General features: G+C 39.3%; 102 protein-coding genes, 3 pseudogenes and 1 CRISPR repeat array (2 of these 106 only partly in view). Of the genes and pseudogenes, 53 read left to right on the top strand and 52 right to left on the bottom strand.

Going from position 1 to position 115,343, the window contains the following annotated elements; genetic code table 11:
• A protein-coding gene (locus EL121_RS09540) for a putative transporter (protein ID WP_039196370.1) crosses the window boundary here: on the bottom strand, nucleotides 1-1,225 show its 5' portion. It extends 434 nt beyond the left edge of the window; the window shows 1,225 of its 1,659 coding nt (coding positions 1-1,225); the start codon lies at nucleotides 1,223-1,225; the stop codon falls past the left edge of the window.
• Nucleotides 1,226-1,485: 260 nt separating this feature from the next.
• Here EL121_RS09540 and gltS point away from each other — a divergent pair, with 260 nt between their 5' ends.
• Complete coding sequence (gene gltS / locus EL121_RS09535) at nucleotides 1,486-2,703, top strand: sodium/glutamate symporter (protein ID WP_129545061.1); 1,218 nt, start codon at nucleotides 1,486-1,488, stop codon at nucleotides 2,701-2,703.
• A gap of 63 nt (nucleotides 2,704-2,766) precedes the next feature.
• On the opposite strand, the gene EL121_RS09530 is transcribed toward gltS, so the two are convergent.
• The 6 genes from EL121_RS09530 to EL121_RS09505 form a co-directional block, all read right to left on the bottom strand.
• Nucleotides 2,767-3,144, bottom strand: coding sequence for a YacL family protein (locus EL121_RS09530; RefSeq protein WP_014991165.1), 378 nt, complete (start codon nucleotides 3,142-3,144; stop codon nucleotides 2,767-2,769).
• A gap of 95 nt (nucleotides 3,145-3,239) precedes the next feature.
• Entirely contained in the window at nucleotides 3,240-6,119 is a 2,880-nt protein-coding gene (gene glnE / locus EL121_RS09525; protein ID WP_039196368.1) for a bifunctional [glutamate--ammonia ligase]-adenylyl-L-tyrosine phosphorylase/[glutamate--ammonia-ligase] adenylyltransferase, read from the bottom strand.
• A gap of 71 nt (nucleotides 6,120-6,190) precedes the next feature.
• On the bottom strand, nucleotides 6,191-6,472 hold the full coding sequence (locus tag EL121_RS09520) for a YciI family protein (protein WP_039196367.1): 282 nt from the start codon (nucleotides 6,470-6,472) through the stop codon (nucleotides 6,191-6,193).
• 23 nt (nucleotides 6,473-6,495) lie between these two features.
• Nucleotides 6,496-6,963 (bottom strand): acyl-CoA thioester hydrolase YciA, encoded by a 468-nt coding sequence (gene yciA, locus EL121_RS09515; protein WP_039196366.1) that lies wholly within the window; start codon nucleotides 6,961-6,963, stop codon nucleotides 6,496-6,498.
• On the bottom strand, nucleotides 6,950-7,501 hold the full coding sequence (locus tag EL121_RS09510; RefSeq protein ID WP_039196365.1) for a septation protein A: 552 nt from the start codon (nucleotides 7,499-7,501) through the stop codon (nucleotides 6,950-6,952). The genes yciA and EL121_RS09510 overlap by 14 nt, the downstream gene beginning before the upstream one ends.
• Before the next feature lies 1 nt (nucleotide 7,502).
• Entirely contained in the window at nucleotides 7,503-8,249 is a 747-nt protein-coding gene (locus EL121_RS09505) for a hypothetical protein (RefSeq protein WP_039196364.1), read from the bottom strand.
• A 143-nt stretch (nucleotides 8,250-8,392) separates the two neighbouring features.
• On the opposite strand from EL121_RS09505, the gene yfbV reads away from it, so the two are divergent.
• Nucleotides 8,393-8,827, top strand: a complete 435-nt coding sequence (yfbV, locus tag EL121_RS09500; protein WP_039196363.1) for a terminus macrodomain insulation protein YfbV — start codon at nucleotides 8,393-8,395, stop codon at nucleotides 8,825-8,827.
• Nucleotides 8,828-8,994: 167 nt separating this feature from the next.
• On the top strand, nucleotides 8,995-9,948 hold the full coding sequence (ttcA, locus tag EL121_RS09490; RefSeq protein ID WP_039196362.1) for a tRNA 2-thiocytidine(32) synthetase TtcA: 954 nt from the start codon (nucleotides 8,995-8,997) through the stop codon (nucleotides 9,946-9,948).
• A 40-nt stretch (nucleotides 9,949-9,988) separates the two neighbouring features.
• On the opposite strand, the gene EL121_RS09485 is transcribed toward ttcA, so the two are convergent.
• Nucleotides 9,989-10,297, bottom strand: a complete 309-nt coding sequence (locus tag EL121_RS09485; RefSeq protein WP_039196361.1) for a CBU_0592 family membrane protein — start codon at nucleotides 10,295-10,297, stop codon at nucleotides 9,989-9,991.
• Nucleotides 10,298-10,758: 461 nt separating this feature from the next.
• On the opposite strand from EL121_RS09485, the gene EL121_RS09480 reads away from it, so the two are divergent.
• Together EL121_RS09480 and xthA are read left to right on the top strand one after the other, a co-directional pair.
• The gene (locus tag EL121_RS09480) at nucleotides 10,759-12,135 is read left to right on the top strand and encodes a Na+/H+ antiporter family protein (RefSeq protein ID WP_039196360.1); all 1,377 of its coding nucleotides are present in this window, start codon (nucleotides 10,759-10,761) and stop codon (nucleotides 12,133-12,135) included.
• An 88-nt stretch (nucleotides 12,136-12,223) separates the two neighbouring features.
• Complete coding sequence (gene xthA / locus EL121_RS09475; protein ID WP_039196359.1) at nucleotides 12,224-13,027, top strand: exodeoxyribonuclease III; 804 nt, start codon at nucleotides 12,224-12,226, stop codon at nucleotides 13,025-13,027.
• A gap of 68 nt (nucleotides 13,028-13,095) precedes the next feature.
• Here the strand turns inward: xthA and ilvY are convergent, their stop codons facing one another.
• The 3 genes from ilvY to rpmE form a co-directional block, all read right to left on the bottom strand.
• Entirely contained in the window at nucleotides 13,096-13,980 is an 885-nt protein-coding gene (ilvY, locus tag EL121_RS09470; protein WP_039196358.1) for an HTH-type transcriptional activator IlvY, read from the bottom strand.
• A complete protein-coding gene (locus tag EL121_RS09465) occupies nucleotides 13,981-15,597 on the bottom strand; it encodes a phosphoethanolamine transferase (RefSeq protein WP_039196357.1) in 1,617 nt (538 codons plus the stop codon). It lies immediately after the preceding gene.
• Nucleotides 15,598-15,680: 83 nt separating this feature from the next.
• On the bottom strand, nucleotides 15,681-15,893 hold the full coding sequence (gene rpmE / locus EL121_RS09460; protein ID WP_005597698.1) for a 50S ribosomal protein L31: 213 nt from the start codon (nucleotides 15,891-15,893) through the stop codon (nucleotides 15,681-15,683).
• 379 nt (nucleotides 15,894-16,272) lie between these two features.
• Between rpmE and tkt the strand changes: the two genes are divergently transcribed.
• Complete coding sequence (tkt, locus tag EL121_RS09455; protein ID WP_039196356.1) at nucleotides 16,273-18,270, top strand: transketolase; 1,998 nt, start codon at nucleotides 16,273-16,275, stop codon at nucleotides 18,268-18,270.
• A 108-nt stretch (nucleotides 18,271-18,378) separates the two neighbouring features.
• On the opposite strand, the gene EL121_RS09450 is transcribed toward tkt, so the two are convergent.
• Both EL121_RS09450 and fadR read right to left on the bottom strand, forming a co-directional pair.
• Entirely contained in the window at nucleotides 18,379-19,449 is a 1,071-nt protein-coding gene (locus EL121_RS09450) for a PhoH family protein (RefSeq protein ID WP_039196355.1), read from the bottom strand.
• An 8-nt stretch (nucleotides 19,450-19,457) separates the two neighbouring features.
• A complete protein-coding gene (gene fadR, locus EL121_RS09445) occupies nucleotides 19,458-20,186 on the bottom strand; it encodes a fatty acid metabolism transcriptional regulator FadR (RefSeq protein ID WP_039198948.1) in 729 nt (242 codons plus the stop codon).
• A gap of 175 nt (nucleotides 20,187-20,361) precedes the next feature.
• On the opposite strand from fadR, the gene nhaB reads away from it, so the two are divergent.
• The 3 genes from nhaB (at nucleotide 20,362) to metC (ending at nucleotide 23,804) form a co-directional block, all read left to right on the top strand.
• Nucleotides 20,362-21,903: a sodium/proton antiporter NhaB gene (gene nhaB / locus EL121_RS09440; protein WP_039196354.1), complete on the top strand. Its 1,542-nt coding sequence runs from the start codon at nucleotides 20,362-20,364 to the stop codon at nucleotides 21,901-21,903.
• A 95-nt stretch (nucleotides 21,904-21,998) separates the two neighbouring features.
• A complete protein-coding gene (dsbB, locus tag EL121_RS09435) occupies nucleotides 21,999-22,538 on the top strand; it encodes a disulfide bond formation protein DsbB (protein ID WP_039196353.1) in 540 nt (179 codons plus the stop codon).
• Nucleotides 22,539-22,613: 75 nt separating this feature from the next.
• Nucleotides 22,614-23,804 (top strand): cystathionine beta-lyase, encoded by a 1,191-nt coding sequence (metC, locus tag EL121_RS09430; protein WP_039196352.1) that lies wholly within the window; start codon nucleotides 22,614-22,616, stop codon nucleotides 23,802-23,804.
• 86 nt (nucleotides 23,805-23,890) lie between these two features.
• Here metC and htpG read toward each other — a convergent pair whose 3' ends face one another.
• Complete coding sequence (gene htpG, locus EL121_RS09425) at nucleotides 23,891-25,768, bottom strand: molecular chaperone HtpG (protein ID WP_039196351.1); 1,878 nt, start codon at nucleotides 25,766-25,768, stop codon at nucleotides 23,891-23,893.
• Nucleotides 25,769-25,996: 228 nt separating this feature from the next.
• Between htpG and EL121_RS09420 the strand changes: the two genes are divergently transcribed.
• From EL121_RS09420 to nrdB, 4 genes are all read left to right on the top strand, one after another.
• Nucleotides 25,997-27,523, top strand: coding sequence for a catalase (locus EL121_RS09420; RefSeq protein ID WP_039196350.1), 1,527 nt, complete (start codon nucleotides 25,997-25,999; stop codon nucleotides 27,521-27,523).
• A 192-nt stretch (nucleotides 27,524-27,715) separates the two neighbouring features.
• Nucleotides 27,716-28,795: a metallophosphoesterase gene (locus EL121_RS09415; RefSeq protein ID WP_039196349.1), complete on the top strand. Its 1,080-nt coding sequence runs from the start codon at nucleotides 27,716-27,718 to the stop codon at nucleotides 28,793-28,795.
• Nucleotides 28,796-29,011: 216 nt separating this feature from the next.
• Nucleotides 29,012-31,282 (top strand): class 1a ribonucleoside-diphosphate reductase subunit alpha, encoded by a 2,271-nt coding sequence (nrdA, locus tag EL121_RS09410; RefSeq protein ID WP_039196348.1) that lies wholly within the window; start codon nucleotides 29,012-29,014, stop codon nucleotides 31,280-31,282.
• Between the two features lie 113 nt (nucleotides 31,283-31,395).
• The gene (nrdB, locus tag EL121_RS09405) at nucleotides 31,396-32,526 is read left to right on the top strand and encodes a class Ia ribonucleoside-diphosphate reductase subunit beta (RefSeq protein ID WP_039196347.1); all 1,131 of its coding nucleotides are present in this window, start codon (nucleotides 31,396-31,398) and stop codon (nucleotides 32,524-32,526) included.
• A gap of 69 nt (nucleotides 32,527-32,595) precedes the next feature.
• On the opposite strand, the gene EL121_RS09400 is transcribed toward nrdB, so the two are convergent.
• Nucleotides 32,596-34,029 carry an SPFH domain-containing protein gene (locus tag EL121_RS09400; protein ID WP_039196346.1) on the bottom strand — a complete coding sequence of 478 codons (1,434 nt, stop codon included), beginning with the start codon at nucleotides 34,027-34,029 and terminating at the stop codon, nucleotides 32,596-32,598.
• Nucleotides 34,030-34,170: 141 nt separating this feature from the next.
• Between EL121_RS09400 and rsmE the strand changes: the two genes are divergently transcribed.
• Genes rsmE through ruvX form a run of 3 tightly spaced genes read left to right on the top strand, consistent with a single transcriptional unit; the run spans nucleotide 34,171 to nucleotide 35,927 of the window.
• Complete coding sequence (gene rsmE, locus EL121_RS09395; protein ID WP_039196345.1) at nucleotides 34,171-34,902, top strand: 16S rRNA (uracil(1498)-N(3))-methyltransferase; 732 nt, start codon at nucleotides 34,171-34,173, stop codon at nucleotides 34,900-34,902.
• Nucleotides 34,902-35,462, top strand: a complete 561-nt coding sequence (locus EL121_RS09390; RefSeq protein WP_014991139.1) for a YqgE/AlgH family protein — start codon at nucleotides 34,902-34,904, stop codon at nucleotides 35,460-35,462. The genes rsmE and EL121_RS09390 overlap by 1 nt, the downstream gene beginning before the upstream one ends.
• A gap of 51 nt (nucleotides 35,463-35,513) precedes the next feature.
• Nucleotides 35,514-35,927 carry a Holliday junction resolvase RuvX gene (ruvX, locus tag EL121_RS09385; RefSeq protein ID WP_005596085.1) on the top strand — a complete coding sequence of 138 codons (414 nt, stop codon included), beginning with the start codon at nucleotides 35,514-35,516 and terminating at the stop codon, nucleotides 35,925-35,927.
• Between the two features lie 67 nt (nucleotides 35,928-35,994).
• Here ruvX and EL121_RS09380 read toward each other — a convergent pair whose 3' ends face one another.
• On the bottom strand, nucleotides 35,995-36,627 hold the full coding sequence (locus tag EL121_RS09380; RefSeq protein WP_039196344.1) for a histidine phosphatase family protein: 633 nt from the start codon (nucleotides 36,625-36,627) through the stop codon (nucleotides 35,995-35,997).
• Between the two features lie 49 nt (nucleotides 36,628-36,676).
• On the opposite strand from EL121_RS09380, the gene EL121_RS09375 reads away from it, so the two are divergent.
• Nucleotides 36,677-37,327 carry a TIGR01621 family pseudouridine synthase gene (locus tag EL121_RS09375; protein ID WP_039196343.1) on the top strand — a complete coding sequence of 217 codons (651 nt, stop codon included), beginning with the start codon at nucleotides 36,677-36,679 and terminating at the stop codon, nucleotides 37,325-37,327.
• 43 nt (nucleotides 37,328-37,370) lie between these two features.
• Nucleotides 37,371-38,666, top strand: a complete 1,296-nt coding sequence (locus EL121_RS09370; protein WP_039196342.1) for a hemolysin family protein — start codon at nucleotides 37,371-37,373, stop codon at nucleotides 38,664-38,666.
• Nucleotides 38,667-38,704: 38 nt separating this feature from the next.
• Here EL121_RS09370 and EL121_RS09365 read toward each other — a convergent pair whose 3' ends face one another.
• The 9 genes from EL121_RS09365 to thrS form a co-directional block, all read right to left on the bottom strand.
• Nucleotides 38,705-39,004, bottom strand: a complete 300-nt coding sequence (locus EL121_RS09365) for a hypothetical protein (RefSeq protein WP_039196341.1) — start codon at nucleotides 39,002-39,004, stop codon at nucleotides 38,705-38,707.
• 31 nt (nucleotides 39,005-39,035) lie between these two features.
• Nucleotides 39,036-39,572 (bottom strand): recombinase RecA, encoded by a 537-nt coding sequence (locus EL121_RS09360; RefSeq protein ID WP_039198946.1) that lies wholly within the window; start codon nucleotides 39,570-39,572, stop codon nucleotides 39,036-39,038.
• Nucleotides 39,573-39,620: 48 nt separating this feature from the next.
• Nucleotides 39,621-39,974 carry a 50S ribosomal protein L20 gene (rplT, locus tag EL121_RS09355; protein WP_005596075.1) on the bottom strand — a complete coding sequence of 118 codons (354 nt, stop codon included), beginning with the start codon at nucleotides 39,972-39,974 and terminating at the stop codon, nucleotides 39,621-39,623.
• A gap of 66 nt (nucleotides 39,975-40,040) precedes the next feature.
• Complete coding sequence (gene rpmI / locus EL121_RS09350; RefSeq protein ID WP_005596065.1) at nucleotides 40,041-40,238, bottom strand: 50S ribosomal protein L35; 198 nt, start codon at nucleotides 40,236-40,238, stop codon at nucleotides 40,041-40,043.
• A gap of 247 nt (nucleotides 40,239-40,485) precedes the next feature.
• Nucleotides 40,486-41,028: a translation initiation factor IF-3 gene (gene infC / locus EL121_RS09345; protein WP_081456961.1), complete on the bottom strand. Its 543-nt coding sequence runs from the start codon at nucleotides 41,026-41,028 to the stop codon at nucleotides 40,486-40,488.
• A gap of 220 nt (nucleotides 41,029-41,248) precedes the next feature.
• On the bottom strand, nucleotides 41,249-41,908 hold the full coding sequence (locus EL121_RS09340) for a DUF799 domain-containing protein (protein ID WP_018652798.1): 660 nt from the start codon (nucleotides 41,906-41,908) through the stop codon (nucleotides 41,249-41,251).
• Between the two features lie 11 nt (nucleotides 41,909-41,919).
• Nucleotides 41,920-42,264 carry a DUF4810 domain-containing protein gene (locus tag EL121_RS09335; RefSeq protein ID WP_018652799.1) on the bottom strand — a complete coding sequence of 115 codons (345 nt, stop codon included), beginning with the start codon at nucleotides 42,262-42,264 and terminating at the stop codon, nucleotides 41,920-41,922.
• A gap of 9 nt (nucleotides 42,265-42,273) precedes the next feature.
• Nucleotides 42,274-42,948 carry a CsgG/HfaB family protein gene (locus EL121_RS09330; RefSeq protein WP_039196340.1) on the bottom strand — a complete coding sequence of 225 codons (675 nt, stop codon included), beginning with the start codon at nucleotides 42,946-42,948 and terminating at the stop codon, nucleotides 42,274-42,276.
• A 141-nt stretch (nucleotides 42,949-43,089) separates the two neighbouring features.
• On the bottom strand, nucleotides 43,090-45,021 hold the full coding sequence (gene thrS, locus EL121_RS09325; protein ID WP_039196339.1) for a threonine--tRNA ligase: 1,932 nt from the start codon (nucleotides 45,019-45,021) through the stop codon (nucleotides 43,090-43,092).
• Between the two features lie 102 nt (nucleotides 45,022-45,123).
• On the opposite strand from thrS, the gene EL121_RS11710 reads away from it, so the two are divergent.
• The 14 genes from EL121_RS11710 (at nucleotide 45,124) to EL121_RS09260 (ending at nucleotide 61,505) form a co-directional block, all read left to right on the top strand.
• Nucleotides 45,124-45,249, top strand: coding sequence for a hypothetical protein (locus EL121_RS11710; protein WP_269419892.1), 126 nt, complete (start codon nucleotides 45,124-45,126; stop codon nucleotides 45,247-45,249).
• 176 nt (nucleotides 45,250-45,425) lie between these two features.
• Entirely contained in the window at nucleotides 45,426-46,775 is a 1,350-nt protein-coding gene (csy1, locus tag EL121_RS09320; RefSeq protein ID WP_039196338.1) for a type I-F CRISPR-associated protein Csy1, read from the top strand.
• Nucleotides 46,772-47,731: a type I-F CRISPR-associated protein Csy2 gene (gene csy2, locus EL121_RS09315; protein ID WP_039196337.1), complete on the top strand. Its 960-nt coding sequence runs from the start codon at nucleotides 46,772-46,774 to the stop codon at nucleotides 47,729-47,731. Before csy1 ends, csy2 begins: the two co-directional genes overlap by 4 nt.
• Nucleotide 47,732: 1 nt before the next feature.
• Complete coding sequence (gene csy3 / locus EL121_RS09310; RefSeq protein WP_039196336.1) at nucleotides 47,733-48,728, top strand: type I-F CRISPR-associated protein Csy3; 996 nt, start codon at nucleotides 47,733-47,735, stop codon at nucleotides 48,726-48,728.
• Nucleotides 48,729-48,730: 2 nt separating this feature from the next.
• Complete coding sequence (gene cas6f, locus EL121_RS09305) at nucleotides 48,731-49,300, top strand: type I-F CRISPR-associated endoribonuclease Cas6/Csy4 (RefSeq protein ID WP_039196335.1); 570 nt, start codon at nucleotides 48,731-48,733, stop codon at nucleotides 49,298-49,300.
• Nucleotides 49,301-49,441: 141 nt separating this feature from the next.
• A CRISPR array of direct repeats spans nucleotides 49,442-51,029; the repeat unit is 28 nt; unit sequence CTTCACTGCCGTATAGGCAGCTTAGAAA.
• A gap of 20 nt (nucleotides 51,030-51,049) precedes the next feature.
• Nucleotides 51,050-52,006 carry a type I-F CRISPR-associated endonuclease Cas1f gene (gene cas1f / locus EL121_RS09300; protein WP_039196334.1) on the top strand — a complete coding sequence of 319 codons (957 nt, stop codon included), beginning with the start codon at nucleotides 51,050-51,052 and terminating at the stop codon, nucleotides 52,004-52,006.
• A complete protein-coding gene (gene cas3f / locus EL121_RS09295; RefSeq protein ID WP_039196333.1) occupies nucleotides 52,003-55,350 on the top strand; it encodes a type I-F CRISPR-associated helicase Cas3f in 3,348 nt (1,115 codons plus the stop codon). Before cas1f ends, cas3f begins: the two co-directional genes overlap by 4 nt.
• A gap of 89 nt (nucleotides 55,351-55,439) precedes the next feature.
• Entirely contained in the window at nucleotides 55,440-56,327 is an 888-nt protein-coding gene (locus tag EL121_RS09290; RefSeq protein WP_039196332.1) for an NAD(+) kinase, read from the top strand.
• A gap of 231 nt (nucleotides 56,328-56,558) precedes the next feature.
• A complete protein-coding gene (gene glyA, locus EL121_RS09285; RefSeq protein ID WP_039196331.1) occupies nucleotides 56,559-57,824 on the top strand; it encodes a serine hydroxymethyltransferase in 1,266 nt (421 codons plus the stop codon).
• 246 nt (nucleotides 57,825-58,070) lie between these two features.
• Nucleotides 58,071-58,454, top strand: coding sequence for a YgiW/YdeI family stress tolerance OB fold protein (locus tag EL121_RS09280; RefSeq protein WP_039196330.1), 384 nt, complete (start codon nucleotides 58,071-58,073; stop codon nucleotides 58,452-58,454).
• Between the two features lie 36 nt (nucleotides 58,455-58,490).
• Nucleotides 58,491-58,859 (top strand): YgiW/YdeI family stress tolerance OB fold protein, encoded by a 369-nt coding sequence (locus EL121_RS09275; protein ID WP_039196329.1) that lies wholly within the window; start codon nucleotides 58,491-58,493, stop codon nucleotides 58,857-58,859.
• A 59-nt stretch (nucleotides 58,860-58,918) separates the two neighbouring features.
• Entirely contained in the window at nucleotides 58,919-59,278 is a 360-nt protein-coding gene (locus EL121_RS09270) for a YgiW/YdeI family stress tolerance OB fold protein (protein ID WP_039196328.1), read from the top strand.
• Between the two features lie 195 nt (nucleotides 59,279-59,473).
• Nucleotides 59,474-60,139, top strand: coding sequence for a response regulator (locus EL121_RS09265; RefSeq protein ID WP_039196327.1), 666 nt, complete (start codon nucleotides 59,474-59,476; stop codon nucleotides 60,137-60,139).
• A complete protein-coding gene (locus tag EL121_RS09260; protein ID WP_039196326.1) occupies nucleotides 60,132-61,505 on the top strand; it encodes an ATP-binding protein in 1,374 nt (457 codons plus the stop codon). Before EL121_RS09265 ends, EL121_RS09260 begins: the two co-directional genes overlap by 8 nt.
• Nucleotides 61,506-61,628: 123 nt before the next feature.
• Here the strand turns inward: EL121_RS09260 and EL121_RS09255 are convergent, their stop codons facing one another.
• Nucleotides 61,629-62,762 (bottom strand): calcium-binding protein, encoded by a 1,134-nt coding sequence (locus EL121_RS09255; protein ID WP_039196325.1) that lies wholly within the window; start codon nucleotides 62,760-62,762, stop codon nucleotides 61,629-61,631.
• 364 nt (nucleotides 62,763-63,126) lie between these two features.
• On the opposite strand from EL121_RS09255, the gene galT reads away from it, so the two are divergent.
• The 4 genes from galT (at nucleotide 63,127) to EL121_RS09235 (ending at nucleotide 69,426) form a co-directional block, all read left to right on the top strand.
• Entirely contained in the window at nucleotides 63,127-64,176 is a 1,050-nt protein-coding gene (galT, locus tag EL121_RS09250) for a galactose-1-phosphate uridylyltransferase (RefSeq protein WP_039196324.1), read from the top strand.
• Between the two features lie 18 nt (nucleotides 64,177-64,194).
• Nucleotides 64,195-65,349, top strand: a complete 1,155-nt coding sequence (galK, locus tag EL121_RS09245; protein WP_039196323.1) for a galactokinase — start codon at nucleotides 64,195-64,197, stop codon at nucleotides 65,347-65,349.
• Nucleotides 65,350-65,412: 63 nt separating this feature from the next.
• On the top strand, nucleotides 65,413-66,381 hold the full coding sequence (locus EL121_RS09240; RefSeq protein WP_039196322.1) for a galactose-1-epimerase: 969 nt from the start codon (nucleotides 65,413-65,415) through the stop codon (nucleotides 66,379-66,381).
• 24 nt (nucleotides 66,382-66,405) lie between these two features.
• Nucleotides 66,406-69,426, top strand: coding sequence for a glycoside hydrolase family 2 TIM barrel-domain containing protein (locus tag EL121_RS09235; RefSeq protein ID WP_039196321.1), 3,021 nt, complete (start codon nucleotides 66,406-66,408; stop codon nucleotides 69,424-69,426).
• Between the two features lie 126 nt (nucleotides 69,427-69,552).
• Here EL121_RS09235 and EL121_RS09230 read toward each other — a convergent pair whose 3' ends face one another.
• The 5 genes and pseudogenes from EL121_RS09230 to EL121_RS11705 form a co-directional block, all read right to left on the bottom strand.
• Entirely contained in the window at nucleotides 69,553-70,035 is a 483-nt protein-coding gene (locus tag EL121_RS09230; protein ID WP_039196320.1) for a hypothetical protein, read from the bottom strand.
• A gap of 262 nt (nucleotides 70,036-70,297) precedes the next feature.
• Entirely contained in the window at nucleotides 70,298-70,810 is a 513-nt protein-coding gene (locus EL121_RS09225; RefSeq protein WP_052190373.1) for a hypothetical protein, read from the bottom strand.
• Nucleotides 70,811-70,834: 24 nt separating this feature from the next.
• On the bottom strand, nucleotides 70,835-71,908 hold the full coding sequence (locus tag EL121_RS09220; protein WP_039196319.1) for an IS1595 family transposase: 1,074 nt from the start codon (nucleotides 71,906-71,908) through the stop codon (nucleotides 70,835-70,837).
• Between the two features lie 306 nt (nucleotides 71,909-72,214).
• Nucleotides 72,215-72,340, bottom strand: a pseudogene (locus EL121_RS11785) (IS1595 family transposase); the annotation flags it as partial.
• A 71-nt stretch (nucleotides 72,341-72,411) separates the two neighbouring features.
• Nucleotides 72,412-72,546, bottom strand: coding sequence for a hypothetical protein (locus tag EL121_RS11705; protein WP_269419891.1), 135 nt, complete (start codon nucleotides 72,544-72,546; stop codon nucleotides 72,412-72,414).
• Between the two features lie 291 nt (nucleotides 72,547-72,837).
• On the opposite strand from EL121_RS11705, the gene EL121_RS09210 reads away from it, so the two are divergent.
• Nucleotides 72,838-75,843 (top strand): Eco57I restriction-modification methylase domain-containing protein, encoded by a 3,006-nt coding sequence (locus tag EL121_RS09210; protein ID WP_039196318.1) that lies wholly within the window; start codon nucleotides 72,838-72,840, stop codon nucleotides 75,841-75,843.
• A gap of 73 nt (nucleotides 75,844-75,916) precedes the next feature.
• On the opposite strand, the gene EL121_RS09205 is transcribed toward EL121_RS09210, so the two are convergent.
• Nucleotides 75,917-77,530, bottom strand: coding sequence for an Eco57I restriction-modification methylase domain-containing protein (locus EL121_RS09205; RefSeq protein WP_039196317.1), 1,614 nt, complete (start codon nucleotides 77,528-77,530; stop codon nucleotides 75,917-75,919).
• A 31-nt stretch (nucleotides 77,531-77,561) separates the two neighbouring features.
• Entirely contained in the window at nucleotides 77,562-77,891 is a 330-nt protein-coding gene (locus tag EL121_RS09200; RefSeq protein ID WP_039196316.1) for a helix-turn-helix domain-containing protein, read from the bottom strand.
• A gap of 121 nt (nucleotides 77,892-78,012) precedes the next feature.
• On the opposite strand from EL121_RS09200, the pseudogene EL121_RS09195 reads away from it, so the two are divergent.
• Together EL121_RS09195 and EL121_RS09190 are read left to right on the top strand one after the other, a co-directional pair.
• A pseudogene (locus EL121_RS09195) lies at nucleotides 78,013-79,047 on the top strand (IS1595 family transposase).
• Nucleotides 79,047-79,481 (top strand): hypothetical protein, encoded by a 435-nt coding sequence (locus EL121_RS09190; protein WP_039196315.1) that lies wholly within the window; start codon nucleotides 79,047-79,049, stop codon nucleotides 79,479-79,481. Before EL121_RS09195 ends, EL121_RS09190 begins: the two are co-directional and overlap by 1 nt.
• Nucleotides 79,482-79,484: 3 nt before the next feature.
• Here EL121_RS09190 and EL121_RS09185 read toward each other — a convergent pair whose 3' ends face one another.
• From EL121_RS09185 to EL121_RS09165, 5 genes are all read right to left on the bottom strand, one after another.
• On the bottom strand, nucleotides 79,485-79,868 hold the full coding sequence (locus tag EL121_RS09185; RefSeq protein WP_039196314.1) for a hypothetical protein: 384 nt from the start codon (nucleotides 79,866-79,868) through the stop codon (nucleotides 79,485-79,487).
• A 146-nt stretch (nucleotides 79,869-80,014) separates the two neighbouring features.
• Nucleotides 80,015-81,112, bottom strand: a complete 1,098-nt coding sequence (apbC, locus tag EL121_RS09180; RefSeq protein ID WP_039196313.1) for an iron-sulfur cluster carrier protein ApbC — start codon at nucleotides 81,110-81,112, stop codon at nucleotides 80,015-80,017.
• Nucleotides 81,113-81,115: 3 nt separating this feature from the next.
• Complete coding sequence (locus tag EL121_RS09175) at nucleotides 81,116-82,663, bottom strand: peptide ABC transporter substrate-binding protein (RefSeq protein WP_039196312.1); 1,548 nt, start codon at nucleotides 82,661-82,663, stop codon at nucleotides 81,116-81,118.
• Between the two features lie 13 nt (nucleotides 82,664-82,676).
• Complete coding sequence (locus EL121_RS09170; protein ID WP_039196311.1) at nucleotides 82,677-83,330, bottom strand: YchE family NAAT transporter; 654 nt, start codon at nucleotides 83,328-83,330, stop codon at nucleotides 82,677-82,679.
• Nucleotides 83,331-83,448: 118 nt separating this feature from the next.
• A complete protein-coding gene (locus tag EL121_RS09165; RefSeq protein WP_039196310.1) occupies nucleotides 83,449-85,326 on the bottom strand; it encodes a SurA N-terminal domain-containing protein in 1,878 nt (625 codons plus the stop codon).
• A 254-nt stretch (nucleotides 85,327-85,580) separates the two neighbouring features.
• Between EL121_RS09165 and EL121_RS09160 the strand changes: the two genes are divergently transcribed.
• The 3 genes from EL121_RS09160 (at nucleotide 85,581) to EL121_RS09150 (ending at nucleotide 88,228) form a co-directional block, all read left to right on the top strand.
• Nucleotides 85,581-86,894, top strand: a complete 1,314-nt coding sequence (locus EL121_RS09160; protein WP_039196309.1) for a cation:proton antiporter — start codon at nucleotides 85,581-85,583, stop codon at nucleotides 86,892-86,894.
• 118 nt (nucleotides 86,895-87,012) lie between these two features.
• Nucleotides 87,013-87,282: a 30S ribosomal protein S15 gene (gene rpsO, locus EL121_RS09155; protein ID WP_014991115.1), complete on the top strand. Its 270-nt coding sequence runs from the start codon at nucleotides 87,013-87,015 to the stop codon at nucleotides 87,280-87,282.
• 79 nt (nucleotides 87,283-87,361) lie between these two features.
• On the top strand, nucleotides 87,362-88,228 hold the full coding sequence (locus tag EL121_RS09150; RefSeq protein ID WP_039196308.1) for a DUF808 domain-containing protein: 867 nt from the start codon (nucleotides 87,362-87,364) through the stop codon (nucleotides 88,226-88,228).
• 58 nt (nucleotides 88,229-88,286) lie between these two features.
• On the opposite strand, the gene EL121_RS09145 is transcribed toward EL121_RS09150, so the two are convergent.
• The 4 genes from EL121_RS09145 to hemC are packed head-to-tail and all read right to left on the bottom strand — an operon-like array spanning nucleotide 88,287 to nucleotide 92,620.
• Complete coding sequence (locus EL121_RS09145; RefSeq protein WP_039196307.1) at nucleotides 88,287-89,540, bottom strand: heme biosynthesis protein HemY; 1,254 nt, start codon at nucleotides 89,538-89,540, stop codon at nucleotides 88,287-88,289.
• Between the two features lie 13 nt (nucleotides 89,541-89,553).
• Nucleotides 89,554-90,915 (bottom strand): uroporphyrinogen-III C-methyltransferase, encoded by a 1,362-nt coding sequence (locus tag EL121_RS09140; RefSeq protein WP_039196306.1) that lies wholly within the window; start codon nucleotides 90,913-90,915, stop codon nucleotides 89,554-89,556.
• A 9-nt stretch (nucleotides 90,916-90,924) separates the two neighbouring features.
• Complete coding sequence (locus EL121_RS09135; protein ID WP_039196305.1) at nucleotides 90,925-91,689, bottom strand: uroporphyrinogen-III synthase; 765 nt, start codon at nucleotides 91,687-91,689, stop codon at nucleotides 90,925-90,927.
• 1 nt (nucleotide 91,690) lies between these two features.
• Entirely contained in the window at nucleotides 91,691-92,620 is a 930-nt protein-coding gene (gene hemC, locus EL121_RS09130) for a hydroxymethylbilane synthase (protein WP_039196304.1), read from the bottom strand.
• 268 nt (nucleotides 92,621-92,888) lie between these two features.
• Between hemC and adhE the strand changes: the two genes are divergently transcribed.
• Nucleotides 92,889-95,504 (top strand): bifunctional acetaldehyde-CoA/alcohol dehydrogenase, encoded by a 2,616-nt coding sequence (gene adhE / locus EL121_RS09125; protein ID WP_039196303.1) that lies wholly within the window; start codon nucleotides 92,889-92,891, stop codon nucleotides 95,502-95,504.
• Nucleotides 95,505-95,643: 139 nt separating this feature from the next.
• Here adhE and tcdA read toward each other — a convergent pair whose 3' ends face one another.
• Nucleotides 95,644-96,408 (bottom strand): tRNA cyclic N6-threonylcarbamoyladenosine(37) synthase TcdA, encoded by a 765-nt coding sequence (gene tcdA / locus EL121_RS09120; RefSeq protein ID WP_039196302.1) that lies wholly within the window; start codon nucleotides 96,406-96,408, stop codon nucleotides 95,644-95,646.
• Nucleotides 96,409-96,445: 37 nt separating this feature from the next.
• Between tcdA and EL121_RS09115 the strand changes: the two genes are divergently transcribed.
• Nucleotides 96,446-97,297, top strand: a complete 852-nt coding sequence (locus tag EL121_RS09115; protein ID WP_039196301.1) for a hypothetical protein — start codon at nucleotides 96,446-96,448, stop codon at nucleotides 97,295-97,297.
• Nucleotides 97,298-97,339: 42 nt separating this feature from the next.
• On the opposite strand, the gene EL121_RS09110 is transcribed toward EL121_RS09115, so the two are convergent.
• From EL121_RS09110 to gyrA, 3 genes and pseudogenes are all read right to left on the bottom strand, one after another.
• On the bottom strand, nucleotides 97,340-99,283 hold the full coding sequence (locus EL121_RS09110; protein ID WP_039196300.1) for an ABC transporter ATP-binding protein: 1,944 nt from the start codon (nucleotides 99,281-99,283) through the stop codon (nucleotides 97,340-97,342).
• 76 nt (nucleotides 99,284-99,359) lie between these two features.
• Nucleotides 99,360-100,195: pseudogene (locus tag EL121_RS09105) on the bottom strand (BRO-N domain-containing protein).
• A 103-nt stretch (nucleotides 100,196-100,298) separates the two neighbouring features.
• The gene (gene gyrA / locus EL121_RS09100; RefSeq protein ID WP_039196298.1) at nucleotides 100,299-102,989 is read right to left on the bottom strand and encodes a DNA topoisomerase (ATP-hydrolyzing) subunit A; all 2,691 of its coding nucleotides are present in this window, start codon (nucleotides 102,987-102,989) and stop codon (nucleotides 100,299-100,301) included.
• A gap of 194 nt (nucleotides 102,990-103,183) precedes the next feature.
• Between gyrA and ubiG the strand changes: the two genes are divergently transcribed.
• Nucleotides 103,184-103,894, top strand: coding sequence for a bifunctional 2-polyprenyl-6-hydroxyphenol methylase/3-demethylubiquinol 3-O-methyltransferase UbiG (gene ubiG, locus EL121_RS09095; RefSeq protein WP_039196297.1), 711 nt, complete (start codon nucleotides 103,184-103,186; stop codon nucleotides 103,892-103,894).
• 61 nt (nucleotides 103,895-103,955) lie between these two features.
• On the opposite strand, the gene EL121_RS09090 is transcribed toward ubiG, so the two are convergent.
• The gene (locus EL121_RS09090; protein WP_039196296.1) at nucleotides 103,956-104,516 is read right to left on the bottom strand and encodes a YtfJ family protein; all 561 of its coding nucleotides are present in this window, start codon (nucleotides 104,514-104,516) and stop codon (nucleotides 103,956-103,958) included.
• A 191-nt stretch (nucleotides 104,517-104,707) separates the two neighbouring features.
• Between EL121_RS09090 and yajC the strand changes: the two genes are divergently transcribed.
• The 6 genes from yajC (at nucleotide 104,708) to EL121_RS09060 (ending at nucleotide 110,571) form a co-directional block, all read left to right on the top strand.
• Nucleotides 104,708-105,004, top strand: coding sequence for a preprotein translocase subunit YajC (gene yajC, locus EL121_RS09085; protein ID WP_005597904.1), 297 nt, complete (start codon nucleotides 104,708-104,710; stop codon nucleotides 105,002-105,004).
• Nucleotides 105,005-105,028: 24 nt separating this feature from the next.
• Nucleotides 105,029-106,876, top strand: a complete 1,848-nt coding sequence (secD, locus tag EL121_RS09080; protein ID WP_081978350.1) for a protein translocase subunit SecD — start codon at nucleotides 105,029-105,031, stop codon at nucleotides 106,874-106,876.
• A gap of 10 nt (nucleotides 106,877-106,886) precedes the next feature.
• Nucleotides 106,887-107,861 (top strand): protein translocase subunit SecF, encoded by a 975-nt coding sequence (gene secF, locus EL121_RS09075; protein ID WP_039196294.1) that lies wholly within the window; start codon nucleotides 106,887-106,889, stop codon nucleotides 107,859-107,861.
• A gap of 158 nt (nucleotides 107,862-108,019) precedes the next feature.
• Nucleotides 108,020-108,526 carry a non-heme ferritin gene (gene ftnA / locus EL121_RS09070; protein WP_039196293.1) on the top strand — a complete coding sequence of 169 codons (507 nt, stop codon included), beginning with the start codon at nucleotides 108,020-108,022 and terminating at the stop codon, nucleotides 108,524-108,526.
• On the top strand, nucleotides 108,526-109,023 hold the full coding sequence (ftnA, locus tag EL121_RS09065) for a non-heme ferritin (protein ID WP_039196292.1): 498 nt from the start codon (nucleotides 108,526-108,528) through the stop codon (nucleotides 109,021-109,023). The genes ftnA (EL121_RS09070) and ftnA (EL121_RS09065) overlap by 1 nt, the downstream gene beginning before the upstream one ends.
• Nucleotides 109,024-109,269: 246 nt before the next feature.
• Complete coding sequence (locus EL121_RS09060; RefSeq protein WP_039196291.1) at nucleotides 109,270-110,571, top strand: NCS2 family permease; 1,302 nt, start codon at nucleotides 109,270-109,272, stop codon at nucleotides 110,569-110,571.
• A 54-nt stretch (nucleotides 110,572-110,625) separates the two neighbouring features.
• Here the strand turns inward: EL121_RS09060 and EL121_RS09055 are convergent, their stop codons facing one another.
• A complete protein-coding gene (locus EL121_RS09055; RefSeq protein WP_039196290.1) occupies nucleotides 110,626-111,216 on the bottom strand; it encodes a Maf family protein in 591 nt (196 codons plus the stop codon).
• Between the two features lie 152 nt (nucleotides 111,217-111,368).
• Here EL121_RS09055 and EL121_RS09050 point away from each other — a divergent pair, with 152 nt between their 5' ends.
• Entirely contained in the window at nucleotides 111,369-111,911 is a 543-nt protein-coding gene (locus tag EL121_RS09050) for a carboxymuconolactone decarboxylase family protein (RefSeq protein WP_014991095.1), read from the top strand.
• Between the two features lie 108 nt (nucleotides 111,912-112,019).
• On the opposite strand, the gene EL121_RS09045 is transcribed toward EL121_RS09050, so the two are convergent.
• Genes EL121_RS09045 through EL121_RS09030 form a run of 4 tightly spaced genes read right to left on the bottom strand, consistent with a single transcriptional unit; the run spans nucleotide 112,020 to nucleotide 115,013 of the window.
• Nucleotides 112,020-112,913 carry a LysR family transcriptional regulator gene (locus tag EL121_RS09045; protein WP_039196289.1) on the bottom strand — a complete coding sequence of 298 codons (894 nt, stop codon included), beginning with the start codon at nucleotides 112,911-112,913 and terminating at the stop codon, nucleotides 112,020-112,022.
• A gap of 55 nt (nucleotides 112,914-112,968) precedes the next feature.
• Nucleotides 112,969-113,805 (bottom strand): DsbA family protein, encoded by an 837-nt coding sequence (locus EL121_RS09040; protein ID WP_081978349.1) that lies wholly within the window; start codon nucleotides 113,803-113,805, stop codon nucleotides 112,969-112,971.
• 6 nt (nucleotides 113,806-113,811) lie between these two features.
• A complete protein-coding gene (locus tag EL121_RS09035; protein ID WP_039196288.1) occupies nucleotides 113,812-114,156 on the bottom strand; it encodes a phenylpyruvate tautomerase MIF-related protein in 345 nt (114 codons plus the stop codon).
• A complete protein-coding gene (locus tag EL121_RS09030) occupies nucleotides 114,156-115,013 on the bottom strand; it encodes an alpha/beta fold hydrolase (RefSeq protein ID WP_039196287.1) in 858 nt (285 codons plus the stop codon). Before EL121_RS09030 ends, EL121_RS09035 begins: the two co-directional genes overlap by 1 nt.
• A 215-nt stretch (nucleotides 115,014-115,228) precedes the next feature.
• Between EL121_RS09030 and EL121_RS09025 the strand changes: the two genes are divergently transcribed.
• Nucleotides 115,229-115,343: the beginning of an ATP-binding protein gene (locus EL121_RS09025; protein WP_039196286.1), read on the top strand. Its footprint extends 1,103 nt past the window's final position; 115 of the gene's 1,218 nt are visible here — the first part of the coding sequence; its start codon is at nucleotides 115,229-115,231; the stop codon falls past the right edge of the window.

Below are 115,343 nucleotides of genomic sequence, written 5' to 3'. Positions count from 1 at the left end.
CCACGACCAACGGACCTCCGGCTAGACCTAATTTTAATGCAACCGGAAATCCCGGTACATAAAGCGGTAAAGAACCTAATAATACACCTAAGCCGATCCCAACAAAGATCGGTAACATTTGCACCTGTTGTAATTTCTGATGCGCATCACCAATGATAGCCCGAACCGTTTCGATATCTTCTTGATGACCGACTAAATTCAGTACGTCACCAAACTGCAATGTCATTTCGCCATTAGGAATCAGTTCTACCCCCGCACGATTCAAACGAGAAATCACCACTTCATACTTACCTTTTAGCATTAAATGACGTATTTTCTTACCGAAAACATTCTCATTGGTTACCACCGCTCGTTCAGAACGATAGCACGTGCCCCTTGTCGATAATGAAATATGCGCTTCTTCCCCTAAGATAAGTTGCATTTTATGTAACATGGCTTTCTCGCCGACTAAATGCAGAACATCACCTAGCTGTAAGACGGTATCAACTTTCGGTACGATCAGTTCTTCACCCCGTTTTAAACGAGAATAAATCACTTTATGGCTTTCAAAATCAGGAATTTCTTTCAATTTCAGCCCGCCTAAATTCGGGTTAATTAAGCGAACATTTAAGGTATCAAGTCCCTCTTTTTGTTGATTTTGGCTATTATCAAAATCAGCGGCTTCTTTATCTATATTAATTTTGAATAGAATTCTCACCAGCCACATTGAAAGCAAAATACCGATAATCCCAAACGGATAAGCAATCGCATAGCTCATTCCCATTACTGCGGTAGTATTTTCTCCGCCTAATTCGGCAAGCACCTGTTGACCAGCCCCTAAAGACGGCGTATTCGTTACTGCCCCGGAGAAAATCCCCAAAATAGCCGGTAACGGTACATCAAAAATAAGGTGGATTAAAGCAACTAAAATACCGCTTAACAGCACAATTAAGATCGCAAAACCGTTGAGTTTTAGACCGGATTGTCTTAAAGAACCGAAAAAGCCCGGTCCTACTTGAATACCGATTGAGTATACAAATAAAATCAAACCGAACTCTTGAATAAAATGCAAAGTATGCGCATCAATTTTGATACCGTACAATGTGGAAAAATGGGAGACGATTATCCCACCGAATAAAACGCCCCCAATGCCAAGTCCCACACCTTTGATCTTTAAGTGCCCAAGCCATAAGCCCAATACGGCGACTAATGACAATAAGCTTACTATAATTGCTATATCACTCATGTTGAGTCTCCACGATAAAATAATAACTAAGGAAATTTTATCAAAGCCCAAAAACAAAAAATGCGAACTAATTCAAGAAATAAGCGCTTACTTACGCAAAAAACTGATCTTCCTCAAAATTTATGTGGATAATTGGATAAGTTTTTCTAATTTTATAAATAATTTTTCTTATTAACCCCCTTTGACAAATCAAAATGTTTGTTCTAGTATCGGCTAATATCTATTTTTAAACATTCATTTAACATTTTAGAGGAGCACCTATGGAACCAATAATTCTTAACGGTTACCACACACTTATTGCTGCTACGCTTGTTCTTTTAGTAGGGCGCTTTTTAGTCGGTAAAATTAAATTTTTACAAGACTTTAATATTCCTGAAGCAGTAGCCGGTGGTTTAGTCGCAGCAACCGTTATTTTCTGTCTTTATAACTGGGCAGGTATTTCTTTCCAATTTGAGAAGAGCTTACAAAATGCATTTATGTTAGCGTTCTTCGCCTCTGTAGGTTTATCAGCTGACTTTTCTCGTTTAAAACAAGGTGGCTTACCGCTGGTCGTGTTCCTCATTATTGTGGGTGTTTTCATTATTATCCAAAATGCGGTGGGCGTTGGTCTTGCAACAGCATTAGGTTTAGATCCGCTTGTGGGCTTAATTACCGGTTCAATCACTTTAACCGGTGGTCACGGAACCGGTGCAGCTTGGGCAAAAATCTTCTCTGAACAATATGGCATTACCGGTGTAATGGAAATGGCGATGGCATCAGCAACATTCGGTTTAGTTGCGGGTGGTTTAATCGGTGGTCCGGTTGCGCGCCGTTTAGTCAATAAAATGAAGAAAGACCGTAAACAACACAGTAAAAAAGTGGACGCTTCAGCGGAACAGTATGATGACAGCACATTCGAAGATGCGGATAGCGTACGTTTTATCACTGCAAGCTCAACCATTGAAACCATGGCATTATTTGCCGCATGTTTAGCGTTCTCATCAGTAATGGCAAATGCATTCCCTGATTTAGGCTTACCGCAATTCGTATGGGCATTAGGTTTCGGTGTAATTTTACGTAATGTTCTAACTGCCGTATTTAAATTTGATATGTTTGACCGCGCAATTGACGTATTTGGTAATGCATCACTAAGCTTATTCTTAGCGATGGCATTAATGAGTATCAAACTATGGGAATTAGCAGGTCTTGCAGGTCCAATGTTAATTATCCTAACAGTACAAACGTTAGTAATGATTCTATATGGCTACTTCGTGACCTTCCGTGTAATGGGTAAAGATTACGACGCGGCAATTTTAACCGCCGGTCACTGTGGTTTCGGCTTAGGTGCAACCCCAACTGCGGTAGCCAATATGCAATCTGTAACAGAGACCTTTGGTCCGTCACACAAAGCCTTCTTAATCGTACCATTAGTCGGCGCGTTCTTCGTAGACCTGTTAAACTTAGGTGTAATTACTTGGTTTGTTGAGTTCTTACGTTAATCTGTTTAACCTATAAAGCAAAGGGCACTTTAATCAGTGCCCTTTCTTTTTGCTATAACAAGATTAGTGATAAGTTTTGCTAAATTTTTGATAGGCTTTTAAGAAATTTTCAAAATCTTCTAAACCACAAAATGCGATACTTTCTTGATCATAAAACTGGAACCCGTCTTCCATTTGCGATTCATCGAATGCATCATCCAGATTATTCGCTTTCACCATCACTTCATCCGCATCAATAAATAAGCTATATTCTCGACCTTCCAAAACATATTCATAAGGATTCGGATAAGTTGCACGACACTTGTCGATTTCCGCTAAAACTTTGTTTATCTCTTGTGGATTCTCCGCAATCTCTGTATTTAACCAACGAGCAAATGCTTCGTGATCCATTGAACATTTTGCGACCACACCATGAATTGAATGCGTAAATTGATATTCCATTGCAAACTCCTTGAATGGGTAAATTTACCTTATTATAACGGAAAACAAGCGGTTAAATTTACAAAATTTTTTGCAAATTTGACCGCTATCTGATCTTACCCAAAAATTCGTTGCCAAATTTGCGCTACAAAGGCTCGTTCTTCGACAAATTCGTTTGTACTCACCACACTCGGGTTACGTAATAAATTCAAACGATGAATACGGTTGCGAATCGCCGTATAGCAATGTTTCAGCCTTTCACCGTCAGCGAAAGACAAAATACCGCATTCCACCGCCGAATCAAAAATACGAACGTTATCCGACCAAACTGCCATTTGCGGATACTGATGTGCATATTCCAAAACCAAACATTGTGCGATAAATTCAATGTCGGTAATACCGCCTTTATCTTTTTTCAAATCAAAATGCGCATTATCTGTGTTACTTAAATGTTGATACATTTTATAACGCATTTCGCAAATTTCTCGGCGTAATTGACCGCTTGTTCGAGGCATTGCCAAAGTTGTGCGGCGAATTTGCTCAAAGGCTTGCGCCAGATCGGGCGAACCATAAACACAACGAGTACGCACCAATGCTTGCGATTCCCATGTCCACGCCTCATTTTGCTGATAACTCTCATAAGCGCTCACCGTGCTGACTAATAAACCAGCTTCGCCTGATGGTCGCAAGCGCATATCCACTTCATAAAGCACACCGGCACTGGTATTTAAATTAAAAATCGAATTAATTTTTTGCGCTAATTTTAAATAGAATTGATGACTTGAAATCGATTTTCTTGTTCCTGTCGTTTCACCATCTTGCGGTGCATTATGCAGAAAAACCAAATCTAAATCCGAGTTATAACCCAGTTCAATGCCACCTAATTTTCCATAAGCAATTACCGCAAAGCCTTGTTCTGCATTTTCTAAATGATCCGGCACGCCAAAACGTTGCGATAAGGATTTCCATGCCATATTTACCACCGCACCGATAATCGCTTCTGCCAAATAGGTAAGGTGATCGCTAATTTTCATCACCGGTAATACGCCTAAAATATCCGCTGCCGCAATATGCAAAATTTGGCTCTGTTTAAATTGACGTAATGCATCAATCAATGCCTCTTCATCTTCTTCCGGAATACGAATTAAATAGTCATTCAGGGCCGTTTTGTACTGATTTAACTCAATCACTTGCGTAAGACTATTTTGGATAATCAATTCGTCTAATAACATCGGATAACGAGCGATTTGCTCGGCAATCATAATCGATTGGCTGCACAAGGTAATCAGAAGCGGTAGAATTTGCTCCCTTTCCTGCAAAAGCTCCAGATAGGTAGTTCGCATGGTAATTTTATCAATGATATTCAGCACACGCGGCAAAACCACCGAATAATCTTCTCGGCTACACACCATATCTACAATTTTCGGCATCAGTTTGCGCAATACATTGCGTCCACGCACGCCAATCGGGCGTTTCACCCAATCTTGAAACGTGCCGGAAAGCTGTCTAAAAATATCATTGTAATCACTTTGGCTAACCGGATAATCACCTAAAACTGCCGCTAAATCTTCCTCACTGATTTGATAATGTAAAATATCCTGCCAAACCGCTAATTTTTCATTAAGCGGTGCTTCTTCATCGTCCTCTTCTTCGCCGATAATTTGATTAAATACCGCTCGCACATTTTGCTGATGTTGTTCCAGTACCTGTAAAAAGTCTTGCCAAGTATGAATATCATGTTCAACAACAAGCGGTTGATTTTCCGCATTTTTTTGCAAATAAGATTGGCAAGCAAACATAATCCTTGCTCGGTCTTGCTCATCGGTCGGCAGTGTTTGCGTTTGCTTATCATCAATCGCTTGCAATACATTTTCGACCTGACGATGGAAGATATAAGCATCATATAATTGCTGAGTTTGCTGTTCGGTGAGTAATTGTAATTCGGCGAGGCGAGGCAGAACACGCAATAAACTCCGTTCTTGGAGGATTTTATCCCGACCGCCTCGCACCATTTGGAAAGTTTGCACAATAAATTCAATTTCTCGAATCCCGCCGGCACCTAATTTAATATTATCAGTCAAATTACGGCGAACTACTTCTCGGCTGATTTTCTGCTTCATCTCACGCAACGATTGAATCGCACTGAAATCCAAATAACGGCGATACATAAACGGGCGTAACATTTGACGCAAATAACGATGGTTAATATTCTGCGGATCTTCGCCTAAAATTTTGGCTTTGATCATCGCATAGCGTTCCCAATCTCGCCCTTGTTCCTGATAGTAATCTTCCATTGCGGCAAAACTCAGCACTAACGCACCGCTGTCGCCAAACGGGCGCAAGCGCATATCGGTACGATACACAAAGCCGTCCAACGTAATTTCATCCAGTGCTTTAATTAAACGCTGCCCTAAGCGAATAAAAAATTTGCTATTTTCAATCGGTTTACGCCCACCGACAGTTTCACCGGCATCTGGGTAAGTAAAAATCAAATCAATATCCGAGGAAAAATTCAGTTCTCGTCCACCTAATTTGCCCATCCCTAAAATCAGTAACTCTTGCTGTTCGCCCAGCGAATTCATCGGTGTTCCATATTCTTCACAGCAACGCTTAAACAGCCAATCTCTTGCGCCGATAATCAGCGCCTCTGCCAAATCGGATAAATGCTCAAACACAAACTCTACGCTAGCAAGTTTATTCGATTGCAGAAAGCTGAGCGCCGCCATTTCACGGTGACGAAACAGGCGTAATTCTCGTGCTAATTGGGCTTCATCTTGTACCTGCGCTAAAACGGACGCTAAACGTTCTGCATAATTGCCGACATTTGCAACAGAAGGATATTCCGCTAACCACGTTTGCAAGAATTGCGGCTGCTTTTGTAGCGTTTGTTTCACAAAATTAGACATCCCCACCGCAATAGCAAGCGGTCGAATTTTGGTAGAATTTTGCAAATCAGATTCCTTCACAAGTTCGGAAAGATCAGTTTGAGCAAACATATATGCCTCTTTCAAAAATTGGACGAGAAAAAGGCACAAACGAAACCGCTTGTGCCTGTTAACAAATCAGATTAAAACACTTTTTTAAATGGCTTGATGATCACATCACCATAAACGCCAGCTTCTACATAAGGATCTTCCGAAGCCCATACTTGCGCATCCGCTAATGACTCAAATTCCGCAATCACAGTCGAACCGGTGACGCTGCTACCGTCTTCTGTTGGATTTGGACCTGCAGTTAATAAACGACCTTCCGCCTGTAGTTTTTCTAAACGGGCTAAGTGAGCAGGACGTACTTCCAGGCGTTTTTCTAATGTGTTTGGGTTATCTTGTGCAAAAATAACGTAATACATATAACTTCCTCCAATTATTGTCTTTAGTTTGCTTCATCAATCAAGCGTTGTTCTAGGAGTGCCAACGCCTCATCTAATTCCGGGTTATTTTCTCGTGGAATAGGTCGAGATTTACCTTCCTTATCTATCGCCACATAAGTAAATAAAGCTTCAGTTACTCGAAAACGCTCTCTGGTGCCTTCATAAACTTGCTTGATAAATACATCTACTTTCACTTGCATTGAGGAACGGCCAACTTTAACTAAAGTACCGTAACAACATACTACGTCCCCAACCGAAATCGGAAGGTGAAAAATCATTTTATCTACCGTTACCGTTACCACTCTGCCTTTCGCCAGCTCTTTAGCAAGAATTGCACCGCCTAAGTCCATTTGTGACATAATCCAGCCACCGAAAATATCGCCGTTTGCATTTGTATCGGAAGGCATTGCTAAGGTTCTTAAAATCAGTTTTCCTTCCGGCTCTCTGTCATAAGGTTTATTTTTGCTCATTGGTATTCTCCAAGTTTTTAAGGTGAGGATAAAGATAAGCGCCGGTTGCAATCGCAGCGACTAAACTCAACCCTGTAAATCCGAACGTTTTAAATGTTGCCCACGCATCATCAGAAAAATAATGACTGATCACGATATTCAGCAGCATACAAATAATGAAAAACACTGCCCAACCTAAATTGAGATTATTCCAAACTTGCGCCGGTAAAGTGAGTTCTTTACCCAATAGCATCTGAATAATCGGCTTTTTAAACACAAATTGGCTGACTAATAATACGGCGGCAAACAAACCATTAATGATGGTGACTTTCCATTTCAAGAAATTTAAGTCATTGAAATAAGCGGTCAAAATCCCAAAGAAAACCACAAAAATGCCCATAATCCACTGTGATTTTTCGATTTTCTTATAAAGCACTTGTAATGCAATCAATTGAACGACAGTTGCGATCACCAATGTTATTGCCGCTTGTTGAACGCCGTACAATTTATAAACGGCAAAAAATAGAATAAGCGGGATAAACTCAAGTAATTGTTTCATATTAACCTTTTACTCCGCCATTGTGACTATATACTTGATAAAAACGGAAGCTAAACACCGTAATAAATAGAGAGAAAAACGAACTGATGACTACAGTTAACACAAGTCCTGTCACATTCGCGCCCAAACCACTTAAAAATGACATTAAGATTTGTGGGACAAAATAAGCAATCACACAGAATAATACTAACGCAATGCCCTTACCTCGGCTTAGCTGCCATGTAAAACGGATCGTCTCAGCTACATTTTGCAAATCTTCAACTAAATAGGCATAAACCGACAAACACAATTTAATAAATAAAAATGCACCACTAATAATTAATGGAAATGCCAACAAGTCTAAACCACTTCCCGTTTGTGCGCCAAACACTTGAAAAGCCATACCGACCGAGAGCGGAAGCACCATAATAATATTCAATAAAATTACTGGGAATAACTTGGTAAGTGTAGTTGATAGATTCTGAAAAAAGTGACTGAAATTAGCATTGTTAATCGCTTTAATATTTAAAATTAGCAATGTGGTAATAAAAATATTGGCTACGCCCATAAACAATAATGGAAATAAATCAGCCAAAGTCATCGTTGCACTTTGAGCTTGTGCATCAACATTATTTCCCGTGCGAGGCACAAGAAATAAACTTGCTAGCTGTAAAATACAAAACAATAGCATTGCATAAAGTGAAAACGTACGTTGATTACGGATAAAATTCCAACTGTCTTGTAGTAAGTCAGGAAATTTAATTGGCATTTATCGTTCCTTCTAACAGGTGTAAAAAAATTGTTGCAAAGTATAGCAACTGTTCGCCGTTACTGCATTAAAATCTGTGCGTTTTCGATGGATAAAACTTATGCTATGCTGTTTCTATCATTTTTTTGTACACAGTTATCATTATGAATGCAACATTTCAAGCGGGTCAACGTTACCTTAATACCTATCCCAATCAAAAAAAGTTAGGGCTGTTTATGCCTGATTATCGGTTAATTAAATTAGTGAAATTAGCCGCTCGCTTTATGCCTGCTTTTGCTTGCTTTGCGATTCTATGGCAATACTTTTTTGCAGATCCGAGCCAATCTATTCTGGCTAATGCGATTATTACCTCACTCTTTGCATTAAGTTTGCCGTATCAAGGCTTATATTGGTTAGGTAAACGTGCGGCTTCGCCGTTACCGCTGTCTCTATTAGGCTGGTATCAAGAGCTAAAACAAAAACTGATTAATGAAAATAAAAAAGTGGAAGAGCAAGCAATGCCCTCTTATCAGGATTTCGCCAACCTACTGCAACTTGCCGAACAAACTTGGGGCAATGAATATTTTGATAAGCTTTAAAATTGCAAAAAAATGTTAAAATTAGACCGCTTGCTTGCCAATAGAGACTTATCTATCGACAAAAACATCAAATGAAACGCTTGCAAAAAATACTGAAGTCTTTAGTATGGCGAACTTCATTTTTTATTTCATGTACCGAATAAATTTACTTACAAACATTCACGATTATGAATCAAAATACTCAATCCACTAATACTCAACAAGAAAAAAAGATTGCCTATAATTTAAACAAATTACAAAAACGTTTACGCCGCAATGTTGGTAATGCGATTGCCGATTTCAATATGATTGAAGATGGCGACAAAGTGATGGTGTGCTTGTCCGGCGGTAAAGATAGCTATACGTTATTAGATATTCTTCTTAACCTCAAACTGAGTGCACCGATTCACTTCGATATTGTGGCGGTCAATTTAGACCAAAAACAACCGGGCTTTCCGGAACATATTTTGCCTGAATATCTAGAATCTATCGGTGTTGAATACAAAATTGTCGAAGAAAATACATACGGCATCGTAAAAGAGAAAATTCCGGAAGGTAAAACGACTTGCTCACTTTGTTCACGTTTACGTCGCGGTATTTTATATCGCACAGCAACCGAACTCGGTGCAACTAAAATTGCGCTTGGTCACCACCGTGACGATATGCTGGAAACTTTATTCTTAAATATGTTTTACGGCGGAAAATTAAAATCCATGCCTCCGAAACTGATCTCGGATGACGGTAAACAAATCGTGATTCGTCCGTTAGCCTACTGCAAAGAAAAAGATATTGAAAAATATTCGCAAGCCAAACAGTTCCCGATTATTCCGTGTAACCTATGTGGCTCTCAGCCGAATTTACAACGCCAAGTTGTAAAAGAAATGCTCCAAACGTGGGATCGTCAATATCCGGGACGAATCGAAACGATGTTTAGTGCAATGCAGAACATTACCCTCTCGCATCTTTGTGATCCGAGCCTATTTGATTTTAAAGGGTTAAAACGTGGTCAAGTATTGGAAGGTGTGGAAGGCGATATTGCTTTTGATAAAGCGGAAATTCCAAATCAGCCGTTAATTCAAGATGAAGACGAACAAGCTGATTATAGCGAAAACGGTATGATTCAATTTAAAGAAGTCCAATAAAAAAACAAAGAGCAAACTTTTACGTTTGCTCTTTTCGTTTTTAAGCGGCTACTAATTTACGTCTCGTTAGGTTTTTATAGATACCCATTGCTGAGATTGAAATCCAGAAAACTTCAATCACAAACGAACCTAAATTAAAATGCACACACAAGCTCAGAATAAGTAACACTGCGCCAATACCGTTTAAAATATTATACGACAATGAAGTTGGCTTCCAACGTTCACTTACCACAAACCAAAATGCCAATACGACGCATGCCATACCAATAAAGCCGACAATATGCGCAGAAGTATTCACAATTTCGAGCTGAGATGCGTTAAGCGCACCAAGATTCAACATACCACTCATTTTTCCTCCGTTCTTTTGAATTTGCAAAAGCAAATTCCCCTACATTTTTCAAAGAGGGAGGCGGAGTATACCCCAGTTTTTATATGTATAAAACGAAAAATTAGCCACCTAAACTACTATTATTTCACTGGTTTTAGCATGATAGAATTCCGTGCATTTTTGGTAATCGTTTGCCCTCCTTTAGCCACGCTAATATGTATTTTTTATAAATTTTCTTAGATTTACTGTGAGCATTTTTAGTCTTAATTTAAACGCTTATTTTTCACACAACTCAATTTATTGGTAAGAGAATTTTTACTGTTTGAAAAACATCAACTACTCTTTTTATCTATTGAGAACCAGTTCACTACTTACATGAAAAAATCAATTTTATTCATTCTGTAAAAAAATACTCGACAAGTGCATTTTTTACGTTACATTAAAAGACTATTTCCAATTTATTACAAAAAAGGTAAAACACAATGTTCTCTAACGAAGTTGTTATCTCAATTATCGTATTACTTGCTTTGAGTTTACTCAGAATTAATGTGGTAATTGCGCTAATTATTGCCGCCTTAACCTGTGGTGTCATTGGTTTCTATGGCGTTGACGATATGAGCCTATTTGATGCGCTCACAAAAACCATCGAAAAATTTACCGGTGGTTTAGGCGGTGGTGCAGAAACGGCGATGAATTATGCCGTTCTCGGAGCATTTGCTGTAGCACTTTCTAAATCCGGCGTAACCGATTTACTCGCTTATAAAGTGATTTCCGCTTTTGGCAAACAACCGTCCGGCCGCTCGGTATTTTGGTTTAAATACATCGTGTTATTTGTGTTAACGGCATTTGCAATATCATCACAAAACTTAATTCCGATTCATATTGCCTTTATTCCAATTTTAGTTCCGCCGCTATTAAGCGTAATGAACCAATTAAAAATTGACCGCCGTGCGGTAGCTTGTGCGTTAACTTTTGGTTTAACTGCAACCTATATGCTAATTCCGGCAGGTTTTGGTCAGATCTTTATTGAGAGCATTCTGGTTAAAAATATCAATCAAGCCGGTCAAACATTTAATTTAGTTGCAACCACACCAGAAATGACTAAAGCAATGGCTATTCCTGTATCCGGTATGATTTTAGGACTACTGTTTGCCTTCTTTGTTTCTTATCGTAAGCCTCGTACTTATGTAGAAAATGTAAAAGAGCCGACTGCGGATGAAGTTGCGGCTCGCGTAGCAAAAGTAAAACCATTCCATATCGGTGTAAGTATTGTTGCGATTATCGCAACTTGTTCGGTGCAATTAGCCACTAACTCAACCGTCATGGGCGGTTTAATCGGCTTAATTATTTTTGCATTGGGCGGCGTATTCAAATTAAAACAAACCAATGATTTATTCCAAGACGGCTTACGTTTAATGGCGATGATTGGTTTTGTGATGATTGCCGCATCAGGCTTTGCAAGTGTAGTAAACGCAACCGGTGGTGTACCTGAATTAGTTGAAGCATTACGTGGTTCGATTCAAAGTAAAGAAATGGCGGCATTACTGATGTTAGTTGTCGGTTTATTTATTACGATGGGAATCGGCTCATCATTCTCAACTGTGCCGATTATTACCTCTATTTACGTGCCTTTATGTGTATCATTCGGTTTTTCTCCGTTAGCGACCATGGCTATCGTGGGTGTGGCAGCCGCTTTAGGTGATGCTGGTTCGCCAGCGTCTGATTCAACATTAGGCCCGACATCAGGTTTAAATGCTGACGGTAAACATGACCATATTTGGGATTCCGTTGTACCAACCTTCTTACACTTTAATATTCCGTTATTAGTGTTCGGTTGGATTGCAGCATTGACGCTCTAATTCTTACTTACGCCACGGATAATGCAAAATTTTTCGGAAAAATGACCGCTTATTTGCCTTATCCGTGGTTTCTATTTGGATTTTATTTATGAAGTTTATTTCGTTTAATATTAATGGGTTACGCGCCCGCCCACACCAGTTAGAAGCGCTGATTGAAAAGCATCAGCCGGATGTTATCGGCTTACAAGAAATCAAAGTGGCTGATGAAGATTTCCCTTGGGATCTAGTCAATCATTTGGGTTATCACGTTTTCCATCACGGACAAAAAGGACATTATGGCGTGGCGCTTTTAACCAAAAAAGAACCTCTTGCCGTGCGTAAAGGTTTCCCAACTGATGGTGCTGATGCGCAAAAGCGTATGATCATGGCAGATATTGAAACAGAATTTGGTGTACTTACCGTGTTAAACGGCTATTTCCCGCAAGGTGAAAATCGTGCGCATGAAACCAAATTCCCAGCAAAAGAAAAATTTTACGCAGATTTACAGCATTATTTAGAAACTGAACTGACTCCGGAAAATCCGATTGTGATTATGGGTGATATGAATATTAGCCCGACCGATTTAGATATCGGTATCGGTGAGCCAAACCGCAAACGTTGGTTGCGCGACGGTAAATGTTCATTCCTACCGGAAGAACGTGAATGGTTAGATCGTTTATATAACTATGGTTTAGTCGATACATTCCGTGTAATGAACCCACAAGCTAACGACAAATTCTCGTGGTTTGATTATCGTTCGAAAGGATTTGATGATAATCGAGGCCTACGAATCGACTTAGTGTTAGCCTCAAAAGGCCTCGCGGGACATTGTGTTGAAACAGGGATTGATTTAGAAATCCGTGCAATGGAAAAACCATCTGATCACGCACCGGTTTGGGCGGTATTTAAATAAAAAAACAAGCGGTTAAAATTTAGGAAGAAATTTGCAAAAAATTCTTAAAATTTAACCGCTTGTTGCTTTTAGTCTTTCGGTAACAATTCCCAAAATGCTTTAATAATCGGTTCTTGTAGCCTTTTCTCTTGTACACAAATTCCCAACTCAAACGGCGATATCGGTTTAGGCAATTTCAAATAGGAAATTTGATTATTCATCGGACTGTGTTTGATTACCACATCCGGTAGTAATGCTACACCGCATCCTAACGCAACCATCGGCACAATCGCCTCGTGACCCGCCACCGTGGCATAAATCTTCGGCTCTTTAATTTTTAATTCTTTGAACCAACGATCGATTCGCTTTCGAACCGGCCCGTCAACCGGCAAAATAAACGGAATATTTTGCCAGTCTATCGGTTGTTGCTGCAAACATTGTGTTGCTGCACATGCCACCCGTGGCGCAATAACCGAAAGATGAATATCATCAATATAATGAAACACAATGCTGTTCGGCAAATGCTCCGGCTTACCGGTTAAGGAAATATCCGCTTCAAAAGAATGCACTGTATGCACCGCTTGAGCCGGGTCGCCAGTACTCAGTTTAATCTCTACCTTTGGATGTGCCTGACGAAAATGTTCCAGAATTTGCGGCAAATGACTATAAGCTGCCGTTACCGAACAAAACACTTTTAATTCGCCTTCTAACTGACCTTGTACCGGTGAAAGCTGATGCTGTAATTGCTGCCAATCAGACCAACTTTGTTTCGCAAACCCCAAGAATTTTTCACCTGCTTCCGTTAAGCGAACTTGTCGGTTATCCCGTATAAATAACGGCTGCCCTAACTCTTCTTCAATCCGCTGAATATGGCGCGTCAGTGTAGACGCACTCATATAATTATTTTCAGCCGAACGAATAAAACTTCGGGTTTGCGCAATATCTAAAAATAGTTTAAGGGATTGGAATTCCATTTAGTTTTTCTTTTTAGGATTTACCAAGACAGCTTTTTTAGGGACTTCAATTTCTAAATATCCAGTATCCCCACTTAGCAGAGAAGAATATACAACCCCTTTCTTACAGTCTGAGATTGGCATATTGAACCCCATAGTATTAATAATAAAAGTCGCTATTTGCTGGTGGAATAATCTTTGACACTGTTCAAACGCCCCCATATTTTCCATAACTTCTTTATTTTTAGTATAAATAAATGCAGGAACAATATATTGTTCTTCATCCATAGTTCCTTGATTATACGTTTTTTCAGTAACCAATTGACCATGATCAGAAGTATATATTAGTAAATAATCATCTTTATTTCTACTTGCTAAATATTCATATATTTTTCTTATGAATTGGTCAGTATTATATACCGTACTATCATAATTATCTAATGGGGTTCCATTTTTAAAAATTTTTTCATCCTCTGATAGATATTCTCCATAATTCGTATGTGAACCTCTTTGCTGTAATACGATAAAATTATTTCCTTTATCTAAGTCTATATCTTTAAGCAATGGAACTAAACGGTGGTCATTCATCCCTCTTGAAATATCTTCTCCTAATTGAGTCGGCATAATCTTATGTTGCATCCAATTTTTACCCATTAAATTAATTAAACTCATTTCTTTTTCAGGCTGAGATGTATAAAAATAAGTTTCATATCCTTGTCTTCTTGCCAAATTAAAAATATTAGTATCTCCTTTCATTATTTGTTCTACGCCATTTGGATACGGGATAGCGCTTAACAATGCAGGAACGGAAAGTGCAGTTAAAACACCAGCACTATAAGTTTCTTTTAATAATAAATTTTTATCTACATTATTCTTAGCAAGTTCGGTCAGAAAAGGCATTGTTTCACGATGATAGCCAAAATAATTCACATGTTTAGCTGACAAACTCTCACCAATAATTAGAATAATATTTTTCGCTTTAGGTTGAGATATTATTTCTGGAGTTGGATGTGTATATTTAGGGAGATCACTTAAATTTAAAAGATCATAAGGAAGTACTTTTCCTAAAAATACACTAACTGAATAAAAATGAGATTTAACTCTTGAATGAGCTAGATTAGTCGTTACGTTTTCTGAACTCGAGAAAAATGAACGAACAATCATAAAAATAAAAATCAATAAGAATAGAATGTCACATATAACAAACTTTCTATCAAATATATTCTTTCTACTTATAAAAGATGTTATTAATATAAAAACTGCAGATTCAACTAATGCATATATTGTCGCAGGTAGTATCTTATCTACCATACCGATTCCAGCATGAGTAACTTCTGTAAGTTCCTTAAACATTAATAAATAATTAATGCTATTAATCCAATTTTGGTATATTTCATAATGAATATTATTTGTAATTAAACTCAAATAAAATAAAATAGAGATAATGAATCTAGTCGTTTTCCATTTTGCATAAGAAAAGAAAAATATAAACAAAAAGAAAATAAAATAAGTTTCGAGATATTTACCTAAGGGAGTAATATCGAAAAGATACCTAAAAAATATTTCACTTAATAGAAAAATAAAAGGAAAACATAACAGAATTAAACTTGGCTTTAATGTTATCATACCTTTTTTCATTGCAAGACCTCCTTTTTAAAAAACGCTATGCCAGATACAAGAAAACCCTGCCAAAGCAGGGTTTTCTTGTATCTCCAAACAAATTATTTTGTGCTTGGGATTGAGAAACGTTTGTTGAAACGTTCTACACGACCACCAGTATCAACAACACGTTGTTTACCAGTATAGAATGGGTGGCAGTTACCGCACACATCAAGATTTAAGTTTTTACCCACTGTTGAGCGAGTTTTGATTACGTTACCGCATGAACATGTTGCAGTAATTTCTGTATATTCTGGGTGAATACCTTGTTTCATTGGAAAACCTCTAATGAAGCCATATCGCCACTTATCTTGTTATACATTCGTATATCCGCTGATAAGTACCATATGTGAATAAATAATATGCCGAGCATTTGCTCGACGCCAAAAGAGCCAATATTCTATGGTATTTGGCAATTAAGATCAATACTCAGCCTAATCAATTAACATAATTTTCCACAAAATATCCTCATTATATAACTTAATCAAAACAAATCATTTTCAATCAGTTTTTTCTCATATTTTGTGAAGAAGATCACAGATTTTCCTAGAGATTTTTTGAGTATTACTTCAAAAATAGTGTAAAATTAATTCCATTAACTAAATCTATCTATTTCATAGAGTATTTGTCATTTTCTTGTCTAGGAGTAAACACATGGCAGAACGTAAAGTATTAGCGAATGCAATTCGCTTTTTAAGTATGGATGCAGTACAAAAAGCTAACTCTGGTCACCCTGGTGCCCCAATGGGTATGGCAGATATCGCTGAGGTATTATGGCGCGACTTTTTAAAGCACAATCCAACTAATCCTAAGTGGGCTGATCGCGACCGTTTCGTACTTTCAAACGGCCATGGTTCAATGTTAATTTATAGCTTATTACATTTAACAGGCTATGATCTTTCAATTGAAGATTTAAAACAATTCCGTCAATTACATTCTAAAACCCCGGGTCACCCTGAATATGGTTACGCTCCGGGCGTTGAAACCACTACAGGTCCATTAGGTCAAGGTATCACCAATGCTGTGGGTATGGCGATTGCAGAAAAAACATTAGCGGCACAATTTAACCGTGAAGGTCACCAAATTGTTGACCATTACACTTATGCCTTTTTAGGTGATGGTTGCTTAATGGAAGGTATTTCGCATGAAGCATGTTCATTAGCCGGTACTTTAGGCTTAGGTAAATTAATCGCTTTCTATGATGACAATAACATCTCAATCGATGGTCACGTAGACGGTTGGTTCTCTGACGATACAGCACAACGCTTTGAGGCATACGGTTGGCAAGTTATCCGCAATGTGGACGGTCATGATGCAGAACAAATCAAATTTGCGATTGAAAATGCGAAAGCGGAAACTGAACGCCCAACTTTAATTATTTGTAAAACAATCATCGGTTACGGTTCTCCAAACAAATCGGCATCACATGACTGTCACGGTGCACCACTAGGTAACGATGAAATTGCATTAACACGCCAAGCACTTAATTGGGAATATGCTCCATTTGAAATTCCGGCAGAAATCTATGCAGATTGGGATGCTAAAGCACAAGGTGCGGTAGTAGAAAAAGAATGGAATGCTAAATTTGCAGCTTATGAAGCGGCACACCCTGAATTAGCAGCAGAATTTAAACGCCGTATGGCTGGCGATTTACCGGCGAACTGGGAAGCGGAAAGCAAAGCGTTTATTGAAAAATTACAAGCGAATCCGGCAGCGATCGCAAGCCGTAAAGCATCACAAAATGCAATTGAAGCTTATGCGCACATCTTACCTGAATTCTTAGGTGGTTCTGCAGACTTAGCAAGTTCTAACTTAACCTTATGGTCTGGTTCAAAACCAATCCGTGCTGATCATAATGTTGACGGTAACTACATTAACTACGGTGTACGTGAATTTGGTATGTCTGCAATTATGAACGGTATTGCATTACACGGTGGTTTTATTCCTTACGGTGCAACCTTCTTAATGTTCTATGAATACGCTCACAATGCTGTGCGTATGGCGGCATTAATGAAACAACGTTCATTATTCGTGTATACACATGATTCTATCGGCTTAGGCGAAGACGGTCCGACTCACCAGCCAGTAGAGCAAACCGCATCACTACGTTTCATCCCGAACTTAGAAACATGGCGTCCGGCTGACCAAGTAGAATCGGCAGTAGCGTGGAAAGCGGCGGTTGAACGTAAAGACGGTCCAAGTGCATTAATCTTTACTCGTCAAAACCTTGCTCAACAAGAACGTACTGCTGAACAATTAGCAAACGTAGCTCGTGGTGGTTATGTGTTAAAAGATTCAGTAGGCACACCGGATTTAATTTTAATTGCAACCGGTTCTGAAGTTGATTTAGCAATGAAAGCAGCAGTAGAGCTTGAAGCTGAAGGTAAGAATGTACGTGTGGTTTCAATGCCAAGTACGAATGTATTTGATAAACAAGATGCAGCGTATCGTGAATCTGTGTTACCTCGTTCAGTAACAAAACGTGTCGCTATCGAAGCACAATTATCTGACTTCTGGTATAAATACGTTGGCTTTGAAGGTCGTATCGTAGGTATGAATAGCTTCGGTGAATCTGCACCGGCAGATCAATTATTCAAACTATTCGGCTTCACGGTTGAAAATGTAGTTGCAAAAGCGAAAGAAATTTTATAATTTCACTTGAAAACACAAAAGGCGAGAATAATCTTCTCGCCTTTTTTCTATTCCTTAAACAAGCGGTCGAATTTATAAAATTTTTTACAAAAATAACCGCTTATCTCTTTATAACTGTTCTGCTTGTTCTAAAATTTTTTGCTGTTCTAAAGCAAGTTTTTCCAAACGTCGTTGCTCACGGCGCTGTTCGTCCTCCACTTCCCAAACATCATAAGCCTGTACAATCTTCGCCACCACCGGATGACGGACAATATCATGGCTATCGAAATAATTAAAACTTAAATCAGGTACATCTTTTAACACTTCCATTGCGTGTTTTAAACCTGACTTCTGACTACGGGGTAAATCAACTTGCGTAACATCACCAGTTATAACTGCCTTAGAATTAAAACCGATACGAGTCAGGAACATTTTCATTTGTTCTGTCGTGGTATTTTGGCTTTCATCTAAAATAATAAACGCATCGTTTAAAGTACGCCCACGCATATAAGCAAGAGGCGCAATTTCAATCACATTACGTTCCATTAATTTTTGTGCTTTTTCAAAACCTAACATTTCAAATAAAGCATCATACAAAGGTCTTAAATATGGCTCAATTTTCTGTCCGAGATCGCCGGGTAAAAAACCGAGTTTTTCTCCCGCTTCAACAGCAGGGCGAGTCAGCAAAATTCGGCGAATCTCTTGACGTTCAAGTGATTCTACCGCTGCCGCAACCGCAAGAAACGTTTTCCCTGTTCCTGCCGGTCCAATACCAAAACTAATATCGTGGCTAAGAATATTTCTTAAATAAGCTTGCTGATGTTCTCCTCGCGGCTTAATCACGCCCCGCTTCGTTTTAATCGAAATCTCTCCTTGCCCCCCAGTATTCCACTGGTTTTGAAGTAACATTCGGCTTTCTTGAATAGCTAAATGAATATCTTCTAGATCCAATTCTTTGATTTTACCTTTAATTGGTGCGGTATCAATGTAAAGCTGTTTTAATAACTTTGCCGCATTTTGAATTAATGTCACCGAATAATGATTCTCGTCATCGGATTGAATCGAAAAAGAGAAACCATTACGAGCAATGGTCAAATTAAAACTTTTCTCAATTAAAGTTAAATGTTCATCAAACGCGCCACAAAGTGATTGTAGGCGCGCATTATCTTGAGGTTCTAAAGTTAAGAGAATTTCGTTCAAAACATATCCTATTTTAGTTCGCCGAAACTTTCCGGGATACTTTGTAAAAGTTTTCCCCAAATTTCGCTACTTGATTGACGATTTTGAGCCATTGCATTAGCAGCTTTCTCCGCATCTTTCTCTACACAGGCTTTTAATAATTCTTGATAAAAAGCAAGGGTAAGTTGACGACAAACAGGATCCGCAAAGAAAATGCTTGCAACTTGGTGGTACATTCCTTTAAAACTGTTTAGAATGAGTGCATAAACCGGTTTATTTGCCGAAAAAGTAAATTGTCTAAATAGCGTATAGTCAAATTTAGCAAATGCTTCTGCTGAATCTTGTAAGGCATCCAATTGCGCAAAATATTTTACACATTCTTCCGGATTTAATTTGACGGCTTCGGGGATATAAGACTCTGCCATACGGGTACGTAATGAAACCACGTTAGCAATAATGACGGGTAAATACGATTTGTCTAATTTAATAATCGTACTAATAATATTTGGGCCGGCTGTTTCCCAAACATCATTGACACGAGTCGGCTTACCATGTTGAATATGTAACCAACCATCACGAGCTAATCGCTGTAACACTTCCCGTAACGTTGTACGAGTCACTCCGATACGGTCTGCGAGCTCTCGCTCCGCCGGTAAATCTGTTCCTGCAGGGAATTTTTTATCCCAAATACTTCTAACGATGTATTCTTCTGCAAGAGCAGCTGGACTCTGAGCTTTTAAAATATAAGATCTGTCCATCATGTTTATGCCTCCATAACATAATTTGCGAAAATGGCGCAAAAATAAAAATAAAGAAACGATTCTTATCCAAAATCAAAAAACACCCACAGAAATATGGGATAAGTGCTATTATCCTTTAATCTAAACTAGATTACAATTAGCTTATATTTTTTATTTACAAGGAGAACTTTAAATGAATAGCTCGAACGCTATATTTAAAAGCTTTTTAGGTAAAGCGCCGGAATGGTATAAATTAGCTATTTTGGCTTTTTTAGTTATTAATCCTCTTGTCTTTTTCTTTATTAGCCCTTTTGTTGCCGGATGGGTATTAGTTGCCGAGTTTATTTTTACTTTATCAATGGCACTGAAATGTTATCCACTTCAACCGGGTGGCTTATTAGCTATTGAGGCGGTTATTATTGGAATGACCAGTCCCCACCATGTAAAAGAAGAAATAATGGCAAACTTCGACGTTATTTTATTGTTAATGTTTATGGTTGCCGGTATTTATTTTATGAAGCAATTATTATTATATGTTTTTACTAAATTACTGATTGCTATTCATTCTAAAAAAGTTCTTTCTCTTGCATTCTGTCTTAGCGCAACCTTTTTATCTGCATTCTTAGATGCTCTAACGGTTATTGCCGTAATCATTAGCGTTGGTACCGGCTTTTATGGCGTTTACCATAAAGTGGCTTCCGGTAATAGCTTTGAGGATTCAACTGATATTACTAATGACGAAAAAATCGTTACTAATAAACAAATTCTCGAACAATTCCGAGCATTTTTACGTAGTCTGTTAATGCATGCGGCTGTAGGTAGTGCATTAGGTGGCGTAATGACAATGGTAGGTGAGCCACAAAACTTAATCATTGCCGGTCAAGCCGAATGGGGCTTTGTTGAATTCTTCTTACGTGTTGCACCGGTGAGCTTACCTGTCTTATTTTTCGGCGTCATCACGTGTTTATTGTTAGAACACTTTAAATTATTCGGCTACGGTGAGCGTTTACCGCGCCGTGTATGGGGTGTTCTCGCACGTTATAATTTATTAAAAGAACAACGTATGACCCAGCAAGACCGTGTAAAAATGGGTATTCAAGCTCTCACCGGTATTTGGTTAATTATCGGCTTAGCATTCCACCTTGCTGATGTTGGTATCATTGGTTTAACGATTATCATCATCTGTACGGCATTCTGTGGCATTACTGACGAACACGTAATCGGTCGTTCATTCCAAGAACCGATGCCGTTTACTGCGTTAATCGTAGTATTCTTTACTGTGGTTGCGGTAATTGTGGATCTTAAGTTATTTGAACCGATTATCCAATTCGTACTCTCTGCGGATGCACATTCTCAATTAGCCCTGTTCTATGTATTTAACGGTTTACTTTCTATGGTATCCGATAATGTATTCGTAGGAACGGTTTATATTAACGAAGCAAAAAATGCGCTAACTTCAGGAATTATTGGTCGTGAACAATTCGACTTAATTGCGGTGGCAATTAATACCGGTACTAACTTACCTTCTGTTGCGACCCCGAACGGGCAAGCGGCATTCTTATTCTTGCTCACCTCACCGTTTGCGCCGTTAATCCGACTCTCATACGGCAGAATGTTGTATATGGCATTACCTTATACCATCGTATTGTCGACTGTCGGTTTCTTCACATTGGAATATTTACTTCCTCCGTTTACCGAAATCATGACAAATTGGGGCTGGATTATCAGCCGTTAACCTCTAAAAATCTCCCCGCTTTTGGGGAGATTTTTTTACGAAAGCTGAGTAAAATCAGGTACAATGAATAAATCATTCAGACTAAAGGAACTATTATGCTCAGCTACTTCAAACAACTCTCATTAAGCCGCACCGCATGGCTATTACTTGCTGTTATTGCTTTTGCTCTTGAGGCAACGGGCATTTATTTCCAATATGGAATGGGATTAGTTCCTTGTGTCATGTGTGTCTATGAACGTCTTGCGATTTTAGGACTTATCATTGCCGGTTTACTCGGTTCGATCTCCCCTCGTTTTTTTCTTACTCGTTGGCTTGCTTTATTCATTTGGGGCTTCAGTGCCTTTAAAGGGCTTGCATTAGCCGTCAAACACCATGATTATCAAGCAAATCCTTCTCCTTGGAATCAATGTGAGTTTAAACCGGAATTTCCACAAACAATGCCGTTTGATCAATGGTTCCCAAGCATTTTTGCACCTGGCCCGGTAAATTGTAGTGAGAAACAATGGGAAATGCTTGGCTTAGGCATGCCGGAATGGCTTATCGTTGCCTTCGCAATGTTCGCGCTTGCTTTTGTTATCGTACTCATCAGCCAATTCAAACGAGCTAAACCACAATATCGTAGCGTATTCAGATAACCTACAAGCGGTCGAATTTTTGCAAAATTTTGCATAAATCAGACCGCTTTCTTATAACTACAATAAGGAAACACAATGTCAAATTTCTCTCAACTTGAAACCAAATTTGTCCATGCCGGACGTAAATCTCGTTATACCCAAGGTTCTGTGAATCCTGTCGTTCAACGTGCCTCTTCTTTAGTGTTTGACTCGGTTGCACAAAAAAAGAATGCCACTCGTAATCGCTATAAAGGTGAATTATTTTACGGCAGACGAGGCACCCTAACCCACTTCGCTCTACAAGATGCAATGTGTGAATTAGAAGGCGGAGCCGGCTGTTATCTTTATCCGTGCGGTGCGGCAGCCGTGACTAACTCAATCTTAGCGTTTGTTTCTCAAGGCGATCACATATTAATGACCGGTGCGGCTTATGAGCCAACCCAAGATTTCTGCAACGTTATCTTAAAAAATATTGGTGTAAGCACAACTTATTACGATCCGCTCATCGGTGAAGGCATTCGTGCGCTTATTCAACCGAATACTAAAGTGCTATTTTTAGAATCGCCAAGCTCACTGACAATGGAAGTGCCGGATATCCCAACTTTGGTTCGAATTGCTCGTGACGTCAATCCGGATATCGTGATTATGATCGATAACACTTGGGCAGGCGGCGTATTATTCCCTGCGCTTGAATTCGGTATTGATATTTCGATTCAAGCCGGCACTAAATATTTAGTCGGTCACTCTGATGTGATGATTGGCACAGCCGTATCTAATGCGCGTTGTTGGGATCAGCTCCGTGAACGTTCATATTTAATGGGGCAAATGGTTGATGCGGATTCAGCTTATACTACGGCTCGAGGGTTACGCACGCTCGGTATTCGTTTAAAAGAACACCAAGAACGTTCAATTCAAGTGGCACAATGGTTGGCACAACGTCCGGAAGTAAAAGCGGTCTTCCACCCTGCTTTACCAAGCTGCCCGGGACACGAATTTTTCAAACGAGATTTTAAAGGTGCAAGCGGTCTGTTTTCATTCGAACTTAACCAAAAGTTAAATGATGAACAATTAGCTCACTTTTTAGATCATTTCGAATTATTTACCATGGCATATTCTTGGGGCGGTTTTGAATCCCTCATCCTAGCCAACCAACCGGAAGAAATTGCTCGTATCCGTCCGGCAATCGAAAGAAAACTCAATGGTACGCTGATTCGCATTCACGTTGGTTTAGAAGCAGTTGAAGATCTGATTGCCGATTTAGAAAAAGGCTTTGAGCGTTTAAAATAAACGTTGCAAGCGGTCAAATTTACAGAAAAAATTGCAATTTAAAATAAAAGGCTATCTCTCGATAGCCTTTTTTATATCTCTAGTAATTAACCAAGCAATTTATTCATACGTTTGATAAATGCTGCCGGGTTTTCTAATGAACCACGCTCTGCAAGCAATGCTTGTTCAAACAATAATTCAATCCAATCATTGAATTCCGTTTCATCAGCAAGATCTGCGATTTTCTTAACCATTTGATGATCCGGATTTAACTCAAATGTATATTTCACTTCCGGTGCTTTTTGTCCCATTGCAGCAAACAGTTTTGCCATTTGCGTAGTCATTTCATCACTATCGGTTGAAACCACTGCCGGCGTGTCGGTTAAGCGATGCGTTAATACTACTTTTTTCACACGGTCACCAAAATAGTTTTGCGCACGTTCAAGGAAAGATCCGAATTCCGCTTGTTGTGCTTTTTGGCTCTCTTCTTGTTCCTTATCGGCGAGATCGCCTAAATCCAGATCCGATTTTGTGATACTTTGCAACGGTTTGCCGTCAAATTCGGTTAAATGACCAACTACCCACTCGTCAATACGATCAGATAATAGCAGCACTTCAATACCTTTCTTATTAAACAGTTCAAGGTGCGGACTATTTTTCGCTGCCACATAGTTATCAGCGGTTAAGAAATAAATCGCTTTCTGACCTTCTTTCATTCTGCCGACATAATCCGCCAAACTTACTGTTTGTTCGCTAGAATCAGTTTGGGTTGAAGCAAAGCGGAATAACGACGCAATTTGTTGTTTATTCGCAAAATCTTCGCCAACACCTTCTTTTAACACTAACCCGAATTCATTCCAGAAGGTTTGGTATTTATCTTGATCGTCCTTCGCTAATTTTTCCAATAATTGTAATGCACGTTTAGTTAATGCCGAACGCAGTGAAGCGGTGACTTTATTTTCTTGTAAAATCTCACGTGAAACGTTTAACGGCAAGTCATTCGTGTCTAATAAACCTCGCATAAAACGTAGGTAATTCGGCATAAACACTTCCGCATCGTCCATAATAAATACACGCTGTACATAAAGTTTTAAGCCGTGTTTCTGATCACGATTGAACATATCCCAAGGTGCTTTTGCCGGCACATAAAGTAAGCTGGTATATTCTTGTTTACCTTCTACTTTATTATGCGCCCAGATGAGTGAGTCATTATAATCGTGGCTTAAATGTTTATAAAACTCTTGGTATTCTTCGTCTGAAATTTCGTTTTTTGAACGAGTCCAAAGTGCTTGCGCTTTGTTAATTTTTTCCCATTTTTGACCGCTTGCTTTGCCTTCTTCATCATATTCTGTAGTTTGGATTTCAACCGGTAAGCCAATATGATCCGAATATTTACCGATAATTTCACGTAAACGCCATTCGCTTAAAAATTCTTTTTCATCCTCACGCAGATGTAAAATAACGTCCGTACCACGTGTTGCTTTCTCAATATCCGCAACTGTGTAATCGCCTTCACCGGCAGATTCCCAAAGTACGGCTTGTGTTTCGCCCGCCGCACGGGTTTTCACCGTCACTTTGTCCGCCACAATAAATGCCGAATAAAAACCAACCCCGAATTGACCGATTAATTGGCTGTCTTTTGCTTGATCCGTACCTAACGAATTTAAAAACTCTTTGGTGCCTGATTTAGCGATCGTACCCAAGTGATCGATAACCTGTTCACGGTTCATACCGATACCGTTATCGCTGATAGTCAGTGTGCCTAAAGTTTCATCAAAGCTCACTCGTACACGTAATTCGCCGTCACCTTCATATAACGCAGGATTGGAAAGCGCTTTAAAACGCAGTTTATCCGCCGCATCAGACGCATTGGAGATTAATTCACGTAAGAAAATTTCTTTATTTGAATAAAGTGAATGGATCATTAACTGAAGTAATTGCTTAACTTCCGATTGGAAGCCTCTTGTTTCTTGATTGGTACTCATTTTATCCCTCTTTAATTTACAAAAAATAAGCGGAATTCCACCGCTTTTAAACGCCTTAGTAAATGGGGAAACCTTATTTACTTTTCAAGCCAAAAAATCAAAGTTATTTCCTATTAAAAAATCTAATTTAATCGCTATATTTTATCAAATTGATAGTTTTACAAAATAAAATCTATCAATAATAATATATCCATACACAAAACCTATTAACATTCCAAGGTAATTATTATGTCTAAATGTCCATTCCATCATACATCATTAACGATGAACAACGGTGCGCCTGTTGTTGATAACCAAAACAGTTTAACTGCCGGCCCTCGCGGTCCGTTGCTTGCACAGGATTTATGGTTAAACGAGAAATTAGCCAACTTCGTGCGTGAAGTTATTCCTGAGCGCCGTATGCATGCTAAAGGTTCCGGCGCATTCGGTAAATTCATCGTGACCCATGATATTACTCAATACACTAAAGCGGCAATCTTTAGCGAAGTGGGTAAAGAAACCGAATTATTCGCACGTTTTACCACTGTAGCCGGTGAACGTGGTGCGGCAGATGCAGAACGTGATATCCGTGGCTTTGCGGTTAAATTCTATACCGAACAAGGTAACTGGGACTTAGTCGGTAACAACACACCGGTATTCTTCTTACGTGATCCACGTAAATTCCCTGACTTAAATAAAGCGGTTAAACGTGACCCACGCACAAATATGCGTAGCGCGACAAACAACTGGGACTTCTGGACGTTATTACCGGAAGCATTCCACCAAGTAACGATCGTAATGTCTGAGCGTGGTATCCCGGCTTCATACCGCCATATGCACGGTTACGGTTCACACACATATAGCTTAATCAATGCAAATAACGAACGCTTCTGGGTGAAATTCCATTTTCGTACCGAACAAGGCATTAAAAACTTAACTAATGAAGAAGCGGCGGCAATTATCGCTAACGATCGTGAATCACACCAACGCGATTTATACGAATCAATCGAAAAAGGCGATTTCCCGAAATGGAAACTTTATATTCAAGTAATGCCCGAAGCAGAAGCGGAACAAGTGGATTTTCATCCGTTCGATTTAACTAAAGTTTGGTCTAAAAAAGACTATCCATTAATCGAAGTCGGCGTAATGGAATTAAACCGCAACCCGGCAAACTTCTTTGCTGATGTTGAACAATCTGCATTTGCTCCGAGTAACTTAGTGCCGGGTATCAGCGTATCACCGGACCGTATGTTACAGGCTCGCTTATTCAACTATGCAGATGCACAACGTTACCGTTTAGGTGTAAACCACCACCAAATTCCGGTAAACGCACCTCGTTGTCCGGTTCACAGTAATGCGCGTGACGGTCAAGGTCGAGTGGACGGTAACTACGGTTCAACCTTACATTATGAGCCGAATAGCTTCGGTCAATGGCAAGAACAAGCACAATTTGCTGAACCACCACTCAAAATTAACGGTGATGCGGCACATTGGGATTTCCGCCAAGACGATGCGGATTATTTCAGCCAGCCACGTGTATTATTCAACAATATGACTGATTCAGAAAAAGAATCGCTATTCAAGAATACTGCGGCAGGTATGGGTGATGCATTAGACTTTATTAAATATCGCCACATTCGTAACTGTTACTTCTGTGATCCGGCTTACGGTGAAGGCGTTGCAAAAGCATTAGGTATGACAGTTGCCGATGCGATGGAAGCATATAATACTGATCCGGCAATGGGTCAACCGGGTTTATTAAAACCTAACTTCTAATTTAGAAGTCACCAAATTAGCAAATGCAACTGTTCAAAAACCCGCGAGATAATCGCACACAGTAGTCCTCCTTACATAAATGCATTTGCTCTATCAAAGCCCTATCTACACGATAGGGCTTTTCTTTTGTTTGAAAAATCAATCTGCGTTACAATTCCCACGTTTTTTATTTTTAAACAAAAAGGAAAGCTTTTGGAATATCGTTATTACATCACCACGGGAATTGCCATTCTTGTTTTGCAATGCCTCGTATTTAACTTTTCTCGTACCGTAGGTTGGCTATTCAACTTATCTACTAAATCACGCAAGATCGTGACATTTATTAGCTATCTAGCTGCAAATGGCTTAGCGATTCTTACTGTCACACGAACATTTAACGGTTTTAGAATCACTGCACTAATGCTCGCTTTACTGCTGTTTGCGTTATTCGTTAGCCTTGCTTGTGTGGTGATTTACCGCCTATTTAAAGGCAAACAAGCGGTCAATTTTGCCTTAAAAATTACCTATCCGTTCGCATTTTTCGGCATTGTTGGACTCGCCTTATATAACGCTTATACGCCGAAAGTGGTACATTATTCCGTGCAATTGGATAAACCGCTAGCTCAACCGCTACGTATTGGTGTAGCAAGTGATCTGCACTTAGGGCAATGGTTTGGCGCGAAACAATTAGATAAATTAGCGGAGATCTTTAATCAGCAAAATGTCGATCTGATTTTATTACCCGGCGATATTATGGACGATAATACCGATGCTTATGTAGCCGAAAATATGCAACCGTATTTAGCTAAGCTCAAAGCACCTTTAGGGGTTTATGCCACTTTGGGTAATCACGATTTCTTTGGAGAACAGCAAGCGATTGCCGCCGAAATTCAAAAAGCAGGTATCCAAGTACTATGGGATCAAGCGGTCGAAATTAACGGAAAATTTACTATCATCGGACGTAACGATGACCTCGTAAAAAACAGACCGAGTGCCGCTCAATTATTAACGGCAGTAAACTCGAATTTACCGGTGTTTTTACTTGACCATCGCCCAACGCAAATCGAGCAACATTCACAATTACCGATTGATTTACAAGTATCCGGACATACGCACAAAGGTCAAATTTTTCCGGCAAATTTAATGACTAACGTGATTTATCGACTGCATTATGGCTATGAAAAAATCGGTTTAGGTCATTATTTTGTCACCTCTGGTTACGGCTTTTGGGGCATACCGATGCGGCTTGGTTCGCAATCCGAAGTCTTTATTATTGACGTGAAAGGTAAATAACCTTAGTTTTTTTATGCAAACCCCTGAATTGATTTTCAGGGGTTTATTTTTTTACATTTCTCGAATCGTCCTATCTTCAATCACTTATCTTTTGTCAATATCCTTTTACAAAATTTTCTGCTTGCATACGCCTCAATAAAACAATATCTTGTATATAAGAATTTCAAAACCACAACATATAGTGGTTAAACAATACAATAAAAGGAGACACATTTTATGCAGAAAACATTGATGGTAACCAAACGCAACGGCCAGCAAGAGCCGTTTGATTTGGATAAAATTCATCGTGTGATCACTTGGGCTGCCGAAGGCTTACAGAATGTATCGGTATCACAAGTGGAACTGAGCGCCCATATTCAGTTTTACCAAGGTATTCGCACTGCTGATATTCACGAGACAATCATCAAAGCTGCCGCTGATTTAATCAGTACCGAAACGCCGGATTATCAATATCTAGCCGCACGTTTAGCAATGTTTCATCTGCGTAAAAAAGCCTATGGGGACTTCACCCCTCCTCATTTATTCACCCATATTAAAAAGCTGGTTGCACTCGGTAAATACGATCAAGCACTGTTAACCGACTATACCGAACAAGAATGGCAGTTAATGAATGAGTTTCTCGTACACAGCCGAGATATGGATTTTTCTTATGCGGCGGTCAAACAGTTGGAAGGAAAATATTTAGTCCAAAACCGAGTGACCGGAGAAATCTATGAATCGGCACAATTCTTATATCTTTTAGTGGCTGCCTGCTTGTTTTCGAAATATCCGAAAACCACTCGGTTGGATTATGTAAAACGTTTTTACGATGCGACTTCAACTTTCAAAATTTCATTACCGACCCCGATTATGTCAGGGGTAAGAACACCGACTCGTCAGTTTAGTTCTTGCGTATTGATCGAATGCGGTGATAGTTTGGATTCAATCAATGCCACTTCCGCTGCAATTATTAAATACGTTTCGCAACGTGCGGGCATTGGCATTAACGCCGGTGCAATCCGTGCATTAGGCAGCCCGATTCGTCAAGGAGAAGCTTTCCACACCGGTTGCATTCCGTTTTATAAGCATTTCCAAAGTGCGGTGAAATCTTGCTCTCAAGGCGGTGTGCGTGGCGGCGCTGCAACGGTTTACTACCCGCTATGGCACTTAGAAGTAGAAAGTTTATTGGTGTTAAAAAACAATCGAGGTGTAGAAGACAACCGCTGCCGTCATATGGACTACGGTGTACAGCTCAACAAGCTGATGTATCAACGCTTAATTAAGGGTGGCGAAATCACCTTATTCAGCCCGTCTGATGTCGATGGTTTGTATGAAGCGTTTTTTGCTGATCAAGAAAAGTTCGAACAGCTTTATCTGCAATATGAGCAAGACCCGAACATTCGTAAACGCAGTGTGAAAGCGGTTGAGTTATTTTCACTGCTCATGCAAGAACGCGCTTCAACCGGTCGTATTTATATTCAGAATGTCGATCATTGCAATACGCATTCACCATTTAATCCGCAAGTTGCACCGATCAAACAATCAAATTTATGTTTAGAAATCGCATTGCCGACCAAACCGCTGAATGATATTAACGATGAAAACGGGGAAATAGCACTCTGTACCCTTTCAGCATTTAACTTAGGTACTTTGCAAAATTTAGATGAATTTGAACCGCTTGCCGACTTAGTGGTACGAGCGCTAGATGCCTTGTTAGATTATCAAGATTATCCGGTGAAAGCAGCAAAACACGCCGCATTAGCTCGCCGTTCACTTGGCATCGGGGTCATCAACTACGCTTATTACTTAGCGAAAAACGGCGTGCGTTATTCAGACGGTTCTGCCAATGCGCTTACGCACAGAACTTTTGAAGCGATGCAATATTATTTACTGAAAGCTTCGCTCAATTTAGCCAAAGAACAAGGTGCTTGTAAGTTATTTAATGAGACGAGCTATGCTCAAGGCATTTTACCGATTGATAGTTATAAAAAAGAATTGAATAACCTGACTCAAGAACCTCTACATTATGATTGGGAAAGTTTGCGTGCGGAGATTCAACAATTCGGCTTACGTAACTCAACGTTAAGCTCGCTAATGCCGTCAGAAACTTCCTCGCAAATTTCCAATGCGACCAACGGCATTGAGCCGCCGCGTGGCTACGTGAGTGTTAAAGCCTCAAAAGACGGCATCTTAAAACAAGTTGTGCCGGAATATGAAAAGCTCCGTTCACAATACGAGTTATTGTGGGATATACCCGATATGAGCGGTTACTTACAGCTGGTCGGTATTATGCAGAAATTCATTGATCAGGCGATTTCTGCAAATACCAACTATGACCCGCAAAGATTTGAAGACGGTAAAGTGCCGATGAAACGCTTACTTGCCGATTTACTGACCGCTTATAAATACGGATTAAAAACGCTCTATTACCAAAATACCAGAGACGGAGCGGAAGATTCCCAACAAGATTTAAATGACGGTTGTGCCGGTGGTGCTTGCAAAATTTAGGCAATGCAGGCTTACTAACATTTTTTCCCCTCTCCCTAATTTTTCTTCTATACGAAGAAAAATCTGTTTCTCTCCCACAAGGGGCGAGGGTAATTATTTAAAAAGGAGATAACATGGCATACACCACTTTCTCACAAAATAAAAATGATCAATTAAAAGAACCGATGTTTTTCGGGCAAAATGTGAATGTTGCTCGTTATGACCAACAAAAATATGAATTATTTGAAAAGTTAATCGAAAAACAACTCTCATTTTTCTGGCGTCCGGAAGAAGTTGATGTCTCGCAAGATCGCATCGACTACCAATCATTGCCGGAACATGAAAAACATATTTTTATCAGTAACTTAAAATATCAAACATTACTTGATTCTATTCAAGGTCGCAGCCCGAACGTAGCATTTTTGCCGTTAGTATCGATTCCGGAACTAGAAACTTGGATCGAAACCTGGACGTTTTCCGAAACGATCCATTCACGTTCTTATACGCACATTATCCGTAATATCGTGAATGATCCGTCTATTGTATTTGACGATATCGTGACTAACGAAGAAATTATTAAACGCGCGAAAGATATTTCTTGTTACTACGATGATTTAATTCGAGATTCGCAACTTTATACGCTCTACGGAGAAGGTTGTTATACGGTGGACGGCAAGCAATACCAAGTGACTTTACGCAATCTAAAACGCCAACTTTATTTATGCTTAATGAGTGTGAACGTGCTGGAAGCGATTCGTTTTTACGTATCGTTCGCTTGTTCTTTTGCGTTTGCCGAGCGTCAGTTAATGGAAGGTAACGCTAAAATTATTAAATTCATCGCACGTGATGAATACCTCCATTTAACCGGCACACAAAATATGTTGAACATTATGGCATCCGGACAAGATGATCCGGAAATGGCACAAATTGCCGAAGAATGTAAACAAGAAGCTTATGAGCTTTTTGTGGCAGCGGCAGAACAAGAAAAAGAATGGGCGGCGTATTTATTCAAAGACGGTTCAATGATTGGTTTGAATGAAGATATTTTGGTGAAATATGTCGAATACATTACCAATATTCGAATGCAAGCGGTCGGATTACCTCGCCCTTTTGCCACCGCTTCAAATCCGATTCCTTGGATTAACGCTTGGCTGGTGTCTGATAACGTACAAGTTGCACCACAAGAAGTCGAAGTAAGTTCCTATTTGGTTGGACAAATTGATGCCAAAGTCGATACTAACGATTTTGACAGTTTTGAACTTTAAATAAAAACAAGCGGTCGTTTCTCTATAATTTTTTGCAAAAAATAGAGAAAATTCGACCGCTTGTTTAGCCTATTTATCCGATGCTTTAGGTTCCGAGCCGTTAGTACCTAAAAACTTACCAATTAATGCCTTACCTAAGTCTGATTGGTTTAATCCTTCCAGCGTTGCAGCAATTTTAGTGCCGCCGGTCGAACTGAATAACTCACCTACGCGCTGAATGCCTTTATCCACTTTTTCATCATTAATGATAAATTTCATATCTGAATTTGAAAGCGCTTTCGCTTGTTCAATACCGATCGCCTGATTTGCTTCAATTTGACGAATACTGATCAAGTAGCTTTGATAACCTTCATTACCACCGATTTCTTTCGCTAATTCAATTTGACCGGATACTAATGAAATCTCCAGTTTTTGCTTCGCTTCCGCTTCTGCCGAACCGATTTTCGCAATACCTTGCGCTTCTTTATCTTTTGTTTCAAGCAATGCTTCAGCCGCTAAAAACGCTTTTTGTTTTTCACCTTCCGCGACTAAAATTTGATGTTGTTTTTCAGCTTCAGAATCAATAATCAACGCATTTTTATTCGCTTCCGCCTTAATTTCTTGCGTACGTTTTTCTTGATCCGCTTTCACAATTTCAACATCTTTGGCAATTTCCGCTTGTTTTACTTCCGCAACACGTTTGACCTCCATCTCGCGTTCTTTAGTGATTTTTTCTTGTTCTTTCACCAACTGTTGCGCTTGTTCGTTAGATACTGCCACTTCTCGTTGATTTTCCACTGTTTTTAAGCCGACTTCTTTTTCCGCTTCCTGGCGTTTTACATCCGCTTCTTTTTTCGCTTCAATTTCCGCAATTTGTGCTTCTTTTTGGTTACGAGCGACTTCAACACGGCTTTCCTTTTCAATAAAGGATTTTTTAATTTCCATAATATTGAAAATCACTTTCGAATTACCGCTATCACGAATATCCATCAGTTCAATATTCTTAACCGGCTCAATCCCCCAATTTTTCAATTGCTCTTTGACCGCTTGGGTAAAATCATCGCCCAACTCCGAACGTACTTGTAAAATATCGTTTAGGTTACGGCTCGAAAGAATCGAACGCACCGAACCTTGGATAATATCAACCAATTGAATATTCATATCATGGAAATCCGACACACGTTGTGCAGCAAGATTTGAATCGGACACACGGAAGAAAGCGGTAATATCCACCACAAAAGGTAAACGTTCTAAATCGTACGCTTCGTAGTTATCAATTTTGATTGAAAAGACCGAAACCGGCAGCACAATCGTACTCACGCCAATCACCGGTAACCATGAAGGAAACGCATAATAAACGTTACCATTTCCGGTATCTTTACCATAAGAGGTTGTTTTCCCGCCCGATTGTACAATGTGTACTTCATTGGTTTTCACCACACGGCGAAATAACAACGCAACCACCAATGAAAGTACCAAAATAGCAACCAGTGACACAGCGACTGCGATATAAATAAAATCCATACTTAGCCTCCTTTTGAAAGAATGAATCTTTATCAAAGATACGTCATCAAGCGGTTAAATTCTAGAATTATTTTGCAAAAATTTATTTAACAGGCAATTTCCATTACAATAGGCACATTATTGTTAATGAAAGAATATCTTATGCGCATTCCAAGAATTTACCATCCTGAATTATTAGCGAATCAAGCCAGTTGTATTTTAAGTGAAGATGCAACTAATCACGTCGGCCGTGTGTTACGTATGACAGAAGGCGATCAAATTATTTTATTTGACGGCTCAAACCATATTTTCCACGCGACATTACAAGCGGTCGGAAAAAAGCAAATTATTGCAAAAATTGATAGTGGTGAATTGGATAATCGTGAATCCAATTTACCGATTCACTTAGGGCAGGTGATTTCTCGCGGCGATCGGATGGAATTTACCATTCAAAAATCGGTTGAGTTAGGCGTAAAAACCATTACTCCGCTTTGGTCTGAACGATGTGGGGTAAAACTTAACGATGAACGCCAAGACAAAAAACTACAGCAATGGCAAAAAATTGCGATTGCCGCTTGTGAACAATGCGGACGTAATGAAATTCCTGAAATTCGCCCGATTATGAAGTTAACCGACTGGTGTAAAGAACAGGATGATATGCTGAAATTAAATCTGCATCCTCGTGCGAAATACACCATTCGCCAGCTGCCGAATGTGCCTGAAGCCGGTGTGCGTTTATTAATCGGTTCGGAAGGCGGCTTATCCGCTGAAGAAATCGCAATGACCGAAACCCAAGGCTTTACCGAAGTTTTACTCGGCAAACGAGTCTTGCGTACGGAAACCGCCTCACTTGCGGCAATTACCGCCCTACAGGTTTGTTTTGGAGATATTTAATGTTAGAAAATTTACAAGGCAAATTTTTGATTGCAACGCCGGAAATTGATGACGATTACTTTGATCGTACTGTGATTTATATCTGCGAACATAACAGTAATGGTGCGATGGGCTTAGTAATTAACACGCCGACCGATTTATCCGTGTTGGAATTGATTACCCGTATGGATTTCCAGATGGCGAATCAACGTAATTATCATAAAGATCAAATGGTCTTAAGCGGTGGGCCGGTCAGCCAAGATCGTGGTTTTATTATTCACACCAAAACCGAACAAGAATTTTTACATAGCTATCGTGTTACCGATAATATTTTGTTGACTACATCAGGCGATGTGCTGGATAGCCTTGGTAAACCGGAAGCACCGGAAAAATTTATTGTCTGTTTGGGTTGTGCCACGTGGAAACCGGAACAACTCGAACAAGAAATCGCACGCAATTATTGGTTGGTATCCGATGCGAACGACAAAACTTTATTCGAAACCGGTTATTTAGAACGTTGGGTAGAAGCCAATGAAATGCTCGGTATTTCAGGTGTGTTAGCCCGTGCCGGCAGAGCCTAATGATGGCTTAAGTAGCGGTCAAAAATACACAATTTTTTGCAAAAGGATAATATGGCAAGAACAATTCTCGCATTCGATTTCGGTACTTATAGCATCGGTTGTGCGGTCGGACAAGATATTACCGGCACTGCACAGGGACTTCCCTCTTTTAAAGCGCAAGACGGGATTCCGAACTGGGATCAAATTGAAAAAGTGATCAAAGAATGGCAACCGGAACGCTTAGTAGTTGGCTTACCGCTCAATATGGACGGCAGCGAACAGCCGCTCACCCAAAGAGCGAAAAAATTTGCTAATCGCTTAAACGGACGTTTTAATTTGCCGGTTGAGTTACAAGACGAACGCCTCACAACAGTATCAGCGAAAGCGGAAATCTTTGAACGAGGCGGTTACAAAGCCTTAAAAAAAGATAAAGTGGATTCGATTTCCGCCTGCTTAATTTTAGAAAGCTGGTTTGAAGCCCAATAAAAAATAGTAAGACCGCTAATTTGAACAACGCAAATAAGCGGTCTAATTTTTGGATTTTTTTGCAAATCTAAGCCAAATGTTCCGTGCGGTTAAACTCAACTAATTCAGCCTTACCATTCTCAACGACCGCACGGTTAATTGCAGTGTTAATCACAAAACTGTGTTTGGTTTCATCACGACATTCCGACCAGTGCAAACCTCGTAATACGGCAGTTAATACGGTTAACGTCATGCCATGCGCAACGATTAATACGTTTTCATTTGATTGATGTAACTGTGCAATTTGATTGAAAACGTTAATCACGCGGTTATAAAGATCTTCGTAAGTTTCACCGCCATTAGTTTCCGCACGATATTCCGCCGGTGTTTTTTTCATCGTCCAATATTCATCAATTGAGTATAAATCGACCGATTTAGTGCCTTCCCAAAGCCCAAAATCAAACTCATTTAAACCGAAATGGTGAAAGTGCGGAATATTCTTCTCGTTATTTTCCGCCAAAATATAATTTGCGGTATCTTGCGCACGTTTTTGCATACTGGAATAAGCGGCGGAAAATTTAACCTCTTTTAACGCTCTCCCTGCTTTTTTTGCGCCTTCAATACCTTCTTCAACCAAAGGTGAATCGCCGGAGCCTTGCAAACGCCCTTCTAAATTCCAAACGGTTTTCCCGTGACGGACCAAATAAATGTTGAGTGCCATATTCAATTCCCTGTTAAAATAGACAAAATTTATCGGAGTATAGCAAAAAATGACTGAAAAATTGACTATTTGCTTCCAACATCACGACTTTGTTGTGATTGATAAACCCGTCGGGATGAGTGTGCACAAAGACGAGGAAGCGGTCGGATTAACCGAAAAACTCGCTGAACAATTACAAGTGGAACAAGTTTGGCTGGTACATCGCTTAGATAAAGTTACGTCCGGCTTATTAATTTTCGCTTTGAACAAACAAGCTGCCGTACACTTTTATCACCTATTTGAACAGCATAAAATCGAAAAAACCTATTGGGCATTAAGCGATCAAAAACCGAAAAAGAAACAAGGTAAAATTAGCGGTGATATGCAAAAAAGCCGTAACGGGGCATGGAAACTGTGCCATAGCAAACAGAATCCTGCCGTGACTCAATTTGTTTCGCATTCGCTTGAGCCAAATTTACGCCATTTTATTTTGCAACCAAAAACCGGTAAAACGCATCAATTAAGGGTAGCGATGAAAAGTTTAGGCAGCCCGATTTTAGGTGATCAACTCTATGCCGGCACAGAAGCGGATCGGGTTTACTTACATGCTTATCAGCTAAAATTTGAATATCAAGGCGAATCTTTTTGTATCCAAAGCTCACCGACAAGCGGTCAATTTTGGGCAAAAATTTGCAATGCTGAGCATATAAAAAACATTTAATGCTATAATTTTATACATCACAACTTATCAAACAGAGGATTTTATGAGCTTATTTGAAGCAAGTTTGATTATCTTATTACTGATTATTGCCAGTGCGATTATCTCATCTTCAGAAATCTCTCTTGCCGGTGCAAGAAAGCTGAAATTACAGGCAATGATTAACGAGGGCGACCTCCGTGCCGAAAAAGTTTTAAAGCTCCAAGAACAGCCGGGACGCTTTATTACCGTAGTACAAATCGGCTTAAATATGGTAGCAATTCTTGGCGGTGTGGTCGGCGAAAGTGCGATCAATCCTTACTTTAGCGAATTACTTTCAAAATATACGCAAGCAGAATGGGTTGATGGCGCTGCTTCTTGGATTGCCTTTATCATTGTCACTTCGGCATTTGTCCTCTTTGCAGACTTAATGCCGAAACGTATTGCGATGACATACCCGGAAAAAGTAGCAGTACGAACCATCGGCATTATGATGTTTTGTATCGCATTATTTAAGCCGCTCGTGCTGTTTTTCGATTGGATTGCCAATACGTTATTTAAGTTATTTCACGTTTCTACTGTTCGCCAAGACAATATGACTTCCGAAGATATTGTAGCGGTGGTTGATGCGGGGGCGAAAGCCGGTATTTTAAAAGCACAAGAGCATTACCTCATTGAAAATGTGTTTGAAATGCAAGAGCGCCGAGTGACTTCCACCATGACCACGCGTGAAAATATTGTGTTTTTAAATCGCACAGATAATCGAGAAAAAGTATTGGAAACACTGGGTGAAGATCCCTATTCCAAAGTACTAATCTGTGATGACGGATTGGATAAAATTTTAGGCTATATCGAAACGCACGATCTACTGACGCAATACCTCAAAAACGATAACGTATCACTAACGGATACGAAACTACTGAAAAAATCGCTTTTTATTCCGGATACGTTGTCACTTTACGAAGTATTAGAGCTGTTTAAATCCGCCGGTGAAGATTTTGCCGTTATCGTAAACGAATACGCACTAGTTGTGGGAATTCTGACTCTCAATGACGTAATGAGTATCGTGATGGGTGAATTAGTTTCAACCGAAGAAGAACAAATTGTCCGCCGAGATGAAGATTCGTGGTTAATTGACGGTGCTACACCACTCGAAGACGTGATGAAAGCGTTAGAAATCGAAAGCTTCCCGAATGCGGAAAACTATGAAACTATCGGTGGTTTTATGATGTATATGTTACGCAAAATCCCAAAGAAAACCGATTTTGTTCTTTATGATCAATATAAATTCGAAATTATTGATACCGAGAATTTTAAAATCGACCAATTAATGGTATCTTTCCGTAAAGATATCGCAAACTAGCATAGTGAAAAAGCTCCGACTTAATCGGAGCTTTTTTATTACCAGTGATGGCGATGTCTGTGATAACCGTAACCAATGCCAATGCTTGGATAAATCACCGGCTCTCTTACAACCTGTCTGACTACTTTCGGACGCTTATCGCTTTGATTAAGCGGTTCGTCCGGTTCAATTTGCTGAGCAACACGTTGCTTCTGTTTTTCCGAAACGGTATTCCCGCTTGCTACACGTTGTTGATATTCCGCAACTGCTTGCATATCCATTGGAACCGTACTTTGTTGCTCCGGTGCCGAACAAGCCGCTACAACGAAAGGCAACGCAAGTAACATTACTTTTTTCATTATTTTTCCTCTTTGTAAAAATAAGCGAAAATTAGACCGCTTGTATGCCTTTTTTATCCCTACGCTTACGCATTTTTTCTAATATCATACACATAAAATAGGGCATTTTCTTTATTGGCTTAACTGTAATTTCATCTACTAATGGTTGTTGTTCTAACGCCAAATACATACTCAATACCGTATAGACATCAACATGATGTTGATTCTTGAAGAAATTCATCAACCGATACTTTTCTATCGTCATCTGTAATGAATTTGCAATATTTTGGTATTTTTCGACCGCTTGCAAATTCAGATTCACATTACTGATTACAATGAATACGGGGAGTTGCGGATGGCTTTTGGCAAATTCCCAAGCCGATGCTAATTTCTGTTCCGACAAGATTTTAGCGGATTGGAATCTTTCTCTCGTCCAAATATATTCACCGTTTTCATATAGAAATTGATCGTTTTCAATATGAAACACTTTACCGCTCGGAAAATGTAGTTCAAATTCCGCTATTTGTTGCTTAGCAAACGTTGATTTACCCGAACCGGAATGTCCTCTAATAATGACTAATTTTCGCATCATATAAAAAAGGACGCCCGAAGGCGTCCTAATCTCTATTCTTTAAAATTAAAGAGCAGATTTTGCTTTTTCAACTAAAGCTGCAAATGCAACTTTGTCGAATACAGCGATGTCAGCTAAAATCTTACGGTCGATTTCAACAGAAGCTTTTTTCAAGCCATTGATGAATTTGCTGTAAGATAAACCGTTTTGACGTGCTGCAGCGTTGATACGTGCAATCCATAATTGACGGAATTGACGTTTACGTTGACGACGGTCACGGTAAGCATATTGACCAGCTTTAATTACAGCTTGGAACGCAACGCGATAAACACGTGAACGCGCACCATAATAACCTTTAGCAGCCTTAAGAACTTTCTTATGGCGTGCTCTTGCAATAACACCACGTTTTACACGAGCCATTATTAAATCTCCTAATGTATATAATTAACTAAAATTCACTAAAGTACGTTTTAACTTACTAACGGCTTATGCGTATGGTAAGCACGCTACTACTAATACTTGGTCTGCTTTCGCTACCATTGATTTGTGGCGTAAGTGACGTTTACGTTTAGTGGTTTTCTTAGTCAAAATATGACGTAAGTGAGATTGTTTACGTTTGAAACCGCCTGAAGCTGTTTTCTTGAAACGCTTAGCAGCACCACGTACTGTTTTAATTTTAGGCATTGTTTTATAAACTCCGCATTGTTTTACATAATACACAATAATTAGGCGAAAAATGCGATTATCGCTAATCATATTTCTACTTGGAAAGCGCTAATTATCTCGAAAGAGCGTTACCGCTCATAAGCTTTGCAGCTTAAAAAGCAAATCAGGCTGCGAAATGTGCCTGTAGATCGCTTTTGTTTCTCTTTTTTACAAAAGAGAAAACGGACGGATTTTATAGGATCCGCCCGTTTTATGCAAGAATAAATTATTTTTTCTTCGGTGCAATAACCATTACCGCTTGGCGGCCTTCAAGTTTGCCCGGTGCTGATTCAACTACTGCCACTTCAGCCGTATCTGTTTTAACACGTTCTAAAACGTCTAAACCGATATCTTGGTGTGCCATTTCACGACCACGGAAACGAACAGTAATTTTAACTTTATCGCCGTCTTCTAAGAAACGTAAAATGCTACGTAACTTAATTTGATAATCGCCATCATCTGTACCAGGACGGAATTTAATTTCCTTAATTTGTACGACTTTCTGCTTTTTCTTTTGCTCTTTTGCAGCTTTTTCTTTTTCGTAGATGAACTTACCATAGTTCATAATACGACAAACCGGCGGTTCTGCATTAGGGCTGATTTCAACTAAATCTAATTCAGCATCTTCCGCTCTCGCCAAAGCATCTTGAATTGATACGATACCAACTTGTTCGCCATTTTCATCAGTTAGGCGAACTTCCTTCACGCCACGAATTTCATCATTAAGACGATGTGCGCGATTCGACTGAACACGTTTTACAGGTTTAATAGTATTATTCCTTCTTGTAAGTTTTACTCTGAAATCGACTGCTGAGCAGAAGACTAAAATTTATCACGCCCAAAATCTAAATTAATTAGAGGGCAAACGTCTGGATTCTAAAAGATATTGACGTGTTATGCAATAGTACGCATAAAAATAATCGATATTAACTTAGTTAGACTAAGGTAATATAAGCTCTTAGTGCACTAAGAGCTTATATAATATACAACTATTTTTTAACTTCTGGTTTTCCATATGAAGGATGGCGAGGACCAACTAATAACCCACCATTTCTTCCCAAATGAACCAAAGAACTCATTGCGGAAGCTGAAACTTCATAGCCTTTATCTTTTGTTGTATCTATCACTTGACTAACTGCTGCTTTAACTAATGCAACTAAAGCGCCGTCATTACTATGTGTAGATCCTTCAGCAAAACGACCTGTACCTTCCCAAAGTGTTTTACCTGTTTTAAGGTCAACTAATTTCCCTTCCAATTCTACTTCTGTAACACTATCGAAAACTTTATAGCTTGTACCGTATTTATCCACATTTATGTATAAAATACTATCGGCACCGAAAATATCATATATTTTCTTAATATTCGCACTTCGAATTGCATTACCGTCCGTTAAACCATTTTGTTTAAACACTTCATCTACAAGTGATACAGGATAAACATAATAGCCTAATTCTGCTAAAGGATAAGTCGCTCTCGCTAACACACTTGTGTCTGCCTTAACATCCACAGAATTATTTACAGGTAGTACAACCAATATTGACTTTGGCTTACTTTCTTTCAAGGCACTGTAATCATAAGAAGGCATCTGTTGATTAGCACATCCAGATAAGAGCAAAATACCTGAAAGTAACATTAATAACTTTTTCATTTTACTTATCCTTATTTCTTACGTTGTAAATATTGCATGAATGTTTTGCTTTCAGGGAACAATTGTTGCTCTTGAATAAAGGCATTTTGTGCTTCTGCTGTTTTCCCTTGCTTTAATAAAACAAGCCCTAAATGTCCATATACCCCCGGTGCAACCGGTTTATTCGCATCTTTTGCCATTTTAATAATTTCATTAAAACCGTTTTCTTGCTTAACAAAATCATTCGGCTCATTGTAATAACTATAAATGATATCCGAATAATTACCCCAATAATATTGAGTATTTACTGATTTTGAAGAACAAGCGGATAAAATCATTGCCATTAGAGCAAATGTGATTACGTTTACCTTCTTCATTGCTACTCCTTATTTAGCTGGGGTCCAGTGTCCGGCTTCAATTCCATTTACTAAATTATTTACCGCTTCTCGAATAGCTAAATCTAACACTTTGCCATTTAAGGTTGAATCATAACCTGCTGTACCGCCAAAACCTAAAACCTCGCGATTTGATAAGTTATATTCGCCCGCACCTTGCACTGAATAAGCCACTTCCGATGTATTTACATTCACAACATTAAGGGTCACTTTTGCATAAGCAACTTGCTCTTTGCCACGTCCTAAAATACCAAACAATTGGTGATCACCAACTGTCTTACGACCAAACTCCGTTACATCTCCCGTAATTACATAAGTAGCACCTTTGAGCTTTTGTTTTTGTCCTTTGATCTTCGCTTCGGTAGCCGCTTCGCTCATATTGGTTCGATCAAGTACAGAAAAACGCCCTGTTTGTTGTAAATGGGAAACAAGAATAGTTTTTGATTGATTACCGAGCTGATCTTGCCCATCTGAAAACACGCCATTTTGGAAGCTAGATTTATTATCAAACTTACCAACCGAAATAGCTGATTTTACACCGTGATAATTTGCTGCTGTACTTGCTGCCTGTGTTACTGTTGGCGCAATAGCTCTAGAACCTTCAGTTGCACAACCAGTTAAACCAAGTGCCGCAACACATAATGTAGTCATTAGTAATTTTTTCATTTATAACCCCTTTTGGTTAGATGGAAAGCCTTTTGGGATTCTAGCATATCAAAAAAACCTTTTAAACATACAAAATTGACTTAAATAAAAAGGACACAAAAAAAGCGGTCAAATTTGACCGCTCTTTTACAAATAATGAAATTACTCTTCGCCTAATAATTTAAGTTCACGAGCTTTCACTTGGTTTTTAAGGATTTCAACAAATTCTTCAATAGTGAATGTGCCTAAATCCGCGCCTTTACGGGTACGCACCGATACTTTGCCTGCTTCGATTTCTTTATCGCCGCACACAAGCATATAAGGTACTCGACGTAAGGTGTGTTCACGTACTTTAAAGCCGACTTTTTCGTTACGTAAGTCTGATTTCGCACGAATACCCGCATCAGATAACGCTTTCGTTACTTTCTGTACGTAGTCTGCTTGGCTATCGGTAATGTTCATTACCACTGCTTGAGTCGGTGCTAACCATGTTGGGAAGAAGCCAGCGTATTCTTCAGTGATGATACCGATAAAGCGTTCGATAGAACCTAAAATCGCACGGTGAATCATAACCGGTGTACGGCGACCGTTATCTTCCGCTACATAAGATGCATCTAAGCGACCCGGTAATGCGAAGTCTAATTGGATCGTACCGCATTGCCATTCACGATCTAAACAGTCACGTAATGCAAACTCAATTTTCGGACCGTAGAATGCTCCTTCACCTTCTTGGATTTCATAGCTTAAACCGTTTGCAGTTAAAGCTTTTGCTAAGCCGTCTTCCGCACGATCCCACATCGCATCTTCACCGATACGGTTTTCAGGGCGAGTTGAAAGTTTCACTTGAATGTTGCTGAAACCGAATGTGCTGTAGATGTCATAAACCATTTTGATACAGCTGGTTACTTCAGATTCAATTTGATCTTCGGTACAGAAAATATGCGCATCATCTTGGGTAAAACCACGTACACGCATTAAGCCGTGTAATGAACCAGACGGCTCGTTACGGTGGCACGAACCGAATTCCGCCATACGGATCGGTAAGTCACGGTATGATTTTAAACCTTGATTGAAGATTTGAACGTGACCCGGGCAGTTCATCGGTTTGATTGCATATTCACGGTTTTCAGATTGCGTAGTGAACATTAAATCCGCATAATTTTGCCAGTGACCAGTACGCTCCCAAAGCACTCTGTCCATCATAAAAGGACCTTTCACTTCTTGGTAATCGTACTCTTTTAATTTGGTACGTACGAAAGTTTCGAGCTCACGGAAAATCGTCCAACCGTCATTATGCCAGAACACCATACCCGGAGCTTCTTCTTGCATATGGTATAAGTCTAACGCTTTACCGATACGGCGGTGGTCACGTTTTGCCGCTTCTTCTAAACGGGTTAAGTATTCCGCTAATTGTTTTTTATCTGCCCAAGCCGTGCCGTAAATACGTTGCAACATTTTATTTTTACTGTCGCCACGCCAGTATGCGCCTGCAACTTTTTGTAATTTGAAGTGGTGGCAGAAACGCATATTTGGTACGTGCGGGCCACGACACATATCGATATATTCTTCGTGATGATATAACGCAGGCGTTGCAGTACGTTCGATATTTTCATCTAAAATCGCCATTTTGTACGGTTCGCCACGTTTTTCAAACGTATCACGCGCTTCTTGCCAGCTCACACGTTTTTTCACCACGTCATAGTTGGTTTTAGCCAGCTCAAGCATACGCTTTTCAATCGCATCTAAATCTTCTTGTGTGAGCGAGCGATCTAAATCCACGTCATAATAGAAACCGTTGTCGATTGTTGGACCAATCGCCATTTTTACATCTGGGAATAATTGTTTGATCGCATGACCTAATAAGTGCGCACATGAGTGACGAATGATTTCTAAACCGTCTTCATCTTTTGCGGTAATAATTTCAAGTGAGCTATCTTCAGAAATGATGTCACACGCATCACGGCGTTCGCCGTTTACACGACCGGCAATCGTAGCTTTTGCTAAACCTGCACCGATTGATTGCGCAACTTCCATTACAGAAACGGGATTATCGAATTGGCGTTGTGAGCCGTCTGGTAAAGTGATAATAGGCATTTTTATATCCTTGTTACAGTGGTCACCCATACGAGAGGTGACTTGTTGGTTTAAAAATAAAAACCGCTGACAAGCGGTCTGATTTGAATCTTTTTTTACAATTTGTTTTACATCACCCCAACCATGGATGAAGAGCAAAACGGACGAATTTTATCACAAATTCTCAACAAGCGGTCTGATTTCTCGCTCAATTTGCAAAATTTCTATGAAAATAGACCGCTTGTCTAAGCTAACTACATTCGGTAAATAGGGCTAGATACCGATAAGTACGGAAAAAACCTTTTACCTCCATTTCTGCAATTATCCATAAGTATCAGCTATTTAATTTAATCTTTTAATTAAATTGAGAATTTTTGATCAAGAAATATACTTATAGGCACATTAAAAACAAAAGAGGTCAAACTATGATAACTCCTTTACAAATTAGGGCTAAAATCATTGATTTCCTACAAGCTCAACACCTTAAAAAATCTGAAAATGATTACAAAAAACTAGAAAAGACGACCGAACCGGAAGAGATTGCCAAAATAAAGGCTGAAATTAGTAAAAGCGAAGAAAAGTATAGGCTTGATACTTGGCTTCATATCGCAGCAACCGAAATGGCAAGGCAACTTAAATTTGGTACTCATATTGCTAAAGGAATCCACCCCGATGCCAAAGGCAATAATATAAACTTTCGGGCTAATTTGAATCTCCCCTCGACATTAGTTGGTTCTCAATTGATTGATAAACTTGTTTTAGATGCTAACGGTAATGCTGCCGCACTCCCTCTCGCTGCATTTTTCGATATTATGATTGATGAAGTAAATAAACGGACTTTAAAAGACCTATTGCTAACAGATGAGCCTTGTTTGGACGGCTGCTTTAGTGATGACCTTTCGCTTTCGGCACAATATAAAATCGCTTTTCAAATGGCATTAAAAGGTAATTTAAACTCACCGGAAACACATGAGCGAAATAAGCAAGTTTTATGGGTAAACAGCAGTTCAGCTATCGAGGATAATCACTATACTTGCCTTATTCCGCTTTATCCTTCATCCTTCACTCACGCCATTTATAATAAGCTGAATCAAGCCCGTTTTTCTGAGGAAAATAAACAAGCAAGGGAAAATCGTTATAAAAATAAAGCACAAAATCCCTATATATCTATTCCTCATTTAGCAGTCACTAAACTAGGTGGAACAAAGCCGCAGAACGTTAGCTTATTAACCAGTAAACAAGGTGGCAGAAACTATTTACTTCCCTCTCTTCCTCCCATTTTTTCCAAAGGCGAACTTCGCTTAACCAGTACACAGGATACGATTTTCAACGATCGCTTAGCCTATGTCTGCCGTGCCGGTTTATACCAGCTATATCAAGCAGTCGCAGATTCTAGGAAGAATTATATTGTTCGAGTTCCGCGTGCCGAAGCCGTAAACTTAATTGTTCAAATGGTACTGCAACAAGCTTATAAGCTACAGAAACGTACTGCCGGTTGGAGCCGAGACTACCAACTGGCTTGGTGCGAAAAATATTGGCTTGATCCTCAACGCGCTAAGCTAAATGGAGAAGAACAATTCCATTCGGCTTTAACTCAACAAGACTGGATTTCTGAAGTAGAACAACGCTTTGCCGCTTGGCTCAATGCGTTGCTCAAAAAACGCTTTCCAAAACATCAGGACGATTTTACCGCTACTGAATATAACGAATGGCGTAAGTATTTCCGCAAAAAATTACATCGACAATTACGCCGTTTATATAAGGAGGTGCTATGAATTATCCAAACTTTTATCTGCTGTTTGATCATATTGAAATTCAAGCGGCAAATACGATTTCTAGCCCAATCACGTATGGTTTTCCTGCTCTCACCGGTTTTACCGGTGCGATTCATGCACTTAGCCGTAAACTATTTCCCCAACAAGTGGAATTAGGCGGTGTGATGATTGCTTGTCATGATTATCAAATATTAGGTTATAAAAATAGTGATTTCTCAGATTTAACCTTTAATCAAACACGTAACCCTCTCAAAAAAAATGGCGATTCGCCTTCCATTATCGAGGAAGGAAAAATTCACTTGGATATTTCATTAGTCGTTGAAATGGAAGTTAAAGATCCTGAGCTTTACTATGCATTAAATAGTCAGGACTCGGAACAGAAAACACAATTTCTTGAACATTGCCAAAAATTGCTTATGCAACAACGAATTGCCGGAGGTAGTGTTTTTCAAATTGAGAATGTTGAACTCTTTAATTTAAGTGATACTAAGGAAATAAAACTCGCGCTCATGCCGGCTTTCGTTCTCATGGATGCAAAGCAAACCTTAGCGGATATTACTCAGTCATTACAAAACGGAATCTCAAATAATGAAATAACGATCTGTCCTGCTACTCCAAATGCGAATGCGCTGGATGCATTACTTGAGGTAGCAACATTACACCATATTCCATTATCCGAACACGCAACTTCCCAAGAATGGGAAACCTTTAATGTCAATCAAGGAAAAGGATGGCTAGTACCGATTCCTGTCGGTTACCAAGCTATTTCACCGCTATTTACTGCCGGTGAAATGCAAAATTGCCGTACGACTGAATACCCAAGCCAATATGTTGAAACGGTTTACAGCTTAGGAAAATGGGTTTTCCCTTTTAGTTTACCCGATGATTTATCGCAATGTTTTTGGCGCTACAACACCCCGCAAGATAATCTCTATTTAATTACCCAAGGAGCATAATATGACAAAATTAACTACTGCATCAGTTCTAGCATTTGAGCGTAAACTTGATATTTCCGATGCCACTTTTACCCAGAAAAATAGCATGAGTGACGCACCTGAAATTGCGGTTACAATTCGAGAAAAATCGGTAAGAGGGACTATTTCAAATCGCTTAAAAAACGCATTAGCCAATGATCCTGCCAAATTAGACGCTGAAATTGAAAAAGCCAATTTACAGCGCGTCGATGTTGCAACTTTAAATGACGACTACGATACCTTAGTCGCAAGATTTACCTGTAAAGTTTTACCTTTTGAAGGAAAGCCTAATGTTTGTAATGATCCTGAATATCAAGCAAAACTCCTATCGACCATTCAAAATTACTTAACCACTCACGGTATGTCGGAATTAGCCAAAAGATATGCAACTAATTTAGCAAATGCTCGTTGGTTATGGCGTAATCGTATCAGCGCAGAAACTATCCAAGTCAGTATAAAGGTCGCGGATGATGTCGTTGTTTTCGAAAATGCCAAACAACTGCCGCTTAACAGTTTTGAACAAGCGGATGAAAAACTTCAAAAAATTGCAAGTTATATTGAAAAAGGTTTAAAAGGCGAAGAATTCATCATTCTGGAAATTGAAGCCCAAGCCAAAATGGGACGTGGTCAAGAAGTATACCCGTCACAAGAATTGGTGTTAGATACCGGTACTCGCAAAAGTAAAATTTTGTATGAAATCAATAACAAAGCCGGAATGCATTCACAAAAAATCGGCAATGCGATTCGTACTATTGACACTTGGTATGCAGAAAATGCCCCTTTCCCTATTGCAGCCGAACCTTATGGCGCAGTCACTAATCTTGGTACGGCGTTCCGCCAGCCAAAAGAAAAAATCGATTTCTATACACTATTCGATAACTGGGTATTAAAGGACGTAGCACCGGAACTTGAACAACAGCACTACGTTATTAGCGTATTAATTCGAGGTGGCGTATTTGGCGCAAGCGGTAAGGAATAAATATGAGTGAATTAACACATTACATTGAGCTAAAAGCGATTCCCCAAGTAGATATACTTCAAACGGATGTAATTGCACATAGTTTGCAAATTTTGCATAAATTTCTACCGCTTTATCAAGGCGAAATCGGGTTAGACTTTCCAGCTTACGGCTTAGGGCGCACGCTTGGTGGAATCATTCGAGTTTTCGGAAATGAGCAACATTGTACCCAAATAAAAACACAATTAATTGGAGAAGGTTTACAAGACTATGTGCTTATTACATCGGTAACACCTGTGCCGGAAGAAATAGTGGAATACTACCGTTACCAAAGGGTACATAGAAAAGGCCAAAGTGCTATTCGCCGTACAGAGAAATTTTTAACTCAACAAGGGAAATGGACTGAAGATGTTCGCAAAGAGATGCTAATACATCAACAGAATCAAAAAACATTTCCCCATGTAAAACTCAAGAGCAGTAGTACTAAGCAGCATTTTGTATTGGCAATACGACAATTTCGTTTAGCAGAACCCGCTTCCGGCTTATTTAACGCATATGGATTAAGCCAAGTAGCAACCGTTCCGCATTTCTAACCCATTTTATAACCCTTTTTTCAAGAGAATTCATTTTTCTTTTAGAAACAAAGGGTTATAAAAACCTTTCAAAAAAGGGATTTTTTGATTAAAAGCTCTTTAACAACTTGGTATATCTGACATTCTAAAGTAAAATAACGACTTCACTGCCGTATAGGCAGCTTAGAAATTTATTGCCCAAGATGAAGAAAGGTGTAATGACTTCACTGCCGTATAGGCAGCTTAGAAATATCCGCATTTAAGATTGATGTTGGTCTTCAACTTCACTGCCGTATAGGCAGCTTAGAAAACCCGAACCACTTGCAGCAGAACCATTACTTCCTTCACTGCCGTATAGGCAGCTTAGAAATTTAGGTGATTATCCTCAAAGTGACAACTGGCCTTCACTGCCGTATAGGCAGCTTAGAAATGACAACGCATTTTCCGCTTTAGCGGTGATCGCTTCACTGCCGTATAGGCAGCTTAGAAAACCGAAAACGCCCAAGCTAAATATGGTAATAGCTTCACTGCCGTATAGGCAGCTTAGAAATGTCATGCCAAGCAACTGAGCGACAAAAGCCTCTTCACTGCCGTATAGGCAGCTTAGAAATTGTACGCCTAAAGGTATTATGACAATTTTTGCTTCACTGCCGTATAGGCAGCTTAGAAATTTTTACAAAATATTCTAGGATATTGAAGAAACTTCACTGCCGTATAGGCAGCTTAGAAAATTTCCACGATTTCTTAACTTGTCCACCCATACTTCACTGCCGTATAGGCAGCTTAGAAATTACCAATATTTTGCTGAAATGAAATCTAAGCCTTCACTGCCGTATAGGCAGCTTAGAAACTGCAGAACAAAACAATAGTAATCTTTACAAACTTCACTGCCGTATAGGCAGCTTAGAAAAAGTGAAGGTGGGCGGAACGGTGGCAGTTGGCCTTCACTGCCGTATAGGCAGCTTAGAAATCCAAACTCAATGCTCTATCTAAAAATCTAAACTTCACTGCCGTATAGGCAGCTTAGAAAACAGCGGAACCCTACGCACTCAAACGGTTTTTCTTCACTGCCGTATAGGCAGCTTAGAAAGCATTTGAGAACGCGCTGGAAGCGCACTTAGACTTCACTGCCGTATAGGCAGCTTAGAAATAAAAACGCATTCAGGCTATCTGCCTTGAACACTTCACTGCCGTATAAGCAGCTTAGAAATTTTTTTGCCGTAACATTACCGCTACTATCCACTTCACTGCCGTATAGGCAGCTTAGAAAGCCTTCACGCCAGCCACACTTGCTGGTATTTTCTTCACTGCCGTATAGGCAGCTTAGAAAACCTTTAATGTGCAGCACACCGGTCATCGTGTCTTCACTGCCGTATAGGCAGCTTAGAAATTAGTTGCCAATGTCGCAAATTATTATGGTGCCTTCACTGCCGTATAGGCAGCTTAGAAATTGCACGTGCGCACCAATTTCGCCGACTTGGCCTTCACTGCCGTATAGGCAACTTAGAAAAGTGCTTATTTTGACTTGCAAGTGGGTGATATCTTCACTGCCGTATAGGCAGCTTAGAAACATAGTGAGTTTGTGCCAAATGTCTGCGCTGCCTTCACTGCCGTATAGGCAGCTTAGAAAACTAAACGTACCACTAGCCGCAGATATATCACCTTCACTGCCGTATAGGCAGCTTAGAAAAGAGATTTAAGTTGCTCACACCCGACAAATGACTTCACTACCGTATAGGTAGCTTAGTCCACAAAATAAGAGGAAATAATATGAAAAAAACACCTTATATTCCGTCTTCGGATTTAAAAACGATTTTACATTCTAAACGGGCGAATATTTATTACTTAGAACATTGCCGAATATTATTAAACGGCGGGCGTGTCGAGTATGTTACCGATAAAGGTAATGAATCTCTCTATTGGAATATTCCTATTGCCAATACTATCTGTTTACTATTGGGAAGTGGTACTTCGATAACTCAAGCGGCAATGCGAGAGTTGTCAAAAGCAGGGGTTATGGTTGGTTTCTGTAGTGGAGGCGGTACGCCGCTATTTAATGGGACGGAAACAGAAATCGGTTGTGATTTTTTTAGCCCTCAAAGTGAATATCGTCCGGTCGAATATCTACAGCAATGGTGTCGCTTTTGGTTTGACGATAACAAGCGGTTAAATTCAGCAAAAACTTTGCAATTAGCACGGTTACAATTACTACTTCGAACTTGGAACAAGTTCGATTGGGAATATGCTCAAGATAAATTAACGGCATTAGTACAACATTATCAAGCAGAATTTACTAATGTGAAAGACAGCCAATCACTCTTAGCCGCAGAAGGTCGTTTAACCGCAAAACTATACGCTTTAGCCAACCAAGCGACACTTAATGACGAAAGTTTTAAAAGAGAAAGTGGCAAAGAAGGCGCAAATCAATTTTTAGATCACGGTAATTATTTAGCCTATGGTTTAGGTGCAACGGCTTGCTGGGTGCTCGGTTTACCGCATGGCTTGGCGATATTACACGGGAAAACACGTCGTGGCGGTTTGGTATTTGATGCGGCAGATATTATTAAAGATGCTATTATTCTGCCGCAAGCATTTATTTCCGCACAGAATGGGGATAATGAGAAACAATTCCGCCAAGCTTGTATTAATAACCTTATTCGCTTTGAAGCGCTGGATATTATCATCAATACGCTTAAACAACTTGCTTCTGAAGGTGCCAATATATGAATATCTTATTGATTAGCCAATGCAATAAAAATGCCCTGACCGAAACTAGACGTATATTGGATCAATTTGCCGAACGTTGCGGTGACCGCTGCTGGCAAACCGCTATTACCCAAGCCGGATTGGAAACACTACACAATATGTTACGTCAAACAGCACGTAAAAATACGGCGGTTGCTTGTTATTGGACACATGGTAAAAATTTAACCGAATTGCTTTGGATTGTTGGAGATAAAAGTCAATTTAATGCCGAAGGACGTGTACCAACCAATCGTACTCAACGTAATATTTTACGTGCCGATGATGAAAATGGTTGGCTAAGCGCATATTCCATTCAAATTTTAACCGCTATTGCGGCATTGCTACATGATATTGGTAAAGCGAATATCGCATTTCAGCAAAAACTAAAGCCTAAAGCGAAATTTTTTCCTGATTGTTATCGACATGAGTGGATTTCCGCTCGTTTGTTTGAAGCCATGATTGCCGGCTGCGATACGGATGAACAATGGCTCGCTCGTTTAGCAAATTGGCAAAATTACATTGAAGAGAATCCGGATTGGCTACCGAACCTAACTCTGATTGCGGATAAAAGCGATTATCCGCATAATTTTTCTCATTTTCCACCGCTTGCTAAAGTGGTACTGTGGCTCATTCTTTCACATCATAAATTACCCTTTACCCAAAAAACATTCGGTTATCATAGTGATTATGAACGGGAATTAAGAGAACATTTCATATTTAAAACAGATGTAGAACTATTCTATCGATTTTTAGCACCGGTAGAACATTGGGTAATGAATCAAAGTGAGCATCCTCAACCGGAAAACTTCTGGCAATTTAAAACATTGGTGATGGAAAGCAAAGCTTGGCAAAAAGCCATGCAGCGTTGGGCTAACAAAGCCTTAAACCATGCTCCTTTACGTGAATTATCTCAATTAAACAAAACGATAAATGATCCGTTCTTACTTATTTTGTCACGTTTGTGTTTGATTGTCGGCGACCATAATTATTCTTCTGCTCCAGCGGATCGCCGATTGGGAGACCTTAATTTCTTTGAAAAATTACTTGCGAATACAGATAAAAAAACCAAACAGCCAAAACAAGCACTGGATGAACATTTGCTTGGTGTTTGTAAAACAAGCGCAAGATTTGCCCGCTTACTCCCAAAACTTGCAAAAGAACTACCGCATATTCAGCAACATCGTCCTTTTACTAAACGTACGAATCTTGATCGCTTTAAATGGCAAAATCGTGCCTTTGAGTTAGCGCGAAGTGTGCAATCGGAAAGCGAACAAGCCGGCTTCTTTGGGGTAAATATGGCGAGTACCGGATGTGGAAAAACACTCGCTAATGCCAAAATGATGTACGGTTTGAGTAATCAGGACAGCGCTCGCTTTACTATCGCGCTTGGTTTACGCGTACTTACGCTACAAACAGGTTTAGCACTTCGCCAAAAGCTTATGCTATCGTCTGAACAACTTGCGGTTTTAGTCGGCGGTTCGGCAACTAAGCAATTATTTGAGTTACAAAATGAAACAGTACAAAGTGGTAGTGAAAGCGTTCAAGAATGGTTCGAAGGTAATGAAGTTTATGGGATGAATGTCCTTGAAAGTAGCATAGCAGACGAAGAATTTGGCACCCTACTAGCAGATAATAAAGCGAAAAAATTACTCTATGCACCTATCGTAAGTTGTACGTTAGATCATATGATTCAAGCAACGGAAACAATCCGTGGCGGTAAGCATATTGTGCCTCTACTACGTTTATTGACATCTGATCTGGTATTAGACGAACCCGATGATTTTAGTCAAAGTGATCTACCGGCATTGAGCCGTTTAGTTCATTTGGCGGGAATGTTTGGCAGTAAAGTATTACTCTCCTCGGCAACGCTCACACCGGATCTTATCAGCGGTTTATTTAATGCTTATCAAGCAGGACGTAAGATTTACAATCGTCATCAAGGTATCAACCCTGAGTTACCTATTTGTTGCGCTTGGATTGATGAATATAAACAGCAACAACAAAAATGCGCCACAGTAAAAGAGTTTGAACAGTACCATGCTCAATTTACGGCATCTCGTGCTGAAAAGTTAATGCAATCACCTATTCGACATAAAGCGGAAATTATCCAGTTACCGCCCTTTAGCTCCGTAGAAAATCAAGACATTAACTATACGATGCTAGCAGATTCTTTAATTGAACAAGCCATTACCTTACATCAGAGATATGCACAGCAAGATCCTATCTCTAAAAAATATGTCAGCGTGGGGTTAATCCGTTTTGCGAATATCAAGCCAATGATTCCGCTCGTTGAAACCTTATTTAAAACACCTTTAAAGACCCAATTTAGCGACTATAAAATTCATCTATGCTGTTACCATTCTCAACAATTGTTGCTATTACGTTCCAAACTCGAGGAGAAACTCGACAGAATATTAAATCGTAGCGAGCCTGAGGCGCTATTTTCCCAACCGGAAATTATTAGCGCACTCACACAAGACAAAGCCGTTCATCATATTTTTATTGTATTAGGCAGTCCGGTGACCGAAGTTGGGCGAGATCATGATTATGATTGGGCGATTGTTGATCCGTCTTCAATGCGTTCGATTATTCAGCTAGCAGGTCGAGTATGGCGCCATCGCCCTGAAAAAATTGCCACACAGGCGAATATTTTATTGCTACCGACAAACTGGCGAGGCTTACAAACGAAAAATCATGGCTCGGAACCGATATTCTGCCATCCGGGTTTTGAAGATAAACTTAACAAATTAACCAGTCATAAAACGGTAGATTTAATCAAGCAAGAACATTTAGAAAGTATCACCGCGATACCTCGCATTATTCAGCCGTCCCTGCTACAGGCTGAAACCAATTTAGCAGACTTAGAACATAAAGTGATTGGGGATTTATTAAATAACAAAGGTATTAATCGGGTAAACGCTTATTGGCAAGAGAATTTAACGAATAGGTTAAATGCCAATTTGCCACTGATTACGCCTTTTAGAAAAAATGAAGGAAAATGGCAAACAGAAATAGTCTGTTTACCTAGCGAAGAAAGCTACTGGGAATTTATGTTTAAATCCAGCGAGAAAGCATGGGAAAACCCATATTTTGAAAATGATTATTTAGCGGAGATAAGCTATCAAAAACTTAATTGTGAATCACCTTGGATTACACCGTGGCTTACCATACCTTTAAACCAAGCGCTTTCCGAGCTATGCGAACAACTTGATGAAACGGATCAAACTCAAGTGGCACTACGTTTCGCAACGGTTTCTTTGCAACATTACGGAAAAACACTCCCTATTTGGAAATTTAATGAAACATTAGGTTTTTGGCAGCCATAACAAGCGGTCATTTTTTATAAATTTTTTACATATCTTATCGGTGAAAAAAAGGATAGAATTCAGCAATTCTTATTTTGTGAGTAAAAACGATGAAATCTGCAGAACGATTTTTTGAATGTATTGCGATTGTGGGCAAGCCTCGTCACGATATTGCTTTAGAGACGCATTTAGCCGTTTATAATTGGTTGAAAGATCGCCGTTATGATGTGCTGTTGGAAGAAAATATTGCTCGTCAGCTCAATCTCCCTGATGGCAAAAGTTTGGAAGAAATCGGTCAGCAAGCCAATCTCGTCATTGTTATCGGTGGAGACGGCAATATGCTTGGTATGGCTCGTCAATTAGCAAAATATCGTGTTCCGCTGATTGGGATTAACCGAGGTAACTTAGGTTTTCTGACGGATATTGCACCTCAATCTGCTTTCGAGCAATTACATAATTGTATTGAGCGTGGGGAGTTTGTGATTGAAGAGCGTTTCTTGCTCGAAGCTCGTATTGAGCGTAACGGTAAAATTATTGCAACCAATAATGCCTTGAACGAAGTGGTGATTCACCCCAGCCAAGTGGCTCGCATTATTGAATTTGAAGTGTATATTGACGGAAAATTTGCATTCTCACAACGTTCGGACGGCTTAATTATTAGTACGCCGACAGGTTCGACAGCCTATTCATTATCTGCGGGCGGCCCGATTTTAACGCCGAATATGAATGCGATTGCATTAGTACCGATGCACCCGCACACGCTTTCTTCCCGACCGTTAGTAATTGATGGAGACAGCCAAATCTCTTTACGCTTTGCGCAATATAATCAACCTAGCTTGGAAGTAAGTTGCGACGGTCAATACGATCTGCCTTTTACACCGGAAGATCGCATTATCGTTACCAAAAGTCCTGATACCTTGCATTTGTTACATCTTAACAACTATAACTATTTTACTGTGCTTGGCTCTAAGCTTGGCTGGTCCAGTAAATTATTTTAGCTCCTATTCATCTCGGCACTCCATGAGTGCCTTTTTTATTTGCAAATAATTGTCTAAATTCAACCGCTTATCCAAATATATGAATCATATTCATCTCAACTACGAATTAATATGCAATTGTTTTATTAAAAAAGCACTATCATAGAGCATAATAAATGTGTAGAATGCTTGTAAAACGGATTGCGCAAACGTTTGCGCAATTTTCTTTACTAGCACACAGAGGACTTTCATATGTTTACAGCAAACATGAACATTCAAGATTACGACCCTATTTTATGGCAAGCAATTGAAAACGAAAATCGCCGTCAGGAAGAACATATTGAACTAATCGCTTCGGAAAACTATGCAAGTCCTCGAGTAATGCAAGCACAAGGTTCACAATTCACCAATAAATATGCGGAAGGTTATCCCGGTAAACGTTACTACGGCGGTTGTGAATATGCGGATATCGTTGAGCAGTTAGCCATTGATCGTGCCAAACAATTATTTGGTGCGGATTATGTTAATGTGCAGCCACATTCAGGTTCTCAAGCGAATGCAGCTGTTTATGGTGCATTAATTCAACCGAACGATACCATTTTAGGTATGGACTTAGCTCACGGTGGCCATTTAACTCATGGTGCAAAAGTTAGCTTCTCAGGCAAAATTTATAATTCGGTACTCTACGGTATCACCGCCGAAGGCTTAATTGACTATGAAGATGTACGTCAAAAAGCGCTTGAATGTAAACCAAAAATGATTGTTGCCGGTTTCTCTGCTTATTCACAAATCGTAGATTGGGCAAAAATGCGTGAAATTGCCGATGAAGTCGGAGCCTATTTATTTGTCGATATGGCTCACGTTGCAGGTTTAATTGCGGCAGGTTTATATCCGAATCCATTACCACACGCTCATGTGGTAACAACCACAACCCATAAAACACTCGGCGGCCCTCGCGGCGGTTTGATTCTTTCAGCTTGTGGCGATGAAGAAATTTATAAGAAACTTCAATCTTCAGTTTTCCCGGCGAACCAAGGTGGCCCGTTAGTACATATTATTGCGGCAAAAGCGGTCTGCTTTAAAGAAGCGTTAGAGCCTGAATACAAAGTCTATCAACAAAACGTGATTAAAAATGCGAAAGCGATGGTAGAAGTGTTCAAACAACGTGGTTACGATGTCGTTTCAAACGGTACGGAAAACCATTTATTCTTAGTCAGCTTTATTAAACAAGGTAAAACCGGTAAAGCGGCAGATGCGGCTTTAGGTAAAGCAAATATTACGGTAAATAAAAATGCCGTGCCAAATGATCCGCAAAAACCGTTTGTCACCTCAGGGATTCGAGTCGGTACACCATCGGTTACTCGCCGAGGCTTTAACGAAGCGGATGTGCGTGAATTAGCCGGTTGGATGTGTGATGTATTAGATGCAATGGGTACTGAAAATGAAGAAAGTGTGATTGCCGCAACCAAGCAAAAAGTCTTAGCAATCTGCGCCCGCTTACCGGTTTATCCGAAATAACATATCCTATGGAAATAAAGAAGCCTTCAAAGGGCTTCTTTTTTTACTCTTTCTCGCCTCATTAGCTCACTTTTTAAGCAAACAACAAAATTTTTTACTTCTTAAGATTTCGTTAAGATCTATTTGGTTTAATACACACATCGATAAGGTGCAGCCTTTATATTTATTTTTTATTTAACGATTGTTTATTTTTATTTCTTTGATTTTTATCTTTGTTATTTAACGACTTTTACTCGGAGCAAATTTATGAAAAAACTTTTAGCTTTAACTGCAATTTTAGCAATCTCTTCACCGGCAATGGCTGGATTTGAAAGCACAACCTCAGCGAATAACGGAGGTTTTAAATCTAACCATACAAACATTCAAGCTGCAACAATCAAGAACGTAGCACAAGCAAAGAAAGCTCGTGATAATGCACATTTCGCTCTGACCGGAAACATTATCAATTGCTACGATAACGATGATTGTACCTTCAAAGATTCAACCGGTTCTGTACATATCGATATTGAAGACGGCGCATGGCAAGGCAAAACGGTAAATGCAAATAATCGTGTGCGTATTTCAGGCAAAGTTGACCATGATGACGGCCGAGTGACTTTAGATGTAAATAACATCACTGTTTTAAAATAATCTAATAAACAATAAAAATTTAATTAGGAATGTTCTATGAAAAAAGTATTAGTTTTAACGACGCTTCTCTCTTTATCTGCAGCTTCAATGGCAAATTTTGAAGGTTCTACGGCACAACAAGGCGGCTTTAGCGGTGAAGGTGCAAAAACAGCTCCGACTTCCGTTGCACAAGCACTCGAAGCGTGGGACGATGCACCGGTAAAATTAACCGGCTATATCACCAAGCAAATCGATCACGATGAGTTCTATTTTAAAGATGCTAGCGGTGAAATTAAAATCGAAGTGGAAGATCACGCTTGGAACGGACAAAATGTCACCCCGAAAGACAAAATTACCATTGAAGGTAAAGTAGATAAAAATGATTGGGATAAATCCAGCATTGACGTATATAGCATTAAAAAATAATGCTTAGTTATTTAAGGCAGTATTTCTGCCCGACCAACTTTTATATTAGGAGTTTTAATATGAAAAAATTGACTGTTCTCTCAACATTAGCGGTAGCAACATTATTAGCAGCCTGTTCTCAACCGACTTCTCAAAATCAAACGTTTGGCGCTAACACAGCCAGTATCGTTACTGTTGCACAAGCAAAATCATCACACGATGATAGCCGTGTAACATTAGAAGGTAAAATTCTTCGCCAAGTGGATAATGACGAATATATTTTCGCGGATTCAACCGGCGATATTAAAATTGAGATTGATGATCACGTATGGAACGGTTTAAACGTGACCCCAAGCGATAAAATTCGTATCCAGGGTAAACTAGATAAAGAAACCTTCAATTCATCGATTGATGTTTATGCGGTTGAGAAAGCGCAATAGTTGCTGACTTATTCTCGAAGTATTGTGTGTTATGTTGTTTAGTTTTAAATAGTTGGTAAAATTTTGCCCATATCAGACAGAATTGCAAAGCAAAGTTAACCAACTACTCTTATTCCTTACAAGCGGTTAAATTCTGCAAATTTTTTGCAAAATTCAACCGCTTGTTTGCTTATTTAAAGGTTTAAAGGATACGAAATGCGTATATTGCTTATTGAAGATGATAAACTCATCGGCGACGGCTTAAAACTTGGGCTGACTAAACAAAATTTTGTCGTCGATTGGTTTCAAGATGGGAAACACGGTTTTGACGCACTATTCTCCACCCAATACGATGCAGTGGTACTTGATCTGAGCCTGCCGAAAATGGATGGTTTAGATATTTTGAAACGTTGGCGCAAAGAAAATCAAGATATACCGGTGTTAATTCTGACTGCTCGAGATACGCTCGATGATCGTATTCTTGGCTTTAACTCAGGCGCTGACGATTACCTTTGCAAACCCTTTGCATTAATGGAAGTGGTTGTTCGCTTACAAGCATTGGTTCGTCGCCGTTATCAACAAAGCTCAAGTGAAATTGTGATCGGCAGTTTACGTATTGATAATAATACCCACAGCGTCACATTAGCAGACACCCCTATCATTTTAACCGCCAAAGAATTTCAGCTATTGCAGCTGTTTGTAAGCAATAAAGACAAAGTGCTGACACGTTCCTCAATCGAGGAGAAATTGTATAGCTGGGATAACGATATCGGTAGTAACACCCTTGAAGTCTATATCCATAATTTACGTAAGAAACTAGGTAAAAGTTGGATAAAAACAGTACATGGCGTAGGCTACCGTTTAGGATCTGAAGATGGCTAAAGTATTAAAAAATCGTAGTCTAAAATATCGTTTACTTGCCGCCCTTTCGGGTATATCGCTACTGATTTGGCTGATTTCCGCTATGATTGAATGGCGTGTACTCAATAAGGAAATTAACGAACTGTTCGACTCTCAACAAATTTTCTTTGCCGAACGTTTAGCTTCATCAAATATTGCCGAAGGGTTTCATACCGTCCAAAATAAAGGTGGATTTTATCAAGCGGATGTAGATGATGATGCGCTGGCTTTTGCTATCTTTACCGATAAAGGCGAGCAAATTATTAATGATGGGCGTGACGGACAATTTTTTACTTTTACCCCGGTAGAAGGTTTTCAAAATATTCAGCTCACTGAGGCTGATGATGACATCGGTGACGATCAAGATATTTGGCGCATTTATTGGCTAAAAGATAATGATGTTTATATTGCAGTCGGGCAAGAAATTGATTACCGAAACGATTTAATTAATAAAACGATTATCTCGCAGTCTTGGAGCTGGTTATTCGGTTTTCCGATGACAATCTTAGCGATTTTATGGATTATTCATCGTGAATTTATCAGCTTAAAACGATTGGAAAATGATGTTGCATTGCGTAAGCCGGACGAGCTGAAAGCAATCAGCACAGCACAATTACCCAGCGAAATTATTCCGTTGGTCAATAATCTCAATCATTATTTTGAGCGTACACAAACGATGTTCAATCGAGAAAGACGTTTTACATCAGATGCAGCACATGAATTGCGTAGCCCGCTTGCCGGCTTGCGAATTCAAACCGAGATAGCGCAAATGACGTTAGACGATCCGATTGAGCACGGTAAAGCGCTACAAAATATGACAAATAGTATCGACCGAATTGCGCAATTGATTGAGCAGCTACTCACGCTTTCTCGCTTGGAAAACTTAACCGAACTAGAACAATTAGAACCTATTAATTGGCGAAAATTGATAGAAAATAATGTTAGTCAGCTTTACCAACAGCTAGAAAACAAGCGGTCGGAAATCATTGTCGATTTGCAAGCTGAACCCCAAGCACAGTTAGGTAAAACCTTGTTGCTTAATCTAGTGTTACGAAATCTGATTGATAATGCGATTAACTACACACCGGAAGAAAGCCTTATCAAGATCACACTATCAACGGATAGTCTCGTCGTAGAAGATAATGGCAATGGGGTGAGTGATGAAGATTTGGCTAAGCTGGGTCAGCCGTTCTACCGTCCGGTCGATCGTCCGGTGCAATCCAGTCAAGATGAAAGAGGCAGCGGCTTAGGTATTTCAATTATTAAACGTATTGTCGAATTACATCGTTTCGAATTGAAATTAAGTCGTAGTGAAATGGGCGGATTAAAGGCAGAAATATTCTTTTAAGCCGACACATATCGAAGAAATGTCCCAAATAACAAGCGGTCTAGTTTCAGCAAGAATTTGCAAATTCTTAAAAAATTAGACCGCTTTCATTTTTTATATAACTAACTATATTCCAAACACTGATTAGAATACAAATGCGTTAGCATATTCCGGATAAGTGATCGGTGAGATTTCCGAAATTGGAATCATGAGATCGTTATAACCAGATACTTCAATCTCAAAGTTTGGTTCTGGGTTTTCCGCTTCTAATACAGGTACTTCCGGTAAACCGAACATATCGGAGATCTCTTCTGTTGTGAAGAAATCATTACCGAAGATAAATTTGTTCACACCGATTGTTTTACCGCCATTTGAGTATTGGTCGTAAATGAAAACCTGATCATCCGTACCATTCACACGAATATTCCAGCTCACATTACCTAAATCATTTGTTGTCGCATCAATAGTAATGTCTTGAGGGCGAATACCGTTCGCAAATTGTAGAGTATTTTCACCTTCAACATCGAAGATTTCATCACGACCGGCACCTTTATAGAAATAGTAAGTATCGTTACCCGCACCACCATAAAGGAAGTCGCTACCGTTACCGCCATTTAGCCAGTCTGCACCGTCTGAACCATATAATGTATCGTCACCATAGCCGCCTAATAAACGATCATTACCGGCACCACCGGTAATCAGATCATCACCAGCCTCGCCCATAATAAAATCATTACCATTTAAGCCGTGGATCGTATCACTTTCACGTGTGCCATACAGACTATCAGAATAATCCGTACCAAATTTAACAGTGCTACTTGAAGCGATATCCTGTACGTCAAAATGGATCGAATAATTCGTATTATAAACTTCATCAACGTCCACAACATTCGAGTTATTCGGTTCCACATGAAGTTTTACATGGATTCTTGTATCTTCAGAGCTAGGATTATCCGGTAAGAAATAAAGACGGCTATGTTCCGTATTTCTTAAATCACGATATACCCAGCTATTATTGTCTGAGTCGTTAATTTCACGATAACTACCATCGTTATTAACCAGAAGTAAACGTCCGCCGCTAATGTCATCAAAAATAACTCGATCACGATAGCTTGGTGGCGCTACCCAACGGTTAATTAATACCAATGTTGCCTGATCATCATCAATCACAAATTGTTTTAAATACTGAACAGGACCTGGTGGTTTAGGTTGATATGGGACAGGTTGAGGATTTCTGCTGATTGGCAAATTCCAGAAATTAAAGGTATCGAAAGCCATATACACTCCTTATGTATAAAATGGAAGAAGAACGCTCGCACTGTATAGAATACATACGCCGAACGCCAGCCTGACCACTACTGGTACATCTTGCACCAATCAAGCTTAGACCAATTTTGCTATAAAAAAATAAATCATTCCCTATAATTTACATAAAATTTATAATCATAAAAAAATCGTGATCTCGCTCACATTTTTTAGAATTTCTGCTTTAAAAACAAAAATGGTAACGTTAACATTTCAATATCTAACCAAGATTTGAAAAATCAGTAAGCCAAAATTGGCTTCTGTGATCATAATCACAGCCTTAGTTCAAATTGTCGGTTATACTCCGATAATGAAACTTGAATTGGAGCAATTCTACATGAGCGAAAAATTTATCCTAAATGATCACCCTCACCGTCGTTTTAATCCATTAAAAAATCAATGGATTCTCGTTTCGCCTCACCGAGCAAAACGCCCGTGGCAAGGTCAACAAGAAGAAACGGTTGTCGATGATAAACCTAGTTATGATCCGACTTGCTATCTTTGCCCAAGCAATAAACGTATTACCGGCGAGCAAAATCCTGCTTATACCAAACCTTTCGTATTTAAAAACGATTTCTCGGCACTATTACCTGATACACCCGCACCGGAAGCAAATACTGATCCGCTATTTCAAATTTCACATACCCAAGGCGAAAGCCGTGTGATTTGCTTCTCGCCCGATCACAGTAAAACCTTACCGCAACTTTCGGTGGCTGAAATTGAGCAAGTCGTACAAGTTTGGCAAGAACAAGCTAACGAATTAAAAACGTGTTATCAATGGGTTCAAATTTTTGAAAACAAAGGCGCCATGATGGGTTGCTCTAACCCTCACCCACACGGTCAGATTTGGGCAAGTAATTTCTTACCGAATGAAATAACGATTGAAGACGAATGTCAGGCGAATTACTTCTCACAATACGGTCGCCCATTGTTACTGGATTATGCGGAACGTGAATTAACCAAAAAAGAACGTATTGTAGTAGAAACTGAAGATTGGATTGCGGTTGTGCCTTATTGGGCTGGCTGGCCGTTTGAAACGTTACTGTTACCAAAACGTAAACACTTTAAGCGAATTACCGATTTAAACGAAGCAGAACGAGCTGATTTAGCTCTCGCACTTAAAAAACTAACCACTCGCTACGATAACTTATTTAATATCAGTTTCCCGTATTCGATGGGCTTCCATTTCGCACCGTTTAATGAAAGTGATAATGCACATTGGCAGCTACACGCCCATTTCTATCCACCGCTGTTACGTTCGGCAACCGTACGTAAATTTATGGTCGGCTACGAGATGATGGCGGAAAGTCAGCGAGACCTGACACCGGAACAAGCGGCAGAAAGATTAAATGCGGTGAGCGACAGCGTTCACTATAAAGATCAATAAAAAGAAGAGAAAGAGACAATGAAACCACAACAACTTGCGATACAAAAATTTGCCGAACATTACGGCTATTCGGCTGCTCAAACCGTATTCGCTCCGGGACGAGTCAATATTATCGGTGAACACACCGATTACAATGACGGCTTTGTAATGCCTTGTGCAATTAACTACGGTATGGCGGTCAGCTTTAGTAAACGTGACGATTCGGTTTGGCGAGTCTATGCGATCGATATTAACCAACAAGATGAGTTCGATCTTAGCCAACCGATTGAACCGTCCAAACACAAATGGGCGAATTACGTACGTGGCGTAGTAAAATATATTCAGGCGAAATGTCCAGAGTTTAAACAAGGTGCGGATTTAGTGATGACGAGTGACGTACCGATGTCTTCCGGTTTAAGTTCTTCCGCCGCATTAGAAATTTCAATCGGTAAAACCGCACAAGTGTTAGGTGATTTGCCACTTAGTTTGGCGGAAATCGCCTTAATCGGACAACAAGCTGAGAACAAATTTGTCGGCGCGAATTGCGGCAATATGGATCAACTTACCTCGGCGCTCGGACAAAAAGATCAATTAATTATGATTGATTGCCGTTCGCTAGAAATTACCCCAACACCGGTTCCGCACGGTTATTCGATTGCGATTATCAACTCTAACGTTAAACACGACTTAGTGACCGGTGAATATAACAGCCGCCGCAAAGAATGCGAATTCGCTGCCAAATTCTTTGGGGCAAAAGCATTGCGTGATGTTACGCCGGAACAATTTATTGAGCGAGCCGCAGAACTACAAGCCTTAGATGAATTAGCTTACAAACGTGCAAAACATATCATCAGCGAAAATCAGCGTGTATTAGAAGCGGTTGAAGCTTTAAAAGCAAATGATATGGTCAAACTCGGTCAATTAATGGCCGGGTCTCACGACTCTATGCGTGATGATTTCGAAATTACCATTCCGGAAATTGATTACTTAGTCGAACTGGCACAAGTAGCGATCGGTAAAAATGGCGGCGCACGTATGACTGGTGGTGGCTTCGGTGGTTGTATTGTTTGTTTAGTGCCAAACGAAAAAGTGGAACACTTACGTCAACTCATTGCGGATAACTATGAAAAACAAACCGGTATTAAAGAAACTTTCCACCTTTGTACCGCTTGTGACGGCGTTCATCTTATTTAATGTTTAATTCACGGAAATCACGGAAGATTTTCCGTGGCTTTCCCTCTGCTTGGGATATGAACTATGAAAACATTTACCCTCGAAAACTCATTCCTCAGAATCACACTCTCCGACTTCGGCGCCGCTTGGCGTTCTTGTGTAGTTAAACACCCGAAAGGCGAACGTGAAATATTAGTCACCACATCTGCAGAAAATTGGCAAAATCAGACCGCTTACTTTGGAGCAACTTGTGGTCGTTATGCTAATCGTATTGCTAATGCCGAATATCAGCTTAACGGCAAAACCTATACACTGGCCAAAAATAATGGTGAACATAGCTTACACGGCGGTGTAAAAGGAGCGGATAAGCAAGTTTGGCAAGCGGAGCAACTCGATTCGCAAGCGGTCAAATTTAGCCGAATTTTTGCAGATGGCGAAGAAGGGTTCGGCGGTGAAGTCCATGCCTTTGTCACTTATCGTTTGAATGGAAAAGAAGTCGAAATCGAATTTGAAGCAACCGCCAATCAAGATACCCCGCTCTGCTTTACCAATCACGCTTATTTCAATTTACTCGGCGCAGGTGATGTACTTTCGCATCAATTAATGATTAATGCTGACGAATATTTACCGGTCGGTGCAGATGGTATCCCGATTTTACCGTTTAAAGCGGTTGCTCATACCGGTTTCGATTTTTCAACGCCTAAACCGATCGGGCAAGACTTGCTGAAAGATGCCGATCAACAGTTGGTAAAAGGCTACGATCACGCTTTCAAATTGGTAAAAAATTCTTCAAAACCGACCGCTTGTTTAACGGTTGAAGATCTTGCGCTTGAATTAAAGACCTCAATGCCGGCGTTGCAATGTTATTCGGGGAATTGGCTTGGCGGGCAACCGGATCTGAACGGTTCAACTTATCAAGATTACGCAGGCGTTGCTTTAGAACCGGAATTTTTCCCTGATTCGCCAAACCAAGCTGAACTGGCAAAATTCGGTGGCATTACCAAAGCGGGCGAACGCTATAAACACGATATTCGTTATACCTTTCACTTTTAATTTGTAAACATCGAGGAAATTATCATGATACTGCCAAATTACTTCCAAGATCCGAATATACTCCACGTAAATACCGTTGAACATCACGCTTATTTTATTCCGCATAAACAAAATGAAACGGCTTTAAGCGGCAAGCGTGAACAATCCGACTACTTTACTCTACTCAACGGTCAATGGGATTTTAATTACTTCCAAAGCTATCATGACCTACCGGATAATTTCCTTGATGTTGCGTTTGAACATAAAATTCCGGTGCCGGCAAATTGGCAAAATCACGGTTTTGATCATCATCACTATACGAATATTAACTACCCGTTCCCGTTTGATCCGCCGTTTGTACCACATCAAACTCCGTGCGGCGTATATCATCGTACTGTGCAACTTACCCCGAAAAGCAATAAGCGTTATTTGCTCAATTTTGAAGGCGTAGATTCCTGTTTATTTGTTTACGTGAATAAACAGTTTGTCGGCTATAGTCAAATTAGCCACAATACCTCCGAATTTGATGTTAGCGATTATTTACAAGTCGGCACCAACCATTTAACCGTCGTGGTACTGAAATGGTGTGACGGCAGCTATTTAGAAGACCAAGACAAATTCAGAATGTCGGGCATTTTCCGTGATGTCTATTTGCTTGAGCGTGAACAAAATTATCTACAAGATTTTTTTATTCAATATGAGTTGGATGATGAATTACGTCATGCAAATCTGAAAGTGGAAACGCTGTTTAACCGTCAACCGCAAACGATTGAATATCAATTACTCGATTCGAAAGGCTTTACCGTTTTCAATCAAACCGATACGCAGCTTAATATTGATGTCGAAGATATTCAGTTATGGAATGCCGAAAACCCGCAACTTTACACCTTAATTTTACGTACTGCAGAAGAAGTGATTGTGCAAAAAATCGGTTTTAGAAAAGTGGAAATCAAAGACGGCATTTTGTTATTCAATCAACAACCGATTAAATTTAAAGGGGTAAATCGCCACGATAGCGATCCGAAAACCGGTTATGCGATTAGCTACGCACAAGCGCATAAAGATTTACAGCTAATGAAGCAACATAATATCAACGCGATCCGCACCGCCCATTATCCGAATGCACCTTGGTTTAGCGAGTTATGCGATCAATACGGTTTTTATCTGATTGGTGAAAGTGATGTCGAATCACATGGAGCTTCAATGCTAACCGTCAAAACACCGGAACCGAGTATTTTCTTAAACCATGAAAACGATTTGCAAACCGCACGTATCCGCCAAGATACAATTGATAATTTCTGCTACTTTGCCCGTGATCCGCTGTTCAAAAAAGCGATTTTAGACCGCCAACAAGCCAACGTGGAACGAGACAAAAACCGTACTTCAATTATTATTTGGTCGTTAGGTAATGAATCCGGCTACGGTGCAAACTTTGAAGCGGCGGCAGCATGGATTAAACAACGCGACAAATCTCGTTTAGTCCACTACGAAAGCTCGATTTACCAACATTCTGCCGATAATAATGATCTGTCGAATTTAGATTTTTATAGTGAAATGTACGGCTCAACCGAAGATATCGACCGCTATTGTGCCACTGCGCAAGCCAAACCTTTCGTATTGTGTGAATACAGCCATGCAATGGGTAACTCAAACGGCGATGCGGAAGATTATTGGCAAGCGTTTCATCGTCATCCGCAATCGTGCGGCGGTTTTGTGTGGGAATGGTGCGATCACGCCCCTTACCGTGCTAACGGACAATTCGGTTACGGTGGTGATTTCGGCGAAACTCCGCACGATGGAAATTTCTGTATGGACGGTTTAGTTTCACCGGATCGTATTCCGCACAGTAATTTATTGGAGCTTAAAAATGTGAATCGCCCTGCACGTGCCGAATTAATCGATAACCAAATTGTGATCCACAACTATTTGGATTTCACCGATCTCGCTGATTATCTGACAATTGATTATGAATTTGTCGAAAACGGTGTGGTTACAAGCGGTGGAAATTTATCTGTTTCTTGCAAACCGCACAGCAGCGCAATATTGCCGATTGAGTTACCAAAAAATAACGGGCATTTATGGCTATTGAATTTAGATTATCGCTTAAATACGGCAGTTGAATTATTAGACGAAGCACATTCACTTGGCTTCGAGCAGCTCAATTTATTTAGCGAAAATAAATTAGTGTTACCGCCATGTAAGATTAAAAATAACACGATTGAAAACAGTACATTTGAAGTACAGGAAGATCGTTTCCACATTAACGTACACAACGGTCAATTTAGTTATCAATTAGATAAACAGAAAGGGATTTTCAGCCGTATTGAAAAAGCTGGCAAAGCGATTATTCAACAACCGTTAGATTTTAATATCTGGCGTGCGCCGACCGATAATGATCGTCTCATTCGTGAAGCATGGCAAAATGCCGGCTACGATAAAGCCTATACCAGAGCTTATGAAATTCAGTGGCAACAAAGCGAACAAGCGGTCGAATTTTCAGTAAAATCTGCGATTGTGTCAATTTCTCGTGGTCGTCTTTTAACGCTGGATATTGGTTATCGTATCTTAAATGACGGACAGATTTCGGTGGAAATTAATGCAATCCGCCCAACCGAATTACCGTATTTACCTCGTTTCGGTTTACGCTTCTGGCTTGCTAAAGCGGAAAATGCGGTCGAATATTTCGGTTATGGCGAGCAAGAAAGCTATGTGGATAAACACCATTTAGCGAAGTTAGGCATCTACCGTACCACCGCAAAACAAAATCATACCGATTATGTTAAACCGCAGGAGAACGGCAGCCATTACGGTTGCGAATATCTCAAATCGGAAAATCTGTTTGTGAGTGCAAGCCAACCGTTCAGCTTTAATCTCTCGCCATATACGCAAGAAGAATTAACCGCGAAAAAACATTGCTACGAGCTACGAGAATCCGATTACAGCGTGTTATGTATCGATTACAAAATGAGTGGCATCGGCTCCAACTCTTGCGGCCCGAACTTAAAAGATCAATACCGTTTAATGGAAAACAAGTTTAGTGTGAGATTTGATTTGGTGGTGGGTTAGTTTAACGACGAAATAGGCTGAAGCTTACTTCGTCAATAGCAGAGATGAATTATATTCTTAGCTGGCGCTCGACTCCGTTGAGTGCCTTTATTTATATTTTAAATATTATCTCCCTTTTAAATTTTCTTATCTCATTTTTTCTAACTCATGTAGCGTTTTCAAATCACCACAGTTACCAAAGGCGAGATACTCTGTCACATTCTCTGGCTTTCGATTCTCTGTATAGTATTCCTTATACTTTAAGATCACATACCGATAAGCCTTTCCCTCTAAGGTAAAATCATAGTATTCAGGAGGAAAATCAACAAAGAGTGGTTGAACCTCGCAACAATTTGGATTTAGCTTCTTAAACTCCGCCATGCTGGTATATCGTTTTATATCCCAACTTTCTCCTTTTTCTCCAATCATTCCTTCGGGTTGGTGCTCTAGCACATAGTTAATTGCTCTATCGATTAGTTCCTGTTTGGTATATCTATCATCAAAATAAGTGCCGTCTTTCTCACAATAACCGCTGACCATCAGCTGTTGCCATTGTTCATGTTGATACCATTTGTAACCGATAAAACTCCCTAAGGTTAGTAGCACTATATGGCACACTTTTATTTTCATTATTGCCTCCTTTCAAATTAATAAAAATAATTAACAAACAGTTCATTACAATAACATAATATCTTGACAGATAAAATCAAACTGTCGTCCAACAGTGAATCGTACTAAATAAAAAAGCGGTAGGATTTGCAAATTTTTCCGGTATTATGTAGCAGTTGCACAAAACCAAAACTTGAATAATTAACCGTTGAAAAGAAAGCCTTTAACTTAATGATAAGTTAAAGGCTTTCTGATTTAAAGGATATTGAAAAATATAACTCACTTAAAAAGAAACATCGTCATCGAAATCCCAAACAGGATTTTCCATTTCAGTAGAAGATGCCTTTTTAGATGTTTTTTTACTGACAGAATCTTTTTCCCATAACAAATCTTCCATTACTGGTGGATAGGCAACATTTGCCCTTGCTACAAAATCCGATTGGGTGAGATATTTTCTGATTCGAACCGAGCATCGTAGATTACGTTCATCTTCTGCAAAACTCACTTCAATATCTGAGATATTTGGACTTTCATCGCTCTCTGATTCAGAGAGGTTAATTCTAAACACCGCAAGTACAACTTGATTACCTGCAATTTCATACGCTCCATAAAAAGTAAAGAAATCCGAAGGTAGTCGTTCAACATGTTTCGCCATTGAGCTTAAGTCACTGAATAAGGACATGTAGTTACGTTCAAAGCTCACGTTAGAATAAAGCAAAGCAATCCCTTGCATAAATGCTTGAAAATGCTCGTAAGACATTTTAGTAAGGTTTGTATTGATTCTTTTTTCAGTCATTTTGTATTCCTCTTTGTTGCAATGTTACGCTGCATTTAGGTAGCGTGAATCGTTTGAAGCAGTCAGGCTTGCTAAACCAAACAAGGCTTCGGCTTTTTTATTACCTTGCCAATACCCTATAAAATCTCGTGATGGCAAGGTGTTTAAGCAACATTTTAGTAATTGCTCAAATTTCTCTTTTACACTTTTTCGGCGATTATCTTCTCGCCACGCCATTTCATTGGCATAGAACATCAGATATTTATTATTCATTTTGTGGTAGATACCTGTAATTGCTCGCCGTAAGCGTGCAAAAAAGGATTCGGCAAGATTATTCGTTACACCATCGATCGAACAATACTCTTGCGAATGGTTTACTCGCCATAAATCATAATGAAAGACGAGATTGTCATAAGCAGGGTTTTCGTCAGCATGAATGGTGCTATTCGGCTTGACTAAACGTTGCGTTAAATCCAGTATATCTTGCGTATTTTCTTCTTTTACTACGGCGACAATACTTCTATCAGCCCCTTTCATCACTTCTTGATTAGCTGCACGTTGGCGGAATACCAATACACAAGATTTATCTGCACGCTGATAACGTTTCTTTCGTCTATCAATACGTTTATGACGGAAATTTTTAGGGCGAATGTAGTAATTCACATAAGCACCGTCGATATGTACTTCACCATTTAACGGTGTTAAATCTTTGGCTTTATCAAAGGATTCTCGGAATTTATGTAGCAGTACCCACGCTGTTTTATATTGCACGTTGAGCTTATGTGATAACGTAATGGCAGATAATCCTTTACTTTCAGTCGCAAAATAGAAAATTGCCAATACAATTTTACGCAAGGAAAGTTTTGCACCTTGAAAAATCGTGCCTGCTGTAATAGAAAAACGATGCTGGCAATGTTTGCACTGCCATTGTTTACGAGTGGAAATGAAATAGGCGTGGTGGCGAGTATGGCAATGCGGACAAATAACGTCGTTCATTTCATCTACATTACCCCAACGAGCTTGCTTCAATAGCTGAAAAATCTCGGTATCAGATAAACTCGCCAAGCTATCTACAGATAGCTGGCGTGCTGCCGCTGATAACCGAAAATGTTGTGCCATAGAAACAAAAATCCCTTCATTAAAACTCTGAAATTTCCAAGCCTTTTTAGGCTTAAAAAAACAAAGTCATAATGAAGGGACTATTCTCTGTGGGCAAAAAGATATTATTTTATAGGGTGCTTGTCAAGCGTTTTCTTTTGTCAAGTGCTTTTTGAAATTTTCTGCATTTTTGAATATAGCGAGTGCCAAAAAGGTCTTAGTTCTGTCAAGAGAAATTTTTTGACAAGTTTAATTGATGATATTTTAAACACCTTGAGTGATTATCTTAAGTGGCTTATTCTATAATTTAGACGTACTACTTTGGAGGATTTTATCAGGATTTTCCCGACGGTTGGCTTTTAAAAGTTGCAAGGCTTCGTCTTCACTTAAACGAAATATGTCTTTAAGATAGCATGTGCGTGATTTAGTTGAGAGTAGAAAATGTTGAGTCATAAGCGTATTCCTTGTATATTCAGGGTATTCGCTAGATACACAAAATCGCCAACCTGTCAGAACAGGTCAGCTCAGAAAAGAGCTCCGAATACCGAATATACGCCTGAATAACTCAGACTATAACCACTAAAATGTAGTGATTTGCCACAATATGTGGACTTAGTAATACTCGCTTTCGCCAGTGTGCCACGAAACGTGGATTTCATACTAACTTCCTGTTAGTTGGGTTGGGTAAGTGATTCGTAAGCAATTTTATAACAAGCAAAATACCCCTTACTTGTTACGGTTTCGATTATAATCTATTTTTCAAATTAGTGTATCTTATTCATTTTTAGTCTGTGGACATTAATCCAATCAACACTATTTATGTGGTTATGAGTTATCTAACTAGAGATTAATTCTAAAGTATATTCAGAAAGATGTGGAACGGTTTTAAAATAAAGGCAAGATTCCAGTTAAATTGGTTCATACAAAAATATATTATTGGAGGGAATTTTATGTGTTTAAATGAAGCGAAACAGCAATTAGTAGCATTAGTCAAAAAATATGATGCTGAAAAAGAATTCTATAGTTTATCTTCATATAATGAAGCTCAACTAAGAACAGATTTTTTAGATCCTTTTTTTAGCATACTTGGCTGGGATATAGGTAACTCTAAAAATAAAAGAACATCTGAAAGAGAAGTAATCGTTGAAGAATCATTAAGAGCAAGAGCTTCAGTAAATATAAAGAAGCCAGATTATACATTTAGATTAAATTCCCAAAGAAAGTTTTTTGTTGAAGCTAAAAAGCCGAATGTTCAAATAAAAACAGATTCATCATCTGCACATCAAGTAAGAAGATATGGTTTTACCGCAAAATTAAACATTTCTGTTTTATCTAATTTTGAATACCTTGCCATATATGATTGTTCAGAGAAAGTAGATACTAAACAAGATGCATCATATGCCAGGGTGCGATTGTATAACTATAAAGAATACATAGATAAATTTGATGAAATAATAAAATTGTTAGGAAAAGAAAGTGTTTATTCAGGAAGTTTTGATGAAGAGTGGGTTGATATTTCAGAAAAAATTGATACATCTAAGCAAACAGTAGATAATGTTTTCTTTGAACAAATAAAAAGATGGCGATACTTATTAGGGGAGAATTTAATTAAAGCAAATCCTAACATTCCCAACTTTGAGTTAAATGATGTAATTCAAGATTATATTAATAGCATAATATTTTTAAGGGTTTGTGAAGATAGAAATATTGAATGTTATGAATCCTTACTAGATGTAACGAAAGATGATCAGCACAAAAAATTTAAATCAAACTTAGAAAAAGCTGATAAAAAATATAATTCTGGATTGTTTAAATTAAAATATATAGATCAACTAATAAATTCCCCAGATTCTAATTTATGGATTATATTGAAAGAATTATACTATCCATATAATTCATATTCTTTCTCTGTATTATCTTCTGATTTACTTGGAAGTATATATGAACAGTTTTTAGGGGAAGAACTTATTTTAGAGGATAATCAACTAATCCTCCGTCCAAAGGATTATAACTTAAATAGAGATATTATTAGTACTCCAAACTTTATTATTAGAAGAATTCTTGACTATACCGTTTCTGAGTATTGTAAAGATAAAGATGACATTAAAATTTATCAAGGTAAGTTTTCTGATATAGCCTGTGGTTCAGGAGCGTTCTTATTGGAAGTTTATCAAAGACTGCAAGATATACTTGTAGACTATTATGTTAAAAATGATAAAAATAAATTACAGAAAACTGGGGTAAATCAATATAAATTATATTTTGAAGATAAGAAGACATTATTATTAAGTTGTATATGGGGTATAGATAAAGATTTTAATGCTGTAAAAGCATGCCGATTTGGCTTGCTATTAAAACTTTTAGAACAAGAAAGTGATCTTACTATTCAGAGTGAGAATAGTATATTACCTGATTTAAGCAGAAACATTCTTTGGGGAAATAGTTTAATTGAACCATCAAATAGATTATCTGACCAAGATGAATTAAAAATAAACCCACTTGATTTACGTAATTATAAATTTGATATTATAGTTGGCAACCCTCCATATCTCGCAACTGAATATATGAAATCATTATATCCAGAAGAGTTTGAAATATATAAGGAAAAGTATTTTGTTGCAGATAAACAATTTGATAAGTATTATTTATTTATTGAAAGAGCATTTGATCTATTAAATAATAATGGATTATTAGGTTATATAATACCATCTAAATTTGTAAAGCTAAAATCAGCTGAAAAATTTAGAGAGTTTATTTCACTAAAGCATAATTTCTTGTTTAGATTAATTTCATTTGGTAGTAATCAATTATTTAAAAATAAATCAACATATACTTCAATTGCAATATTTAATAAAAGTAATAAAAATAAACTTTTTCTTTATCAAAACATTAGAGATTATAAAAAATGGTTTGATAGTTCTTCTGTTAACGATGGAGAGGAGAAATATGTTACAGTTTTTAAACATCCACTTTCATATGACACTTGGTATTTGCAGAATCATCAAGATGAATTGGTATTAAATCATTTGAGAAAAATTTGCTCTCCTTTAGAGGAAATTATCGGTAGTAAGTCTATTAGTAATGGGGTACAAACTAGTGCCAATAGCCAATATATTCATACATCAATAGATACAGATGAGAAATATATATATTTTTTATTTGAAGGAAAGGAATTTAAAATAGAAAAAGAATTAACAAAACCATACTTTAAGACAGATAAGAACACCCCTTTATATACTTTTAGAAATGTACAATCTAATAGTTTTTTAATATATCCTTATAGCAGCAATAGAGGTAAATTAGAATTATTGGATATCATGACTATAAAACATAATTATCCCTATGGCTTTAATTTCTTAATGAGAATTAAATCAAGCTTATTGAGTAGAAATATTTTCCCCCCAATAACTGAAAATGATTGGTATAAATATGGTCGTCATCAAGCTTTAGAAAATTGTAATTCTTGTCCTAAAATTATTGTTGGGATTTTATCAAAAGGATATAAATACAGTATAGATCATGAAGGAGTATTCATATCTTCTGGAGGTACCGCAGGATATAGTTTAATCAATATTCCTGCTAACTGTTTATATTCAATATATTATATACAGGCGGTTTTATCCTCAAAATATTCAGAGTGGCTTGTGTCATTATCAGGTGAGATATTTGAAGGAGGGTTTATTGCCAGAGGCACAAAAGTACAAAAACAAATATTAATTCCGAATATCAATTTTAATAATAAAATAGATAAATCTATGCATGATGAAATAGCTCTTTTGCAAAAAAATCTTAATGATCTTTTTTCAAAAATAGAGAAAGCTAATGAAAGAGATTCAATTAGATATGAAAGAATGTTTGAGAGCAAGAAAAGAATGTTAGATGAAAAAATGAAAGAATTATATAATCTAGGCGAGTTAGATGATATAGTTCCATCTATTGAAAATCTATACAGTTAGATAATTTATAAGTGATTGTATGATCTATAACAGATAAGCTTTAATCTTCTAAAGATCATACAATTAAAGTTAATTATCTTCTCAATCTATTATCTTTTAACTTTCGCCATATTGTCATTAACATAACATTGTACTCTTTGGGGAATCTTAAGTTTTCGAAAATTATTCTACCATTATTTTCAACAACCTTTTCAATCCCCCCTTCTTTGATTAAATCATTTATTTCTTCAATATTAAATTTAATATTTTCATCTATCGGGATATAAAGATTTCTAATTTCAGATGGAACTAATTCTAATACACCACCACCATAGAACCGTCCATTCAATTCAGATAAAATCATAGTAAACGGATTTAAAAAACAACAAACAAGTGTTGAATCTCTAAATTTGTTTGATTTTATACGATATGCAGTATCTGTAGTATAAGCCTCTAATCTATTTAATATTAATCTTGGTGCTTCATGACTTCTTTTTAGCATTCCGATCTTGCTCGAATATACAGAAGGGACTTTATACCATGGTGTTCTAATCTTGCATTTATATCTTTGATGGAAACCTCTTTTTTCGCCTTCTTTTATATACTCTTGTGCTTTTAATGGCAGATCTACATATTCATCACCTAGATAGATAAAATTTGTAGGGAAATTATTTTCTTTATTTTCAATATGTTGGTTATGGTCATATATAATCCCTTTACAATGCTGGCTTTTTCCAAACATAGGATAGGAAAACTTGTATAAGTCATATTCTTTAACTGTATTATCATCTACTAAGAAAAACTCATTAGTGCCAGTAACTATCCCAACTTCAACAGTAGCTATATCTGAAAATTTATATACTGAATTATGGGCTTTAATTTTATTAATTAAATCTAACTCCTTTTCATCTAAAATTGCATTCGTCCATTTACCTTGAAAATTTTCAAAACTAATATAATTTGCATTTTTAAATAAATTTTCTGGTTCAATATTAATAAATTCATCATTTTCTACATTTACAATAGATAATCCTGATTGGTTTTTATACTCAACTTTTTCAATGAATATAATAATGGCTCCTTGAAGGGTATTATCAAACCAAATATTTTTAGGGTTTATAATCAAGACTCTATATAAACCATTTGCTATAAAATCTCGTAATGGTTGTGCGTGAATAACATTTAAAATCTCTGATGGAATTACCATACCAATCCTTCCTTTATCTTTGAGTAAAGACAAAGAAGAAAGTAAAAAAGGAACCCAAGAATTTGTATGCTTTGTAAATTTTAAATTTAATTTATCAAAAATAGCTTTTGAATTACTTTGAAACTTCTCATCTAAATATTGATATCTAATAAATGGAGGATTACCTATAATGGCATCAAATTCTGTATTCCCTATGCTTTTTAAGGCCCAGCCTAAAAAATCACCTTTATTAACAATAGAATTATTAAATCCCATTTCTTCAAGTAGTTTAATTGTTTTATCAGCTTCTGAATCAATTAATTCAAAGCAAGTGATTTTATTAATTTTATTATATTTATTACTAGCTAACGATTTAATAAAAACTCCATCACCACAACTAGGCTCTAAGATATTTAGCGGAGAACCATTTAATATCCATTTAGTGATATAGTCTGATAGATATCTAGGAGTGTAATATCCTCCTCTTAACTTTTGTTCTGTCTGATTGTTTTTAAATTTCATATTAATAACTTATTAAGTTTCCAATCTAAGGTTATAGCTTGTAATTATTAAATAATATTTTGAATGCAGTTTGAATATCTTCTGACATTGTTTGATAATTATTGATAAGATTTATATCTTCTTGACTCAAATTAGATACTTCAAACTTGTCATTAAACATCTGACCATTACCACTGACCAGCCAATTTAGATTAATACCTAATCGGGTATGCAGTTTCATTAAAGCTTCTGCATTCGGTTCTCGCCCACTTAAAATGTAGTTTTGCAGTGTTCGATAAGGTATATCAGCTTGTTCTGCAAAAGTTTTTAGATTAAATCCTTTCACTTCCATTATGCGTTTAAGTCTTTCACTTGTATTCATTTGTGTATCTCTATATTGACAAGCTATCACTGTTTATGTATATTTATAAATCGTAAATAAGATAATTATACACCTCTATGTGCATTTTAACAAACGATAACCTATAGGATTTAAATATTAAATGGCATCTCATTTTCTTCTCACAAGCAAAGCCCGAACGCTTTCGCCTATCAAGGTAGCTCGTCTATCTGATGCGGAAGCGTTTTCAATGCTATGCGATATTCGTTGGGGAGGTGAAAAGCATGTCGTATGCCCTAAATGCGGTGTGCAACATCAAGCCTATTTTATCTCCACACGTAAGCAGTAGCGATGCAAGCATTGTAAGCATACCTTTAGCATCACGTCAGGGACGATTTTTGCGAATCATAAGTTGCCGATTCAAATTTACTTATTCGCTATTGCATTATTTGTGAATGCGGTAAAAGGGATTTCCGCTTGCCAGCTCTCTCGTGATTTGAATGTACAGTACAAAACAGCATTTACGCTGGCGCATAAGATTCGTGAAAGCCTGATTATTCAACGTGAGCTATTCCCCCTAGTAGGCGAAATCCATATTGATGGCACTTATGTACATTCTGCGCCACGCCCAAAGAATAAGAAAGCAGAACGTGTGGATAGACGATTAAAAGAAAATACGAATCCAAATAAACGTGCGGTATTGGTCATGCGTGAGCGTTATTCAGAACAGGAAACTTCCTCTAATCCACAATTAGTGGGTGCAAAGAAAACCATCACTTTCCCTATTCTCTCAGAGAACACTGAAACGGTGAAGAAATTAGCCACTGCGTACATTGAACCAAACAGCCGCATTCATGCGGACGAAAACTCGGCGTATGATGAATTGATGGTGAATTACGACCTACAACGAGTAAACCATCAACGTGAATATCGTAGCGATGAGGGCATTACTAATAACCTTGCGGAAAGTTACTTCGCACGTTTCAAACGTATGTATTACGGACAAGTCCACAAGATGAGTAACGTGTATCTTGATAATTATGCCAACGAAGTCGCCTATCGTGAAGATACTCGTAAACTGGACAATTTAACCATTTTCAATGATATCACCAGTAAATGCCTCAGCACGTCATCAGATAATGCTTGGAAAGGCTACTGGCAAGGCAACCATAGACAAGTAGAACGATTGGTAATGTAATGGCAAAGAAAATTTATTTAAGCCAAATTCAGGCAAAAATTGACCGCTTGCAGCGTGAGCGCAAGCAAGTGCTAGAACATCTTGCTTTGGTGGAGAGTAAGCTTGATAAGCTACAAGCAGCTATTGAGGTTATGCAAGCAGAAGCGCTAACTGATGAATACAATACGGAGCTTTATACTTATCAAACTCATAAACGCCATTTTAAAGGGAAATTACGCCAAATGGTACTGGCAGAGATGAAGGCTCAACCAAACCATGAATTTACCGTTAATGAATTGATTAAGCTCGTTCTTATTCGAGATAAACAAGAACCAATCATTCAACCGCAGCATACTGTTTCTGTTCGTGGCGCATTGAAACACTGGCTTAATAAAGGCGTGGTAGAACGAGTAGCATTAAAAGCAAATGATGTGCAGTGGAGATTGAAAGCGTAACTGTTAATTAGTTTTCAAGGTTTTTAACCGCCAATGAAATCCTGCACACTCAACTAATCCTTTTTTCTCTAACCGCAACAACATTCTTTTGACTGCTTTATAATGGTTATCGCTAACATCAACAAACTGCGGTTGCCCTACTAACAGTAATGCCCGTTCTGCGATATCCCCACATACCAACCACATATCCTGATTTTCCTTTAATACTTGTGCGATTAAACGAGTAGTAATCACAGACTGGCTTTTCGGTGTTTTCGGCATAAATGGATCTGCCAACTCGCTAATCTCTTGCGTTAAAAGTTGCATTTGCACCGTTAATAAATCTTGTTTTTCTTTCAGTTGAAACAACCGTTCGACTAACTCGTGTTTGAGTAACTTTTGTGTCATAATAAAAATCCCTATTGAGTGAAAATTTCAATAGGGATGTTAATGTTTTCAATCGGTTAAATCTTTGTGCAACTGCTACATAATACCGAATTTTTCTGCAAATCCTACCGCTTGTTTTATTTTATGTGGTTGTTATTGAGCAGGGCTTATTTCACTTCACGAATCATAATTTCAGACGGGATAACCGAACCTTGCCAGTATAATTCCGAAGCAACTTTTGCCGCTAATTCGATATACGCTTGGCTAGTTTCGTGTTCCGGTGCCGCAACGACGGTCGGTGTACCGGCATCCAAATCTTGACGTAAACGAATATGTAACGGCATTTGTCCTAATACTTTGGTACCATATTTTTTCGCTACTTTCTCTGCACCGCCAGTGCCGAAAATATCTTCGTGGTGACCGCAATTTTGGCAGATATGCACGCTCATATTTTCAATGACACCTAATACCGGTACCGACACTTTTTGGAACATTGAAATGCCTTTAATTGCATCTAACAACGCAATATCCTGTGGCGTTGTAACCACCACCGCACCGGTTACCGGAATTTGTTGAGAAAGGGTCAGTTGAATATCACCGGTACCCGGCGGCATATCAATCACAAGGTAATCTAGTTCCGTCCACCACGTCTCATTTAATAATTGGCTTAATGCCGAACTTGCCATTGGTCCACGCCAAATGGTGGCATTATCTTCCGCCATTAAATAACCAATTGAGTTTGATTGAATACCGTAAACTTCAATCGGGGTAATGTGTTTGTTGTCCGGAGAAGTAGGACGCTGATCCTGAGCGCCTAACATATGTGGAATTGACGGGCCGTAAATATCCGCATCTAAAATACCCACTTTTGCACCTTGCGCTTTTAATGCCAATGCAAGATTTACCGAGGTAGTCGATTTACCTACCCCACCTTTACCTGATGTTACCGCAATAATATTTTTTACGCCGTTTACTGCCGGATGGCTATTGGCGCGTTTTAAGGTGGCGATTTGATAATTTAAGATCCATTTTACTTCATTTGCGCCGGTAACTTGTTTGAGTTTTGCTTCTGTTTCCGCTTTCAATGCTTCAAAACCGCTATTCCAAGCAAACGGCATGGTAAATTCCAAACGCAAAATGCTTGCGCCTAATTCCGCTTTTTTAAACGCATTCAGTGCGATTAAGTCTTTTTGCAATGTAGGGTGAGTGAAATTTTGTAAAACAAATTTAATTTCACTTAATTGCTGTTCGTTAAGTTGATTCATCGATTAATCCTTGGGCTTCATTCGATATAAATGTTTACTATAAATTACTTCGCTATCGTTATGTAGATCAATACCTAAAATGGTGGAGTCTAACGCAACTTTGCGATGATATTGGAACATAGGCAAAATCGCCACATCCTGCTCTAATTGTTGCACAATGCTATGAATAAGTTGTTGGCGCTGCTCTTCCGATAATTTTTCATGTTGCAGCTGTTCTAATTGTTTATCAACCATTTCATTTGCATAATTACTCTTATTATCCGAGCTTTGTGAATGGAAAGGTAATAAAAACGGCAGTGGATCCGCATACTCGGCACACCAACCCGCTCGGCTTAATTGGAACGCTTTTTGTTCTCTTAATGCCAAAAATTGCTCCCAGCTTACCCCTTGCGGCTGAATCTGTAATAGATCAGACTCTCCTAAAGTACGTATCATTTGATTGGCAATCACACTATGTCTGCCGTGATCATCATACAGCAAGGTTAATTTCAGCGGATTCTGTACGTTAATTCCGGCCTGAGCTAATAATGGCTCAACCACTACTGGCGCCCATTGACGAGTCACAGAAGCCTGCATATTCCTTGGTAATACAGAAAAATTAGCCACGCCGTATAAATGTGGAATTCGTGCAGAAAGCACAATTGCTTTCAACGCTTGGCGTACTTCTTTTTTCTTCAATTGCGGATCGGCGAAATTAAACTCATAGTAATAAGTACATAAGCGAGGGAATTCCCAAATATTATGCTGCTGGCTTGGTAATGGGTTCTCAATTACGTCAAATTGCTTAATCGCTTGTAAATCACCGATAGCATAATGCTCTACTGTTGCAAAATCTAAGCCGTTTTTAACCGCTTGTAATTTCGCAAATCTATCACTACTTTCAAAAATATGATAAGCACTGCTCGTTACTAAAGTATTAAGCTTCGGCGCCTCACCTTTAAAGGTTGGTAGTAAAGCGGAATGCCCTAACATTTTCACCAATTGTGCATTTGGTTTACTGAGCTTAATCTGTAAGCTATGCGAATTTAACGCTTTTACACCTAATTCACTAACCGGCTTTTTCCCTTCAACAATTTCTTTGGCATTTTCTATCCCCATATAGACTAAGTAAGGTGCAAGAGGAGAAACATTTTTAGGAGCAGCTAAACGCTGCCAGCTAGCTACAAAATCATCTGCCGTTACGCTTTCGCCATTTGACCATTTAGCACTGTCATCGAGAATAAATAGCCAATCTTTATTATTTTCACTAAACCAATCTTTAGCGAGTGCCGGCACGATTTGACCTTTCTCATTAAACTCAACCAAACCGGCAAAAATATCTCGAATAAACGCCGCTTCATCAGAAGTTTGAATAAAGTGAGGATCAACACGTAAGCGTTCCGCATACACCGCTCGTTTTAATATGTTTTTATTAATGGAGGATTCTGTTGATGTCGTCTTCACAACCTTTGGTTGCTGACTTTTTTGATCGCAAGCAGACAGTAGGCTGACACCTACTGTGCAAATTGCAAAAAATCGCCAAAATTTGACCGCTTGTTTAAGAAAAAGCATCTGTATAATCCTATTAATGAATAGATGTTAAACCCGGAAATAGATTACTTAAACCCGCCACAATAATTTCAATACCTAATGCCATCAAAATCAACCCCATAATACGGGTCACAACATTAGAACCTGTTTTGCCCAGTTTTTTCACTAAAGGCGCCGAAAAACGGAATAAAACATAACATACTGCGGCAAATACACCGATTGCGAGACTAAAACCGACATAATCAACCCAATGATTATAACGCGTTCCCCAAACAATCGTAGAACCGATAGCACCCGGCCCCGCCATAATCGGCATAGCCAACGGTACAACGGCGATATTTTCGTATTCGCTTACATCGGCATTTTTCTCTTCTTTATTTTGTTTATGCTCACCTAATTTACCGCTAATCATCGTCATTGCAATGCTGACAATCAGAAAACCGCCCGCTACACGGAAAGAATCAAGTGAGATACTGAATGCATCTAAAATCAGTTTTCCGAAAAATAAACTGACTAATAAAATGACTCCGATAGAAACTGCCGTCACTAGGCTTGTATGATTACGCTCCGCCTCGTATTGATGGCTTGTCATACTAAAGAAAATCGGTAATGAACCAAACGGGTTCACAATCGCAAATAAACCGATAAAAAATTGAAGATAAATGGCAAGATTAATGACTATTTCCACACAAACCTACTTTTACATAACAGCTAAATTAGCATTATATCGGGGATACGATCCTGTGACAAAATAAAAACGCCTAAAACTCAATGTTCTAGGCGTTTATAACAATAACTAATTTAAATTAATGTGATGCTGATCCTAGTTGTTCCATAAAATCTGCATTTACTTCAATTGAAGCTTTCGCACGTAAATCTTTTAACAAATCATTACGTAATAGTAATTGATCTGCTTGGCTAAATTGCGCCGCAAGCGGTTTAAATTCTTCAGAACTTCCATCAATCACTTTATCTAAAGCAACAATCACTACATTGCCTTGCTCATCACGAGCGACACTATAAGTCGCTTTATCAGCCGGTTTTGTCATAGCAAACACGGTTTGTGCTAATACCGGTTGTTGTCCTTGCGCTTGTGCATAAACTAATGTTTGCGCCGCACCGAACTGAACATCTGCCGCTTGACCGCTTTCCAACGATTTAATTGTTTCTTGCGCTTTAGCGATTAACGCTTGCTCAGCTTTTTGCTGTTTCACTGCAACTTCAACATCCGCCTTTGCTTCGTCTAAGGTTTTTACGCGCTCAGCTTGATAATCGCTTACACGTACGAACATTGTCTTCGGATTATGTTCATCACCAATATCTAAAGCATCTGAGTTTTGACCGCTTTGACGTAATTCGCCACTAAATAATGCTTTTAATACTTTCTCATTATTTAATTCAGCCGGTACGTTTTGTTGGGTAAATTGCGCTGTTTTTTGAATCGCTACACCACCCGCTTGTGCAACGCTTTCTAATGAACCGTTATTTTCAAACGCTTTATTTGCCATTTCACGCGCTAGGTTCGAATATTCGGTTAATAACAATTCATTACGAATCGTTTTAGCGATATTGTCTTTTACTTGCTCAAGCGGAATAGCTTGTTCATTTTTACGCGCTAATACTTTAATGATGTGATAAGCACCATCTACATTGATTGCTTGACTAGCGGCACCAACTTGTAAGCCATTCGCCGCATCTTCAAACGCTTTCGGGAAAGTTCCCGCTTTCGCCCAACCTAAATCACCGCCTTGTGCCGCTGATAATTTATCAGTTGATTTTGCTTTAGCCAATGCAGCAAAATCCGCACCACCAGCAAGCTGTTGCTCAAGTGCTTTCGCTTCCGCTTCGTTTGCTACTTGAATGTGGGCGATATGCGTTTCACCTTGAGTAACATAATCCGCTTTATTTTTTTCATAATATGTCGCAATTTGTTCATCCGTAACTTGAACATTTTTTGCCACATTTTCCGGTGTTAAGGTCACATACTCAACAGTCAGTTTTTCCGGCTCAACAAATGCGTTTTTATGCGCATCATAATAAGCCTGTAATTCTTCACCTGAAGCGGTCTGATTTTGCGCTTCAGCTGCAACTGAATAATTTGCTAAACGAACCTGACGTTTTTGCAGTAATAATTTAGCTAATAATTCTTGTTCTGCCGGTACGGAAAAATGACTGCCAACAATCCCCTCTTGGATTTGAGAAAATAACATTCCTTCATTTACGATCGCAGCATAACCGTCAGCACTTAAACCGTTATTACGTAATGCTTGTTGATATAATTGATTATTAAATTTTCCGTCTTGTTGGAATGTCGGACTATTTACAATTTCTGATTTGATTTGTTCCGCACTGATACCTAATTTGAGGTTCTGAGCATATTGACGCAGAAGTTCATCATCAATTAAGCCATTTAAAATAGACTGGTTGAATTGCGCCGCATATTCCGGCGTATCTAATAAATCCCAAAAACGTTCGCCCATTTGCGTATTTAACATAGTTTGTTGACGACTTTTTGCAGCATTGAATGCTTGTTGTTCAATAGCCGTACCGTTTACTTTAGCAGCTGAAGTATCTACGCCCGCTAAGCCGGTACCGATACCGGTAATAACGAAAGATAAAGAGACTAACGCAAAAATGATTTTAAAGACGGGACCATTTGTCCGTTCATGCATTTTTTCGATCATTGATAGATTCCTAAGTATTAAGTTTAATGCAAAAAATTGTGCTGATTATACTGTAAAGCGAGCAATTCTCAAATCTGAAATTCGTCACTTTTTTACAAATTTATTGGTAAATTTACGCACAAATCAGACCGCTTGCAGCCCTCTAAGTTCGCCTTTTCCCTTTACATTAATACGGAAAATTGTTTTAATTTCACTCTTTCTTAAGCCTCAATTCGGCTTTCTCATTTCTTTTATTCATATCGACAGGATTACCTATGGGCATCTACGCATATATTTGCTTCCTCTCGGCGCTGTCTATTTTGCTCGGATTCATTACAAGTAAAATTAGCGCAAAAGTACAATCAACCATTGCGATTACGGCCGCAGCAATGGTTTGTTCATTGCTTGTTTGGGTTTTAGGCTCGTTAGGTTGGTTTAATATCGACACGATAGCCAAAGAAGTAATGGAACAAATCGACTTCAAAAGCTTTTTGCTTAACGGTATTCTCGGTTTCTTACTTTTTGCCGGCTCACTTGGAGTAAAACTGCCGATTTTAAAAGATCAAAAATGGGAAATTACCACCTTTGCCTTATTTTCTACGCTAGCCTCGACATTCTTCATTGCAAGTCTAATTTGGGGTATAGCTCATCTTATCGGCTTACCGATTGATTTTATTTATTGTGTTGTCTTCGGCTCACTGATTTCGCCAACCGACCCGATTGCGGTATTGGCAATCATCAAAAATTTACGCGCACCAAAGCGTTTATCAATGCAAGTAGAAGGCGAATCATTATTTAATGACGGTGTGGGTTTGGTTATTTTCGTTACCGTATTCGCTGTTGCTTTCGGCGGACAAGAAGCCACTTTCTCCGGTATTATGGGGCTGTTTATGCATGAAGCTATCGGGGGGATTTTATTCGGTTTCGTACTCGGTTTTATTGCACATATATTAATTTCCTCAACCGATGACGGCTCGATGGAGATGCTCATCACCCTCACAATTCCTACTGCCGGCTTTATGTTCGCAAGTAATATTTTGCACGTATCAGGCGCATTAGCGATGGTGGTTTCCGGTATTATGATTGGTAACTGGACACGTCGCTCCGGCTTTTCAGAACAAAGTCAACGTTATCTTGACCACTTCTGGGAAATGATCGACCACTTCCTTAACTCATTGCTGTTCTTTTTGATCGGTTTTGCATTGTTATTAGTCGATTTTAATATTTACGGCGTTATCTTAATGATTGTGGCCATTCCGGTTTGCTTAGCTGCACGTTATCTCAGTTTATGGATTCCGTTCAAAGCGATGCAGCAATTCCGTACCTATAACCCTTATACTTTAAAAATTATGACATGGGGCGGTTTACGCGGTGGGCTTGCGCTAGCAATGGCGCTAGCAATTCCAAGTAAAGTGGCATTTGCCGGCGAAGTAGATGTAAAAGATTTAATTCTGGTTATGACCTATGCGGTGGTAATGTTTTCAATTTTAGTGCAAGGTTCAACCGTAGAACCGATGATTCGTAAATCTAAAACGGTCGATCCGAACAGGGAAGAATATTTACAACCAAGCGGTCATTCTTCGCATTAATTTTGCAAATTTTAGTTGAAATTTGACCGCTTTATCTTTAGAATTCCGACTTCCTGTCCTCGCTGAGTTAGAGATCGGCGAAGGATGTATTATCAACCCTTAACAAAAGGATATTAAAATGTCTCTAAGCGTAGAAGCAAAAGCAAAAATCGTTGCTGAATTTGGTCGTGATGCAAAAGACACTGGTTCATCAGAAGTTCAAATCGCATTATTAACAGCTCAAATCAACCACTTACAAGCACACTTTGCTGCGCACAAAAAAGATCACCACGGTCGTCGCGGTTTATTACGTATGGTTTCACGTCGTCGTAAATTATTAGACTACTTAAAACGTACTGATCTTGCTAAATATTCAGAAACTATCGCACGTTTAGGTTTACGTCGCTAATTTCGAATTGAAATCAGAAGAGCCGAGCTATTTAGCTCGGTTTTTTTATATAACTTTTATTTTTAAGGAAAGTATCTCAATGGCATTTAGCTCATTATTTACACTATTAGATGACATTGCTGCTGTGCTTGATGATGTATCAGTCATGACAAAAGTTGCGGCAAAGAAAACCGCCGGGGTAATTGGGGACGATTTAGCGCTGAACGCAAACCAAGTAAGCGGGAAAAATATTAGCCCGGATCGAGAATTACCGATTGTTTGGAGTGTGGCAAAAGGTTCACTGATTAATAAAGTTATTTTGATTCCGCTTGCACTACTTCTTTCTATCTATTTACCACAGGCAATTCTCCCGCTGTTAATGATTGGCGGTGCATACTTATGTTTTGAAGGTGTAGAGAAGTTATTACATAAATTCCTCCACAAAAAAGATGAACATCATTCTACTGAAGAAGAACAAATTTCAGAAAAAGATAAAATTAAAGGTGCGGTGCGTACCGATTTTATCTTATCGGCAGAAATTATTATCATCGCATTAGGTGTATTACAAGAATCTTCAACGATGATCAAAATTCTTTCTCTTTCAAGTATCGGGATCGGGATCACTGTTTTTGTATACGGTTTGGTTGGATTAATTGTAAAACTGGATGATATCGGTTTATGGTTAATGCAGAAGAAAAGCGGCTTATCGCAATCTATCGGTAAAGCTCTACTTGTGATTATGCCATGGTTTATGAAATCACTTTCAGTTATCGGTACGATTGCTATGTTCTTAGTTGGTGGCGGCATTTTCTCGCATAATATTGCCGAAATTCATCACTTCGTCGAACATTTAGGTATTCCGGCACAATTCTCAAGTCTCGTTGATTTTGTGGTAGGTATTATTATTGGCTCAATTTGCTGCCTCATTATTTTACCGCTAATGAAACTATTTAGTAAAAAGCACTAATTAACCTCAACAAAAAAGCCGCTTATCTCTCGATAAACGGCTTTTTCTATACAATAAATTAAGCTGATTTTTCAGCTAATGCTGTTGTCGCTTCCTGAGTATCAGTTTTCTTATCCATACTCACTTGCTTCAGATTAATCTCACGAATCTTATTCGCTAACACAGTATCGTGTGTTTGTTCTGCAACATGCAATGCCATAATACGGTCATTTGCAACACATTCACGATGTTCAATTAACTGAGCAAAATAGTTTTTCGCTTTTTCAAATAATCCTTCACGGGTATAGATATAACCTAATGCTCTTGCATAATCATCCGTATATTGTACATCGGCTTTATCTGCTCTTTTTACCAGCACTTTAACCAGTTTACTGTCTTCTGCCACTTGTAAGCGTGTAAGCTGTTCGAAGAGTGGTACTAACTGCTCATCTTCATATTTTTTCAGCGTTTCAAGCGCGATTTCTTGTGCCGAATCGTGATCATCCGTATCAATTAAACGTTTAATCAAACCGATACGTACATAGATCGATTTACGACGGCGACTCGGTTGGTTTTCCCACCACGTCAATAAACCGTCTTGACCTTCTTCATTCATTTTCTCATCTAATAGACCGTCATCAACAAAATGTTCTAGTGCAGTATATTCTTCTGCTGATAAGAAACTACGCTGACCAATACTTTCTAAAATCGTATCCAACGCATTATAGGCTTTTGAATCTTTGTAAATTTGAATCGCTAAACGCAACACTTCCGTATTACGCGGCGCTAACTCAATTAAACTGTCAATCGCACTACGGGCTGCCGGCAATTTACCTTGTTGCATTAGAATTTTTGCACGAGCTAATTCAACGGCAACGTTATTCGTACCTGCTAATTCCCCAGCTTCAATTAAATATTTATTAGCACTGAAATCATCGCCTCGTTGCTGAGCAGCTTCAGCCGCTTTAAGTAAATTTAATACCGGCTCATCAGCGTGTTTCGCATTCTTGCTAAATAATTTTTCAGCTTTCGAATAATCGCCCTCGCTCATTTTCATTAACCCTTCGAGAGTTTCCTGCTGAGCTTTTTTATGTTTACGATTAAAGAACCAATTATATGAACCTTTACTTAAACGGCAGAAACGGCTTACCACCCATTCCACCGTATAAACCACCGCCATTGCAATGACAAAAAAGACAACAAGCATTACTAAGCTCATTTCGATCACTTTACTTGCTGTTTCAATCCGCACATAACCTTGGCTACCGGCCATATAAGGACCGGCAATTAGCCCCGCCAAAAGCAGAAGCATTAAGAAAAGAACTCTAAACATAGACAATTATCTCCTATTTTGCCGCAGGTTGTTGTGCCGGTTGCTGTTCTACAGACTGTTCCTGCTTATTTTCAGCCGGTTTTTCTTCTACCGAAATAGCTTTTTGTTCTTCCATCGGAGCGGGATTTGTTAGCTCTTTCTCAGCTTTAATTTCGATTTTATCAACCGTTTGAGGCGCTTTGTTCAATAATTGTTCCAGTAATTCTAAACTTTGTAAACGAGTCGGCGCATCAACATAAACCGATTGTTCCGCTAATTCATCTAATTCTTTTAAGAAACTTTTTACATTTTCATTTTGCGTATCAAAGTAACTACGAATCCATGTACTCACAGCATCTAATGATTTTTTATATAATTCATTTTGTTGACGAGGCACGGCTAAAATCGCAATTTGTAAACGTAAACGAATATTCTCTCGTAAATAAATTTCCTGATTTGGTGCAACAAACGCTTTTTCATCCGCTGTATTGCGATCACTTACACGAATAAAGTGATCTAAGAATGAATCAACACTTTTCTCAATATTTTGTTGCCAATCTTGAATCGAATCACTCACTTCTCCACTCGCCATAGCCGGCTCTTCCGCTGATTCATTTGCCAACATTGGTAAATCATCCAAATTATTCGCAAGAGTGGTCAAATGCTGCATAATGCTATTTTGATCTACATTATTTACATTCGCCAACTGTGATAAATCGTTCTTGATTGCTGCACGAATATTATCTACCTGACCGTTCGCCACTTGTGCTAATACGGCATCAGCTTCTTGTAAAAGCGTTTTGGTTGTATCAATATCATTATCAAGTACTAACTTACGTAAAGCGTTATTAAGTAGAAAATCAGCATCAGATAATTTCCAAACGACAGAATCTGATTGCGGTACACCACTCACTTTTTGGAGTTGAGTTTGCAAATTCGTAATTTGAGTACTATACGCTGATTGCTCGTGCTCCAATTGAGTAATTCGCTCCAACGCTTTTTGGTAATGACTCGCTAACTCCGCAAGCTGAGCTTTCTCCGCTTCAAAAGTCGGTAATTCACCTAGCGATTCCACCGGTTTTCCTGTAAGTTGAGCAATTTGTTGCTCAACCTCATTAAATTTCTTATTTGCCAGATAGTGGCCTGCACCACCTACAGCTATCGCAACTAATAAGGCAAGAAAGGCAATCCCTTTTCCACCAGATTTTTGAACAACAACAGTTTTCTCTTCTGCTTTCGAATCCACTTTAATATCCTCTTTCTCCGTATCGTAAGCGGTCAATTTTTCAGAATCTTTTGCAAATTCCTTACCTGATTCGACCGCTTTATCTACTGCGGAATCAGCTGTATCTACAGCATCTTCCACTTGCTCAATAACCTGTTTATCTTTTGACATACGCCCACCTTAGTTCGATTTTTCGATCATATTCAATACGGTTTCCAGCAAACTGTTATTGTCTGCTTTTTCGGAGAGAATCACGTTATTCTGCTCCCATCCTAATTTATATGCCATTTTTGCAATTCGCTGACTGACGACAATCAAACGGCATTCTGATAGCCATACGCGGTCTTCTTCCGCCGTTTGTTCATATAAAGTTGTTAAAATATCACCACTTGTGACGACTATCGTATCGACACCGACACGTTTACACAAGCTGATTTTTTCAGCAATATTCTCTTCGACATATTTTCGGCGATAACATTCCAAATATTGAACCTCCGCACCTCGAGAAATTGCTATTTCCGCCAGTAAATCACGCCCCGTTTCTGCTCGCAATATCAATAGATTTTTACCGCTTAGATCTTGCATTTCATCTAATAATAACAAGCCTTCACTATTTTCAGATGCAATGGGGTAACGTACCGACTGTTCACTACGAGATGAAAAATACTGCGCAGACTGTTGACCTACTGCGAAATAATTTAGATCTGCGCGGTAATGAAAACCGGTTTGTTCTAAAGTTGTTGAGGCAAAATCAATTGCGTGTTTAGATACTGCAAACACATAATCACCGGCATTTAACCGAGCCATAACTGAAGGCAACTGAGGAAGTTCCGTCCCCGCTTCAATTGTAAATAACGGCTGATGAATCGCAAAAATTTGATGCTGATTCAGCATCTCAACTAATTCCTGCCCTCGATGATCCGGACGAGTAATTAACACATTCATATTATTGATCTTTATATACTTCTGCGAGGATTTTATCTGCACCTTGTGCCAAAAGCTGTTCGGCAACAGAGATTCCAAGCTGTTCAGCATTTGCAATATCCGCTACACCAGATGCCCGAATAATGCTTGAGCCATCAAGTGCACCGACCAGTGCATTTAAGGTAAGTTCATTCCCATTTAACGTTGCAAAACCACCAATCGGCACTTGGCATCCACCTTGTAAGCGGGTATTCATCGCGCGTTCCGCCATGACACAACAAGCGGTTGGATGATGATTTAATGATGCAAGGTAATTTAATACACGCTCATCATTTACACGTGTTTCAATTCCTACCGCACCTTGTCCTGCAGCCGGTAATGATTGTTCTACCGCAATAAAGCTACGAATACGTTCAGGCATACCTAAGCGAATTAATCCTGCTGATGCCAAAATAATTGCATCATATTCACCGTTATCTAATTTAGACAAACGCGTTCCAACATTACCACGCAAAGATTTCACTTCTAAATGCGGATATTTTGCCATTAATTGACACTGACGGCGTAAGCTGGATGTTCCCACAACGGCTCCGGCTGGCAATTCATCTAAATTTTGATATTTATTTGAAACAAACGCATCACGCGGATCTTCTCGTTCACAAATCACTGCCAAGCCTAAACCTTCCGGAAACGTCATCGGCACATCTTTCATCGAATGCACCGCAATATCTGCTCGGTTTTCTAAAAGTGCTAACTCTAATTCTTTTACAAATAAACCCTTACCACCGATTTTCGCTAATGGAGTATCTAAAATAATATCGCCTTTAGTTACCATAGTGACTAATTCAACCGAGAGTTCCGGAAAACGTTTTTCTAATTCGTCTTTCACAAAATTGGCTTGCCATAGCGCTAACGGGCTTTGGCGTGTTGCAATACGCAAAATATCTTTCATAGGTAATTTCACAACTTTATTCTATTTATACAAATATTATTATCCTACCATTAATTGCCCGAACTTCCAAAATTTCCGTGCAAAGTTAACGCACTGTTAACAGCGTGTTTTTTATTCGTTTCCAATAAATTTTGCTCTATTTTATTTTTTGACACAAATCAAAAATACTTCTAAAGAGTTATTATTTTAAATGAAATTTACAAACATTTAGGCAATAATTTCATCAGTTAAAAAAATTTGAAATTTTAAACTTTAGAGGAACCAAACTATGGCTAACAATGCAAAAAATGCACAACCATATGACGCTCAAGCAGAAGTAAATGTACTTGTTGAAAAAGGTTTAAAAGCGTTAGACGAATTTCGTCAGCTGAACCAAGAACAAGTGGATTATATCGTAGCGAAAGCCTCCGTGGCGGCACTGGATAAACATGGCATACTCGCAATGCACGCTTATGAAGAAACAGGTCGAGGTGTATTTGAGGATAAAGCAACTAAAAACTTATTTGCTTGTGAATATGTCGTCAATAATATGCGCCATTTAAAAACAGCCGGCGTAATTAGTGAAGATGATGTAACCGGTATTACTGAAATCGCTGACCCTGTCGGTGTTGTATGTGGTATCACGCCAACAACTAACCCAACCTCAACAACCATCTTCAAAGCGTTAATCGCTCTTAAAACTCGTAACCCAATCGTTTTTGCTTTCCACCCTTCCGCACAAAAATCTTCAGCTCATGCAGCACAAGTTGTTCGTGATGCAGCAGTTGCTGCCGGCGCTCCGGAAAATTGCGTACAATGGATTGAAACCCCATCAATGGAAGGTACTTCAGCACTAATGAAACACCCTGGCATCGCAACCATTCTTGCAACAGGTGGTAATGCCATGGTTGAAGCAGCATATTCTTGCGGTAAACCGGCATTAGGCGTAGGGGCGGGTAACGTACCGGCTTATGTTGAAAAAACCGCAAAATTAGAGCAAGCGGTTTACGACATCGTGATGTCAAAATCTTTTGACAACGGTATGATTTGTGCGTCGGAACAAGCAGCAATTGTCGATAAAGAAATCTATGCCGATTTCGTTAAAGAAATGCAATCTTACGGTGTATATCTAGTAAATAAAAAAGAAAAAGCGCTATTAGAAAAATTCATTTTCGGTGTGGATAAAGCGAAAGACGAAAACTGTGCCGGTGCAAAACTAAATGCAGCGGTAGTAGGTAAACCGGCTGCATGGATTGCCGAACAAGCAGGCTTCAGCGTACCGCCAAAAACGAATATCCTACTTGCAGAATGCGCATTTGTTGGAGAAGGCGAACCGCTTACTCGTGAAAAATTATCACCGGTACTTGCATTATTAAAATCAAACTCAACCGAACACGGTTTAGAGCTTTCCGAAGCAATGGTGAATTTCCATGGTTTAGGTCACTCAGCGGCAATTCACACACAAAATGCTGAATTAGCAAAAACATTCGGCGAGCGTGTTAAAGCGATTCGTGTGATTTGGAACTCACCGTCAACATTCGGTGGTATCGGTGACGTATATAACTCATTCCTACCGTCCCTCACATTAGGTTGTGGTTCTTACGGTAAAAACTCTGTAAGTAACAACGTAAGTGCAGTGAACTTAATTAATATTAAACGTGTGGGCAGACGGAGAAACAATATGCAATGGTTTAAAGTTCCATCAAAAATCTACTTTGAGCGTGATTCAATCCAATATCTCAAATCAATGAAAAATGCTGAAAAAGTGATGATCGTAACCGACCGTTCAATGGTAGATCTTGGTTTTGTAGACAGAATTACCGAACAATTACGCCAACGCCGTAATCATGTAATGATCCAATTATTTACCGATGTTGAACCGAATCCAAGTTTACAAACCGTACAACGCGGTACAGAACTTATGCGTAGCTTCCAACCGGATACTATTATTGCATTAGGTGGCGGTTCACCAATGGATGCGGCAAAAGTAATGTGGTTATTCTATGAACAACCGGAAGTGGATTTCCGTGATTTAGTTCAAAAATTTATGGATATCCGTAAACGTGCGTTCAAATTCCCACAATTAGGTCGTAAAGCAAAATTTGTCGGTATTCCAACCACATCCGGTACAGGTTCTGAAGTAACACCATTTGCGGTAATTACTGACGGCGATATTAAATATCCGTTAGCAGACTACTCATTAACCCCAACCGTTGCGATTGTTGACCCTGCATTAGTGATGTCAGTACCGGCTCACGTTGCGGCAGATACAGGTTTAGACGTATTAACTCACGCAACAGAGGCTTATACTTCAATTCTTGCGAACGACTACACTGACGGTTTAGCGTTGCAAGCAATAAAACTGGTATTCGAAAACTTAGAAAAATCAGTGAAAGAATTTGATGAAGTCGCTCGTGAGAAAATGCACAATGCTTCAACCATGGCAGGTATGGCGTTTGCGAATGCGTTCTTAGGTATTTGTCACTCAATGGCACATAAAATCGGTGGTAAATTCCACACGATTCACGGTCGTACCAATGCAATTTTATTACCACACGTGATTCGTTATAACGGTACTCGCCCTACTAAAGTGGCAACTTGGCCGAAATACACTAACTATGTTGCGGATAAACGTTTCCAAGACATCGCACGTATTTTAGGTTTACCTGCAGCAACGCCGGAAGAAGCGGTGGAATCTTATGCAAAAGCCGTACACGATTTAGCAGTACGTTGTGGCGTGAAAATGTCGTTACGTGAGCAAGGTATTGATGAACAAGAGTTCTTAGCCGCACGTCGTGAGCTTGCATTAAATGCCTTTGAAGACCAATGTACACCGGCAAATCCACGTCTTGCAATGATTGAAGACATGGAAGAGCTAATGACAAAAGCTTACTACGGTAAATAGGCTCACCAAATTCCTTATTATGATTGATTGATAAATGAACGAAGGGCTAACGAAAGTTAGCCCTTTTCTTTTACTTGAAATAAGCGGTCAAATTTCAGCTATTTTTTGCAAATTTTCAGCGAAATTTAACCGCTTGTCACTAAGCTTTTAACAGCTTATCAATCACTCGACTTACCGCAAAGAAACCGAAAGTTGCTGTTACCATTGTCACCGCACCGAATCCGTTTGCACAGTTCATCGTTGCTGATACTTCACAGCCCTCTCCCATTTTTGGAAAGATGAGCGGTTGCGTTGAGAATACACAATCAATACCAAACTTTCGTTTGGGGTTCTGGCTAAAGTTATATTCCTTACGCAATAACGAACGCACTTTAGACGCAAGCGGATCCTGAATCGTTTTACTTAAATCGGTAATTTGAATCTGAGTCGGATCGGTCTGGCCGCCTGCGCCACCAGTAGTAATCATTCTGATTTTATTACGCTTACAGTAAGCGATGAGTGCCGCTTTGGTTTTCACCGAATCAATTGCATCAATCACATAATCATAACCACGATTCAGATATTCGGGGATATTCTCCGGTGTGATGAAATCATCAATAATTTCCACCACACATTCGGGATTAATCCGCTCAATACGTTCTTTCATCGCTTCGGTTTTTAACTGGGCAACTGTCCCTGTCATCGCATGAATTTGGCGGTTGATATTAGTCACACAAATGTCATCCATATCAATCATGGTAATTTTACCGATTCCTGAACGGGCAAGCGCTTCCACCGCCCACGAGCCAACACCACCAATCCCAATCACACAAATATGTGCTTGGCGTAATTTCGCTAAACCTTCCGGCGTATAAAGTCGCCCGATTCCGCCAAAACGTTGTTCATAATTATCAATTCTTGTCATATACTATCCAAAAAATTTCAACTAAATAGGCTTTCCTATGTTAAATGCTGAAAAATATCAACGCTATATGCAATATATCCAGCAATCATCATCTTTTATCCCACTCTCTCCCGAACTTACACAGCAAACGCATTATGATGAATATGCTTTACTTGACCTATTAAATAAGCAATTAAACCGCCCGGAAAAACCTGAGTTTTCATTTGAGCATTCTTTTAAAGTGGTAAAAAATCAAGAAAACGCACCGCTTATTATCTTTTTTCAAGGCTTCTATTTTCAGCATATTGAAAACTATTACCTTCAAGATCCACAGCTAACTAATCTAAATCAGCTGAATCAAACAGCGTTAGATTTTTCCTTTTCTTCTTTTATTGCACAACACCCTGAATATAACTATATCTGTGTGAAAGATAATTTTCAGGCGTGGTATTTGCTACACTTTGAATACTATCTTGCTTATTTAATGCAACTTATTTCAGCGTTACAACCGACAAAAACAATTACTGCCGGCTGTTCCGCCGGAGGCTATGCCGCGATCTTATTTGGGCATTACTTATTTGCCGATCAAACCTTTGCATTTTCTCCACAGACAAAAGTCTTCGATAAAATTCATATGAGCGCTTATCGAGAAGCACTCAATGAACGTTATCAACTTGCACAGTTTGAACTAACCGACTTAGCGCTATTACAGCAAAAACAGCACGGCTTCCGTAATCAGCTACATCTGTTTTTATCCAGCGGTAATCGCGAAGATTTAGTGGAATTTGACCGCTTAGATTGGCAAAAATACCAAGAAATCGGTGTTACGCTTTACCCCGGTTCTGCCCACGATATTTTTTCAACTCAAGATAAACAAAAGCTGTTTAATATCCTCAAAGCAATGCTATAAGATTTTCTCGTTTAATCAAAAAATTAAACGAGAAATTAATTGCTAAACATTACCATTACGAATATTTTCTAGCGCTTCCCAGCGCTCAAAAGCGGCTTCTAACGCCATTTCCGCATCCGCCAGTTTTTGTAATTGCGCTTGCGTATAGCTTGGATCTTTACTAAAAAAGTCTGCGCTATTGACTTCCGCCTGCAAACTTTCCATTTCCGCTTCTAAGGCTTCCATTTTTGCCGGTAATTCGTCTAACTCTCTTTGATCTTTATACGAGAGTTTTACCTTTTTAGCCGGTTCCGACTTCGTTACAAGCAGTTGTTTTTCTTCTGCTTTTTGCAAAGTTTCCGCAGGATTTGACCGCTTGTTCGGCTGGTTCTGAGCAAGCGTGGCGTGGTAGTTATCTTGCTGTTGTTTCGCATCAAAATAACCACCCACGTATTTATTTAATACGCCGTCACCTTCAAAGAAATAACATTCCGTTACGGTATTGTCGATAAACTGACGGTCGTGACTCACAATCAGCAATGTGCCTTGATAATCCGCTAATAACTCTTCCAATAACTCAAGGGTTTCAACATCTAAGTCATTGGTCGGCTCATCCAGAATCAATAAGTTATTCGGCTTAAGCAATAATTTAGCCAGTAATAAACGATTACGCTCACCGCCCGATAAGGCTTTCACCGGTGTCATCGCACGTTTTGGTGGGAATAAGAAATCTTGTAGATAACCTAACACGTGGCGTTTTACCCCGTTTACTTCTACGTCTTGTTTGCCATCCGCTACGTTATCCATTACCGTTTTTTCAAGATCAAGTTCGGCACGATATTGGTCGAAGTAAGCCACTTCCAGTTTCGTACCACAACGAATTGAGCCTGAAGTCGGTTGCAACTCACCTAATAACAATTTAATAAAGGTCGTTTTACCGCAACCATTTGCCCCGACTAACGCAATTTTATCGCCTCGCTGAATGGTAGTTGTGAAATTTCTCAGCAAGGTTTTGCCTTCAATTTCATAACTTGCATTTTCCACTTCAAATACGATTTTGCCGGAACGTGCGGTTTGATCGATTTGAATTTTAGCGGTTCCCTGTACTTCTCGACGATTGCGGCGTTCTTCACGTAAAGCTTTTAATGCTCGTACTCGGCCTTCATTACGGGTACGGCGAGCTTTGATGCCTTGACGAATCCATACTTCTTCTTGTGCTAATTTTTTATCGAACAACTCATTTTGTAACGCCTCGACACGCAAATCTTCCGCTTTAGTTTCTAAATACACATCGTAATTGCTTGGATAAGAAACTAACTTACCTCGGTCAAGATCGACAATGCGAGTCGCCATCTTACGGATAAACGAACGGTCGTGCGAAATAAAGATGATCGAGCCTTTAAAATTGAGTAATAAATCCTCAAGCCAAGTAATTGCTTCCACGTCCAAATGGTTGGTCGGTTCATCTAATAACAGAATATCCGGATCTGCCACCAATGCACGAGCTAATGCCGCACGGCGAACCCAACCGCCCGATAATTCGCATAAACGTTTATCCGGCTCCAATTCCAATAATTTAAGAGTATCTTGAATACGATTCTCAAACTGCCAACCGTTATTATGCTCAAGCTGTGCCTGTACATTCGATAATTTGGCTAATAGCTCATCACTATAATCAGTCTGCATTTGTTGCGAAATGTGGTGATATTGCTTTAATAAGTCGCTAAGATGCGCAATTCCTTCCGCCACATAATCAAATACCGTATCTTGAATATGACGCGGCGGATCTTGCTCAAGGCGTGTCACCACAATATCTTTTTCAAAAATCAGTTTACCATCATCCAATTGAACTTCGCCTGCTAACACTTTCATCAGCGTGGATTTTCCCGCCCCGTTGCGTCCAACCAAACAAACACGCTCGCCCGGTTCAATATGTAATTCCGTATGATCCAATAACGGATGATCGCCAAAACCTAAATAGGCATTGGATAAATTTAGTAGTGCCATATTATTTCTCGATAATTATATTTGTGTTGGCATCTATCACACCGATAAATGCTAAATCATAAAAAATCTCGTTCTCTTATTTATTTTTTGTTACATCTTCAATTAATTTAGCAAAATCAATCGCATTTTGCTTGCTGATAACCGGTTTACCCGTTTGTGCTTCAATCTCTTTTCTTGCATTACCTGCGACCGTTCCGCCACGCTTCGCAACCGCCTTATTTTCTTCCAAACCTTGCGGATTAGTTTGACGAGTCAGCTCCGTTGTTGTCGCTTCCGCTAACATATTTAACACCAAAGCGTTGTCATATTATCTCGTAAGTTTTCTTTTTTCAGTCCTTTGAATGTTTTATATTCTTTGGTACTCATTCCACTCCAAGCACGACTAATCTCATTAGTCAAAATAGCATATTCTGCACCGTGCTGAACGCCATGTGATTGCCATTCATCAGTTAATTCTTTACGCACTTGGATTGCTTGTAAACGCTGATTAATCCACTCTTTACTGTAACCCTTTTGCAAGTAGGTTTGTAACGCACGGTCGATAGTTAATTCAGGATCAATAATTTCATCAATTCGCTCTTTTCCAACTTGAGCTAACCACAGTTTGAATGGTTCAGCTTTAGGGCTTGGAATAGATTGAATTATACGGAAAATACCTACCATATCAGAAGCATCTGTTACTCGCATTTTTCCGTCTGGAGCTATCATTTTCAACTGTACGATTTTATCGTACAGTTCAATTCCACCTTCATCTTCAGTAATTTTTCGTTTTAAATCGCTCCAATAACGGCGTGGATTACTACTGCCTGTTAAAGCCGCCACAATATCTACAATACTAAAAAACCATTCTTCTTGCTCTTCGTCCCATACTGAACGAATTTGGCTATTTTCAAAAAGTTTAAGCTCGTTCATTACTGTCTCCTTTTTCCTTTATGTTTTTATAATCAAAAGCGGTCGGATTTTTGCAAAATTTTACCAAAATCCGACCGCTTGTTTAGGGTCTTACGCCCTTTATTTAGGCTTCTGTTGAAGTTTCTGTGTTTTCTACGTTGTCTAACACTTCGCTGTTTTCGTCTTCATCGTCAGGTTCGCAAACTCGCTCTACGCTTACTACGCTTTCGTCATCTGCGGTACGGATAATACGAACGCCTTGAGTGTTACGGCCAACGAGGCTAACTTCTGCGACTCGGGTACGAACTAGCGTTCCGGCATCGGTAATCAACATAATTTGATCCGCTTCTTCAACTTGAACCGCCGCAACTACTTTACCGTTACGTTCGTTCACTTTGATAGAAACCACACCTTTGGTTGCACGAGATTTCACAGGATATTCGCCAATCACGGTACGTTTACCGAAACCGTTTTGCGTTACCGTTAGAATATCGCCTTCCGTACGTGGAATCACAAGCGATACCACACGGTCGGTATCAAGACTTACTGAAGACTCTTCCGCTTCCTCGTTTTCAATTTCTACGATTTCCGCTTCTTCAATTTCTTCACTTGAAATTTCTGTCGTAGCAAGTTTAATGCCTCGAACACCTGTTGCAGTACGTCCCATTGCACGCACCGCTTTTTCTGCAAAACGTACCACTCGACCTTGTGCCGAGAACAACATAATCTCGCTCTCGCCATCGGTAATATCAACGCCGATTAATTCATCGCCTTCGCGAAGTTTTAATGCAATTAGACCGCTTGAACGCACGTTGCTGAACGCATCTAAACTTACTTTCTTCACTACACCGCTTGCAGTTGCCATAAAGATGAATTTATCCGCACTAAATTCACCGTTCGGAATCGGTAGAATCGCAGTAATACGCTCGTTTTCTTCTTTCACTAACGGCAGAATATTCACGATTGGCGTACCACGCGCGCCACGACTTGCTTGTGGTAATTGATACACTTTTAATTGATATAAACGACCACGGCTCGAGAAACATAAAATCGTATCGTGGGTATTTGCCACTAATAATTTCTCAATGAAATCGTCTTCTTTCATCTTGGTAGCAGATTTACCTTTACCGCCACGGCGCTGCGCTTCGTAGTCGGAAAGCGGCTGGTATTTCACGTAACCTGCGTGAGAAAGTGTGACTACCACGTCTTCTTGGGCGATTAAATCTTCCATATTGATATCGCCCGAAGCCGCTGTAATTTCGGTACGACGTTCGTCACCGAATTCTGCTTTCACTTTTTCTAATTCTTCACGAATCACTTCCATTAAGCGTTCTGCGCTGCTTAGAATACGTAATAATTCGCCGATTTCGGTGAGCAATTCTTTGTATTCATCCACAATTTTTTCATGTTCTAAGCCGGTTAAACGGTGTAAACGTAATTCTAAAATCGCACGCGCTTGCGCTTCAGAAAGATAGTATTGACCGTTACGTACGCCTAAGTTTTCCGGTAAATCTTCCGGACGTGACGCATCTACGCCGGCAGCCTCTAACATTGGTGCTACATTACCCAATGCCCACGCACGCGCTAATAACCCTTCACGCGCTTCGTCCGCTGTTTTTGAGTTACGAATTAACTCGATAACCGGATCGATATTGGCTAATGCAATCGCTAAACCTTCTAAAATATGCGCACGCTCACGCGCTTTGCGTAATTCAAAAATGGTACGGCGTGTCACCACTTCACGACGATGTTTCACGAATGCTTCGATAATTTGTTTTAAATTCAATACTTTCGGCTGACCGTGATCAAGCGCAACCATATTGATACCAAACGTTACTTGCATTTGCGTTAGCGAGTAAAGGTGATTTAAGACCACTTCACCGACCGCATCACGTTTTACTTCGATAACAATTGAGATACCTTTTTTATCCGAGTGATCTTGAATACCGCTAATGCCTTCGATTTTCTTGTCTTTAACTAATTCGGCAATTTTCTCGATCAGTTTCGCTTTATTTACTTGGTACGGAAGCTCAGTAACAATAATTTGCTCACGGCCTTTTTCCGTGGTTTCTACACTTGCTTTCGCACGCACGTAAACTTTACCACGACCGGTACGATACGCTTCTTCAATCCCCTTACGACCGTTAATAATCGCCCCTGTTGGGAAATCCGGGCCTGGGATAAAACGCATTAATTCTTCAATGCTGATTTGCTCGTTTTCAATGTAGGCTAAACAACCGTCCAACACTTCATTTAAGTTGTGCGGCGGAATATTGGTTGCCATACCAACCGCAATACCGGATGAACCGTTTACCAATAACGCAGGGATTTTGGTCGGTAACACGTCCGGAATCATCTCTTTGCCGTCATAGTTCGGCGAGTAATCCACAGTTTCCTTATCTAAATCCGTTAATAATTCCTGCGTAATTTTTTGCATACGCACTTCGGTATAACGCATCGCAGCCGGCGCATCGCCGTCAATCGAACCAAAGTTACCTTGACCGTCAACCAACATATAACGAAGTGAGAACGGCTGTGCCATACGTACAATGGTGTCATACACAGCTGAGTCACCGTGCGGGTGATATTTACCGATTACGTCACCCACCACACGCGCAGATTTTACGTGTGGGCGGTTAAACGTATTGCTGTTTTGATCCATTGAGAATAACACTCGGCGGTGCACCGGTTTTAAACCATCACGCACATCGGGTAGCGCACGTCCGACAATAACAGACATCGCATAGTCGAGATAAGACGTTTTTAACTCGTCTTCGATACTGACGGGGGTAATATCTTTGGCTAATTCGCTCATTGAAATTTCCTAATCACGTTTATAAAAAAGATTGCCCCAAACTACGTGGAAAGTAGAGGGCGAAAAATTCACACGATTATAGCATAAAAAAACAGTTGAAAGTTGAAAATTGAAAGTTGAAAATGTAAGGAAGCGGTCAAATTTGCCATTTATTTCGCAATTTGACTTTTCTATCTATCTTTCCAGAGGCCGTAATGCATAATATTGACCAACAAGAACTTGATAAATTTGAAAAAATGGCAGCCACTTGGTGGGATCCGAACGGTAGTTTTAAACCGATTCATCTGCTCAATCCGTTACGCTTAGACTATATTCAACAAAAATCAAACGGTTTATTCGGCAAAAAAGTGTTGGACGTCGGCTGTGGCGGAGGCATTTTAAGTGAAGCGATGGCAAAAGCCGGTGCCAATGTTACCGGTATTGATATGACGACCGAACCGCTTGAAATTGCACGTAAACACGCCGAAGAAAGCGGTTTAACCATTGATTACCGACAAACCACTATTGAAGATTTTGTACAAAATCAGACCGCTTGTCATGCCGAGAAATTTGATGTGATTACTTGTATGGAAATGTTGGAACACGTGCCCGATCCACTTTCTATTATTCAGAGTTGTAAAGCATTACTTAAACCGCACGGCGTGCTGTTTTTCTCAACTATCAACCGCACGTTCAAGGCTTATATGTTAGTCATTATTGGGGCGGAATATGTCTTAAAAATGTTGCCGAAAGGTACGCACGAATTTGAAAAATTCATCAAACCGGCAGAATTATTGAATTGGTGCGATCAAGCAGAGCTTCGTTGCCAAGAAATGAAAGGCTATCATTTTAATCCTTTAACCGAAAAGTTTTGGCTAAATAATGATGTAAGCTGCAATTATATTGCTTTCCTTACCGCCGAATAAGCGGTCAAATTTCCATAATTTTTTACAAGAAAAAGGGCGTTATGAAACGCCCTTATATTTTTTATTTCTCAGTTAATTGCTTAACTAAATCAATTACTTGCTGAACTTGCACCGGAGATAATTTGCCTTCCGAAACAAATTGTACTTTACCCGTTTTATCTAATACTGCGATAAAACTTTCTTTCGCTTTTAAACCCCACGCATTTTTCACACTACTACTTTGATCTAACACCACTTGGCTGTGCGGATTTTCAATTTTACCGTCTTCAACGCTATTTTTTACAAACACACCGGTACCGACAATCGCATCATCCGCATTCACAATTGTGACGGTTTGATATTTAGCACGATCAAAACCTGCTGCTTTAATTGCCCCAATCAGCACTTTATTTTTATCTTTTACGCTACTTCTGCCGGCAAAGTGATGAATAACACGTACTTTTCCGTTTAAGCTTGATGACTGCCAGCTTTTATAACTTACTTTGTTACCATTCAGCGTTAATTCGCCATCTTTCGCGACCGTAACGCTCGGTAATGCCGCATTGAGTTGTACATTATGCGCAAAAGCGACATTCACAAATAAAAGTGAGGAAAGCGCTGCTAATTTAAGAGAATTTTTCATTATTTTTCCTTTGTGAGTTGAATTTTATGAAACTTAACACAATATTCGAATCTTACTGTAAAAAGAAAATCTTGGCACTAACATTTTCCTCTCGTTAAACAGTTGAATTTATGCTATTTTAACAACCAATTTTCCCATTTATATGGGAATTTTATCTTTTAAACACTAACCTATTGATTTAAGGAGCTTTTATGCAACAAGGCGGCGGATTAGAAATGATCGTAATTTTAGCGGTATTCGGTCTTATTTTTTATTTTATGATTTATCGCCCACAAGCGAAACGCCAAAAACAACAGCGTGATTTACTTTCTAACCTAGCAAAAGGTGATGAAGTATTAACAAACGGCGGCTTAATCGGTCGTATCACTAAAGTAAGTGCGGAAAACGAAAACATCGTGATCGCATTAAACGATACAACTGAAGTGGTGATTTCTCGTAACTATGTTGTTGCAGTATTACCAAAAGGTCAAATGAAAGCCCTTTCTTAATTTTCCTATCTTAGGGGATTTATTGTGTTAAATCGTTTCCCATTATGGAAGAATCTGATGATTATCATCGTGGTACTCATCGGTGGTTTATACGCTCTTCCAAATCTATACGGCGAAGACCCGTCAGTACAAATTTCAGGTACTCGAGGTCAAGAAGCCACGAGCGAAACGCTCGCTCAAGTTCAGGGAACATTGTCATCAATGAATATCACACCAAAATCAGCCGTTCTTGAGAACGGCTCGATTTTAGTACGCCTTGAAAATGATGAACAACAATTACCTGCTAAAGAAAAAATTTCTGACGTCTTAGGCGACAAATTCTCTGTTGCACTAAACCTTGCGCCGGCAACACCAAGTTGGTTAACCGATATCGGCGGTAGCCCGATGAAACGAGGCTTAGACTTACGCGGCGGTGTACGCTTCCTAATGGAAGTGGATATGAACACGGCGCTTACTAAACAACAAGAGAGTTTACAAGACAGCTTACGCAGCGAATTACGCAAAGAAAAATTACAGTATAAAGCGGTTAAAAAAGGCGAAAATTTTGCAACCGTAATTGAATTTGCCGATGCGGATACGGCTGAAAAAGCAGCTCGCTTTGTACGCCGTCAGCATACTACGCTCGAAGCCGCATTTATTGATACGACCACCGTATCATTTGCGCCTTCAGCAGAGGGCTTATCCGCTTCTCGTGATACTGCAATCGAACAAAACTTATCGATCTTACGTAAGCGTGTGGAAGAATTAGGCGTTTCCGAGCCGACTATTCAGCGTCAAGGCGCGGATCGTATCGTGGTTGAATTGCCGGGTGTGCAAGATACTGCTCGTGCAAAAGAACTATTAGGTGCAACAGCGACATTAGAATTCCGCCTAGTAAATGCCGAAGCAAGCCCTGAATCTGCAGCTCGAGGTATTGTGCCTGCCGACTCAGAATTAAAATTCAGCCGTGATGGCGGCGCTGTTGTGTTACGCCGTAAACCGTCTTTAGGCGGTGAACATATTATCGATGCGACATCAGGTAAAGATGAACGTGGTTTACCGCAAGTAAGCATTAACCTTGATGCAGAAGGCGGTAATATGATGGCGGAAATTACCAAAAGTGCCGTAGGTAAACCAATGGCGACACTTTACAGCGAGTTTAAAGACTCCGGTCGTAAAGATGCAAAAGGTAAAGTAATCTTAGAAAAACACGAAGAAGTGATTAATGTAGCAACCATTAATTCACGTCTTGGTAGCCAATTCCAAATTACCGGCATTAACTCGCCGGCAGAAGCACAAAACCTTGCGGTTCTTTTACGTTCAGGTGCATTAATTGCGCCGATTGTTATCGTAGAGGAACGTACTATCGGTGCTTCATTAGGTGCGGATAACGTAGCGAAAGGGATGGAAGCCGGTATGTACGGCTTAATCTTAACCATCGCATTCTGTTTAATTTACTACAAAATGTTCGGCCTATTCGCTGCCGTAGCACTCACAGTAAATATGGTGCTCACTGTTGGTTTAATGTCATTAATCGGTGCTACGCTTACCATGCCGGGGATCGCCGGTATCGTACTTGCGGTAGGTATGTCGGTGGATGCCAACGTGTTAATTTACGAGCGAATTAAAGAAGAATTGCGTAACGGGCGTTCAGTTCAACAGGCAATTCACGAAGGTTATAACGGAGCCTTCACATCAATTTTCGACTCAAACTTAACCACGATTTTAACCTCTTTAGTGTTATATGCAGTGGGTACAGGCCCGGTAAAAGGCTTCGCAATTACCCTTGCACTTGGGGTAATGATTTCAATGTTCACCGCAATTACCGGTACTCGTATGCTTGTTAACTGGGTATACGGCGGCAATAAACGTGTGAAAAAACTTTGGATTTAAGGTGGAATAAATGGCAACTATGCAAACAGAAAAAGATGCGTCGGAAATTAAACTGCCGTATAAACTTGTTCCATTTATGAAATATCGTTATGTCGGTTTCGTATTTTCATTAATCGTCACCGCATTATGTATTTTCTCTATCGTCACCAAAGGGTTTAACTGGGGTTTAGATTTTACCGGTGGTACGGTAATTGAAACCACCTTCTCACAACCTGCCGATTTAGGCAAGGTACGCGGTTTATTGGAACAAAACGGTTATGGTAATGCGTTAGTGCAAACGACCGGCAGCCAAAAAGAGCTAATGATTCGTTTACCGGCATCTGCGGGGGATATGTCTTTAGGTAACAAGATTATGGATCTTGTGCATCAAGATTTAGACCCTTCGGCAACCATTAAAAGTGTTGAATTCGTAGGACCTAATGTGGGTGAAGAACTTACTCAAGGTGCAATTTGGGCAACACTTGCAACGCTCGGTATGTTATTACTTTACGTTGGTACTCGTTTCGAAATTCGTTTAGCGATTGGCGGTATTCTGGCATTATTCCACGACGTATTAGTTACTATCGGTATTTTCTCATTCTTACAGATTGAGATTGACCTAACCTTCGTCGCGGCAATTCTTTCCGTGGTAGGTTATTCATTAAATGACTCTATCGTGGTATTTGACCGTGTACGTGAGAACTTTAGTAAAATTCGCCGTGTGAGTTCGCAAGAAGTAATTGATATTTCGTTAAGTCAAACGCTTTCAAGAACCTTAATGACCTCGGTAACAACTTTATTTGTGGTTGCCTCATTATATTGGTTCGGGGGCCCAACAATTCATAGCTTCTCACTCGCATTATTGATTGGTATCGGCTTCGGTACTTACTCATCTATTTATATTGCGATTGGTGTCGCATTACAACTTGGTTTAAACCGTGAACACATGGTAAAACCGGTTGTAGAGAAAGAAGGTGCTGATCAACAAGCATTTGTTGATTACTAATTACTAAGAGGGATAGTTTCTTGGTAAATTATCGTGTATAATTAGTGCAATTATTCAAAGGGGTGGAAATTTTTCCGCCCCTTTGTCGTATCTGGATTTCGTAATGAAATTAGCTCTCATTATTTAACAAATTTTTAATATTAGCTTAGAGGTAAAAAATGTTACAACAAAAAATCATTGATAAACTCAATGAACAAATTAACTTAGAGTTCTACTCTTCGAACGTCTATTTACAAATGTCGGCATGGTGTTCAAAAAACGGTTTTGCCGGTGCGGCAAACTTCTTACTTCGCCATGCAGATGAAGAATTAGAACATATGCAAAAATTATTTAACTATGTAAGTGAAACCGGCAGTTTACCGTTACTGGGTAAAATTGAAGCGCCTCGTAAAGAATATGCGTCATTAAAAGAGCTATTTGATGAAGTGCTTACACATGAAAAACACGTCACTGCAAAAATTAATGAATTAGTTGAAGTGACATTTGCCGCAAAAGATTATTCTACCTTTAACTTCTTACAATGGTATGTTGCAGAACAACATGAAGAAGAAAAATTATTCGGTGAGATTTTAGATAAGTTTGCAGTAGCAGGCGAAGGCAATAAATCACTCTATTTCATCGATAAAGACTTAGAAACGTTAGATCACGAACAAGGAGCCGCATAATGTTATCACCAGCAATTATTAAACAATTAAACGACCAATTAAATTTAGAATTTTATTCTTCAAATGTTTATTTGCAAATGTCGGCATGGGCGGATAATAATGGTTTCCCGGGTGCGGCAAAATTCTTAAAAGCGCACGCAACCGAAGAAATGGAACATATGCGCCGCTTATTCACTTATTTGAATGAAACCGGTTCATTAGCTGAAATTTATGCGATTGAAGCGCCGAAAGCTGAATATGATTCGTTAAAATCTTTATTTGAAATCGTATTAGAACACGAAAAACACGTAACGGATTCAATCAATAAATTAGTGGAAGTGACTTTTGAAGCAAAAGATTACTCATCATTTAACTTCTTACAATGGTATGTTGCCGAACAACACGAAGAAGAATTCTTATTTAATTCGATTTTAAATAAATTCAAACTGTTAGGCGAAGACGGCAAAGCGTTATACTACATTGATAAAGATTTAGAGCAACTCGCTTCAGCTCACTAATTAAGAGCTTACAAGCGGTCAAATTTCTAAAATTTTTTGCAAATTTAGCCACAGATATACGGACTTCATGAAATCTTTTGTGAAGTCCGTTCTTTTTGAGAGGAATTTGCAAATTTTTAAGAAAATCAGACCGCTTATTTATTGGATTTTATGCAAACGTTTGCCTAACCGTTTGCTTATTGAGTCCGACTTATGTACAATTCGCCCCTTAAAATTTTTATTCTAGTTATTTGAGGTTTTCATTTTATGTCTTTGTTTAAGTTTGAAGAACGTGGCACCAATACCCGCCAAGAAATTATTGCGGGCTTAACCACATTCTTAGCAATGGTGTATTCGGTAATTGTCGTACCGGGTATGTTAAGCCAAGCAGGTTTTCCGGCTGAATCGGTATTTATCGCAACCTGTTTAGTGTCGGGTTTAGGCTCAATTCTAATCGGCTTATGGGCAAATGCACCAATGGCGATTGGCTGTGCGATTTCTTTAACCGCATTTACCGCATTCAGTTTAGTACTTGGTCAAGGAATCTCGATTCCGGTTGCACTCGGTGCGATTTTCTTAATGGGGGTATTATTCACACTCATTTCGGTAACCGGCATCCGTGCATGGATTTTACGTAACCTACCGGCAAGCATTGCACACGGTGCGGGCATCGGTATCGGTTTATTTTTACTGTTAATCGCAGCGAACGGCGTGGGCTTAGTGGTTGGCAATCAAGCGGGTTTACCGGTAAAAATGGGCGATTTCACCTCATTCCCGGTAATTATGGCATTACTTGGTTTAGCGGCAATTATCGGTTTAGAGCGTTTAAAAGTTAAAGGCAGCATTTTATGGGTAATTATTGCGATCACAATCATCGGTTTAGTGTTTGACCCGAACGTAAAATATGCCGGTTTCTTCAAAATGCCGAGCTTCGGAGAAAATTCCCAATTCTTAAACCTTGATGTGATGGGTGCGTTAAATACGGCTATTTTACCTGTAGTATTTGCATTAGTGATGACTGCAATCTTTGACGCAACCGGTACAATTCGTGCGGTGGCGGGTCAAGCGAATTTATTAGATAAAGACGGTCAAATTATTAACGGCGATAAAGCCTTAACGTCAGACTCATTAGGTTCTGTACTTTCAGGTTTATTCGGTACGACACCGGCAGCGGTTTATATTGAATCGGCAGCAGGTACGGCGGTAGGCGGTAAAACCGGTTTAACGGCAGTCGTTGTCGGTATCGGTTTCTTATTAATGTTATTTTTCCAACCGCTTGCGTTTTTAGTACCGGGCTATGCAACGGCGCCAGCATTAATGTACGTCGGTTTATTAATGTTAAGCAATGTATCAAAACTGGATTTCGATGATTTTGTCGGTGCAATGTCAGGCTTAGTTTGTGCGGTATTTATCGTATTAACTGCTAATATCGTAACCGGTATTATGCTTGGCTTTGCCGCGTTAGTGATCGGTCGTATCATTTCGGGCGAATTCAAAAAACTCAACGTAGGTACGGTAATTATTGCGATTGCGTTAGTAGCTTTCTACGCATTTGAATTAGCAATTTAATTCGAAAAAAGACCGCTTGTTGACTCTGTTCAAGGCTACAAGCGGTCTCATTTTTTAAAAAATTTGCAAATCAAATTGCTTTAGTAATTCTACGGTTTCAAACACCGGTAACCCCATCACGCCGGTAAAGCTTCCCGATAATCGCTCGACAAATACCCCGCCAAACTGCTGAATACCATAAGCACCAGCTTTATCCATCGGTTCACCGGTTGCAATATAAGCGTGGATTTCAGCATCGGTTAATCTTCTAAAACTCACTTCACTGGTATGCAGACATTCCACTTGCTTGCCTTGGTAACTAAGGCAAACGGCAGTAAATACTTGATGCGTTCTGCCTGATAACATTTTTAACATAGCAAAAGCGTCTTGTTCGTCTTTCGGTTTACCGAGAATTTTGCCGTCAATTGAAACGGTCGTATCCGCCGTCAGTATCGGGTGTTCTGCAAGATTTTCCGCAATTCTGACCGCTTGCGCCGCTTGGTTCTTCTGTTTGGCAATCCGCAGGCAATACTCATCTGCTTTTTCATTTGCTTGCGGCGATTCATCAATTTCACTCGATAAACGAAGCAAATCCAAGCCTAAATTTTGTAACAATTCCCAGCGGCGCGGGCTATTAGAAGCAAGATAAATATGTTTAGTGTTCATTAACGTCAATCCTTTCTCTCATTCATTATAGAATTTTTTGTTATATAAAATAGGTATTTATATGCATAAAATGTTAAAAAATCTTTGCATTTAAGGGAGTTTAACCTTTATTATTCAACAAAATAGATTACTCTCTATAAGGAACTTATAACATGTCAAAATTTCAAATTCATACAATTGAAACCGCACCGGAAGCAGCACAAGAAGCATTAAAAGCAGTACAACAAGCCAACGGTTTTATTCCAAATTTAATCGGCGTATTAGCTAATGCTCCAACTGCGTTAGAAACTTATCGTACGGTAGGTGGCATTAACGGCCGTAACAGCTTAACACCACTTGAACGCGAAGTGGTACAAATTACGGCGGCAGTGGTAAACGGTTGCGGATTCTGTGTTGCCGGTCATACTAAAATTTCTTTAAAAGCGTTAAACGCACCAAAAGAAATCGTTGATCAAATTCGTGCTACTGCCCGTATTTCAGATCCGAAATTAGATACGTTAGCACGCTTCACGCTTGCGGTAATGCTACAGAAAGCAAAATTAACCGAAGCACAACTCAATGAATTCTTTGCTGCCGGTTATAACCAACAAAATGCGATTGATGTGATTTTAGGCGTGAGCTTAGCAACATTATGTAACTATGTGAACAATATCGCCGAAACACCGATTAATCCTGAATTACAAGCATTTGCTTAATCTTCATAAGGTGCGCGGTGTCGCACCTTTTTCTTTTCTATTTCTAACCAAATGCCTCAACTAAAAAGCAAAGCAATGATCTGCTCGATCATTAGTTTGAGCGGCCGGTTATTCATTCCATGCTAATGCCATGAGCCATTCAATAAACACTGCCAAACGCTTTGGAATAAATTGGCGTTGAGGGTAAATAATCCAAAGTGGGCGAGTTGGAGTTTGCAGCGCTGTCAAAATCGGTACAAGCTCGCCACGTTCTAAATAAGGGCGAAGTATCAGATCGGGCATTTGCACAATGCCAAGCCCTGAAAGTGCGGTAAATAATAGGGCGTTTGAGTCATTTACTTGTGTAGCGTGGGTGTTTTTAAATTGTTCTACTTCCTCTGACTGTTCAAGAAATTTCCACGGCATAATTTTCCCCTGCTGACCTGAAACATAATGTACAACGTGATGTTGTGCTAAATCAGCCAAAGTTTCAGGCGTGCCGTGTTGGGCAAGATAGCTTGGCGAGGCACAAGTCTGCATTGCTACATTGGCTAAACGGCGGGCGATATAGCTGGCATCAGCCAGCTCGCCTAAGCGAAGGGTGCAATCTAAACCGTCATTAACTAAGTTACTCAACTGATCGCTTACCGTGATCACCAGCTGGATTTCTGGATACAGGCGTTGAAAATCGGGCAATTTAGCAATCACAAAAGGGGCGACAACAGTCGGCATTTCAATGCGTAATTTGCCTTTTGCCTGCTGGCTCACGCCTGATAAATCCTGAAATGTTTCTTCCAACTCGGCTAATAAAAATTGCGCTTTTTCATAAAAGGCTTCGCCTTCTGCGGTTAATTTTAGGCTACGAGTGGTGCGGTTAAGCAGGCGTAAACCAAGCTGATTTTCCAAATACTTCACCGCTTTGGAAACTGCGGAAACGTGCAGATTTAGCTGATCAGCTGCTTTGGAAAAACTGCCCGTTTCTACCACGTGGGTAAAGACTTGCAAGGTTTGGATTCTGTCCATTTTAAGTTCTCTTTTGCAAAATTTGACAAGAATTTTACCGCTTATTGTTGCAATGTTAAACGGTTAAATTTGTGCAAATGAAGGCCGGGTTGTTCATCCATTTCACTTCGCCCTTTGCCAAAAAATCTGCCAACATTAACCGCACTTCGGCTTCACTTGCATTGAAAGCATATTGCAACTCAATGAGCGAAATCACAGGGTGCTTAGCGAGTAGTGCCGAGAGCGTTTCTTGGGTGAGTTTTGGGGCTTGGGGTTGCAATTTGCCGTCTGAAATTTGGCGGATAATTTGTGTAAATTGAGCAAAATTCAGCACGCCATTTACCAAGATCTTTTTCCCTTCAAATTCAAATAGATAGGCAGGCAAACCACGCACGCCCAAGCGATCTTTCAACGCAATATCCTGCTCTAATTGTGCTTGGGCTGAACCGTCTTGAAAATGGCGTAAAAACAGCGATTCATCAATGCCAACCGCTCGCACAACCTCTAAAATCTCGTTTAAATCATTGGTTGGGCGAACTTCCACGATGGTGGCGTATCGCAAGCGGTATAAAAAAACGTCCGCTTTGCAACTCTCCGCCAACTGTGCCGCTTTGTATGCCAAATTTAACGGCAGGGACGAAGGGCGTTCAGCGGTAAACAAATTGAGGTTCGGCATTGAAATCGGCAAGCCTGAAATCGCCTGTTCCGCCTCGTAAATGCGAGCAAGGCGGGCGTTATATTCGGCTAGGGTTTCATTCGGCAGCAGCCAGTCAGCGACATTTCTCACCAAACCGCCCATTACATAGGCAAATTGAAGTTGATGGGGAAAATGCGTTTCCAACTGGCGTAAAAACGGCTCGCTTTCGTAGGAAAGCCCCATCATCGGATCGGTAAAGACAGTTATTTTCAGCATATTTTGTTACTCAAGATAAAACCCATTCACGCCCCACGCCTGAATGTCGTCAAATTGGATATACACATTTTCGGGCAGAATAGGCAAAATTTCTGCCACTTGTTGCGTGAGCATCGCCGTCAATTCAGGGTAGCCCAAATGTTGTGGGTTGGCGAACAAACTCAACTTGATAAATGCCATTGGTGGCTGACTGCCACGCAGCCACATTCGGGCGTTGTCTTGCAATTCCATCATCAACACCGCCTCCGATTTATTTGGCACTAACGCAATCGCCTTGCCGAAAGCTGTTTTTAGCTTAACTTCTTGTTCTGGCGAAATAGCGACGTTCGTCTTTAAAAATAGAAATGGCATTAAATCCCCCAAGTTGTCAGCAGATCACGGATTTTATCCGCCAGTTCTTGCTCTTTTTGCTGATAAGTATGCCCTGTGTTTTCGATAAAAATCAGCTCGTTTGCTTGGCTATTCGTGAAGTGGTTGTTGATATTGCGTAAAAAGCCACTTGGATCGCCATAGGTAAAACGGTCAAGCGTGCCGATTAACAAAGCCCCTGAATGAGAAATTTTTTCCACTTGAGAAAAATCGCCATCTTTTTCCACGTGGACATTATTCAGCAACGGGCTATACAGCCATTGGTAGGCGGTATCCGCCGTGGCAGGCAACCAGCCAAATAGCTCAAAAGGCAGCAATTTTTGCCCTTGCCCCTTTTCGATCATTTGGCGAATGTAGGCTCGCTCTGGCTCGCCAACAAAGTTGGTTAAATGGGTAACATTGGCGGGGCTGAGTAGTAAAAATTTGCTCACTCGTGGATCTTGGGTTTCACTCAAATAATAGATAACTTTGTTCGCCCCAAGCGAATGTCCTGCCAACACGATATTTTCATAGCCTTGCTGTTCGGCAAAATCAAGGTAAGCGGTCAAATCTTCAATGGTTTTTGCAAAATCTTCATTGAACGAACCGATGATTTCAGGCTCATTGGTTAAGGCATTCACTTCTTGCATTTTGCCGAACGCATTGCGAGTTTGTGCATAAAGAAAATCCACCCCTGCCTTGCTCAAGGTTTCGCCAATGTTGTAATAAAACGGATTGGAATAAAAGTTACCGTGAATACCTGTAATCGCAATAACCACCGTTTTCGCTTGGGTTTCAGCAGGGAACAGCACACCGTGCAATACCGTACCTGATTGAGTGGCGATATTAAGTTCTTTCATTTTCTTGTCCTAAAATAATTTAAGTACGGTCAATTATAGGGATTTATTTTTGATGAAAAAGCAATGATGAGTTAAATTAGTTTTGCTGATTTGGAAAATATATGAGCAAAAAATACCGTCTAAAAAACCAAACAATCAAAACTTTTTATGGTTATAACCAAAATAAAATAGTAAAATTTGCAGTAATTTAGAGTATAACCCAAAAAGATTTTACTATGATTAACCGTCCAAATTATCTCCAACAGCTCAAACCTTTTATCAATACCCCTTTAATCAAAGTGATTACAGGCATTCGCCGTTCAGGCAAATCAACGGTAATGAAATTGCTAC

This window comes from Actinobacillus equuli (assembly GCF_900636745.1).
GTDB classification, from domain to species: Bacteria; Pseudomonadota; Gammaproteobacteria; order Enterobacterales; family Pasteurellaceae; genus Actinobacillus; species Actinobacillus equuli.
This window is presented reverse-complemented; position numbering and strand designations above follow the sequence as displayed.

Coding starts and splice junctions, on each gene's coding strand:
- EL121_RS09165 (WP_039196310.1), bottom strand. CDS start 85,326: ATGATCGAAAAAATGCATGAACGGACAAATGGTCCCGTCTTTAAAATC.
- cas3f (WP_039196333.1), top strand. CDS start 52,003: ATGAATATCTTATTGATTAGCCAATGCAATAAAAATGCCCTGACCGAA.
- EL121_RS09090 (WP_039196296.1), bottom strand. CDS start 104,516: ATGAAAAATTCTCTTAAATTAGCAGCGCTTTCCTCACTTTTATTTGTG.
- glyA (WP_039196331.1), top strand. CDS start 56,559: ATGTTTACAGCAAACATGAACATTCAAGATTACGACCCTATTTTATGG.
- EL121_RS09225 (WP_052190373.1), bottom strand. CDS start 70,810: ATGACTGAAAAAAGAATCAATACAAACCTTACTAAAATGTCTTACGAG.
- rpsO (WP_014991115.1), top strand. CDS start 87,013: ATGTCTCTAAGCGTAGAAGCAAAAGCAAAAATCGTTGCTGAATTTGGT.
- cas6f (WP_039196335.1), top strand. CDS start 48,731: ATGAGTGAATTAACACATTACATTGAGCTAAAAGCGATTCCCCAAGTA.
- hemC (WP_039196304.1), bottom strand. CDS start 92,620: ATGAAAGATATTTTGCGTATTGCAACACGCCAAAGCCCGTTAGCGCTA.
- EL121_RS09370 (WP_039196342.1), top strand. CDS start 37,371: ATGAGCTTATTTGAAGCAAGTTTGATTATCTTATTACTGATTATTGCC.
- csy1 (WP_039196338.1), top strand. CDS start 45,426: ATGATAACTCCTTTACAAATTAGGGCTAAAATCATTGATTTCCTACAA.
- ttcA (WP_039196362.1), top strand. CDS start 8,995: ATGAATCAAAATACTCAATCCACTAATACTCAACAAGAAAAAAAGATT.
- galK (WP_039196323.1), top strand. CDS start 64,195: ATGAAACCACAACAACTTGCGATACAAAAATTTGCCGAACATTACGGC.
- EL121_RS09240 (WP_039196322.1), top strand. CDS start 65,413: ATGAAAACATTTACCCTCGAAAACTCATTCCTCAGAATCACACTCTCC.
- apbC (WP_039196313.1), bottom strand. CDS start 81,112: ATGAATCAACTTAACGAACAGCAATTAAGTGAAATTAAATTTGTTTTA.
- EL121_RS09160 (WP_039196309.1), top strand. CDS start 85,581: ATGGGCATCTACGCATATATTTGCTTCCTCTCGGCGCTGTCTATTTTG.
- csy2 (WP_039196337.1), top strand. CDS start 46,772: ATGAATTATCCAAACTTTTATCTGCTGTTTGATCATATTGAAATTCAA.
- EL121_RS09135 (WP_039196305.1), bottom strand. CDS start 91,689: ATGAATGTGTTAATTACTCGTCCGGATCATCGAGGGCAGGAATTAGTT.
- EL121_RS09235 (WP_039196321.1), top strand. CDS start 66,406: ATGATACTGCCAAATTACTTCCAAGATCCGAATATACTCCACGTAAAT.
- rsmE (WP_039196345.1), top strand. CDS start 34,171: ATGCGCATTCCAAGAATTTACCATCCTGAATTATTAGCGAATCAAGCC.
- EL121_RS09340 (WP_018652798.1), bottom strand. CDS start 41,908: ATGAAAAAGTTATTAATGTTACTTTCAGGTATTTTGCTCTTATCTGGA.
- EL121_RS09330 (WP_039196340.1), bottom strand. CDS start 42,948: ATGAAAAAATTACTAATGACTACATTATGTGTTGCGGCACTTGGTTTA.
- gyrA (WP_039196298.1), bottom strand. CDS start 102,989: ATGAGCGAATTAGCCAAAGATATTACCCCCGTCAGTATCGAAGACGAG.
- EL121_RS09280 (WP_039196330.1), top strand. CDS start 58,071: ATGAAAAAACTTTTAGCTTTAACTGCAATTTTAGCAATCTCTTCACCG.
- EL121_RS09050 (WP_014991095.1), top strand. CDS start 111,369: ATGTCAAAATTTCAAATTCATACAATTGAAACCGCACCGGAAGCAGCA.
- EL121_RS09400 (WP_039196346.1), bottom strand. CDS start 34,029: ATGGATTTTATTTATATCGCAGTCGCTGTGTCACTGGTTGCTATTTTG.
- ubiG (WP_039196297.1), top strand. CDS start 103,184: ATGCATAATATTGACCAACAAGAACTTGATAAATTTGAAAAAATGGCA.
- EL121_RS09190 (WP_039196315.1), top strand. CDS start 79,047: ATGGCAAAGAAAATTTATTTAAGCCAAATTCAGGCAAAAATTGACCGC.
- EL121_RS09335 (WP_018652799.1), bottom strand. CDS start 42,264: ATGAAGAAGGTAAACGTAATCACATTTGCTCTAATGGCAATGATTTTA.
- secF (WP_039196294.1), top strand. CDS start 106,887: ATGGCAACTATGCAAACAGAAAAAGATGCGTCGGAAATTAAACTGCCG.
- EL121_RS09290 (WP_039196332.1), top strand. CDS start 55,440: ATGAAATCTGCAGAACGATTTTTTGAATGTATTGCGATTGTGGGCAAG.
- EL121_RS09040 (WP_081978349.1), bottom strand. CDS start 113,805: ATGCTGAAAATAACTGTCTTTACCGATCCGATGATGGGGCTTTCCTAC.
- tcdA (WP_039196302.1), bottom strand. CDS start 96,408: ATGACAAGAATTGATAATTATGAACAACGTTTTGGCGGAATCGGGCGA.
- ftnA (WP_039196293.1), top strand. CDS start 108,020: ATGTTACAACAAAAAATCATTGATAAACTCAATGAACAAATTAACTTA.
- EL121_RS09255 (WP_039196325.1), bottom strand. CDS start 62,762: ATGGCTTTCGATACCTTTAATTTCTGGAATTTGCCAATCAGCAGAAAT.
- fadR (WP_039198948.1), bottom strand. CDS start 20,186: ATGGACAGATCTTATATTTTAAAAGCTCAGAGTCCAGCTGCTCTTGCA.
- EL121_RS09505 (WP_039196364.1), bottom strand. CDS start 8,249: ATGCCAATTAAATTTCCTGACTTACTACAAGACAGTTGGAATTTTATC.
- EL121_RS09200 (WP_039196316.1), bottom strand. CDS start 77,891: ATGAATACAAGTGAAAGACTTAAACGCATAATGGAAGTGAAAGGATTT.
- EL121_RS09530 (WP_014991165.1), bottom strand. CDS start 3,144: ATGGAATATCAATTTACGCATTCAATTCATGGTGTGGTCGCAAAATGT.
- EL121_RS09265 (WP_039196327.1), top strand. CDS start 59,474: ATGCGTATATTGCTTATTGAAGATGATAAACTCATCGGCGACGGCTTA.
- ilvY (WP_039196358.1), bottom strand. CDS start 13,980: ATGGAATTCCAATCCCTTAAACTATTTTTAGATATTGCGCAAACCCGA.
- EL121_RS09480 (WP_039196360.1), top strand. CDS start 10,759: ATGTTCTCTAACGAAGTTGTTATCTCAATTATCGTATTACTTGCTTTG.
- EL121_RS09055 (WP_039196290.1), bottom strand. CDS start 111,216: ATGAACACTAAACATATTTATCTTGCTTCTAATAGCCCGCGCCGCTGG.
- EL121_RS09390 (WP_014991139.1), top strand. CDS start 34,902: ATGTTAGAAAATTTACAAGGCAAATTTTTGATTGCAACGCCGGAAATT.
- EL121_RS09115 (WP_039196301.1), top strand. CDS start 96,446: ATGTTAAATGCTGAAAAATATCAACGCTATATGCAATATATCCAGCAA.
- EL121_RS09060 (WP_039196291.1), top strand. CDS start 109,270: ATGTCTTTGTTTAAGTTTGAAGAACGTGGCACCAATACCCGCCAAGAA.
- EL121_RS09420 (WP_039196350.1), top strand. CDS start 25,997: ATGTCTAAATGTCCATTCCATCATACATCATTAACGATGAACAACGGT.
- EL121_RS09045 (WP_039196289.1), bottom strand. CDS start 112,913: ATGGACAGAATCCAAACCTTGCAAGTCTTTACCCACGTGGTAGAAACG.
- EL121_RS09220 (WP_039196319.1), bottom strand. CDS start 71,908: ATGGCACAACATTTTCGGTTATCAGCGGCAGCACGCCAGCTATCTGTA.
- nrdB (WP_039196347.1), top strand. CDS start 31,396: ATGGCATACACCACTTTCTCACAAAATAAAAATGATCAATTAAAAGAA.
- EL121_RS09150 (WP_039196308.1), top strand. CDS start 87,362: ATGGCATTTAGCTCATTATTTACACTATTAGATGACATTGCTGCTGTG.
- EL121_RS09185 (WP_039196314.1), bottom strand. CDS start 79,868: ATGACACAAAAGTTACTCAAACACGAGTTAGTCGAACGGTTGTTTCAA.
- rpmE (WP_005597698.1), bottom strand. CDS start 15,893: ATGAAACAAGGTATTCACCCAGAATATACAGAAATTACTGCAACATGT.
- EL121_RS09030 (WP_039196287.1), bottom strand. CDS start 115,013: ATGAAAGAACTTAATATCGCCACTCAATCAGGTACGGTATTGCACGGT.
- EL121_RS09360 (WP_039198946.1), bottom strand. CDS start 39,572: ATGCGAAAATTAGTCATTATTAGAGGACATTCCGGTTCGGGTAAATCA.
- csy3 (WP_039196336.1), top strand. CDS start 47,733: ATGACAAAATTAACTACTGCATCAGTTCTAGCATTTGAGCGTAAACTT.
- EL121_RS09520 (WP_039196367.1), bottom strand. CDS start 6,472: ATGTATTACGTTATTTTTGCACAAGATAACCCAAACACATTAGAAAAA.
- EL121_RS11705 (WP_269419891.1), bottom strand. CDS start 72,546: ATGAAATCCACGTTTCGTGGCACACTGGCGAAAGCGAGTATTACTAAG.
- EL121_RS09210 (WP_039196318.1), top strand. CDS start 72,838: ATGTGTTTAAATGAAGCGAAACAGCAATTAGTAGCATTAGTCAAAAAA.
- adhE (WP_039196303.1), top strand. CDS start 92,889: ATGGCTAACAATGCAAAAAATGCACAACCATATGACGCTCAAGCAGAA.
- EL121_RS09380 (WP_039196344.1), bottom strand. CDS start 36,627: ATGGCACTCAACATTTATTTGGTCCGTCACGGGAAAACCGTTTGGAAT.
- yfbV (WP_039196363.1), top strand. CDS start 8,393: ATGAATGCAACATTTCAAGCGGGTCAACGTTACCTTAATACCTATCCC.
- EL121_RS09275 (WP_039196329.1), top strand. CDS start 58,491: ATGAAAAAAGTATTAGTTTTAACGACGCTTCTCTCTTTATCTGCAGCT.
- ftnA (WP_039196292.1), top strand. CDS start 108,526: ATGTTATCACCAGCAATTATTAAACAATTAAACGACCAATTAAATTTA.
- EL121_RS09175 (WP_039196312.1), bottom strand. CDS start 82,663: ATGCTTTTTCTTAAACAAGCGGTCAAATTTTGGCGATTTTTTGCAATT.
- htpG (WP_039196351.1), bottom strand. CDS start 25,768: ATGAGTACCAATCAAGAAACAAGAGGCTTCCAATCGGAAGTTAAGCAA.
- EL121_RS09485 (WP_039196361.1), bottom strand. CDS start 10,297: ATGAGTGGTATGTTGAATCTTGGTGCGCTTAACGCATCTCAGCTCGAA.
- metC (WP_039196352.1), top strand. CDS start 22,614: ATGTCAAATTTCTCTCAACTTGAAACCAAATTTGTCCATGCCGGACGT.
- rplT (WP_005596075.1), bottom strand. CDS start 39,974: ATGGCTCGTGTAAAACGTGGTGTTATTGCAAGAGCACGCCATAAGAAA.
- EL121_RS09205 (WP_039196317.1), bottom strand. CDS start 77,530: ATGAAATTTAAAAACAATCAGACAGAACAAAAGTTAAGAGGAGGATAT.
- gltS (WP_129545061.1), top strand. CDS start 1,486: ATGGAACCAATAATTCTTAACGGTTACCACACACTTATTGCTGCTACG.
- ruvX (WP_005596085.1), top strand. CDS start 35,514: ATGGCAAGAACAATTCTCGCATTCGATTTCGGTACTTATAGCATCGGT.
- EL121_RS09365 (WP_039196341.1), bottom strand. CDS start 39,004: ATGAAAAAAGTAATGTTACTTGCGTTGCCTTTCGTTGTAGCGGCTTGT.
- nrdA (WP_039196348.1), top strand. CDS start 29,012: ATGCAGAAAACATTGATGGTAACCAAACGCAACGGCCAGCAAGAGCCG.
- EL121_RS09110 (WP_039196300.1), bottom strand. CDS start 99,283: ATGGCACTACTAAATTTATCCAATGCCTATTTAGGTTTTGGCGATCAT.
- EL121_RS09260 (WP_039196326.1), top strand. CDS start 60,132: ATGGCTAAAGTATTAAAAAATCGTAGTCTAAAATATCGTTTACTTGCC.
- EL121_RS09510 (WP_039196365.1), bottom strand. CDS start 7,501: ATGAAACAATTACTTGAGTTTATCCCGCTTATTCTATTTTTTGCCGTT.
- rpmI (WP_005596065.1), bottom strand. CDS start 40,238: ATGCCTAAAATTAAAACAGTACGTGGTGCTGCTAAGCGTTTCAAGAAA.
- xthA (WP_039196359.1), top strand. CDS start 12,224: ATGAAGTTTATTTCGTTTAATATTAATGGGTTACGCGCCCGCCCACAC.
- EL121_RS09145 (WP_039196307.1), bottom strand. CDS start 89,540: ATGTTTAGAGTTCTTTTCTTAATGCTTCTGCTTTTGGCGGGGCTAATT.
- EL121_RS09230 (WP_039196320.1), bottom strand. CDS start 70,035: ATGAAAATAAAAGTGTGCCATATAGTGCTACTAACCTTAGGGAGTTTT.
- yciA (WP_039196366.1), bottom strand. CDS start 6,963: ATGAGCAAAAATAAACCTTATGACAGAGAGCCGGAAGGAAAACTGATT.
- thrS (WP_039196339.1), bottom strand. CDS start 45,021: ATGCCTATTATCACTTTACCAGACGGCTCACAACGCCAATTCGATAAT.
- yajC (WP_005597904.1), top strand. CDS start 104,708: ATGCAACAAGGCGGCGGATTAGAAATGATCGTAATTTTAGCGGTATTC.
- EL121_RS09270 (WP_039196328.1), top strand. CDS start 58,919: ATGAAAAAATTGACTGTTCTCTCAACATTAGCGGTAGCAACATTATTA.
- dsbB (WP_039196353.1), top strand. CDS start 21,999: ATGCTCAGCTACTTCAAACAACTCTCATTAAGCCGCACCGCATGGCTA.
- EL121_RS09465 (WP_039196357.1), bottom strand. CDS start 15,597: ATGAAAAAAGGTATGATAACATTAAAGCCAAGTTTAATTCTGTTATGT.
- EL121_RS09035 (WP_039196288.1), bottom strand. CDS start 114,156: ATGCCATTTCTATTTTTAAAGACGAACGTCGCTATTTCGCCAGAACAA.
- tkt (WP_039196356.1), top strand. CDS start 16,273: ATGGCAGAACGTAAAGTATTAGCGAATGCAATTCGCTTTTTAAGTATG.
- nhaB (WP_039196354.1), top strand. CDS start 20,362: ATGAATAGCTCGAACGCTATATTTAAAAGCTTTTTAGGTAAAGCGCCG.
- glnE (WP_039196368.1), bottom strand. CDS start 6,119: ATGTTTGCTCAAACTGATCTTTCCGAACTTGTGAAGGAATCTGATTTG.
- cas1f (WP_039196334.1), top strand. CDS start 51,050: ATGAAAAAAACACCTTATATTCCGTCTTCGGATTTAAAAACGATTTTA.
- EL121_RS09375 (WP_039196343.1), top strand. CDS start 36,677: ATGACTGAAAAATTGACTATTTGCTTCCAACATCACGACTTTGTTGTG.
- galT (WP_039196324.1), top strand. CDS start 63,127: ATGAGCGAAAAATTTATCCTAAATGATCACCCTCACCGTCGTTTTAAT.
- EL121_RS09140 (WP_039196306.1), bottom strand. CDS start 90,915: ATGTCAAAAGATAAACAGGTTATTGAGCAAGTGGAAGATGCTGTAGAT.